The organism is Zophobihabitans entericus (genome assembly GCF_011745665.1).
In the GTDB taxonomy this organism is placed as follows: domain Bacteria; phylum Pseudomonadota; class Gammaproteobacteria; order Enterobacterales; family Orbaceae; genus Zophobihabitans; species Zophobihabitans entericus.
Map to the genome: position 1 here is coordinate 1,268,773 of NZ_CP050253.1, position 115,343 is coordinate 1,384,115.

Here is a 115,343-nt window from a genome sequence, read left to right on the forward strand (position 1 = left end):
TCGATGAGTATCGTCAGTTTACTGACTTCTCCGGGGGAACATGCTGATTTCTTTATTGGTATCTTAGTCTTTAGTGTGATTGTCACTGTCATTGTAACAATGGCTTTGATGATTAAAAGTTTGAAAGCTCTGATTCTATTAGTTGTCTTTTCATTCTTATATATCCCAATGTTGATGCTGGTTGTTTACTCATTTAACAGCTCGCGTCTGGTGACAGTCTGGGCGAGCTGGTCAACCAAATGGTATGGCGAATTACTCAGTAATACAGCACTGATTAAAGCGGTTGGATTAAGTTTAAGTATTGCAGCGGCATCAGCAACGATGGCCGTTCTGCTTGGTACTCTAGCTTCGTTTGCTATCGTGCGTTTTCGTCGTTTCCGTGGTGCTAATCTGTTCTCATTTATGACGACAGCACCTCTGGTTATGCCTGATGTTATTACTGGTCTGTCATTACTATTATTATTTGTAGCGATGGGACAAGCACTTGGCTGGCCACAAGATCGTGGTGCGCTAACTATCTGGATGGCGCATGTAACATTCTGTACTGCTTATGTGGCGGTTGTTGTGAGTGCAAGACTGCGTGAACTAGATAAGTCATTAGAAGAAGCGGCAATGGATTTAGGTGCTAATCCATTAAAAGTATTCTTTATCATTACCATTCCAATGATTGCACCGGCACTGATTTCTGGCTGGTTACTGGCATTCACTTTATCGCTTGATGATTTAGTTATTGCCAGCTTCGTTGCCGGACCGGGTGCAACAACCTTACCAATGCTAATTTTCTCCAAAGTTAGACTTGGGGTTGACCCGCAAATTAATGCGCTGGCAACGATTATTCTTCTGATTGTCGGTATCATCGGATTTATTTCATGGTTGATGATAAGAAGAGCAGAAAAAAGGCATCTTAGAGAATTAAGACGTCATTAATTCTGAAACTGAATAAAACAAGGGAGCGTAAGCTCCCTTGTTTTTATAAAGTGATGTTTTTATAGTGCTATGTTTTTAGAGTTATTTAATAAATAGATTGAGTTTACGCTCGAAGAGTGATAAATATATTGCCCATGTTACAACGTCGCTGTCACTTTATACATATATGAAATATCAACAACTAGAGAATTTAGAATGTGGCTGGAAATGGGCTTATCTGGTGAAAAAACACCGGGAAGGGGAGCCCATTACGCGACATATTGAGCGTAGTGCTGCGACAGCTGCTGTAGGGCAGTTGTTACAACTGGAAAACAATCCGACAGGTGTACTGGACTGGATCGATCAGCATATGAATCCTGAACTGGATAATCGTCTGAAACAAACTATTCGTGCCAGACGAAAAAGACACTTTAATGCTGAACAACAGCATTTGAGAAAGAAATCGATTGATCTTGAGTTTCTTGTATGGCAACGTTTAGCCAATTTAGCAAAACGTAGGAATTCGACACTATCTGAAACTATCATTCAACTGCTGGAAGATGCAGAACAGAAAGAGAAATATGCAAATAAGATGTCGTCATTAAAACAAGACCTCGAGTCATTACTTTTTACGAATGATAATCAATAGATAGTGTCGTCAGGATTGAATTTTAAAATAGACGATCATATATCACTGCTATTGAGACAAATTAAAAATATTAAGGTGTAGTTATGGGTAAGTCCCTGGTAATAGTGGAATCACCAGCAAAAGCAAAAACAATTAATAAATATTTAGGTAAAGAATTTGTTGTTAAATCAAGTGTTGGACATATTCGTGATCTGCCTGTAAGCGGAACGGGTAAACGTATTTCTGTCGCTAAAAAAGATGATAAAGCAGAAGATAAGAAAACCAAAACGAAGCGTTCAGCACAACAAGCTCTTGTCGATCGTATGGGTGTTGATCCATATAACGACTGGAATGCACATTATGAAATCCTGCCGGGTAAGGAACGTGTTGTTTCGGAACTGAAAAAACTGGCTAAAGATGCTGATACCATTTACCTCGCAACCGACTTGGATAGAGAAGGGGAAGCGATTGCCTGGCATCTGAAAGAAGTGATTGGTGGGGACGAAAGCAAATATCGCCGTGTAGTCTTTAATGAGATCACGAAAACTGCCATTCAAAATGCCTTTAAAGAACCAAATCACTTAGATATTAACCGGGTAAATGCTCAGCAGGCGCGTCGATTTATGGACCGCGTAGTGGGCTTTATGCTATCTCCACTACTTTGGAAGAAAGTAGCCAGAGGGCTATCAGCGGGTCGTGTGCAATCAGTTGCTGTACGTCTTGTGGTTGAACGTGAACGTGAAATCCGTGCTTTTATTCCGGAAGAGTTCTGGGAACTTCATGCTGACTTACTAACGGCTAAACAACCTATCAATATGCAGGTCACTCACTTTAAAGGTGAAGCGTATAAACCTGTTAATAGAATGGAAATTGATTTAGCACTTGAGTTACTTGATGGTGTGCAGTATCAGGTTACCGAACGTGAAGATAAACCAACCAAAAGTAACCCGGGAGCTCCGTTTATTACCTCAACATTACAGCAGGCAGCAAGTACGCGTCTGGGCTTTGGTGTTAAGAAAACCATGTTACTGGCGCAGCGCCTTTACGAAGCAGGTTATATTACTTATATGCGTACTGACTCAACCAATCTTAGTCAGGATGCGATCACCATGGCTCGTGGCTATATTGGTAAAAAGTTTGGAGATAAATATTTACCAAAATCATTTAATATCTATTCCAGTAAACAAAACTCACAGGAAGCTCATGAAGCGATTCGTCCTTCTGATGTGAATTTGTCATCTGAGCAGATTAAAGATGTTGAAGCTGATGCTAAAAAGCTTTATCAACTGATTTGGCAACAATTTGTGGCGTGTCAAATGACGCCGGCTGAATATGATTCAACGACCTTAACAGTTAAAGCAGGTGATTTCCTGTTAAAAGCTAAAGGCCGCACATTACGTTTTGATGGCTGGACTAAAGTGCAACCAGCACTGCGCAAAAATGATGAAGATAATATTCTTCCTCCGGCGGCAGTGGGTGACAAACTGACTTTAGTTGAATTACTACCAAGTCAACACTTTACTAAACCGGCAGCGCGTTATAACGAAGCTTCTTTAGTTAAAGAATTGGAAAAACGTGGTATTGGTCGTCCGTCTACTTATGCAACAATTATTTCTACCATTCAGGATCGTGGTTATGTTCGTTTAGAAAACCGTCGCTTCTATGCTGAAAAAATTGGTGAAATCGTCACTGATCGTTTAACTGAAACATTCGACGATCTGATGAGTTATGACTTTACTGCGCGCATGGAAGATGAGCTGGATGACGTTGCGACTAAAAAGACTCAATGGAAAGCTGTACTCGATGCCTTTTTTGGTGATTTTAATAAACATCTGGAGCAAGCAGAAAAAGATCCTGATGCCGGTGGTATGCGTTTAAACCAATTGGTTCCTATTCCAATTTCGTGTCCTAACTGCTCACGTCAAATGGGGATTAAAACAGCAAGTTCAGGTGTATTTTTAGCTTGTACAGGTTATAGCTTACCGCCGAAAGAGCGTTGTAAACAAACCATTAATTTAATCCCGGAACATGAAGCGCTAAATATTCTGGAAGACACTGAATCAGCAGAAACGAATGCTCTGCGTGCTCGTAGACGCTGTACCATTTGTAATACTGCGATGGATACTTATCTGTTAGATGGTAGCCGTAAATTACATATCTGTGGTAATAACCCGATTTGTGAAGGCTTTGAAGTGGAAGAAGGTAACTTTAAAGTGAAAGGCTATGAAGGGCCAATTGTCGAGTGCGATAAATGTGGTTCGGATATGCACTTAAAATCAGGCCGTTTTGGTATTTACATGGGATGTACTAATCCAGATTGTAAAAATACCCGTAAGATCTTAAAAAATGGTGATGTAGCTCCACCAAAAGAAGATCCGGTAGCACTACCAGAACTTAAAACCACTAAATCAGATGCGTACTTTGTTCTGCGTGATGGTGCGGCAGGTATTTTCTTAGCAGCGAATACATTCCCGAAATCTCGTGAGACAAGAGCACCACTGGTTGAAGAGTTAATTCGTTTTAAAGATCGCTTGCCGGCTAAATATGAATACTTAACTCAGGCTCCGACAGAAGATCCGGATGGTAATAAAGCGGTTGTTCGTTTTAGTCGTAAGAATAAAGAACAATACGTCACGTCTGAGAAAAACGGCAAGGCGACTAGTTGGGCGTTACATTACGTTAACGGCAAATGGGTAAGCACTAAAGCAAAATAAGATTAATTCAATTTGATTAATCTTAACTGACAAGGAAGAAGGCTGAGATGAAACTGCAACAACTTCGTTATATTGTCGAAGTAGCCAATCACGACTTAAATGTGTCGTCGACTGCAGACAGCCTTTATACCTCTCAGCCGGGTATCAGTAAGCAAATTAAACTTCTGGAAGATGAACTGGGCGTGCAAATTTTTGCACGTACCGGTAAACATTTAACGAGTATTACGCCAATTGGTGAAACGATTATTGCTCTTTCGCGGGAAGTGCTCGCTAAAACCAAATCGATTAAAGATATTGCCAGCGAACACCACCAGCCAAATACCGGCACATTAAATATCACCACAACTTATACGCAGGCGCGTTATGTTCTGCCGCAAGTGATTCAGCAGTTTATTCAAAAGTATCCTAAAATCTTATTGCATTTAGAGCAGGGTATGCCTGATCAGCTGATTGAAGATGTGATTAGTGGAAAGGTTGATTTTGCGATCACAACAGACTTACCGGTGGTGAACGAAGAGTGTGTGGTACTGCCTTGTTATCACTGGAACTATTCTGTTGTCGTCAAAAAAGACCATCCTTTAGCAAAAGAGCCAAAGCTCACAATCGATATGCTGGCAAATTATCCGCTGGTAAGTTATGACTTCTCAAATGATGGTTCTGACCTTTATCATGCGTTTGCCAAAGCGCAAAAAACACCAAATATAGCGTTCAGTACTGCTGATGCAGATCTGATCAAAACTTACGTTAAACTTGGTGTGGGCGTTGGTATTGTGGCAAAAATGGCGGTTAATACCACAGAGGATAGTGATTTAGTGGTACTCAATGCAGGTCATCTGTTCTCTTATAACACCACCTATATTGTCTTTATGCGTAATCTGTTTTTACGTCACTATATGTACGATTTCATCAATCAATTTTCATCTCATCTGACTAAAGAACTGGTCAATAACGCGCTGGATTGTGGCTCAAACACTGAGATTCAGGCGATGTTTAATGGTATTAAATTACCGGTTAAGTAATCTCACTTATTATTTATATATTCATCATCTGAGTAATAAATATGTCATTAATATTTATTGAATTTATTATGATGTTAAAATAGCGACACCCCTAATTTACCCTTTTTATTTTGGTTCTTGTAACCATTTGATTTTATTAAAGATAAATAAAGGCTAGAAAAAAGGGTTATTTAATGTAAATATATCCTCGCTCTTTAAAAACTAATGCTTAGAGAAAATATAACTCTAGTTCACTGCTGTATAAGCAGTTTAGAAATGATTATTAATATTAAACTTAAATTGGCTACCGTTCACTGCTGCATAAGCAGACTAACACCTGAAATAAACACACATTATTCAGTTATAAAAATTCTCTTTCACAAGGCATTAGTCTCTTTTCAAAACATCATGTATAATGCGCGACAACAAACGTAGTCGCCTACTGTCTACATCCACTTTTCTTATTAGTTATTTATTAACGCGATATAAGCCTGAGCTTAGGGTTTTGCTTGTATTCGTTTAAGGTAGCCTTATAGAGTAAACACGAGTAACAAAGGGGAATGAGTATGCTTAATGCATTCCAGCTTAAAAACAGACAACTATCACGCTTGAGTGAAGATGAAGATTTAAAATCAGCCACTTGGATTGATTTAGTTGAACCGGAAGAAGACGACCGTCATCGTGTTTATGAACACCTCGGCCAGAACCTCGCTACCAGTATTGAACTTGACGATATCGAAGCATCCGCTCGTTTTTTCGAAGACAAAGACGGGCTCCATATTCACTCCTTTTTCTTTTTTGAAGATGCCGAGGATCATGCCGGTAACTCAACTGTGGCATTTACCATCCGTGATGATCGCCTGTTTACCCTGCGTGAGCGTGAGTTACCTGCGTTTCGCTTGTATCGCATGCGTTCCCGTTACCAAAAACTGAGTGATGGTAATGCGTATGAAGTGTTACTCGATCTGTTTGAAACTAAAGTTGAACAGCTTGCTGATGAGATCGAAAATATCTACAGTAAACTGGAAGAACTTGGTCGTGTCATCATGAAAGGCTCAGCACAAGAAGGTTATGATGAAGCTATCTCAACTTTAGCAGAGCTGGAAGATATCGGCTGGAAAGTGCGTCTGTGTTTGATGGATAGTCAACGAGCACTTAACTACCTGATTCGTCGTGCCAAGATGCCTGGTGATCAACTAGAACAAGCGCGCGAGGTTATCCGCGATATTGAATCACTGATTCCACATAACGAATCTTTATTTCAAAAAGTAAACTTCTTAATGCAGGCGGCGATGGGTTTCATTAATATCGAGCAAAGCCGTATTATTAAAATCTTCTCGGTTGTGTCAGTGGTCTTCCTGCCGCCAACAGTGGTTGCATCTGCTTATGGTATGAACTTTGACTTCATGCCGGAAACACACTGGAAATACGGTTATCCTTTTGCTATCGCCTTAATGCTGATGGCCGCTTTAGCGCCTTATATCTATTTTAAAATAAAGAAATGGTTATAAATAATTTCTTCAATAAAATCAATAACTTGAACTTATTAAGTTATTGATTTTATTTTAATTTCTGCTTTTTTATCTCCTTATTCCATTTAGTTATAACAATATAAAAACTCCGTATTAGACAATTTATTACTAAAGCTTAATAATCCATATTAAAGATTCACTATTGATAGACGTTATAAATATTGGTTTATCAATGAATATAATAGATTGAGGATTATATGGCATCACATATCATTGATTTTCTGATTTTAGGCAATAACTTTGGTACGCAGGAAATGCGTGACGTCTGGTCAGAAACTAATCGTTTACATAAACATGTCGCAATTGAAGTGGCGCTTGCTCAGGCAGAAGGCGAGCTTGGTGTCATTCCACAAGAAGCTGCGGAACAAATTGCCCGCTCTGCAAATGCGCAGGCGCTGGATATTACTGAAATTGCCAAAGAAGTTGCCAGAGTAAAACATTCCTTAATGCCAACCATTAATGCACTACAAAAGCAGGCTGGTGAAGCAGGGCAATATATTCACTATGGTGCGACGACTCAGGATATCGTTGATACAGGGACAGTATTGCAGCTTCAGGAAGCATTTAAGATTGTACTGCGTGATACACAACTCATCGCTATTGAACTTAAACGTTTAGCTAAAAAGTATCAATACCTGCCAATGGTTGGGCGCACACACGGAATGCAGGCACTGCCAACCACTTTTGGTTTTAAATTAGCAGTCTGGTTAGATGAATTTGTGCGTCACTTACAACGTCTCTATGAAATCAAAGATCGTGTGTTGGTTGGTAATATCAATGGTGCGATTTCAACTTATGCTTCTTTTGGTGAACAAGGACCAGAAGTAGAAGCCAGAACACTGGAAATTCTTGGTTTAAATACCCCAAATATTGGCTGGCAGTCAGCGCGTGATCGTTTCTCTGAATATGCGTCAGTTATCGCTCTAATCAGCGGAACAGTCGGTAAAATTGGCAATGAGTTCTACAATTTAATGCGCACAGAAATCAATGAAATTGAAGAGCCGTTCTCAGAAGGAAAAATTGGTTCTTCCACCATGCCGCATAAACGTAACCCGGCAGCACTTGAAGGATTAGCAAGTTTAACACCGCCTATCTTAAAAAGCGTTGCTTTGATTCATGAATCAATGAACGTTGAACATGAGCGTGATGCAATGAGCTGGCGAGCCGAATGGATTGCACTGCCAGAGATGAATATTTATCTTTCTGCACAGCTACAAATCACTCTTAACGTATTAAGAGGCATGAAAGTTAATGATAAACAAATGATCAAAAATCTGGAATTACAAAATGGCTTATTATTATCAGAAAAAATCATGTTTGAGCTGGGTAAACGTTTAGGTAAACAAACCGCTCATCACATTGTTTATGAATGTTCAATGCAGGCTTTTGAGCAAGATACACCATTTAAAACAGTACTTTTAAATCATCCGGCACTGCTTGAGCATTTGACTAAAGAAGAGCTGGAAGAGTGGTTAAACCCGGTTAACTACTTAGGTAGTGCGCCACAAAAGGTGGATGTTGTGATTGATTATGCAGACAAAACCGGATTACTAACTAAGGATGTTTTATGATTTTTCGTCAAATAACTCAGGCTGATAGTGAACTCTATCTCAACCTTATTCACGATGCTTATCAGTCGGTAGAGCAAATGGGAATTCACTTTGCTGCAGCAACAGCAGATTTAGACACGATCAAAAAGCATATTGATAGTAACGGTGTTTATGCAGTGCAAAAAAGTGGCAAAGTGATGTCTACGCTAAGTATTCGTTTTCCATGGGGAAATAACCCCGGGCCTTATGGACTGCCTCATTTAGGCTGGTTTGCTACTGATCCTGAACATAAAGGTGAAGGCTTTGGCCGCTTATTAATGGAATGGGTAGAGAGAAGCATTCTTATCGAACAGTTAAAGTTACCTGCTGTGACACTAGGTACAGCAGAAAGTCATCCGTGGTTGATTAAAGTTTATAAGCAACACGGATATAGGGAAATCGGTCAGGCAAATTTAGGACATGGTCATACAACCATCTATCTTGAGAAAGTGCTTGATCAGGGGCGTTATGAAGATTGGCAAAAAAGGAACAAAAAATGAAAAAGCAGATTACAGGACTTGTCATGTTAATGGGTGTAGTAGGCTTAGTTTTAGCCGGCTGTGATAACCAAAGTAGTGAAAATGCAGCAGCACAGTCAGAACAGACTCAGGTGTTAAAAATTGGCGCAACCGGGCAAAGTTATCCAAATAGCTTTAAACAAGATGACAAACTGGTCGGTTTTGATGTTGAAGTAACAGAAGCCATTGCCAATGAGCTTGGTTACAAAGTGGAATGGGTTAATGCTGAGTTTGGCGGTTTAATGGCACAGCTGGAAGCCGGTCGTTTAGATACAGTTGCTAATGCTGTAGCGGTGACTGAAGCGCGTCAACAACGCTATAACTTCACGATTCCTTATAGCTACTACGGTAGTCAGGTGGTAACCAATACCGCTAATACGGACATCAATACTTTAGAAGATTTACCTGGTAAAACGATTTCTGGCGTACTGGGTTCAAATCATATCAATGTGCTACGTAATGCGTTTCCAAATAATGAAGTGAATATCCGTACTTACGAAACCCGTGATGGTGCGATGTACGATTTAGTGTATAACCGTGTTGATGGGTATGTGAACTCAAAACCAATTCTTTTGGCAGAAATTAAACGTAATAATTTACCGTTTAAACTTGTTGGTGAGCCTTTGGTGATTGAAGAAGTCGCTTATCCGTTTGAGAAAAATGCACATGGTGATGAGTTACGCGCTAAGTTTAATCAGGCGATTGAAAAATTATCAGCAGAAGGCGTGATCTCAAAGATTTCAATCAAATATTATGGCGAAGATATTTCGTCTAAATAAAGTATAAATTGCTGTCAGTCGTTCCTGATAAGTAAACAATAAAATGGATGTAGTCATATGGACTTTCAATTTAGTTACTTTTTAAGCGTGTTTCCAAAGATAATTCCTTATCTGCCTGTGACGCTTTATATTTCAATCATCTCGATGATCTTTGCCATTGTTCTAGGTCTGATGATTGCATTAGTTCGTGTTGCAGCAAAAGGAGGCGTGCTTAACTATCTGGTGGCTGTGTATATTTCACTGTTCCGTGGCATTCCATCAGTGGTTTTATTGTTTATTATCTATTACGGTTTACCAAAGATTTTCCCTGGTTTTACTGCAATGGGAGCGATGACAGCAGCAATTATCTGTTTTAGTTTAAAGTTCTCCGCTTATTTGGCCGAGATTTTTCGAGCTGGTTTAGAATCAGTGGATCACGGCCAAAAGGAAGCGGGATTAACAGTTGGACTTAGTACATCACAACTTTATCGTCGCATTATTTTACCACAAGCATTTATCAATGCTTTGCCGGCAACAGGTAATACATTTACCTCGTTATTAAAAGATTCGTCAGTGGCGTTCTTTGTTGGTGTGCCGGAACTCCTTGCGGCTGGTAAGTTACTGACAACAGAATCATACCGATTTTTTGAAACCTATTTAGCCGTAGGCCTTGTATACTGGATGGTTGTGGTACTTTATTCATGGTTACAAAAGATTGTAGAACGCAAATTAACTGCCCCATACAGACGTTAATGGTCACTAAATTTAGGAGATGAACATGATTAAAGTACAAAATTTAGTGAAACAGTTTGGTCAAAATGTGGTGCTGTCAGATGTCAGTTTAGAGGTTAAACAAGGTGAGGTGGTTGCCATTATCGGACCTTCTGGCTCGGGTAAATCAACGTTGCTGCGATGTTTAAATCTGCTGGAAAAACCAAATCAAGGGCAGATTACGATTGATGATGTCACACTTAATGCGGCTAGCTATAGCCGTAAAGAAGAGTCAGCCTTACGTCATCAGTCAGCGATGGTTTTCCAGAATTACAACTTGTTTAAGAACAAAACGGCACTGGAAAATATCACAGAGGCATTGATTGTGGCTCAGGGAATGAAGAAAGCTGATGCTGAGAAGATTGGTTTTGAACTTCTTGAGCGTGTTGGACTACTACCGCAGGCACATCAATACCCGGTGACACTATCTGGTGGTCAGCAGCAACGCGTGGCGATTGCTCGTGCTTTAGCAGTTAAACCAAAAGTCATCTTATTTGATGAACCAACTTCTGCACTTGACCCTGAACGTGTACATGAAGTGTTACAAGTGATTAATCAGCTTGCCAAAGATGATACCACTATGATTATTGTGACCCATGAAATGGAATTTGCTAAGAAAGTTGCTGATAGAGTCATTTTTATGGCGGATGGTGTGATTGTGGAACAAGGCCCGGCACATGAGATGATTGAAGCGCCGAAGAATGAGAAAACTCAACGATTCCTGCGTCAACTTTCTGAATCAATTGAATTTAGTATCTAGATAATTAATTTTTCATTAAATGGATTTTATGAGGTTATGATGTCCGGTACTTTAGAACTCATTACGCTGATTAATCAAAGTCAGCCGTTAACTGATCCAAAGGTAAAAGCGGCAGCTCTTGCTGGTGTAATGGATTATTTCTCTTCCAGTCTACAGGCAAAAGATGAAATTCAGGTTCAGCAACTGCTGAATTGGATTGAGCAAGAGGGTGGTCATAATCACTTCTGGCTTATTGGTCAAAATCAAAAAGCGACAACCAGACAAGCAGCTCTGTTTAATGGCTTTCAGGCACACTTACTGGATTATGACGATGTTCATGCTGAGGTAAGAGGCCATCCATCAGCGGTAATTTTGTCAGCGCTGTTTAGCAGTATTGCGCAGGAACAAACAGATATTTCTGGTGAACGTTTCTTGTCTGCATATGTGATTGGTATTGAAGTGATGGCCAGACTGGCACTGGCGGTTGGTTCTGAACATTACGTCAAAGGCTGGCATAACACTTCAACCCTTGGTGGTATCGCCGCGACTGCAGCCATTTGTTATCTGCATCAATATGATTTTATGTCTCAGGCTTTGGCTGTTGCTGCAACTCAGGCATCGGGTTTACGCTTATTGTTTGGGACTTCGATTAAACCTCTGCACGCTGGTATGGCTGCTCAAAATGCGATTCAGGCGGTTGAATGGGTTAAAGCCGGACTTAGTGCTGAGTGTGATTTCCTCGATCCTAAAAGTGGTTTTTTGGCTGTTTATGGCAAAGATAAAGCAAAACTAAATTTATCTCATTGGGGTGAGAGCTGGAAGATAGTCAGCCCGGGTCTGTGGTTTAAAACTTATCCTTATTGCTCAGCGGCTTCTTACGTGGCGGATGCTGCTCTGGTTCTGGCCAGTACTATTGATGTCTCGGATATTCGCTCTATTGATATCATCTTTTCACCACAAGGTGACGAAGCACTGATTTACACCAAACCAGAGCTGGAAGAGCAGGGACGATTTTCTGCAGAATATATTACGGCACTGTTTTTATTAAACAAACAGGTTAGTTTCGCTGATTTTAAACCTGTTAAAGTCAGATCAGATGTAGCCGATTTGATGAAAAAAATACATCGTCGTAACGGGGTATCGACTGGTCGTCGTTTTGTCTGTATTGAAGTAACAAAACAAAATGGTCAGGTTATCAGTTATCAGGTGAATCAACCAAAAGGGAGTCCGGAAAATCCTTATACACAGCAAGAGATGTTTGCCAAGCTGGAACAAGCTCTTAACGATAAGCATAAAGCAGAGCAGTTCTACCACATTTTACAGCAATTACCGGATAATTCTGTGAGTCATTTTGTGCAACAAGTGGCTGAATTAATTTAGTTATCACTTAATAATATTTATATAATTATTTGACTTTATTGAATATTTTATTTTTTTAGGTGTAGCGAGATTTTCTCTTGATTGTTTTTCTTGGCTTGCCGCATTCTTCCTTTTAAGTGAATATCCATAATCCTGTTCGATTCGATCTCCGCTTATGTTATATTACCCGGCAATAATTTCTTTAAATGGTGACTATTGTTAAGCTATGGCAGAGTTGAGCTATCAGGAATTACTGCGTTATAACCGTCAGATTAACCTGAAAAATTTCGATATTGATAAACAACAAATCCTGAAAGACTCATCGGTTTTGATGATTGGTCTGGGCGGACTTGGTTGTGCTGCTGCGCCGTATCTGGTGACTGCGGGTATTGGCCATCTGACTCTGGTAGATTTTGATACGGTTTCTGTCACCAATTTACAACGGCAAATTCTACATACTGATGAGACGGTTGGTCTGTTAAAAGTCGATTCTGCCGAGAGTGCATTAAGAAAGCTCAATCCTTATGTAGAGTTCAGTAAAATCAATACGATGCTTGATGATTCAGACCTTAAAGAGCAGATTATAAAGCATGATATTGTGTTAGATTGTTGTGATAATTTGGCAACTCGTTTGCAGTTAAACCAGCTTTGTTATCAAACTAAAACACCTTTAATTTCTGGCGCAGCTATTCGTATGGAAGGGTTATTAAGTACGTTTTTGTATCAGCAGGATGAGCCTTGTTATCACTGCTTAAGCCTACTGTTTGGTGAAGAGCAATTAACCTGTGCAGAAGCAGGCGTGATGTCACCACTGGTTGGGATGATTGGTTCCATGCAGGCGATGGAAGTGATTAAAGTGTTGACTCATTATGGACAACCGCTATTCGGGCGACTATTAACTATCGATGCAATCACCATGCAGTTTAACGAACTCTCTTTGCCTAAATTCCCGAGTTGCCCTGTATGCAGCAAGTAAATCGAATCATTCTGGCACCGATGGAAGGGGTACTTGATGGCGCTGTGCGTGAGCTCCTCACTCAGGTTAACCAGTATGATTATTGCGTGACAGAATTTGTCCGTGTTACTGATCAATTGCTACCTAAAAAGACCTATTATCGTTTATGTCCGGAACTACAACATCAGGATAGTTTTCAGGGTAAAACTTTGTCTGGTACACCTATTCGGGTGCAACTGCTTGGTCAGTCCCCGGAGCATCTGGCAGCAAATGCTGTCAGAGCAATTGAACTTGGTTCTTTTGGGATTGACCTTAATGCCGGTTGTCCGGCCAAGACTGTTGTCGGTAGTCAGGGTGGGGCGTATCTGTTAAAAACGCCAGAGCTTATTTATCAAATAACCCGGGCTGTTCGTCAGGCAGTGGCTAAAGAGTTCCCTGTTTCAGTTAAAGTACGTTTAGGCTGGGATGATAAAAGCCTGTGCTATGAAATTGCTGATGCTGTTGAACAAGGCGGTGCGACCGAAATCACTATTCACGGGCGAACTAAAGAAGACGGATATAGAGCTGATCGCATTGACTGGCAAACAATTGGTAAAATTCAGCAAACGCTAAGTATTCCGGTTATTGCCAATGGTGAAATATTCTCAGTTCAGGCGGCACAGCAGTGTATGCAAGAAACTCATTGTCAGGACATTATGATCGGTAGGGGAGCACTAAATCTGCCCAATATCGCTAATATTATTCGACTTAATGAAGAGCGTTTAGCCTGGGATAAAGTATTAACTATTCTATATCGTTATGCACAGACCACTCAGGAACATCTGGAAAATAAACCTTTCTATCACTCATCTCGTATTAAGCAATGGCTTACTTATTTAAAAGTTGAATATCCGCAAGCAGTGACGTTATTGCAAGAAATCAGAACACTAAAAGCCCAACAAGAGATGATTGATGCTCTGGCTAAAAGAGTAGAACTATAATTATTTTTATTCGGATATCTTATTACTGAAAATTATATTTGTTGCTGTGATGTAAGAATAAATATCCCCTTGATTCTTTGCTACTAACGATTAGTCCAAATATATTCTGCTAATAAGAGCAATAACCCTCTTCAAACCCTTTTTATTTTTAATTTTGTAATTATTTGATTTTATTGAATATAATTAAGATATGGAAAAAAGGGTTATTTAATGGGAAGATATATCCGTTCTTTAAAAATCAGTCCTTAGAGAAAATTAAGCTCTAGTTCACTGCTGCATAAGCAGTTTAGAAATCCTCCAAGAGAGGAGAGGACAGGGTTTAAACGTTCACTGCTGCATAAGCAGTTTAGAAAAAATTAACAAGGGGAATGTTACAGCAGCTATCGTTCACTGCTGCATAAGCAGTTTAGAAATATAAAAAAAATATTAATTTCGGAATTTAATAGTTCACTGCTGCACAAGCAGACTTATATCACCAAATAAAAAAGCGCTGATTAACCAGCGCTTTTCTATTAACTATTACTTGGGAATCGTTATGGTTCCGTCACTTACTTGAATAAGATTCGCTGGTCTTGGTGATTGCAGAATTGGAGTGAAATTCTTTTCTGTGGCTGCTGGTGCAAATCCTGGTCTTAGCCCACCTCTTGGAACTGTATGCACCACCTGGCTGTCAGGCAAAGATGTCCCTTTAGTCAAGTTACTCCATAACCAGTCGGCAGCAGATTCACCATAATAATCAATCGAAAGTAGCGTATCATCAAATGGAATTTTAGCTTCAAAATAGCTGCTGTTGGTAATTTCAAAATAGCGTAATTTACTTGCTGAACCTTCAACATAGCTATTTAACGCCACATAAGGACGAGCAGAGTAATTTGGCAGTACCTGAGAATTATCACGACCATGAACAATAAAAGTTGTAATATGATTTAAATAACCGGAAGACAGAACCTGATTTAAACCTTCCTGTACGCGTGATGACTTCTGCATAGCCAAATCTCTTAAGCAGATAGCACCATCAAGATTATAATCGATACGATGAGTACTCGGTGACATAGTATAAAGTTCACGACGAGGACCTTCTTCACTGACATTACTGACCAGATCGATGGCAGAAATATCAATATTATGGATGACCGGAATAGTACCATTACCTTTTGACCAGAATGACTCAAAATCACCACGCGCTAAAGGTGCCAGTTTACCGTTATGCATAATGCGTTCCTGATCAACGCTGGCAATGCTATAGTCACAAAGGTTTTCTTCCACACCATAGCGCCCAAGAGAACTAATATATTTATAAGCGTATGACGAGTAGTTAGTAAAATATTGGAAAGCCAGTTGCTTATCCATCTCTGTTGTCCAGCCATATTGATGCAGTTTATCTAGTGACTCTTTAGCTTGTCCTTCCAGCGTATCAGAGGTTAATAAACCTTTTTCATACAGAGACTGACAACGTTCTTTAGCGAAGAACAGTTTCTCGGTAAATGGTGCATCACGATTTTCAACATTCTTGCCGACAGCCATCGTTGCACATGGCATAAAGAGATTTCCGTAAGTGGCATAATCGATCAGGGATCTTTGTTCAAGAGGAATGTTTTGCCCCTGATAATTTAGTGTTAACGGAATAACGTGTTCTGGTTGAATCTGAGGATTGACTGCTACAATACCATCGATTAGACCATTTTCATCCAGTTCACCCGCTTTTAACGCTGCACCGCCACCGTCACTGGCACCATACACGATAACTAAAGTATTCTCTTTATTAAAACGAATCTCTTGAGTTGGTGCAAATTCTTCATTGATTTGGTAGAACGCAAACTCGATCGATTTTAAAACGTATTCCCCCCATTTTGCTTCAGGGTTTTGCTGAGAATGGAGTTGTTTGACGGCAAAGCGATCCGGATAGTTAGCAATAAACTGATTACGATCAGCTAATGTTGGTTTGAACTGTAAATCGTTTTGGGCAGAATCCGCACGTTCCGTCTGACCATTAATTAAGTAGCCTTTATTGTTAGTTATATCAAAAAAGCCATTACCCAGGCCTTTATCAGTGTAAACCACAGCACAGTTCTTTTTGAGTCCCCATAAACCACGAATTTGTAGATCTTTAGCATCATATAAAGAAGTAGAATCACTGGCAGGGACAGCCACAATACAAGGATTTTGAGTATCAAAATCCAGCGGGATTTGTAACATCATGGCAACGTTTTCAGTACCTGTGCCATCATCCTGATAAGCAAGGAATTCAGTTCCGGCAACTTTACCATCAAATAGAGGGGTTAAACCGCTAAAACGGAAACCATACAGATATCCTTCACCCAAATGACTATTAATATAGCGACCTAAACGCAGTTGTCTGCGCTCATGCATGGTAGGACTTAATGGATTAGCAAATTTTAGTTCAGGCAGAGCCACAACCATTTTCGAAAATCCATAACCTGCGGTGACAAGATCATCTTTATCGCCATCATATTCAAAACGATCTTTCAGGATTAACCAGGCTGGCTGCACATTCAAATTTTTGGGTGCTTCAGACTGAAAAATAGGGCGATCATTATTGGCTAAAGTAATAGAAGAAAAACTCATACCTGCACAAATAGCACCGATGGCAAAAAAGAGAGAGGATCGTTTATTTTTCTGGTTGATTGACATATAAAATCTCTGACTGTTTAAATTAATCATTACGTTAACTATTATACTCTAATTAGAGTAAAGCCCAAAATGCGGAGATGATACTTTCCGCTAAACGTTTTTTCTGAACGCAAACACCGATATCAAACGGCTCTACTGATTTAGTTGTCCATTCGATAACGCGCTCCCGAATTCTGTCTGGACTATTATCCATTACTACTTTAGGCAGGAGCGCTACGCCACATCCAACACCTACCATCGATACGATCGCTTCATGACCGGCAACAGTGGCATAAATTTTAGGATTGATGATCTTTTGTTGTTTAAACCAAAGATCAATACGCTGACGGCTTGGACCATGTTCCGGCAGAATAAAAGGGATATTTTCCCAGTCTGGCTGCTGTAAATGAAGTTTATCGCTGAAGTTAGCACGTTGTTTTGGGATTAAAAGAACCATTTCAATTTCACCAATTTTAGCAAAATCAATACTGGCTGGTAATGATTTCGGTCTGCCAGCGATAGCCAGGTCTGCATCATTACTCTGGATCTTTTCAACCGCATCGGCCGCATCACCGGTGGTTAACTTTATTTCTACTGCCGGGTAATGAGCCCGGAAACGATCTAAAATATCTGGCAAATGGCTATAAGCAGCAGTTACTGAACAAAATAATCGCAGCTCACCAGCCAGTTGTTCATCGGACTTTTTTAAACTATGTGTTAGTTGTTGATAGTTAGTGACAGTCTGCTGGGCAAATAGCTTAAATTGTTGTCCGGCTTCTGTGATTTGCACTGAACGATTGTCACGAACGAATAACGGTTTATTGATCATCTCTTCTAGTCGCTGAATCTGCCTGGAAAGTGTAGAAGGGCTGACATGCATCGCTTTAGCTGTAACGCCAAAATGATGGCTTTCACATAGATGTAAAAATATTTTTAGATCACGAATATCCATACCAATCCTAATATTGCAATATTTGCAACATCATAATATTTTTGTGCCGATAAAAGCAATAAAATAGAAATAATCTGTAATTTTAAATCGTCATGTATTAAATATATTCAGAAATAAAATTTTGTAAGGTAAAAGTTACGATTAGTAATAAAAAATTCACTTTTTTACTTTATATGTTTTTCTTTTATTAACTTATTATTTTTCAAATAATTATATTTTTATTTTTTATTTTATAAGGAAGGTGCTTACTAAGTTAGTATGTGTTTAAAAACAGAATATAACTCTAATATTATTCAGCTGAAGTGGCTATTAGATTGATATTTGTAAGGATTTAGCATTCAATTATAATTTATGATTATAATTAAATTTATTGTTAATTATAAAGTTTTATCAATAAGTTAATTTTATAAAAAAACGTATTTTTGTCTTCTCGTTTTAAAAAAATACATTTAGAATGTAAGCCAATGTTAATTTATCATCTTTTATGTTAACAATTTTTATTCATTTACTGTTTTAGCTGTTAGAAATTGTAAGTTAGTTGTTATTAAACTAATGTATTGGATTGATTTTCTACAGGTTTGAATAATTATTTAAGACGGTTAAAACGATCGATGGTTAATGTTTTAATAGTTTTTATCTATATAAAGAAGATCGATTGATCGATACAAACGATTTTTTATTCACCGAGTGATGAAAGATAATGATTTCCAAATCATTTGATTTTTTTCATCATTTATTTGGTGAATATTAATAAATATCAATAAAAAAGCAAGAATGGATAGGTTTAAAAATAATGCAAAATAAAAACTGGAAGAAAGCCCTTCCCGGTCTGGGTATGGGTACGTTGTTTCTATTCGGCTCTTCTGTTGTCTACGCTCAGCTGGCTAAACAGCCAACGCTGGCGATCACAACTGATCAGTTCAATAATGAACAAAAACTAAACCTCAGCATTTACAATCCCAAATTAACGTTAACGTCAGCTGGCGTGTTCTCCATGCCGATGGGGCTGTATGTGTATTCTAACTACCCAACTAAAATTTCCAGTTATGCATTGACTATCTATCGCGCCAGTGACGCTGATAATGTTCAGCCATTAAAAGTGTTGCGCTTTAACGATGTCAGCCCTTATGAAGCGGTGATGTGGACCGGACAGATTGATACTGGTACCCTGTCGCCTAATACCCAATATAAAGTGATTCTGGAAGTGGAAGGTGAGAATGGCCGCCGCGACCGGGTTGCTCCCGTTTATTTTGAGACACTGGGCGTGAATAATCAGGCTCAGGAGTCAGATTTTGATGTCTATACCCGTGATGCAGAAGCGGGTTTTCGTTTTAGTGATCTGGCCGACAAACCCTATCTTTCTGAACGTGTGATCAATGGTCAGACGGTTCAGGTGGTTGATCTTTCCAAGTTATCTGCGATGTCAGAAGAAGAGCAACAGCAGTTCTGGAATAGTGCCGTGATTCAGGTCAGACCACACGAGATCAATAATGCTGATTTTGCCAAAAGTGAACAACCAGTTACAGCGCAAACAACTACCCGTGCAACAAATACTAATGACGCTTTACTGCGTGGTCAGTTACGCGACAGTGCGGAGATCCCGGGCTTTGGGATCAATCGTGTAGAGCAGCAGGGCATTGTGACCTCCGCGCAGGACAGAACCATTGTGGTGCAGATGGCCGGTCTGGAAGGCAAGCAGGACGTGATGCTGAACGGTGAGCGCCTGATGGTGGATAACCGCGGTCGTGCCATGCGTGAAGTGGTGCTGTCACCGGGTGAGTATGATTTTAACCTGAGCTGGCTGGATGAGAATGGCGAGCGCCACACCCAGCAGGACAGTTTAGTGATTGAGAAGTCCAATGACTTCTTCTTTGTCGGGATGGCAGAAGTCACCTGGGCACAGAATAAAGTCAGCGGCGACGGTAAAATGATTCTCGAAGATGCGGATGCGCATCACTACCGTGGCACTGGCAGCTGGGATGGTCGCGTGCAGTTCTACCTGAAAGGTAACATGGACGAGTACCGCATTACCGCCCACTTAGATACCACCGAAACCAAATTAAAAGATGCATTTGGGCGTATTGGTGACCGCGACCCGCGTCGCTTTACCCGTGAGTTAGATCCAAATGCCTACTATCCCATCTTTGGTGATGATTCCACCGTTGAGAATGACGTGGACACCGAAGGTAAATTCTATGTGAAGCTGGAGAATGGCAAAAACTACGCGTTATGGGGTAACTACAACACCCAGATGACCGGGACTGCATTTTCTGACTTTAACCGCAGCCTGTACGGTGCCAAGATTTATCACGAGAGTGAAGCGACCACCAAATTCGGTGATACACGCAGTTATGCGGCGCTGTTTGGCGCGACCGGAGATACCCGTGGTAGCCACAATGAGTTCTCCTCAACCGGTGGTAGTCTTTATTTCTTAAAACATCAGCGTGTGACTGAGGGCACTCTGAAGTTAAGCGTGGAATTACGTGACCCGAACACGGGACGCGTGAAGAGCATCCAAACGTTAACGGAAGGTGTGGACTTTGAAATTGATAACTTCCAGGGGCGTATCTTACTGACTAATCCATTACCGATGACCGCGAACAGTGGTACCGGTGGCAGTATTATCTCCGGCGGCAGCTTACTGAACGGCGATAACGTCTGGCTTGTGGCCGATTATGAGTATTACTCTGACGGCTTTGATATGGAAGAGCAGAAAGTGTTTGGTGCGCGGGCGTATGGCTGGGTGAATGACTACATTCGTCTGGGCGGTAGCTATGTGCATGAAGACCAGGCAACCGGTGAGTCGTATCAGTTACAGGGTGTGGACTTAATTGTGCGTCCGCTACAAGGCACGCATACCCATGTGGAATACGCGACGTCAGATGCGAGCAGCAATGATATCTATGTCTCCAGCAATGGTGGTTTAGGCTTCAGTAAAGTGAGCTTAGGGGATAACACCAAAGGGGCGGCATGGCGTATTGAGCAGGAAGCCGACTTTAATGAATACTTTGAGAGTGAAGTGCCGCTGAAATTCAAAGGTTACTACTCCATGAAGCAACAGGGCTTCTCATCGTTCTCGACCGCGCGTGACAACGACCTTGAGGAATGGGGTGCAGAAGTTCGTTATGACTTTGAACAGGATAAGAGTGGGTTCTTACTGAGTTATACGCGCGAAGAAGAGAAAACCTTACACCTTGAAAAGATTGCCCGTGCGCAGTATTTCGCGAGTTTAGGTGAAAGTCTGAAAGGGGCAGTTGAGTTACAAGACCGCCGTGAGAACAGCTACAACGGTGCTGGTGAGACAAGAGAAAGTCTGGCTGCCGTGAAGTTAGAAACGGAGCTGTTTGAAGGTCGAGATAAGGCTTACATCATTCAACAGGTTACGCTTGATAAACGCGGTGATGTCTCAGACAACAACAAAACGACGGTCGGTTATCAATCCCAAATCACTGACAGCCTGAATATTGGTGCGGAAGTATTTGGCAGTAACCGTGGTGCCGGTGGTGGTGTATCCGCCGCGTGGGACATGAACGAACGTGCCAGCGTGTACACCAAAGTGATGAATGATATCGACTCCAATGCGGGTCGCGGGATTACCACGACAGTGGGTACCAATGTCAAAGCGACCTCACAGATGGATATCTACAGTGAGCGTCAGTTCAAGAGTCAAAACACACAACGTTCCACGTCAGATGTGTATGGGGTGAAGTTTAAACCAACGGACAGTCAGTATATTGATGCGTCTTACAGTACTGGGCAGGTCAATTACCGTAACTCCGGTTCAACCACACTCACCGGTAACAACGACACCAAACGTGATGTGTATTTGCTCGGCTACGGCTTCAAGAATGACTGGTTCCAAATCCGTAACAAGTTAGAGTACCGCTGGGAGCGGGGCAATGGTGAGACGGTGAAACAGTGGGTGTCCACCAACCGTGCCAAGACGATAGTGAGTGAAAACTTCAGCTGGTTAGGTCAGTTTGATATTGCTAAAACGACCGGCAGCAATGACGTGGTGAATGACTTCACCGAAGCTGCAGTGGGCTTTGCGTATCGTCCGATGGAGATTAACAACCTGAACCTGTTTGGTAAGGTGACGTACATTCGTGGTGTTGATCCGGAAGACCAGCTGATTGCCAATACCGGCAGCAGCGGGACGACCAGTTACTACAGCAGTCAGTATGACCAGAAGAGCTGGGTGTTTGCCCTTGAGGGTGTGTACGAGTTCAACCAGTACTGGGAAACCGCGTTTAAGGCGGCGCACAGAGAAGGTTACCTGCGCTATAAAGGCGAGAGTGAGTGGTTCTCTTCCGGTGCAAGTTTATATGCTGCGCGTGTGAACTTTAACTACGCTGACTTTGAATATCAGGTGGAGTACCGCACGCTCAGAACGAGTTTAGCGGATGACCATAAGGACGGTATCGTGACGAGTATCTACCGTAACTTAGGTGACAATGCCAAGATAGGTATTGGTTATAACTTCACGGAATACAATGATGATTTAACGCGTCTGAACTATGATGCGAAAGGCTGGTTTATCAATGTGGTAGGGAGTTTTTGATGATGAAAAACAAACTTAAAGATTACACATCAAAATACGAAAACAACATATTGAAAGAGAATAAAGTGAGAGAGACTGTGATGCGAAAAGATAAAAATATCAGCACACGAATACGGCAAACACTAAGTGCATTTTTATTAGGAATGATGGCTATTGGTACTGCTAGTGCAGCACCAATTTCAGGAAAGGTTTATCTGGATTATGATAATACGGGTAGTAGTCCAAATGCTCCATTATCAGGCATTACTGTTGAGGTTTTAACAAGTAGTGGTGCTCCTTTAGCTACACCATTAACAACGACAACAGCTGCTGATGGTAGTTATTCTTTTAATTCAACACAAATTTTAACGAGTAATACTTATAAAGTTAAAGCGTCAACAGCCAATAGTGAAACAATAGATCTTTCGGTTACTATTCCAAGTGCGAGTGGTGTTTCAGGCCAAAACTTGTTCTTAAAAGGAAATGGTGGTGATATTTCTATTCTGGTACAGAGTACAAAACCAACGACTGTTGTGTTAAAAGATATTCCTGTCTCTGTTTCTGCACCAAGTCTGAGTGGTTTTTCTTACCCAAGCAGTACAACCGGGTATGTGTACTTAAGGAATACGCTACAAGGTGAGACTTATACTATTTCTACTGATGCAGATGACTTTATTAGTAATACTTCTAACAGCGGTAAAAACTATGCCCTTTGGAGTACCTCTCTAAACGGGACCGAAGTTCTGGCAGATAATGTCAATCTAACTATGTCAGGCACTGCACAAAACGTCACATTCAATGCACGTGAACGTAATGAATGGGGCGCGAATGGTCTTGTTGCAGTCGATCAGGACGGTAATGGTTCATATGGCTTTGGTATTGATACCGGTGTAGCAGGTTTTCAGGTTGCTTTATATTATCGTGGTACAACAACGCCTGTTGTAGGTCAAACGACTAAAACGACGAATGATAAAGGTGAATATCAATTTGAAAATTTACCACTAGGTGACTATACCGCTAAAGTATTAAATATGGCGTCTCCGTGGGAATTTATTTCTGGCATTACGGCGGAACAAAATTTTTCTGTGAGTTTAACAAGTGGTAACCCTCTTGCATTTAACTATCTGATTCAAGTATCAAGTTCTGATACAACACTTCCTGGCATTTCTGGTTATGTGTTTGCATTTGATGCAACGCAAAAACCGGTCAGAGGTCCTGATAGTGGTGCTGCAGGAAACTCATCTCCAACAACAAGCGGCGTTCGTTTTGCAACGCCTGTAACACTATTAAAACATGATGGCACAAGCTGGAATGCCGTTTCAACTTTAACCTCTAATACTAATGGTAGCTATAGTTTTAAAGGATTAGTATCTGGTGGCGATTATAAAGTTCAAATTAGTGAGTCAGGTATTAATACTTCTTTATATACCTTTATTGGTGATACAGATGGGAAATCAACTTATCGTTCTGTGACCTTATCTTCAAGTGCAACAGAACAAATCAAAGGTAAAGAGATTGTTTTTGTTAATCTAACGTCAACTAAAACAAGTCAAAACTTCTGGTATTCAGAGATAAAAGCAACCAACGTTACAGGTATAAGTACTTTCAAGACTATTAATGGTATCTCGACGTGGGGTGGTAATAGTAATGGGGTTGTGGCTGTATCAATGGCGGGCTATTTTACGGCTAAGGTCTATGAAGAAGATGGGCTTACTCCTGCACTAAAAAGTAATGGCACGCCAGTACCACAGTATGTTTATCGTACTTTGGCTTCACCATATGCCACGAATACTTATGTTTCAATACAAACTGATCATGCAGCTTTATATGTTATTAAAGATATCGTTCCAGATGTGACAGCGGTTGCAGTTACAACATCGACTTATTTTTATGCTCGACCAGGTGGTTCTTCAGAAGATGTCTTTTCACTGAGTTTTGCTCCAGCAAACGTGAATAATGTGAGTGGTCGAGTTTACTTTGATAAAAACGGTGATAATACCTATGTAAGCAGTGATGATATTGCTATTTACTCAGCACAAATTCGCTTAGATCGCTTGAGTGCGTCTGGTTATGTTACTGTCTCTCGTATGGGTACTGATACTAATGGTATCTATAATTTCACAAATCTACCTGATGGTGATTATCGTATTGTGGTTGAAGCAATTACTACCAATAGTAATATTAACTCAGCGGATTTCGTGCTCAGTGGCAACAGTATGGGAACGACTAATAACTGGGTGACAACGACGGTTACTGGTGGTGTTAACTCTTCGACTAATGATGTTTGGTATAGTAATACCAATACTGAACATATTATTAAAGGTAATGTGTATCTGGATAGTCTATATAATGATAACATCCTACAAACAGCATTATCTAATGGTACGAATGACTTTTCGTTCTGGGGCGTAGAACTTTTATTATGCCAAACAACCAATGAAGCGGATTGTGTACCGGGTAATCCTTCAGTTGTGTTTACAACACCTAAAACTCTCAGAAATGGTGCTTATGAGATTAAATCATCAGATGTATCAGGTGGTATTTTAGATGGCGTGGATTATATCCTTAAGCCTTATAGAGCAGATTCAACAGCGCTAACCAACTCTTCACAAAAAGCGTTCTATCCAATTGTTTTCAGTGCAGGTGATGCACCATTTAAAGCCGAATTCTTGATGAAAGGTAATGCTCAGGGTGATTATCATATTGTCGCATGGAATGATATCAATGGTGATCGTTCTCTTGGCAGTAGCGGTGGTACAGAAAGAGAGCGTAACTGGGGTCAGTTTGCACTTTATTATCATGATGGGGCCAGTTATCAACTTTGGGCAAATTTTGGATTATTATTCTGGAGTAACTACCCAATTCAAAATTTACCTGAGGGTAAATATAAAATTGAGTACATTGGCAGTACTAGCTTAGTGATGCCGATTGCAGACCCTGATACCTCATCAGCAGTGGGTGTAATTGAGTTCTCTGTTGATGCAAGTGGTACTATTTCTGATGGTCTTGGTACACAACCTCGTTACTTTATGGTTGCAACAGAGGGAGTTGTTAAAGGTGCAACTGAGGGCTTATCAGGTAGTATCTATCTTGACGTCGCTGGTTCAGGTGTAAAAGATGGTTCATCTGTCTTATTACCAGCCTCAGAACTTGTGGGTACAACTTTAGAAGGTTTCTATACTCCACGTTTATATCCTAATTATACTTATGGTGAGGCAGCGGTATTAGCATCGCCTGACTTTATTGATACAAATGTAGCAAGTACCAATAGATTTGTATTTAATGCTGCTAATTCACAGCATTCAAATACCGGTAAGTTATATATAACTAACTATTTAGCACAACTTAAAAACTTACCTGCTAAATATGAAATTATTGCTAATAGTGGTCAAGCCAAAGGGAACTATTTATCTTCTACTATTAAAAATGATCTAAGTTTCATGCAAGTGACTCCGACACTAACAGGTGCGCCAGATCAATACTATTTAGTGAAAATGGTTACGCCATCAACGATATCAGGAAAACTTTTCTATGATATTAATGGTAATGCGACTTATGAATCAGGCATTGATGAAGAGATTAGTGGAGTACGAGTCGAGTTGTATGCAGCAGGCACTAGCACGTTAATCTCTTACGTGATTACAGATTCTCATGGTGATTACAAATTCAATAACTTATTTGATGGTTTATATGATGTTAAAGTAACCCCAGTTGGTCTAAATACAGCCAAATATGAGTTACTATCACCAGAAAAAGCAGCAAATATCACAATTAGTAGTGGTAATCCGAATGAGTCAGATGTTGACTTCATCTATAACAAAATTGGTGATGCTTCAATTTCTGGTTATGTCATGCTGGATATGAATAATAACGGTGTGATTGATATTGACTATAATAAGATGGGAGACCTTGCATTATCAGGTCTTACTGTTGAATTATATAAAACAGCAGCGACAGGAACTCCAGTTGCAACAACAGTCACTAATGCTAAAGGTTATTATCAATTTCCTAAACTTGATTTAGATACTGATTACTTTGTTAAAGTGATCCCGGGTACTGGTTATGGTGTTATTTCTAATACCAATACTGTTGGCAGTAAAACAAGTGATGTCTTAGACAAGATTTCGATTGGTTCAACTGCAGTATCTGTAACTAGCCAGTCATTCTTATTAGCAGGTAACTCAAATAGCAATCCTTCTGGGGGGATTAGTAATCCGGCAGCGCAAAATAGTGGTATTTCAGGTTTTGCGTATCAAGATGGAACGACTACGCCAATCAGTGCATCGGTAATGATCTCTCTTTATGACAGTAGTAATGTAGAAGTCGCTCGTCAATATACTGATGCTGGTGGAAAATACCAATTCTATAACCTGCCAAATGGTACTTATACTGTTATGGTGAGTAGTTCTGTGAGCGGTTTTGCGTTAAGTAGTAACTCAGCAGGGACAACACCATTTGATACGATTAGCAGTATTGCATTAAGTGGTAGCGGTAGCAGTAATAATAACTTCTTCTATAAAGAATCGAGTATTGTCGGGATTACAGGTGAAGTGCGTGTAGACTTTGCTAATGATAATACTTCAATGACTTTTGATGGTAATGATCATCCATTAAGTGGTGCAAAAGTAGAATTATATGAAGGATTAAATGCAGCAGGTACTGCGATCAACTCAGCAACAGCATCCACAACAGGTGCTTATGCGTTCCCTAATTTACTTTATGGTATTGATTACTCAGTCAAAATTGATATGAGTAGTATTACTGACTATGCATTTAAACAAAGTACAGCAGGATCTGCAGCAACGGATATCATTATTAATGTTCCGGCACTGGTAAAAGCAGGATCTGAAAATAATAATTATTTAGTCATCGGTAAACTGAACATTGACGGTAAAGTGTGGATTGATGCTGACGGTGATTTAGTTCAGGGTACTTCAGAGCTGCTTGATGGTGTGACGGTCAATCTGAACTATAAAGCCCCGGGCGCAAGCAATTACTCTCTGCTTAAATCCATGACAACAGGGACCAGTCCTGCCACAACTGGTCAGTATCTGTTCAGTTCATTACCGAAAGGGACAGATTATCAGGTTGTTGTTGACGGTACGTCAACTGTCCTTGCAGGAACGTCACTGATAGCGGATTCTGGCGCTGGCAGTATTGCAAATAATACTGATACGTTTACTTATGATGGTCTGGTGACAGACAGTACAGGTAGCAGCACGGCTTACCAATATAACGGCAGTGTGAGCGGTCAATTCATCATTGACGTGGACGGCAATAATGCGTATGTGTCGGGTGCAGATGATGTGTTTGCGGGCGTGGATGTGACGCTGAGTGCGACGATTAACAGTGTGCTGGTGACAAAAACGGCCACCACGGATACAGACGGTAAGTTCAGCTTTGATAACCTGCCAATTGGCAACTGGTCACTGACAACGGCGGCAACGCAGACGGTAGCAAACTGGTCAGATTACACACTGGGCTTTGTGAAGAGCAGTGCGGGTACGACCGTGACAGGGACAAGTGGTTTACCACTGAGTGTGGCGATTACAGCGACTGATACGACGTTTACTGGTATTGAAGCGGGCTATAAAGGGTCGGCTAAAATCAGCGGGTATATCGTGATAGATATGGACCCAAGTGACGGGGGCAATGCGGTAACAGGGACAGATACGCCAGTGGCCTCAGCGACGGTGACACTGGGCTCGGCCACAGCGGGCTTTGTGAGCCGTACCACGACGACGGATGCGTCAGGTTACTATGAGTTCACGGGTCTGTCTGCTCATACGTATAAAGTGACGGTGGATACGAGCAGTTCAACAGACTTTGCCGGTCATGTGGTGAGCTTTGACCCACTGGGCACCACGGTCAGTACGGTGGATTTAGCGGTAGCAACCCCGGCGACAGTACTTTCGACTCAGGACTTTGGTTACAAGAGTAACGGCAGTTTAGCAGGTTACATTTACCGTGACCTGGGTGGTGAGGGAACTCGCCATGCCGCGGTGGATGATAAGATGGCCGGTGTGCGCGTGAAAGCGACGCAGGGCAGTCTGATTCGTTACTCGAATGTGACCGTGGCCGATGGTGAGTACAAGATTGAGAACTTACCAAGTGGTCTGTGGACGGTGGAATTAGATACCGCGACCTTACCGGCGAATATCAGCTACAGCTATATCACTGACCTGTTTGGTGAGACGGCAACGGTGGTGGTAAACGGCGCTGAGGTGGAGATTAATCCAACGGCGGCAGCACGTGCAGCGGTACGCGGTGCGACGGTAAGCTTTGGTGTGAGAGCGGCAGCGTCTATCAGCGGACAGGTTGTGATAGATGTGGATGACCAGGACCCGTTACCACCGGCAGCGGCAACGGTCACCGCCTCTGATATCGCGATTGATACAACAGGCTTCTACCCGGGTTACAGTGTGAACCTGTATGTGGGTAGTACATTAGTGTCAACGCAGGCAGTCAGCAGTGGTGCATACAGCTTCACGGGGTTAAGTGATGGTGTGGCCTATATTGTTGAAGTGTTATCGCCGGCGAGTGATTACATCAACAGCTTTGCGACAGAAAGTACCGACAGCGGTGTGACCGCGGGTGCGGTGGTGAATACGGCCGCGAAGATGTCGCGTACGTATACCTTAGCGGCCACGGCAACCAGTGCGACTGACAGTCACTTCGGCTGGAAGGGTGCGGGCGGTATCAGTGGTAATGTGTTCTGGGATGCGGATGATAACGGCAGTTACAGCAGCAGCGTGGACAGCGATGTGGGCAGTGCCTTAACGGTGACGTTAACTCACGGTAGTGGCAGCGTGCCGGCGGTGAGCAGAACGATTGCCAGCGGCAGTACGGATTACAGTGCCACGGGCTTACTGCCGGGCAGCTGGACCGTCACCGTCACGGGTGTTCCGTCAACGTTTAAAGCCAGCTTTGACCCGGATAATGCATTCAGTGCGACCAGTCTGGTGCCAAATGCCGATAAAGACAAAGCGACCATTACAGTAGGCGGCAGTACGCTGACGAACCAGCACTTTGGTTACGTACAGGGTGGTGTGCTGTCAGGTGTGGTATTACATGACGCCAATGCCACCGGCAGCTTTGACCCGTCGTCTGATGGGGTGGAAGTGGTGGAATTATCCTTACTGGATATGACCCACAGTCCGGTACTGGACAGCAGTGGTAATGCCATCACGATTACAACGAGCAGCAGTGGTGAGTTCAGTCTGCGTAACTTAGACCCGTCAGTGGATTATAAGTTACAGACCAGGTTTGGTTCGGCGGCGAACAGTGGTTGTCGTCTGGCGGAGATGGAGCCGAGTTATGACTCCGAAGTCGGGGCGGTCAGCTTGTCTTCACCGGTATCGAGTACGGTGGATGTGACGGCAGAGACCCATACGGTCGTTGCAGCGATTAGCAGTGCACCGAATAATGAGATTGCCTCAACAGACCTGCACTTTGGTTATCGTGCGGCGGGTGGTGATTTAACTATCCACAAAACGGTGCTGAAAGACAACGTGGTGGTGGGTGATATCGTGCCTTACACGATTACGATTGAGAACAACAAAGCGACGACGGCGTTTAACGTGACAATTAAAGACCTGATTCCGGCCGGCTTTAAGTATGTGGATGGGTCTGCCCGTCTGGACGGTGTGAAAATCGCTGACCCGACAGGTGCACGTCCGGTATACTTTGGTCCGATGGACATTGGCGGCAGTGGTGCGGTGAGTGGTGTGCCAAGTAAACGTACCTTAAGCTATATGCTTGTTGTGGGTGCGGGTGTGACGCAGGGTGAATACACCAACGTGGCGACGGCACTGGACCGCACAGGAAACACGGCATCGAACACGTCGCAGGCGACGGTGACGGTGACGAGTGACCCGCTGTTCAATGATGCGCTTATCTTCGGTAAGGTGTATGTTGACCGCAATGGCAATGGTGTGCAGGACGCTGGTGAAGAAGGCATTGGTGGAGTGAAACTGGTGACGGCACGGGGTGAAATCATTACGACAGACAGTCAGGGTCGTTATCACTTAACGGGTGTGGATGGCGGACGCTGGGAGCGTGGCACGAACTTTGTGCTGAAGCTTGACCCGAGAAGTTTACCGGAAGGGTATCGTGTGAAAGGGCGTAACCCGCAGGTAGTGAGACTGTCGCCGGGTCTGCCGAGTAAGATAGACTTTAAGGTCGAAGAGAAGTAATAAACCCTCCTTCAGGCTACTGGTAGAGATGCCGGTAGCCTGATTTTTATAATCTTTTGATTATATATAAAAAATATTAGCTTTTATCAGGCTAATTATTGCAAGGTCATGACTGAGTTACAAGCTTGGTCATTAATGAGATGAAAGGAGGTGCTAAGCAGAAAAAATTTATTTAAGGTTTTTTTACATTCCCATTTTTTATTGTTTTGCCCTATCAATGATGTGATAGGGCTTTTTTATATCTAACTATTAGAGTTTAAAATATACTTAAATAAATCAAATGGTTATTTTTTTTAAAGAATTCAGATAAGTTAGGTATTCCTGAGCGCTATTCTTCAACTGTTTTGCTGAAGCTTGATTATCTTCTAAGCCATAAAATGCAAATAGTGGTTGATAACTGGGTTTGGCTACACGTTAGACCTGGCAAATGGCCAAGACAAAATGGTTATTATGTATTGGCTAAATGAATATAAAACCGTCATACGTTTTAACGAATTAAAGCGTTGTATTGATAATATCTTCTTTAAAACACTTAGCAGTACTTTAAAAGAATTAGAAAAAGATAACTTAATTATTCGCAAGGAAGTATCCGCAGATTCCTCCTAAAGTTGAATAGAGTTTATCTAAACATGGAAAATCACTAATTCCAATACTGGATATGATGTGTGAATGGGGTAATCAGCATCGGGATGATAAAGAGTACATTATTGAGGATTGAGCTATTTTTAATTCAAATGCTTTTTTGGAAAATTGAATCAAAATAAACTCACCTAATATGATTATTAACGATATTAGGTGAGATATAAAATGATATCTACTATGCTTTATCAGTTGTCAGATCGATATTTGACTGAGCTAACATTTCGGCTTGCTCTTCTTTAGTTAGTTTAGCTATACCAATACCCGTAAAGCCCCAGAACATGGCAAAGAAGATACCGCTCCAGCATAAAACAGCCCAAGGTAGATAGCTAAGAGTTGCAACACCAAGCGTACCTGCCATATAAGCGCCAGCTGCAGTCCATGGTAGGATTGGTTCAAAAATAGTGGCGGAGTCTTCGACTGTTCGGCTAAGATTTTTAGGATGTAGTCCTCTTTCTATATAAGCATTACGTAGCATTTCAATTGGAATCAGGATTGAAATTTGACCATTACACGTCACGCCAATCATAGTTAAACCACAAGTAATTGTTGCAAGAATCATCGTCCCGGTAGAGTGAACAAGTTTTAATAAACTATGTACAATCACTTCCAATGCTCCACTCAAGGCCAGCGTTCCAGCAAAAGAAAGAGCACAGAAACAGATTAGAAGTGTTCCCATCATGGAGTTCATGCCACCACGGTTTAATAGATTATGAATGATTGCAGGAACTTCACCATCGATCATGCTGACATTAAAGCCATCTACAGCACTTTTAATAATCTGTGGTAGCGCAAAATCCTGAATAAAATAAGCATTAAGCATAGCCACCAGAGCAGAAACTAACATCACCGGAATGGTTGGCTTTTTGGTAATTGATCCATAAATAACAATAGCAACAGGTAACAGGAGTAATAAGTTAAATGAATAAACATTGTATAAGCTATCAGTAATTAAGGTAATTCTGTCCGGGACACTTTCAGCCCCTAAATCGCTATTCATACCATAAACAGTCATGACAATCGCAGTCAGGATTAATGATGGTAGAGTAGTATACAGTAAGTGCCACATATGTTCATAAAGATCGACCTGTGCAGCAAGCGCAGCCAGATTGGTATCGCCAGAAAGAGGAGATAGCTTATCTCCAAAATAAGCACCAGCAACAACAGCACCAGCCGTTGCAGCAAGGTTTGCATCCATTCCCATGGCGACGCCCATAAATGCGACACCAATAGTACCAGCAGAGCCCCAGGATGTTCCGGTACACACAGATACTAAGGATGTAACAAGTAAAGCTGTGACATAAAGCATAGCAGGGCTGATCATTTTCAGACCATAATAGATCATTAATGGAATTGTACCGCCGATCATCCAGGTACCAATTAATAAACCAACACTAATTAGAATGAGTAGTGCAGGCATGGTTTTGGCAATTTTTTGAGAAATAGAACCCATGATTTCACTGTAGCTGTAGCCTAATCTTTTAACTAATAAGCCAGCAATGACAGTGGATAAAACCATAAGGGGTTCTGGGGGTAAATCAAAAGCGGCATATCCTCCTCCGAGTAAAATCACCATCGATAATATGGGAAATAAAGATTCAAACAGAGTCGGTGTTCTTGGTTTCTTAATATTTGTTGTTTTCATTTCAATACTACTCCTGACTATTTATAGGGAAAAGTACTAATAAGACGTTCAAATGCCTCGTTCAAAAGTGAACGAGGTGTAGCGATATTGATGCGGAAAAAGCCATCTCCACTGGCTCCAAAACCAGAGCCAAAACTCATTTCTACACCAGCCAGCTCTGTAAACCAGTGTTTCAGTTGTTGTTCGGTAATATTCATGTTTTTGTAATTGATCCAGAGCATATAAGTGCCATGACTATTTGTTACCTGCCACTGTGGAAAATGTTGTTGGCAAGTCTCTATGACCCACTTGCGGTTTTTAGCCAGATAGGTTTTAAGCTGTGTTAGCCACTGGTCACCCTGAGTGTAAGCCGCTAAATGCGCCGGAACAGAAAAATAACCCGGATTATGAATGCCAGCTGAAACTAAACAGGATTTGAATTTTTGACGGTATTTATCATTAGCAATGACAATATTTGCCACTTCCAGCCCGGCAATATTAAATGTTTTGGCTGGCGAGGTACAAATAAAAGAGTTTTGTGCAACATAAGTACTCAGTGCTGAAATAACCTGATGCTGCTCAGAATTAAAAATAAAGTCAGCATGAACATCATCAGAGATGATAAAGACCTGATATTTTTCAGCCAGTTCGGCAATTTTTATTAAATCTTGTTTTGACCAGACAGTACCTGTTGGATTGTGTGGTGAGATTAAAATAAAACATACAGACTGACGAAACTTTTCTTCTAAATCAGTAAAATCAATTTGGTAACGATTATTTGCATAGATTAACTGGCTTTCAAGTAAAGTGCGTTGATTAACAACCACAGCCTGACTAATCGGGCTATAGGCTGGTGATAAAATAGTGATTTTGTCACCGCTATGAGTGTAGTTTTGAATATAAAGTGAAACTGCCTGCACAACACGAGGGCAAAAAACAATATGTTCAGGATTAACCTTCCAGTGATAATGACGGTTAAACCATGCCGCTGTCACTGTATTCCAGTCCTTACTCAGTAAAGTGTAACCATAGATACTTTTCTGGACAAATTCTGCCAGTGAATTGACAATAAAATCAGGAGCAGCAATATCCATATCTGCCACAGATAAAGCAATGACATATTGATTGTCGTTACTCCATTTGGCACTGTAACTACCATGACGTGAAATAACATGTTCAAATTGAGATTCTGGCATGAGATTACCTGACTATGTGAGTTTGGTTAGCATCAAGATACTATGCAGTCAGGACAACAAGTTATTCTTATTTCTTTTATTGTCATTATGAAAATTGGTTTATGTGATACTTATCACAAGAAAACTAATTTTTATGTCATTTTTAATATTTTATTTCAATAAAAACAAGATGTTAATTTTATCTTCTTAGTAAAAAAACAAAATAATTGTGATATTTATCACGTTAATTAAATTTCATAATAACAATATAAAATACAGCAATAACAAATCTGAACAGTTACTTCTAATATGCTTTCATCAATATTCAGGATGTTCTTATTTCATCATCATTTCATTAGAGGTAACTGATCATGACTCACTATTTTGACAAAATTGACCAAATAAAATATGAAGGCACCACGTCTGATAATCCATTAGCATTTCGCCACTATAATCCGGATGAAATTATTCTGGGTAAGACGATGAAAGAACATCTGCGCTTTTCTGTCTGTTACTGGCATACCTTTTGCTGGCAGGGCTCTGATGTATTTGGTGCGCCAACTTTCAACTATCCATGGGCTAAAGGTAGTGATCCATTAACGATGGCTAAAGCCAAAGCAGAAGTGGCATTCGAGTTTTTCAAAAAACTAAACGTACCGTTTTATGCGTTCCATGATGTGGACGTAGCACCAGAAGGTGAGTCTGTTAAAGAATATATGTCTAATTTATCATCAATGGTAGATATACTTGCCCAAAAGCAAGCAGAAACAGGTGTTAAGTTACTTTGGGGCACAGCAAATGCGTTTAGTCACCCTCGTTATAGTGCCGGTGCATCGACCAATCCTGATCCTGAAGTGTTTTCATGGGCGGCGACACAAGTCGTTAATGCTATGCAGGCGACTAAAAAGCTGGGTGGTGAAAACTATGTGTTATGGGGTGGCAGAGAAGGTTATGAAACCTTATTAAACACTGACCTACGCAGAGAAAGAGAACAACTTGGTCGCTTTATGCAATTAGTTGTTGAACATAAACATAAAATAGGTTTTAACGGCACTATCTTAATTGAACCAAAACCACAAGAACCGACTAAGCATCAGTATGATTACGATGTGGCTACAGTGTATGGTTTTCTGAAACAGTTTGGTCTGGAAAAAGAGATCAAAATGAATATTGAAGCTAACCACGCAACACTGGCTGGGCATTCATTCCATCATGAAGTTGCCACTGCCTTATCTTTAGATATTTTTGGTTCACTGGATGCTAACCGTGGTGACCCACAGCTTGGCTGGGATACTGACCAGTTCCCTAATAGTGTTGAAGAAAATACACTGGTGATGTATGAAATTTTAAAATCTGGCGGCTTTAAAACTGGGGGCTTAAATTTTGATGCTAAGATACGTCGCCAAAGTACTGATAAATATGCACCATTCTATGGGCATATTGGTGCTATGGATACTATGGCATTATCTTTAAAATGTGCCGCTAAGTTACTTACTGATAAAGTGTTAGAAAATGAAATTAACAAACGTTATGCTGGCTGGGATAAATCACTAGGGCAGGATATTTTACAGAAAAGACTCTCTCTGGAAGATATTGCTCAGCACGTAGTAAAAAATAACTTAAATCCGGAGCATGTGAGTGGTGACCAGGAGCGCTTAGAAAATCTTGTAAACCGTTATATTTTTGGATAACACGAGTATTAAGACATTGCTCAGGCTGGTAATAATCAGCCTGAGCTTTAAAATAGATATGAGCTACATTATTTTTATAGTGATTGAGTAAACAAAGAGAGGGGGAAGTATGTATATTGGTATTGATCTTGGTACTTCTGGTGTCAAAGTAATTTTAATGGATGAACAGCAAAATATTCTTGATACACAGATGCAGCCTGTTCCTATTTCTCGTCCTCAGCCTTTGTGGTCAGAACAAAATCCAGAAGATTGGTGGTTAGCTACTGATTTGGCAATGCTGGCATTAAATGAAAAGTTTAATCTAACAGAAGTGAAAGCAATAGGATTAAGTGGACAGATGCATGGTGCAACCCTGCTCAATAAGCAAGGGGATGTCCTGAGACCTGCTATTTTATGGAATGATGGCCGATGTAGCGCAGAGTGTTTTGAGCTTGAACAACGAGTCCCAAATTCCAGAAAAATTACTGGTAATATTATGATGCCCGGGTTTACTGCACCTAAATTAAAGTGGGTTGCCCATCACGAACCGGCAGTTTTTGCTCAGATCGATAAAGTCCTTTTACCAAAAGACTATTTACGTTATAAAATGACGAATGAGTTTGCTTCTGATATGTCTGATTCAGCTGGTACGATGTGGTTAGATGTAGCAAAACGTGACTGGAGCGATGAATTACTCACCGCATGTGATTTATCACGTCACCACATGCCAAAGTTATATGAAGGCACAGAAATTACCGGAATGCTACTGCCTGATGTTGCTAAGCGTTGGGGATTAAATCAGACTCCTGTGGTCGCAGGTGGTGGAGATAATGCTGCTGGCGCTGTTGGTGTCGGATTATATGAGTCAGGGCAAGCGATGCTGTCTCTTGGAACATCCGGTGTTTATTTTATTGTCACTGATAAATTTTTAAGTAAACCAGAGCAGGCCGTTCATAGTTTTTGTCATGCTATTCCTGATACCTGGCACTTAATGTCAGTAATGTTATCTGCTTCTTCTTGTCTGGACTGGGCTTGTAACGCCTTAAATATTAGTAGTGTTGCGGAATTATTAACTTTAGTTGAATCATCTAAGCCAGCAAAAACGGCTGTTTACTTCTTACCTTATTTATCCGGAGAGAGAACACCATATAACAATCCGAACGCTAAAGGTGTGTTCTTCAATATGACCAATGAGCATAATTCTGTTGATCTGGCCAGAGCTGTTTTAGAAGGTGTCAGTTTTGCTTTAGCTAATTGTATGGAGGTACTACACAGTACAGGTGTTACACCAACCCAAATTAATGTTATTGGTGGCGGGGCGCGTAGTACTTATTGGTGCCAGCTGCTTAGTGATATGACAGGTAAAACGTTGACCCTGAGTGAAGGCGGCAATGTGGGGCCTGCGCTAGGAGCAGCTAAACTTGCGCAAATTGCTTGTCACCCAGACACACCTATTCATAAAATTATTACTCAGCCTAAAGTAATACAAAGCTTTGAACCGAATATGGCTAATTATGAGGATTATCAACAAAAAAGAGTGCTGTTTAATAAACTTTACCAGCAGATATCGCCATTATTTGAACTATAGATGAACTAATTGAGTACTATTCAAAATAAATGACTTGAATTGACTGATTGATTATTAATATGTTTTATCTAATCTTGTTGATAACTTAATGGAATTGTAGGTAACTTACCTATATCTTCGGCGTTTTTAAGCTATAATTGCGAAACGAGGTCATTCTGGTTGAGGCAAGTTTAATGCAAGAAAAGCGTAATAGAATTATTCTGCTGTTTAATGCCAATAAAGGCTACGATCGTCAGATTATAAAAGGTGTTGGCTATTTTCTACAGGCAACTCAGGTCAACTGGGATATCTATATTGCAGATGACTTTCGTGCTGACTTTAAAAACTTTCCGGTATTAACAGGTGACGGGATCATTGCCAACTTTGATGATCCTGATATCGTCGATTTATTAACTGATATTGAGATGCCAATTATTGGTGTTGGTGCTTCTTATAGTCATCCTCAGGATTATCCTTCCGTTCCTTATGTGGCAGTAGATAATGATGCACTGATTGAAAAGGCGTTTGATCATCTCTATTCAAAAGGAATTAAAGATTTTGCTTTTTATAGTATTCCGCCAAGTAAATATTGCCGCTGGGCGACAGAGAGAGAGAACTCCTTTAATCAAATTTTAACTAAAAAAGGATTATCTGGTTCTATTTATCAGGGGATGGAAACCACATTAGATAACTGGCAGCAAGCACAAAAAGAGTTGGTCGACTGGATTACTTCTTTACCTCAAAATACCGGTATTATTGCGGTTAATGATGCCCGTGCACGTCATATTTTACAAACCTGTGACCATATGGGGCTTAAGATCCCGGAACAATATTGTGTGATCGGTATTGATGATGAAGATATTATTAATTATCTGTCGCTGGTAACGCTTTCAACTATCGCTCAGGGCACAGAAGAGATGGGCTATAAGGCCGCCTCTATGTTACAAAAACTGTTGTTACATAAAGACATTGGCATGCCAAGAGTGTTGGTTGGACCTAAAACAATTATTGAGCGTCGTTCTACAGATTATCGTTCCGTGCATGACCCTTATGTCATGCAGGCTATTCATTTTATTCGTAACCACGCCTGTAGCGGTATCAAAACAGAGCAGGTGTTGGCAGAGGTCAGGCTTTCTCGTTCAAATTTAGAATCGCGCTTTAAAGCAGAACTGGGTAAAACGATTCATAATGTTATTCATGAAGAGAAGTTTGAAAAAGCCAAATATTTGTTAGTACATACCACACTTTCAATCAATGAGATTTATCAGATGTGTGGTTATCCTTCACTGCAATACTTTTATTTTTTATTTAAAAAACATTATAACCAAACGCCAAAAGAGTACCGGGAGCAAGGTACTCACCATTTGAATATATAAATGGTAATTCTGCGAGCCTTATCACATTAACTAAAAATCATAATGAATAGCTGAAAAAACAGAATAAGTAATAAATTCATTCTGTTCTATGGTAGAGCTTAAGATAAATTAAGCCTAAGGTTATCCATTACTTATGAATATTACATTACATAATCATTCCGGTATGACTCTGCAGTTTTCACCTATTGGCGCAACGTGGCTCTCTTGTTTATTACCCTTGTCTGATGGCTCGATAAGAGATGTTTTACTGCAATGTGCTGATGTTTCACAAAATAGTGAAGCGTTTATTGGTTCAACGATTGGTCGGTATAGTAATCGTATTAAAAATGCGACTTTACAGCATAATTTTACTCACTATCAGTTAATCGCAAATCAGGGAACTCATCAACTACATGGAGGCGTACAAGGTTTTCATACTCAGCGCTGGCAAATGATTAATCAACAGCAGAATCGTGTTATTTTTGGTTTAATGTCTGAAAATGGCGAGCAGGGCTTTCCTGGAGAGGTAAAGGCCACTGTAGATTTTATGCTTACAGAGCAAAATGAAGTCGTAATCAACTACATCGCAACAACCGATAAACTCACACCTATTAACCTGACTAATCACGCCTACTTTAATCTGGATGGTGGCGGAGATATTAAAGAACATCAACTGTATGTTGATGCTGATTATTACTTACCCGTAGACCGGGAAGGGATTCCTGAATCGGATTTGAAAAGTGTCACAGCTGGTGATATGGATTTGCGGGAATTACAGAAAATATCCGAGCATTTTTTACGCAGTAAAGATCGGCAATTGCTTAATGGTTATGACCATGCTTATTTATTAAATCCAGCAGCAAAAAATTTACAACAGCCTGCAGTAGTGCTTGTTTCATCAGATCAGGAAGTGACTTTACAGGTTTTGACTAATAAGCCGGCGGTACAAATTTATACAGGCAATAATTTAAAAGGGACTAAAGGAAAGATGGGTATCTACCAAAATTATGCAGGAATTGCGATAGAAACAGAATTTTTACCGGATAGTCCTAATCGACCTGACTGGCCACATCAAAGTAGCTGGTTTAATGATAAGGAGTTTTATTGCTATACCACCATTTACCGGTTTTCTGTGGGTAAAAAGTGACTTAAAAAAATTAATATAGCTGCTATATTGGTTTATGTATTTCTAGATTTTTTGTGTAAAAAAACCAGCTACTAATGAGCTGGTTTTTAGTAAATAGAGAGCTAATTATAAGGTACTAATAATTGCATCAGTGACAAACTCAGGATTAGCTTCAGAGGTGTTAACATCTTCATCACCTTGTTCGATTTTAAAATCACCAACCAGATGTGAATTATCCGCAAGGTATTTTACAAATCGATACTGGGCAAATGGAATTGTTAGTCCCACAGTGAAGATAATCATAAACAGATTACTGACCATCAGCCAGATAAACGGTAAGACTTGTAAGGTTGATTTGAGTTGAATACCGTTAATGCTGGTTTGATTAAAGGCAAAGTTACGTATTGCCACCATTCGGTAAGCGCTACCAATAACCACAAAAAAAATGATTGAAAGAATCAGGTAGAAAGTGGTCTGGATGATAAGGTTTAAATAAATATCTGGATAATAGATGACATAAACGACATAAGTAAGCAGATCAAAATAGAACTTAAATATTGCAAATAAGAATGGTGCCTGACATAACCATGCAATATATTCAATTTTGATTAAGCTACTTTTCTTAAATTCACCCTGAAACTTTTGTTCACCAAAAAAGATATTATTAACAAAATAGGTCAATCCCATAGAATTCAGGATGGCGCTAATTGGTGGAATACCAGCAATAAACAGAAGACAGATAATGGCAATAACAGACAGAGAAAAATCCCCTCCAGATATCATTGGACCAACAATACCGCCAGCAAGTATTGCAAATACAATAACAAAACCCAAAATAAGCAGTAGTGGTGCAATAAGCAGTACCCAATAAGCACGGCCAATATCACCTCTAAAGCTAAAATGTACACCATTTAAACTGGTCATGCGCATATGGAATTGCCAGCTTTTCACGATTAACCAAGGGAGGAAACAAAAAGCAATAAGAATAAAAATAGGAGCTATCTTTGGTGCAAAATACATAAGAAAAACAAAAACAAAATAAAAGGCCAGTGCGATTAAAAAGCCGATCAAATATTGAATAGGTGTGGCATGAAAATTAAAACGGTAACCGTTTACTTCCATATTTTGGTAGAAGTAACGTTTTAAATTAATAATGGCCCAAAAGCTATAAATACCTAAAGTACAGATAATAAGTAGTAAATTAAGAAAGTAAATCTTAAAACATTCGCCAAGAGTCCCGTGAAATTTTACCGTGTGTTGATTTTGTTGCATAGAATCATCCATTAATTATCATTTTTATATTAGAAAATCGCAGGCAAGTATAATACAAATTGTTATTTATCAAAAACAAATAATCGGCTTTATTTTTGTAGCAATAATAAGATAAATATGCTGAGCTATTTTATTAAACTGGGTTACCTAAGATTGCCAGCAAATGCTTTTTATTAGATCTCTCAGATGTATTTTAAGTGATCAAAAGCACTAATGATAAAGATCTTCTCGCCTCAATTTAGATCCTTCTAATATTATTTTTAAATTTATTCTGATCCCTCTGTTTTTTTATTTGTTATTTATTTGATCTCGTTTTTATCAGGTAACTGTACGATGAGTAACAGAATTTTTTAGATATTCAAATTGAACCAATAAACGAAAAGCGAAGTGATCTTAAATTGTTTTTTTATGATCATTTAATGAGATCTTTTTCTTTTAAATTAGATCTTATTTTTAATTAAATTTAGATCCTTTTTAATAATTAAATTATTATTATTTATATAATTAAATTTTAATTTATTTTAAATAATAGTTTATTTTTTAGTTAATATTAGTTATTATATAGTAGATTATTTAACCGAGAATTTAACTATGAATATTCGACCTGCTGACAACTGGCGTTGGTATTTTGATGATGAACATAACTGTTTGATGCTGGATTTATCAAACGGGATGGTCTTCCGTTCTCGTTATCCGGCTAAAATGCTGACTGTTGATGCGTTTAATACCTTTTCATTTTCTGTTGATGATGCGACGGCGTATTATCAATTCTATGAAAGCTGCGCTAAATTACCTATTTCTGAGCCGCTCAGAGTAGAGCTGGTGCTTAATGCCTTAATCGCCAGAAATTATTTAAAACCACAAATGCCAAAGAGTTGGTATTTTGTGCAACAGCCTATGGTCTTTCAGCCTAAAATCGGGGAGCTGGTTGAGGCGAGCGTACAAGATACCGGTGAAAGAATTGATTTGCTGGCGGTGGACGTGGGTGACTCGGCAACACTTTGTCTGATTACCAAACCATCTTTATTTATGGCTGGTAAGCAATTTGGTTTAGCTGATGCAGTAAAAGTGATGCATGACAGACTGGCGTCTAAAAATCATCTGCACTATATGCAGCGTGATGATAATGACGGACCAGATGAGTTATTACTCGATTTTCTGTGTAAGGTTTGCTGATAATACCCTAAAGTGATTTAGGGTATTAATTTTTTCAATAAAATCAGTAAGTTATATAATTGCATCAAAGAAAAAACTGCTTAAAAATCAAAAGGTTATATATTGACTATTTTGACAATTTTAGATTGGTTTTGGGTATACAGCTACAACTTAAAATTTTCTTCTCTCTTCTGACTGCACTATTTGTTAGTGGGGTCACTTCACCATCTTCCAAAACTAACTGACAACGACCACAAATACCAGCCCTGCATGAATAAGGAATCTTAATTTCGTGTAGCTCAAGTTGTTCAAGCAGAGTTTGTTGATTATTACCGGTGAATTTTTGTCCCTGATAGTCAATGGTGAATTCTTTGCTTGCTTCCGGCTCAAAGGGAGCTGATTTTTGGTATTGTTTAGCAGGCTTGGTTTCAAGGATTTCAATCGGACTATTCACTGAAATCGTACCACTATTTAATGCAATCATATTGATACCAAAATCGATCTGACCTTGCTCGTCACTACGGAACTGGCGCAGCGTATTTAATGGTTCATTGAGTTTACTGGCAATAGCAGACTGAGTATCAACCGTTGTTAATATACAGCGTGAACAAGGTTTGACCAGATCAAAAATAACATCGCCAATTTTAATTTGTTTCCAGCCATCTTCGGCAAATGGTAATGCGCCTGAAATAATAATATTACCGCAAAATCTGCCAATATTTAGCTGCTCAGGGCAGATTTTTTGCAGATAATCCAGTGAAGCCTGATTAAGTAACAGGTAAGGGTAACCGTCAGCAAATGAGAGGGAAACATCCGGATATCTTTTTATACGACGGGTTGATTGTTCACCCAGCCAGCGCAGTTGCACATCTTTTTGTAAATAGTTACTTAACCAGCGATTCACTGCAATAGATGCGATATAAGAGGAGAAGTGATTATTCCAGACTTCTGTCGGTTCTGGGTTACTGGAAAAATCTGAGTAATAAGCATCAATACTCTGTTGATTTGGAGCAACAATTTTTATACCATTCTCAAGCATAACAATTTTTAATAATAATAAATGATGATGTTGGCGAGCAGTAATGAATGTTCCATCCGGCTCTGTCACCATAAACCGACGGTCATGTTGAAATCCACTTTCTTGTATATTGCCTGCAGATAACGCAATACCTTGCATTGATTTTACTGGATAGAAAAATAGCTGATTAACAGTGATCATAATATTATTAGATTATTTTTTAATGGAATAAACAGAATTTAGAATAACAACTCTTTGCCTAGTCTGGATAGTATAAAATATGAATATAAATCGTCAATTAACATTTTATGATGGAGTAAAAGCCTGTATTCCAACTGTGCTTGGTTATATGAGTATTGGTCTGGCAACCGGCGTCATCGGCAATGCGTCTAATCTTAGTGTGCTAGAAGTAACACTGATGTCTATTATTGTCTATGCGGGTGCTTCACAATTTATTATTACTGGTATGATGTTAATTGGTAGTCCAATCTCTGCTATTGTTCTTACCGCATTCTTGATTAATTCCCGTCACTTTTTAATGAGTATGGCAACTGCACCTCATTTTAAGAGATATTCATTACTCAATAACATTGGTATTGGTTCATTGCTGACTGATGAAAGCTTTGCCGTGTCGATGAGCAGCATCAGTAAGAAAGAGCCGATAAATGACAGTTGGATGCATGGTCTGAATGTCACTGCATATTTATCCTGGATTGTGGCTTGCTTTTTAGGTGCCCTGATTGGTCAATGGTTGCCAGACCCGGAACCGTTTGGTTTAGATTTTGCCTTGGTTGCTATGTTTATCGGTCTGCTCTATTTACAATTGATCGGTGATAAAAGCAAGAAGATTGTGAAACTACTTATTGTGATGGCAAGCGTTGCGTTAATCCTGATTATTTTAATGCGCTTTATGTCGCCGGAAGCTGCACTGCTTGCAGCAACACTCATCGGTTGTTTAATTGGGGTGGTGATCGAAAAATGAATCTGACAACTTACTCATTACTGGTGATTTTAGGTTGTGGTATTGTTACCTGGTTGCCCCGTGTTATTCCTTTTATGTTGATTAGAAAGTTACAACTTCCTGATGTGGTAGTTCGTTTTCTCTCTTATGTGCCGGTCTGTATTTTAACGGCATTATTTGTGCAAAGTTTATTGGTACATAAAGACGGTCAATTCCCGGGAATAAATCAAAACGCATTAATTGCGTCAGTTCCGACAATTATTGCAGCGATTATTACTAAAAACTTATTGTGGATAGTGGTAGTGGGAATGGCTGCTATGGCTGGGGTTAGGTACTTTACTTAATCAAAGTAAGATAATTGGTGTTAATCAGAAAATTTTAAGGATAAATATTTCTTATTATTTTCTGTATTAGTTTAGTGATATATTGCACCGTACCAGCTTATTTCAATTTACTTATATTTAAATAGGAATCCTATCATGAGTCACTATTCCTCCGTTGACCAGTTTATTACCTCACTTCAAAAACGCGATCCACATCAACCAGAATTCTTACAAGCCGTACGTGAGGTATTAACTTCATTATGGCCTTTCTTAAAAGATAATCCACGTTATACCGAACAAGGATTATTAACACGAATTACTGAACCTGAACGTGTGATTCAATTTCGCGTAACCTGGGTTGATGATAAAGGACAAGTGCAGGTAAACCGTGCATGGAGAGTACAATTTAACTCAGCGATTGGTCCGTTTAAAGGTGGTATGCGTTTCCATCCGTCAGTAAATCTGTCTATTTTAAAATTCCTTGGCTTTGAACAAACCTTTAAAAATGCGTTAACTACACTCCCTATGGGTGGTGGTAAAGGTGGTTCTGACTTTGATCCTAAAGGGAAAAGCCATGGTGAAGTGATGCGTTTTTGTCAGGCACTAATCACTGAATTATATCGTCATTTAGGTCCGGATACAGACGTCCCGGCAGGGGATATTGGTGTTGGCGGCCGTGAAGTTGGCTTCATGACTGGTATGATGAAAAAATTAACCAATAACGCATCTTGTGTGTTTACGGGTAAAGGTCTGGCATTTGGCGGTAGTTTAATTCGTCCTGAAGCAACCGGTTATGGTTTAGTTTACTTTGTACAGGCGATGCTGAAAAAACAAGGTAAGAGCTTTGATGGTTTACGTGTCGCGATTTCTGGTTCAGGTAACGTGGCTCAATATTCAATTGAAAAATGTTTAGAGCTAGGCGCTAAAGTTGTTACTGTTTCTGACTCAAACGGTACAGTGGTTGATGAAGCTGGATTCACAAAAGAGAAACTGGCTCGTTTAATGGAAATCAAAAACGTGCAATATGGCCGTGTTGAAGATTATGCCAAAGAGTTTGGTTTAACTTTCCATAAAGGCCAAAAACCATGGAAAGTGAAAGCAGATATCGCACTACCTTGTGCAACCCAAAATGAACTTGATTTAGAAGACGCTAAGGCGTTGATTCAAAACGGGGTAATTGCAGTAGGTGAGGGTGCAAACATGCCAACCACTATCGAAGCAACAGAAGCATTTATTGCAGCTAACGTGTTGTTTGCTCCGGGTAAAGCAGCTAATGCCGGTGGTGTTGCAACTTCAGGTCTTGAAATGGCGCAAAACTCAGCACGTATGTCATGGACAGCAGAAACCGTTGATCGTGAATTACATCACATTATGCTGGCAATTCATGAGTCTTGTGTTCGTTATGGTGACCGTGGTAACGGTAAAGTGGTGAACTATGTTGATGGTGCAAATATTGCCGGCTTTGTAAAAGTGGCTGATGCAATGCTTGGACAGGGTGTAATCTAGTATTTTACTGACATTGAGTTAGTTTGATGAAAAACCGCCTTTAGGGCGGTTTTTTGTTTTGTGGTTGCGCGCTTTAAGGTCTTTGATATTGTGGAATATCCGCCTGTGTGTGAGCTTAGCGGTACTATTCTGATGCGCTTAGCATGCAAGCCATGTAACGCTTACTCTATAGCACAGATAAGTGCAGTTTGTATTCTATCAAAAACACACGTAAAGGGGCGTGCTCTCCCTGATAAACACCAGGCTCATATCAACGCAAGGCTTTGGTTTAGTTGCGCGACACAGTCGCGCTTTAAGGTCTTTGGTATCGTGGAGTATCAGCTTGTGTGTGAGCTTAGCGGCACTATTCCGATGCGCTGAACATGCAAGTCATGTAACGCTTACTCCATAGCACCGCTAAGCTCAGTATACATTGAATAATATTTACTGATAAAAGATTAAGAGATTATCTTTTAGATTTTTAAAGAGAAACAGAAATATGTGAATGAAAAATCAATAGAATCAAATAATTATTATTAATATAACAATTTGATTTTATTAAGGTTTTTATGTTAAAAATATATTGAAATTGTTGCTAGTTCTTTAGAACACTGGATTTGAATTTGATGGAGAGCGTATTCCATAGGTCTTAGCGAGTCCTCGAGCGGGTGCCTATGGTGTACGGTAGGCCATCAAACCCACGGACTATCCAACATCACCAAAACATAGCGCCCGGGCGGCGCTGTCCGCCCCAAAAACCATGCTAATAACATCACAAATCTAAAAAGTACGTTCTTTATCAAACTCACGGAACCTACAACCTTACCAAAAACATAGCGCCCAGGCGGCGCTGTCCGCCCCAAAAACTATGCTAATAACATTCACTGATTTTGGTCATAAAAAAAGCACGGTATAAACCGTGCTTTTTATTTTTAGATATTAACTATTCAGCTATCTTTTGATTCTTGGCTAACTGATTGAGTAGTTTTTGTGCTTCATCCTGCTTGCCCTGAGTTGCAAGGTGGACAGCCATCTCTTTTTGATAAGCAACAGTATTTCTGACCGCTCTTGGCTGGTCTTTCCACCAGTTATACAATGCATTAACATCATTATTGTTTGCTAACTGCTGAATACGTGCCAGATAGACTGCTTGTTTATGCTGGTCTAAATATTGTTCGGTATATGTTGCTGCTTTATACATCGATGGGAATAGTCCAATCGCAGCCTGATAATCCTGCAACTGACAATAGACTTTGTCCGCCATTTTTAACAGCTCATTATTACGTGGGTGATCATCCAGTAACTGTTCGATATGATAGCGGGCAGTTGTCACTTCATTATTTTGTACTTCAATACGAATCTGAGTCAGCTGAAAAGCAAAACGTTCTTTATCCTGACAATGAGGTGCCGCTTTTTCCAGCAGCTGATAGGCTGAAGTAATATCGTTATTATTTAAAGCAGCACGAACAGCCTGCAGATAAGTTACTGCAATATTATGGGAATATTTAGCGCCTTGAGTATACAGTTTCTGCGCTTTTTTGTAGTTGCCTTCCAGCATCATAAGATTAGCGATTTCCAGACGTTTGGTTGAGCGTTTTGGTGAAACAAGTCTCATCCAGCGGCCAAGCAGTGAGCTGGTGCCGGTAATCTTTTTAATCAGCCAGTAGATCAGATATAAGACCACAAACAGAATCGCTTCCAGCACCAAGAAGGTGGTAAAGCTCATTTTGATTCGGTAACCGGCTAACTGGAAAAATGCAATTCCCTGATGTCCTGCAATCATCGGCCCAACGATAAGGCCTGCGATCAATATTAAGAAAATAATAAGTGTCTTTAACATTCTTATTCTCCTAGTTTACTGATAAAAGTGAACGAACGCGGGTTTGCATGAGTTTATCCAGCGCTAAGGCACTTTCCAGCTGTTCTGGTAGGTGTTTATTAGAAACCGGTTGCTGTTGCAATGTATCCAGTTCTTCTAAAAACGCTAAAGTATTTGGTTGCTTAGTATTGAAATAAGCATGTACCCAGACAGAAACATCTGACAGAGCGCGTTGATAAATTTCTTCCTGATGTCTAGGGATCGCCTGAGCAGCAATAAAGAGTTGCAGACGAATATTCTCTCTTAGATACATAGATTGTTCAGGTGTGATTAACGCTTTATAGACCTGACAATTATTCAGCTTACTGATGTCCTGGCCAGCGCCAGCGACACATTCAGAGAAAGTGTCATATTTTTCAATAGAGATGAATTTCTCCATAAAGCCCTGACCTGATTTGAGCAGATTCTTCGACCAGTCTTTAATTGAGAAGGAGATTTCATCAGAGCTTAAATCACTGGTTGGCTCAGTTTCTAAGCTACCAATAGTGTCATCTGATGGCTGAACATCTGATGAGAAGGAGTCATCGTGTGTGGTTAAACCAAGTTCAATCGTTTCATAATGATCAACCAGTGGCAGTTCTGTGATTTGGTCTGCCAGAGTCATCAGCTTCATCACAATACCATCAAAATCAACATAACTAATTTTAGCCAGTGCTGAGATATCACGGTTAATAGCCTGACGCGCCGGTAATAAACTCGGATCGTTGGCTTCAGCTAAACTGGCATCAGCACTTTTAAGTAGTAAACGAGCAGTGATAAAGTCCTGATCATTCCAGATTTTACGGCCAGCGAGAGTCACCAGATAATTCGCCTGAGAGATTAGCCAAATATTATTATCCGTTGTTGACATGGCTGATAACTGCTCATGTAAACCCTGAATATTTTGTTCTGTTACTTTCAGTGCATCATTCACCTGAGCCATAAACTGCTGCTGAGATTTGGTCTGATCACTGACTTGTGCATTTAAAGTATTTTGTAAATTAGTTAACTGCTGCCCTTGATTTGACTGGCTTGAGCTGGTAATTTTTTGAACTTCCTGCTGGATTGTACCTTTGATTGAAGCCAGTTCATTTTGCAGTTGATCAATTGTAGCTTTTTGCTGGTTAGCCTGATTATGACCATGAAAATACATTCCGCCAGCCAGACCCAGGGTTAACAGTATTGCCACAATTGATAATTTAGAAACTGGCGCTTTCACCTTAACTGGTTTGACCTTTTCCGGTTCAGCTGGCGTATCCTGCATATCCGTTTGCTGTTCTTTCTCTTTCATATTATCCGTCTTCTTCGATTTGTTGTTTTTCTGATTGTTTTTATTGTTTGCTTTCTTCGTATCTGCGGGTGTCTCACTCTCTACAGACACGGTTTCTGATTTTATTTCGTCAACTGTTTCAACAACTTCATTTTCATTGATTGCTGAACTGGTCGAAGTGTCATTAGATTCCGTTTCAACCGCTGTTGGAGTTGTAACTTCACTATTATTTTCGCTTTGTTGTGAATTTTCATTCTCTGGCAATGATTTGTTGTCAGTCATGATGACTCCTGATTGCTTGTTAATTAGACACATTATGACATACAGTCGTAATGGTTTTAAACAAAATTTGATTGTTAGCTGAATCGGCTAACATAATGCGGTGCCAGCCTAGTTGTTTTGCCTTATTGGCAATGCGTGGACTACTTACAATTAACTGACATAATAAACGCTGTTTACTGGTGATCAGAAGGTCCAGCCGAATCAGTGTTTCAATATTGGTGATAATAATTGTGGTGTTATTTTCCCAGCCGGAAAAATCATAATCATCGCGATCAACCGGTGCACGTCTGTAGCACTCACAATAGCTGACATCTGCTCCGCGTGATGAAAGAATACTGCTCAGTAATTCACGCCCATGATTACCACGTAAGATCAGAATACGTTTATTCGTGACTTTTCGAAGTGAACGCAACGCCAGTAATGCCTCACTGTTTTCATCTTTTTTAGGGTAAATAACCGGGGTCTTTGTTAGTGTTTCAAATAGCTTCGCGGTTTTTTCACCAATCGCTAAATAGGTTAAATTGGTGGGAAAAGTAAGCTGAATTCTGAGCGTTGCAATAGCATTGATAACTTGTGGTGATACAGCAATCACCAAATCTCCCTCTTGTAATTGAGAGAGTTTGTCTGATAGCTCGGAGAGTTCAGCCCCTGTTTCAATTGTGAACAGCGGAAAGTGCAAGGCCGGGATTCCAGCCTGTTCAAGTAGTTGTACAAGCTCTTCACCGTATGGAGAGGGGCGAGTAACAATCATCATGATGCTGAATATACCTCATCTAAAATCGCTTTAGCGCCGTTACTAAGCAGTTCGTTAGCCAGTTCGATACCAATTTGTTCTGCCAGAGCAGGTTGAGTGGTACGTGCTGCGCGGATAATGGTTTTACCATCTAAGCTGCCAACCAGTGCATTAACAACTAATTGATTATCTTTTAATTCCGCGTAGCAACCAATAGGTACCTGACAGCCGCCTTGTAGTTGTTTGTTCATCGCACGTTCTGCTATTAAGCAGGTACGGGTTGGTGCATGATCAAGCGGAGCCAGTAAATCTTTAACTCTCTGATCACCAGCTCGTCCTTCAATACCTACCGCGCCTTGTCCAACAGCAGGGAGTATTTGAGTAACATTAAGAGCTTTGGTGATACGTGAGGCTAAATTGAGACGTTTAAGTCCTGCCACGGCTAAAATGATGGCATCAAATTCACGGTTATCCAGTTTAGACAAGCGCGTACCGACGTTACCTCTTAAATCTTTGATGATAAGGTGAGGATACTTGGCTTTAATCTGGCACTGTCTACGCAGGCTTGAAGTTCCCACAATGGCACCGACAGGCAACTCTTCAAGGCTTTGATAATGGTTCGAGACAAATGCATCACGGGGATCTTCCCGCTGACAAATGGTTAATAGGGCAAGCTCCGCCGGAAATTCTGCCGGAATATCTTTCATAGAATGCACGGCGATATCGGCTTCATTATCTAAAATAGCTTGTTCGAGTTGTTTGACAAACAGACCTTTACCGCCGATTTTAGCCAATGGCGTATCCAGTAAAACATCACCCTGAGTGACCATAGGTACCAGCTCAACCGTCAGATTGGGATGAAAATGCATGAGCTGCTCTTTGACAAAGTTAGCTTGCCAAAGGGCTAATGGACTTTTTCTGGTTGCGATTCTAATTACTTGTTGCATCAATATTTTACTCAAAAATCAAAGGTTTTTAAGTCTTTGATTTTATTGAAGAAATTATTTAATTTGTTGAGTTAATTCAATAGCATAGCCAATATAATTAGCTGGCATTAGCTGTTTTAAACGAGTCTTTTCTGCTTCCGGTAAATCCAGTGAATCAATAAATTGTTTCATTCCTTCAGCGTCAACGCGTTTACCACGAGTTAACTCTTTGAGCTTTTCATACGGCTTTTCAATGCCATAACGGCGCATAACTGTTTGAATTGGCTCGGCCAGTACTTCCCAGTTATGGTCAAGTTCATTCACTAAATGAGCCTGATTAACTTCCAACTTATTCAGGCCTTTTAAAGTAGATTGATAAGCAATGAGTGCATAACCCAGGCCAACACCTAAATTACGTAAAACTGTCGAGTCAGTCAGATCACGCTGCCAGCGGGAGACAGGGAGCTTAGCTGAAAGGTGTCCCATCACTGCGTTAGCCAGACCTAAATTGCCCTCTGAATTTTCAAAATCAATTGGATTGACTTTATGCGGCATGGTTGATGAACCAATCTCACCGGCAATTGTTTTTTGTTTGAAATGGCTGAGTGCAACATAGCCCCAAACATCCCGGTCAAAGTCGATCAGAATTGTGTTAAAACGGCAGATACAATCAAATAGCTCTGCAATATAGTCATGGGGCTCAATTTGAGTGGTGTAGGGATTCCATTCAATACCAAGAGATGTTACAAATTCCTGACTAAATTGGTGCCAGTTGATTTCCGGGTAGGCAGAGATGTGTGCGTTGTAGTTACCAACCGCACCGTTAATTTTGCCCAGAATTTCACAATGATTAAGTTGTTTAAGTTGTCTGTCCATACGATAAGCGACATTGGCAAACTCTTTACCCATCGTTGATGGTGTTGCCGGCTGACCATGAGTACGGGAAAGTAGTGGGATTTCAGCATATTCCAGCGCAAGTGATTTCACTTTATCGATCAGTTTTTTCCAGTAAGGAAGAACGATTGTTTGTCTTGCTTCGCTCAACATTAAGGCATGGGAAAGATTATTGATATCTTCTGAAGTACAGGCAAAATGAATGAATTCAGATACGGCATGTAGTTCTGGTACACTGGCAATTTTCTCTTTCAGAAAATATTCAACCGCTTTTACGTCATGGTTAGTAGTTTTCTCAATGGTTTTAATGCGCTGAGCATCTTCTTCATTAAAATTATCTGCAATTTGGTTTAAGTATTGATTAGCTGAATTACTAAACGCCGGAACTTCAGGAATACCTTTATGTTGAGAGAGTTTTTGTAACCAGCGAATTTCAACGAGTACACGATATTTTAATAAACCGAACTCACTAAAAATAGAGCGTAGTTCTGTTGTTTTATCGCCGTAGCGGCCATCAATTGGAGAAATTGCAGTAAGAGAAGATAATTCCATCAGTATAAACTCCAGTACTTAGTTAATATAAGGACTTAATAATTAATATTCGGTAAGTAATTCTTGTGCTGCCTGAACAATCTTTTTACGAGAAAAAATAAACTGCCAGCGAGTGCCACCAACCTGATACCATAAAATAGCAGCTCGTACGCAGGCAAACAGAGCAGTACGTACTTTTGCTTGTACCAGTGTATTTTGTAGATATTCTATCTTTCCCATCACTTTAATTTTAGCGGCAACCGGACTGATAATATCAGAGTAAATGCCAGCTAAAGAGTAGGAGAGCTCGTCAGAATGGGTGGCAACTTCTTCCAGTGACATTTCCGGATGCATGGAAGCCACGCGCTGAATACGCATCCCGATATCGTTTAATGTTTCTGGTTGATTACGCAGTTTATGAGTAATACCAAGTGTACCAAATGTGTACCGGAGCACATCAGCATTCTCTTTTTGTTCTGAACCCAGTACCGAAACTAAAAGTTTCAGACCTGACTGAATATCCTTTCGCTCGCCAAAAACATTTAAGGTTGACGATGGGGAAGTGTTAAATACACTGCGCATTCCCAGATAGTATAGCTCTCTGTCACAGTTACCAGTATTCGCCAGTTGTGGAACCAAGGATGCACTTTGACATACGCCAGCAAGGGCAATAGCGATATCATGATATTTAGTCATCGGTTTGCTCCTTTGGGAAGTTATCTTTCAGGCAGGTTTCAATGATTCCTCCGCCTAAACAAACTTCATCAATATAGAATACAGCAGATTGCCCGGGGGTCACCGCTGCAACAGGCTCATCAAAAATTACCTGAATTTGGTTATTATTTAGTGGTGTTACAGTACAAGGAATATCCTGCTGACGATAACGAGTTTTCACCACGCAACGAAATGGTGCAGTCACTACTTTGCGGTCAACCCAGTGAAGTTGTTGTGCAATCAGACCGGTAGAAAACAGGGCAGGGTGATTGTGACCTTGCGCTACAATTAGTTCATTATTTTGTAGATCTTTATCAACCACGTACCATGGTGTTTCATCGGCATCTTTCAGGCCTCCGATGTGTAAACCTTTACGCTGTCCAAGTGTGTGATACATCAGACCCTGATGTTCACCAATAATTTTACCATCAACAGTTCTGATTTTACCCGGCTGGGCAGGTAAGTAGCGGGCTAAGAAGTCAGTAAATTTACGTTCGCCGATAAAACAGATACCAGTAGAATCTTTCTTTTTAGCGGTAACCAGATCGAGTTGTTCGGCAATTTTGCGAACTTCGGGTTTTTCCAATTCACCGACCGGGAACAGGCTTTTACTGATCTGTTCTTCACTCAGCGTATACAGGAAGTAACTCTGGTCTTTATTGCTATCAAGGCCTCTTAGCAGTTGAGTTTTACCATCAATATCACGACGGCGAACATAGTGGCCAGTGGCGATATAATCTGCACCAAGGTCTTCAGCGGCATATTCTAAAAAGGCTTTGAATTTGATCTCTTTATTACACAGAATATCCGGATTAGGTGTTCTGCCAGCTTTATATTCTGCCAGAAAATGCTCAAATACATTATCCCAATATTCAGCGGCAAAATTGATGGTGAGTAATTTGATGCCTAATTTGTCACACACAGCCTGAGCATCAGCTAAATCTGTTGCTGCTGAACAATATTCTTCATTATCGTCTTCTTCCCAGTTTTTCATGAACAGACCAATGACTTCATAGCCTTGTTGCTGAAGTAAATAAGCCGAAACAGAAGAATCAACACCGCCAGACATACCAACAATCACTTTGGTGTGAGCGGGATCTTTTGTGTGTGAATGAATATTGTGACTAGGCATAGGTAAATATCTTTAGACAATTAATTATTAGCATGAACATAAACCGTGATTTTAGCATAACTGAGATAAAATGGGTATGTTTCTTCTCTTGAGTGATGTAAGAATAATTGTCTGTAATGACATAGTTATTGTAGTTACAAAAACAGGGAATAAATGGAGAAAATTTTTGATAAAATGGTGCGCAAGACTTGTGGGACTATTTAAAAACAACATTAAATAGCAAACTTTTGCGGGCTATAGTATAAAACAGACGCCCTCAAAGAACAGAGAGCAGGTGTCTTGTATCGGACTCGGTCCAAATTTATACTATTTGATTAATAAACCTCTTTCAAAATATAGACAACACGACCAATAATTTCAAAATCGTCTCTTTCTTCAATATTAATTGTAATGGGTGGATAAGCAGGGTTATCACTGATTAGCATGAGTGATCTTGCTCTTACCTGGATTCTCTTTGTCGTGACATGCTCACCATGTTTTACAATATATATATAGCCATCCATAGGATGTTTATTTGCTGTATTTACAATGAGTGCATCGTGGTTAGTAATCGTTGATGACATAGAATCACCTTTAGCCCAAAAGACCATCAGGTCATCTTTATTAAAGCCACGATAACTAATCCAGCTGGCATCAAACGGTAAACCTAAAGAGGGCGTAAATCCTGTTGGTTGTGCATATTCCGGAATATCTGAAGCAAACACAGGTAATGTAACAAAAACTTCCTCTTCTTTAGTCAACGTACAGCTGCCTTTGCCCGTTACCAGCCATTCCAGAGGAACATTACATTTGCTAGCAATAATTGCTGCACGGTTGAGAGAAGGATAAGTTCTGCCTGATAAATAGTCACGAATAACAGCTTCAGACATGCCAACTTTTTTAGCAAAAGAGTTGCCAGACAAACCTTGCATTGCGATAAGTAATCTCTCTTTAAAAGAGAGAATACCGCTTTCCTTTAGAATGTGTTCTTTATCATCATCACATTCATTTACGTTATAAAAAGTTGATGTTTCCATTCATTTTTCCTATAAAAATGCGCCAAGCACATAAAAAAACGATATTTGTTTTGAGTTCGTATTTTTATATGCTAGACTTTCTCAGATGTTTAGGGCTTTTGAGGTTTTTAATAACCGCTTATCTATTTTACATATAAGAAGAAAGAGGATCTCATAATGAGAGAACAATATCAAGACTGGTTACCATCTAGAGTCGTTGGCGAAATCAAAATTCGTGGCGGTAGTTTACGTGATTTATCACGTTCAAGTGGTTTAAAAGCTGATACATTAAGGAATGCTTTATATCGCCACTGTCCAAAATATGAGCAAATAATTGCTGGATATTTAAACGTTCCGGTTGAAAAAATCTGGCCGAGCCGCTATAAAAAGTAACTTTGTCACATTAGTTATACCATGAAATACACATAAAAAGCCCAAATATAGTGTATAACAGGTTAATGAATGCACGATCTGTTATACACCCTCCCACCAAATATGAATATTCTTTTTACTTATTATTTCCACTCAAATTAGTTTCTGTTTGCATAATGTGCAAATTCAGCTCAGAATAAAACCGATCAGGATTGTTAATCGGAGAGGAATTATGGATAATTTTATTATTGATGTGACTGAGTCATCTTTTCAATCCCAGGTACTTGAACATAAAGGACTTATGGTTGTTCAGTTTTGGGCTACCTGGTGTGTGCATTGTCAGCATATGCGACCAATTGTCGAGAAAGTCGCTAAAGAATATCATTCACAAGTCGCATTTGCCCGTGTTGATATCGATCAGCAAAATAACTTAGCTCAGGCATTTGAAGTAGAAGGTACACCAACATTTATTATGTTTAAAAATGGTCAGCTGGTTGATGAAAAAGTCGGGGAGATGACAAAAGAAACATTCATACATTTTCTTGATGAAAATCTTTAGTCATATATCTTTAGTGAGTTGAAATAAAAATAGCAGGATTAACCCTGCTATTTTTGTATGTAGAACTCAGTTTTATTTAGCTTTGGCTTTTTCTGCAGCTTTAACAATGACTGCAAATGCATCAGCTTTAAGTGATGCACCACCCACTAAAGCACCATCGATATCCGGTTGAGTGAAAAGTTCTGCAGCGTTAGCATCATTTACTGAACCACCGTATTGGATGATTACTTGTTTTGCTACACTCTCATCTTTCTTCGCGATATGGTCGCGGATAAATTTATGTACTGCTTGTGCTTGTGCCGGAGTTGCTGATTTACCTGTACCAATAGCCCATACTGGTTCATAAGCAATCACTGCGCCATTAAAGGCAGCTGCACCTTGAGTATTAAGTACTGCATCAATTTGACGTGCACAAACTGCCTGAGTCTGGCCGGCTTCATTTTCTGCTTCTGTCTCACCAATACATAATACTGGTGTTAAACCCGCTTCTTTAAGTACAGCAAATTTTTTGGCGATAAACTCATCAGACTCTTTGTGATAAGTACGACGCTCAGAGTGACCAATAATAATATATTTAGCACCCATCTCTTTTAGCATAGTTGCAGAAATATCACCAGTAAAGGCACCAGATAAAGCAGTATCGACGTTTTGAGCGCCAAGAACGATATTTGAACCAGCAAGTAAGCCATTTACTTCATCAAGATACATCACTGGTGGTGCAATTGAAACATCACAACCTTTCACACCTGCCAGATTTTGCTTAAGGCCTGATACCAAAGCCTTTGCCATTTCTTTACTGCCATTCAACTTCCAGTTACCCATTACTAGTGGTTTGCGCATAATTAGCTCCAACAATATATTTACGTGTAGAATGAATGATAAATTTAGATATAATATAGCGCATTATACATAAATAATGATGACTTGAGGATAAATATGTCACTAGATATTTTAAACCAATTAGAAAGTAAAATTCAGCAAACCGTTGAGACTATTGAGCTATTACAGTTAGAAATTGAAGATTTAAAAGGAAAAAATCGTCAATTAGAAGAGCAGGCAATGAATTCATCTGGCAGCGTGACTGCTTTGCAGGAAGAAAACCAACGTTTAAAAGCTGAACAACAGCAATGGCAAGACCGTCTGCAGAGTCTGCTTGGTCGAATGAAGGATATTGGTTAATCTGATTCGTAGTGTTTAACTGGTTGCTCATACACTAGTGGTTTTACCAGATGGGCAGTAGAGGTTAATTTGAATCGTCACTTAAAAGCTTTATGGCTGGTTGAAACTATTCGATTAACGGAGCAATCCGGACATTTTGTCGATAGTGAAGCAAACCGTAAAGCTAAAGCCAAACAAGGTGGAATTGAAGAGCAGTTAATTGTTCGGGCTACTGTTTTAGCGCAGCAGAATGGTTTATTAAACATTCAAAAAAACTGGCTGAGTTCTGTTCGATTCGCCTTTATTTTATTACTGGTTTTTGCCATTTTATCCGGATTTGGTTTAGCATTTACTGCGCTAAGTCAAGAGCCGGTTAATATCTTTTGGGCATTAATTAGCCTGCTTGGTTTACATATTGTTACCTTAATTATCTGGCTGCTCAGTTTCTGTTTTATGCCAGATAACAGTCAAAGTTTATTTATTCAGTTATGGCTGTGGCTGACTGAAAAATTCTCACAAAAACAAACGACTCAGCAATTAATTCCGGCATTTCTGTCTCTGGCTGGCGCACATTTGCGTTTTTCTATTGGCTTTTTTGTTAACCTGCTCTGGACAGTATTACTTAGCGGTGCTTTAGTTTTGCTGCTGATTTTATTATCAACCAGACATTATAGTTTTGTCTGGCAGACAACGTTACTTAGTGCTGAAACCTTTATTCAACTTACTCAAATTATAGGTAAGTTACCTGCCTTACTAGGATTTGCCCTACCTGATATTGATACTATCAGACAAAGTGGTGAACTGGCACTCTCCAGTGGTGAGGCTCGTTCAGCCTGGGCGGTTTGGCTTATCGGTGTATTTGTGATTTATGGTTTAGGTGTTCGTTTTATTCTGATGGTTATTTGTGGTATTTGCTGGTCTGTCAGTCAAAAACGAATTAAGCTCAATCTTAACCATCCAGATTATCAGATTTTAATTGAACGTTTACAGCCACAGCAAACGACAGAGATTATTGATGAAAATGTGGCTTCAAGGTCAGAGACGACGCTGGTTACTATTGAGCATGGTCATCAGGAAGTGATGGTGGCTATTGAAATTAGTGAAACATGGCAGGTACCTGAACATATTCATTTTTTAGGTTTTATTAATAATCGGCAACAAAAAAATGAAGTGCTGAATTATCTATATCAAAATCCGGCTAAAAAACTATTAATTGCTATTGATAGTGACAGAACTCCCGATCGTGGTTTAATTAATTTAGTGATTGAGCTGGCCGGGCAGGCAGAGCAGGCTCGTATCTGGTTTAGCCATCAAGGTAAACAGATGCATAACTGGTTGAGCGCGCTTGTGGAATTAAAGTTAACCCAAGCTGAACCAGACTGGCTACAGGAGGATAAGCGTGATTAATACTCTAAACTTATCTATTGTCGGACATACAAATGTAGGTAAAACCTCTTTTTTACGGGCAATTAGCCGTAATGCCAGCTTTGGTGAAGTATCTGATAAACCTGGCACTACGCGCCATGTAGAAAGTATGACTCTGACACTTAAAAATCAGCAAAAGATTGTCTTTTTCGATACTCCGGGTCTTGAAGATAGCATTGCACTCTATGAATATATTCAGGATCTGGTGCAACCTAAAGAGAAGCTGGATGGCATTGATAAGTTATCCCGCTTTTTGGCGAGTCCAGAGGCAGAACATCGGTTTGAGCAGGAAGCTAAAGTCATTCGTCAGTTATTAAAAAGTGATGCCGGTTTATATATCATCGATGTGCGTGAACCTGTGCTGGCAAAATACCACGATGAGCTGGCTATTTTAGCTGAAAGTAATAAGCCGTTACTGGCAGTATTTAACTTTACGGCAAGTGAAAATAATCAGGAAGAAGCCTGGAAGGTATTATTATCGCGTGTCGGAATCCATGCCATTATTCGTTTTGACGCAGTCTTGCCTCCTGTTGATGGCGAACTAAGACTCTATCAAAGTTTATCGTTGCTGGTGGAACCGGCAAAGGAGTTAATTAGTAACTTACTGACTGAACTATCTGATAAACAGGCGCAAAGACAAAATACAGCTAATCAAATTGTTGCAGAGGCATTAGTTGATGTGACCGCCGCTTATCGGCTGATTAAGCCTGATGATAAGTTAGCAATTGAAGAGTTACAAAATCAGGTCAGAGAAAGAGAATATAAAGCGATTAAGTCATTACTAAAACTATATGCGTTTGATGAAAGATATGAGACAGAATACCAGGTCCCTTTAAGTGAAGGGCGCTTTGACAGTGATCTGTTTAATGCAGAAGCTCTAAAGCAAATGGGCATACAATTAAGTAAAGGTGTTGTGACTGGTGCAATTACCGGAGCCGGAATTGATTTAGCGGTTGGTGGGTTAACACTTGGGACGGCAACTCTTATTGGTGCAGCCATTGGTGGGCTTTCACAAACTGCGAATCACTATGGCGCCAGACTGATGAGTAAGTTCTCTGGTCATAAGCGTTTAACTGTAGATGACACAATTATCTGTTTTTTGTCATTAAGATTACAGCAATTATGTGCTAGCCTTTGTGCGCGAAGTCATGCTAATCTACAAATCGTGACATTGCCTAGTCCAGAACAGACGTTATGGAAAAAGGGCAAATTACCGACAATTCTGGCCAGAACACGTTCTCATCCAGAGTGGTCTATTTTAAACAAAAACCATCGGACACATGATGCAAGAAGACAAAATATTATTGAAGAGTTGGCTAAACAGTTGCCATAATTCATATAAATTAATTGTTGGCATATTTGTTATGCTGAGTGTTTTGTTAATATCCGGGTGTGCTAATCAGGAAGCGGCTTATCAGGATCAATATTCAGATTCAACAGTGATTAATAAACTGGAGAGTCAATATCTGGTATGGAAAAACACGCCATATCGTTACGGTGGAATGACAGTCAAAGGTTCGGATTGTTCCGGGCTGGTTATGAATACCTTTAAAACTCATTTTGCGACACAATTACCACGAACCACGGCTCAACAAGCTAAAATAGGCGATAAAGTTGACGAACTTGTTGCCGGTGATTTGGTTTTCTTTAAAACCGGTCGTGGTGAAAACGGTTTACATGTTGGTATTTACTATAAAGATGGAATGTTCTTGCATGTGTCCACCAGCCGTGGAGTGGAGTTTGCCAGTTTAGAAGGCGGTTACTGGAAAAATAACTACTGGATGAGTCGTCGCGTTATTTAGTTTAATAAAAGTTTCTATAAAAAAGCCACGTAAAGTGGCTTTTTTATTATCATTTTAATACTATGTCTGAGATAGAAATTTTTTTTGGCGTAGGGATAAACCAAACGAAAATCTAACAATTATTAAATAGATACTATCTTGAGTTTTATGTATTTACCTCTCTACGTTTTATTTAATAAAACAGTAAAAATATTTAAAAAAGTGATAATTCTCTCAACTTTTTAATCAATATTGCTATATAATTCCGACAAATTTAACGACAGGAGAGACTATCCGGTAATATCAGATATTGCACAATCGGTAATATGGATATGACTGGAACAGAGAAAATAAACGCAATTTACACATTTAGTGACCAATACTTATTTATTTTAAGTATTGTTTACCCGTGTTTGTTTATTTTACTCTGCATCTTGTCTTCCTTTGTTTGTATTGGATCAGCCGTAGAGTAAAATTTACGGCTTTTTTATTTAATAAAAACAAAGGAGTATCTTATGTATAGTAAGATTATTCAACAGCTTTATCTTCCGGAAATATATACTCAAAGTGACATTAATTTTTGGAATGAAGAACATATTTCAAAGCAGCTTTTAACCGCTCATTTAGATCCTGATTTTGAAGGCGCCAGTCGTCATCCTGAGTTTATTAAGGATTCAGTTCAGTGGATTAAATCAATACTCCCTCCTAAAGATTATCCTGAATTACTCGATATTGGTTGTGGACCGGGTCTTTATACTGAAAAATTCTATAATGAAGGATATCAGGTTACGGGCGTAGATTTCTCTCTGCGTTCTATTGATTATGCTAAAAATGTTGCCAGGCAGCAGGCGCTTGATATCAAATATATTTATCAGGATTATCTTGCTCTGGAATTCAAAGATTATTTTGACTTAGTGACGTTCATTTATTGTGATTATGGAGCACTGTCAAAAGATAATCGCAAAATCATCTTACAAAAGCTTTATCAAAGTTTGAAAGAGGGCGGTAAATTATTATTAGATGTCTTTTCGACAAAGCATTATGCATTATTTCAGGAATATAAGAATTGGGAAAATTATCCTGACGGTGGGTTCTGGAGTAAAGATGAATATCTGGCAATAAGTGGTGGATATAAATATCCTGATAACGTCATACTTGAACAAACTATTGTCGTAACTGGTAAAAAAATGACAACGTTTTATATCTGGAACAGCTGCTTCTCAGCAGAAAGTTTAATGACAGAAGTGGAAGAGGCTGGTTTTAAAGTGTGTGATATCTTTTCTGATATCAAAGGTATGCGATATGAACGACAAAGTCAGACTGTGGCAATTTTACTGGAAAAGTAAATCAAAGATAAACCAATAAAAAATCACCTCTAAGAGGTGATTTTTTTAATGATAAGATAAAACTAATTAACTATTAAATGATTCAAGAAAATCTAAATATTCTTGTTTAGTCATTAGCGGTTTATAGTTTGCCATCAGTTCGTCAGCTTCTTTAGCATCATCAAATAACAGATCGATAATGGTACAAGCCATCATTTGTGAAGGGCGAATATAAGCCATGTCATCATCCATAATCTTATAGTCTTTACCATGTAAAACACCACGCACAGAACCAATCCACGGATGGCTGACTGGCATAATATGAGATAAATCGCCGGTATCTGTACTGCCGGTCATATGTGGTGCTACCCACACGTTATCTTCACCGATTAAGCCTTCTGCATTTTGACGTAAGAATTTATTTAATACATCATTATTTTGTAGTGGTAAATAACCTGGTAAGTCTTTGATTTCTGCTTCTGCACCAACAGCCATAGCACCTGCTTTAAGCGCCTGATTAATACGTTTATTAGCATCGATCATGGCCGGTACATTACCTGCACGAACGTAACTTTCCATACGTACATCACTTGGAATCACGTTAACTAAATCACCACCCTGAGTAATGATCGGATGAAAACGGATGTAATCTTTTTCCTGAAAGGTTTCACGAATAGCATGTACACCCATCATGCCCATCATGGCTGCATTTAATGCGTTGACACCAGCATGAGGTGCTGCTGCTGCGTGAGCTGCTTCACCTTTATAACGAATGAGCTTACCGATAAAACCATTACTGGTGGTTGATATTTCGATAAAACCATTATCACGTTTAGCCGGAACGCTGGTTAAATGAATCTGTAATGCCATGTCGATATCATCAAAATCACCGCGAGAGATTAGCTCTGGTTTACCACCAATGTATTTGATTTTGCCTTCTTCAATTAAGCGATTACGGTAAGTGATTTCAACGTATTCTTCAGCGGGCACAGCAAAAGGAACAACGTCACCAGCCAGATATTCCATCGCACCGGCGTCTTTAAGGCCCATAACTACCGCCATCATATTGGCGATTTGCGCGTTATGACCACAGCAGTGTGCGGCACCAGATGTGTCATCTGCATCGGGATGATCTGCACAAATAATTGCGTCGAGTTCACCAATAACGGCAACACTGTGTTTACTTCCTTTACCACCTTTTAGACGACCTTTAACACCGGTCAGCGCCAGTTTATTTTGGTAAGGAATGCCAAGTTTTTCAAAACAGGCTTCAACTTTGCTGGCAGTTTTGGTCTCTTTATAACCCAGTTCAGGTTCTTCCCAAATCGCCTGAGCCAGTGCTTTAATATCGCCTTTTCTGGCGGCAATTGCATCGCAAACTTTTTTCTTTAGTTGTTCTTTATTCATTTGATACCTACCTGTTTTAGATAACACCTTCTAAGTGAAGTGTCACTTGTGCAATAAAGGCTGCACATAAGAATGTTCCTGCACATACGGCAAGTGCCACAGGAATAATACGCCATGAGATTTGTTTAAACATGGCTAAATCTTTACCAATTGCTAAACCTGCATAAGCAAGGATTGGTGTACAAATTGCCAGGAACTGAACGTGTCTTGCTGTATCAAGTACCCACGCGGAGCCTGGTGTTACCGGTAGTGAGGAGATAATAGCGATAATCGATACCCAGAAAATAACCGGTAGTTTATTACAAACGGGTAGTTTAGCAATTAAGAAGCCAACAACAGAGATTACAACAAGTACCGCCATTCCTTTTAAAGAGGAGATGATATCAACAGGGTAACCAACAGAGTTACCGGCAGCCATAATTACTGCGACGAGTATAAGTACAAAAATAGTTTCTGATATTTTCATTATATGTTACCTATCCTTATTAACCTTTATCTTTACCAAATAGACGTCTAAACACACCGTACATTTTTGATGCCAGAGGTAGTGAGAAGAACATATAAATATAGATACCTAAGATACTGGACAGTAAGTTAGCTGACGCAGCATAGGCGCGAATGGATGATTCCATTTCCGGGTAAAGCGTGACAATTGAACCGGTTGAGGCAGCCATCATACTACCACTACCAACACCAGCGCCCATTGCTAAGGCATAAGGGTGAAGGATATCAAGCTGACCGATAAAAGTGGTTAAGATACTGATCCAGATAGCGCCAAATAATGTACCGCAGATGTACATTGACATAACGCCGCGACCTTCCGGTGAATCCAGTCCATATTTATCGGCAATAATTGCAATATTTGGTTCACGAGCAACAGAGTAGGTTGCCCCAACAGCTTCACGCCCCATACCAAGAGCAACAGCGATTGGCAGACCAAATAGGATGGTTCCGAAGAAATGACCGACTTCCTGGAATATTAATGCACCTTTAGCATTAAAAATATGATTTAAGTTTGGACCGATATCGAGTCCTAGTTTTGCAATAAGTAACATCAAAGAAACGGTCATAACAGTACTGGCACGTTTCATGTTACCTTCGCTAAGAATTTTTAGTTTTGGAATACTAATGATGCCGCCAATAACCATAGCAAAGATCATCGGTAATAAAACAATCATTCCAAGTTTAATAATACCAATTAGCTCACAGACAACAACAACTAGTAGAGCGATAATGTGTAGTTTCCAATCTTTTAAGATTTCCATCTGGACACAACCTCGTTTGTGATTAGTTTTATCCGCTAAAACAGGGATAAATTTTTTATTGATTTAGAATATAGAATTTATAAAGTAGCATTTTTTGTTCAAAACTAATGTCGTAAATATAAAAACATAATCGTTTTCGATCGGCAAATGATATTTTGTAATTATGCTGGTATGAGCATTGTTGTTACTTATAACTGGTCGAATAATAGACAAATTACAGGCGAAAATAATCCTATTTCTGCGAATTATCTCTAAAAAATAGAACTAAAAAACGAGCCGATTTAGGTGAATAAATTGCCTGTTCGGTTAAATCAGTTAAACAATAGTGGCACCAAGCGTATGTTCAAAGTGGCCTAAAGCCCAGTCATGCCCAATCGGATTAAAACTGGCAACGGCATTTTTATGAATAACTATCTGATAGCCAAGATTATAAGCATCAACTGCTGTATGCAACACACAGATATCGGTACAAACTCCGGTCAGATGCAGTTCCCGAACTCCTCTTTCACGCAAACGTAAATCTAAATCTGTACCACTAAAGGCTGAGTAGTGACGCTTAGCCATCCAGTAGACACTCGGTTTAGATTGATATTGCTCATAAAGAGTTTTTAGTGAACCGTATAAATCTTGTCCCGGAGTACCAATGATATTATGCGGTGGGAAGAGTCTATTTTCTGGATGATAGTTATCTGATGGGTCGTGAGCATCAATAGCAAATACGACAAAATCACCTTGTTCAATAAAGGTTTTAGTTAACGTAACTAGCTCTTTTTCTATCGCTTGCCCGGCAGCAGCAGTGGTTAGCTTTCCGTCTGTAGCGATAAAATCGTAAGTGTAGTCCAGAGAAATGAGTGCTTTCATATTTTTCCTTGCGAATAAAATCGAAAATACCTTGGACGTTAATTATTTATAATAATGCCTTTATATACAAGTCAAATTTCATCTATAATGGTGGCATTTTGCGATATAGGCTTAAAGGATAATAATTTTTATGCGTACAATTTATTGTGGTCAGTTAAATGCTTCTCATATTGGTCAGGAAGTCACATTATGTGGTTGGGTGAATAAACGCCGCGATCTGGGTGGAATGATCTTTATTGATATGCGAGACAGAGAAGGGCTGGTACAGGTCTTTTTTGACCCGGATTATAAAGAAGCGTTTACTTTAGCCTCAGAGTTACGCAATGAATTCTGTATTCAAATTCAGGGTAAAGTTCGTGCCAGACCAGAAGGCCAGTTAAATAAAGAGATGAAAACAGGTGAAGTTGAAGTACTGGCTACTGCTCTTACCATCATCAACCGTTCAGAAGTTCTACCACTGGACTTCAATCAAAACAATACTGAAGAGCAACGCCTAAAATATCGTTATATCGATTTACGTCGTCCGGAAATGACCGCTATTTTTAAAACTCGTGCTCGTGTTACCGCTTTTGTACGTCGTTTTATGGATGAACATGGTTTCTTAGATGTGGAAACGCCGATGTTAACTAAGGCTACACCAGAAGGTGCGCGTGACTATTTAGTCCCAAGCCGCGTACATAAAGGTGAATTCTATGCGTTGCCACAGTCACCACAATTATTTAAACAGTTACTGATGATGTCTGGCTTTGACCGCTATTATCAAATTGTTAAGTGCTTCCGTGATGAAGATTTGCGCGCAGATCGTCAGCCAGAGTTTACCCAAATCGATGTTGAAACTTCTTTTATGACGGCTGAGCAGGTCAGAGAAATTATGGAAGAGCTAATCCGTAAACTTTGGTTGGAAATCAAAGGGGTTGATTTAGGCACGTATCCGGTGATGACATTTGCTGAAGCAATGCGCCGTTATGGTTCTGATAAACCAGACTTACGTAACCCACTTGAAATTATCGATGTCGCGGATTTAGTGAAAGATGTTGAATTTAAAGTGTTCTCTGGTCCGGCAAACGATCCAAAAGGTCGTGTAGCACTGCTTTGTGTACCGGGTGGGGCTGAGCTTAGCCGTAAGCATTTAGATGATTATGCGCAATTTATTACTGTCTATGGAGCGAAAGGTTTAGCATGGATGAAAGTGAATGATCGTGCAGCTGGTCCTGAAGGTGTACAAAGTCCGGTAGCTAAATTCTTCTCAGCTGAGCAAATTGAGGCTATTCTTACCCGTGCTAATGCTAAAAATGGTGATATTTTACTGTTTGGTGCAGACAGCTATAAAGTGGTGAGTGATGCACTTGGTGCGCTGCGTCTGAAAGTCGGTAAAGAGTTAAAAATTACTGATGAAAAGAAATGGGCGCCACTTTGGGTTATCGACTTCCCTATGTTTGAAGAAACCGAAGATGGTTTAAGTGCAATGCACCATCCGTTTACGTCACCAAAAGATTTTACTCCAGAACAGCTGAAAGCTAGTCCGGTAGAAGCCGTAGCCAATGCTTATGATATGGTGATCAATGGTTATGAAGTAGGTGGTGGTTCTGTACGTATTCATCGCAATGAAATGCAACAAACCGTATTTAGTATTTTAGGCATTAGTGAACAGGATCAACGTGAGAAATTTGGTTTCTTACTTGATGCCTTAAAATATGGTACACCACCACATGCAGGACTTGCTTTTGGTCTGGATCGTTTGACTATGCTTTTAACAGGTACGGATAATATTCGTGATGTTATTGCGTTCCCAAAAACAACCGCTGCGGCATGTTTATTAACGGATGCGCCAAGTCCGGCTAATCCGGCTGCTTTACAGGAACTTGGGATTGAGGTTTCTAAAAAAGCATAGTCTTTAAGATTAAACCTTTTTATATTTTGATAATCCCGCAGTTTAAATAAAATTGCGGGATTATTTTTATCTGTCATTTTGCTTTAAATATGATCTTATTACTCTTTTTATTCAGGATAGATTGATATGAACTACAAAAAGCCGGAATCAGTACTGGTAGTGATTTTTACACAGCGTGAGCAACAAGTTTTGATGTTGCAGCGTTTAGACGATTTATCATTCTGGCAATCAGTGACGGGTAGTCTGGAAGATGGGGAAACACCTTATCAAACGGCAATTCGTGAAGTAAAAGAAGAAACGGGTATTGATATTACAGGTCAGCAATTAACATTGATTGATGCAAAGCACGTCGTTGAGTTTGAGATTTTTCCGCAGTTTTTACACCGCTATGCACCCGGCGTTACAGCTAATAAAGAACACTGGTTCTATTTACCGTTACCAGAGAAATGCCAAATTACCTTAACCGAACACAAAGCCTGCCAATGGTTAAATTATAAAGAAGCGGCCGATCTAACAAAGTCATGGAATAATCGTGAGGCGATTTTACAACTTAGCAAAAACAGATTGAGCGAATTTGTACCTAAAATGAGCGGGTTTGAATCTATATAAATAAAAAATATTGGCATAATCATGGCTCTTTTACAGGAGTCTTATGATGAAAAAATATTTACTATTAACCTTATCTTTCTTAAGTTTTTATTCTTTTTCCCAAACCAAGGATTTTTCCTTATCCAGCCCGGATTTGGATAAAAATGGTTTTACCAACAGATATATTGCAGATGTTTTTGGCTGTGAAGGTGAGAATATTTCACCTGAACTGACCTGGAAAAATATTCCGGCAGGAACAAAAAGTTTAGCCATGACAATGTACGATCCTGATGCTCCAACAGGTTCTGGTTGGTGGCACTGGGCAGTGGCAAACATTCCTGTCGGTACTCACTCTTTAGTACAAAATGCTGGCAATCAAACTGATTTATTACCGGGTGGGGCAGTAACAATTCGTAACGATTATGGCTATAATACTTATGGTGGACCTTGCCCTCCGGTGGGACGTACGCATAAATATCAATTTACAATTTATGCCTTAAGTATTGATAATATTCCGGTATCTGAAACATCAAGTGCGGCATATATTGGCTTTATGGTGAATCAGTTTGCGATTGATAAAGCGCAAGTGACATATACTTATGGTCGCTAATTGTTAGCAAATCAGAAAATCTTAAGAGGAGAGTCGTGTGATTAGTCAAAAATATAAGATTACATTAAAATCTCCTCAGTCATTTTATCACCACGCTGATATTGGTACTTATGCTCACATTACTCAGCGCTGTGATAAAACATTAGAACAAATGGTTTGTGTTGCTCCCATGCTTGTTTATGTCACAGAAGGGCAAAAAAGTATCATTCTTCCTGATGAAGTGATTACTTTAGAATCTGGTCAGATAGTGATTATTCCGGCTAATCAGCGTTTTGCTATGATCAATCACTCGCGTTTTTCAAACCATAAACAAGCGGGCCAATATAAGGCTTGTATGATTAGCTGGCAACCTAAGTCTTTGCAGCAATTTGAGATGGCTCATCCGGTGACGCCACTGACTTCGGTGAAAGTATTACCCCATCCGGCAAAATCATTTTTACATTCACTACAAAATTTATCTGACCTGTTTTCTGACTCAGAGAACTTACCAGATACAATCATTTCTCATCGCTTTGAAGAGATTTTACTATGGCTTATGTCACAAGGGATTGGTCTGTCAAATACAGCTGACGCTCAGCTCAGTCTGCGGGTTCGGCAGTTTCTGCTTTCTGCTCCGGATAAGAAATGGAGTTCTAAAGAGGTTGCTGATGAAATGGCGATGAGTGAGGCGACTATGCGCCGTCATCTGTCAGCAGAAAATACCTCATTAACAGAGCTAATTACTGATATCCGAATGAATCATGGGCTCATGTTATTACAAACGACTCAGTGGCCAGTTCAGTTAATTGCACTAGAAACAGGGTATGATTCAGGTTCCCGCTTCTCGATACGATTTAAAGAGCGCTTTGGATTTTCTCCTGGTGAAATCAGAGGAAAATCAGTAACAAAAAATGCTTTGTCATAATATATGAATATTTAAACTGACCTGTTCAGACTAATTTTGTGATGTAAGTCTCATTTTTTAAGCCATCAAAACTATACACTCCATTAATCTGCATATTTTATTTAACAAATAAAGTTAATGATAAGGTTAATTTATTGTTTTATTTGTTAATTTATTGGACTTATTAGAAGTTTTTAAAGTGGATTTTTAGCTGATGATATAAACATTTGGAGGTTTTATGCGGAAGTTTAAATATAGTGCTTTGTTGGCTTTACCATTGGTATTTTCGTGCGTAGCAGAAGCAGCGGAAAATGCTAATAACTACACACTGGAACAGGTTGTAGTATTCAGCCGCCATGGCTTAAGAGCACCCCTTGCCAGCCCTAGTAGTGCGCTAGGTAAAGTAACACCAAATGAGTGGCCACAGTGGGATACACCAAGCAGTTATTTAACTACCAGAGGTGGCGCGCTTGAAGCCTACTTTGGTCACTATTTTAGTGAGTGGCTAGTTGATACCAAGCTGCTTCAGGCGGATGTTTGTCCTACAGAAAAAGATGTATACTTCTATGCCAATAGTTTGCAAAGAACTATTGCCACAGCACAATATTTTAGTGTTGGTGCCTTCCCGGGTTGTATCGTACCTGTTTATCACAAAGAAAAACTAGGCACAATGGATGCTACTTTTAATCCAATTATTCGTAATGACACACCTGAATTTAAGCAAAAAGCGATTGATTCTATCAATGCGGCGGCAGGACCAGGTGGTGTGATTGGTTTAAATGAAAGACTTAAACCAATTTATGAAGATATGTCTAAAGTGATCAACTATGGTAAGTCAGCAACGTGTACTGTTGATAAACAATGTGATTTTTTAGCACAACCAACGACAATTAATATTACTGCAAGTCAGGAACCAGGGATTTCTGGTCCGCTTCGTACCGGGACATCCGTCGCCGATGCCTTTATTTTACAATATTATGAAGGTTCGCCACTGAGTGACGTCGCCTGGGGTCAAATCAAAAATAATGAACAGTTTGAAAAACTGGTGTCTATTAAAGAGTACTACAATACAGTGAATTTTAGTGCGCCCGTCGTGGCTAAAGAGGTCTCTACTAATTTAATCAACTATATTCACTCTGTGTTTGATAATAAAGATGCGGCTAAATTCACTTTCTTAGTAGGTCATGACTCAAATGTTGCTTCAATGTTTGCTACTTTAGGTGTGAAACCATACAACCTACCTAACCAGTTCGAAACTACACCAATTGGTGGTAAGATTCTGTTTGAACGCTGGAAAGATAATACAACTGGTGAACAACTGTTAAAAATTGAGTACGTTTATCAATCTACTGATCAGTTGCGTAAACTTGAACAGCTAAATCGTGAAAATCCACCGCAACGTGTGGTGCTTGAACTTGCTTCATGCCCAATTAATGCAATGGGATATTGTTCATTTGATAAATTTGAAAATCTACTTAATGAATTAGCCAAATAATTTATTCGTTAAACCGAATTTAGTGTATTTCTTTAAGCTCCTTTTGTTAACTTAAGACAGAAGGAGTTTTTTGTTATATGGCAGATTATGGTGTGGCGATAATTTTTACTGAAATAGATTCACTTCCTTTATTCGAATAATGAAATTGCAATTCAAATCTGCTAGAATGGCGCGTTTTCAATATATTTAGTATATTTACTTCAAGAAATATAAGTAACAAGTAACTGGAGATTTTTTATGGCAGGTCATAGTAAGTGGGCCAATACGAAGCACCGTAAAGCGGCGCAAGATGCAAAACGTGGCAAAATTTTTACCAAAATTATTCGTGAATTAGTAACTGCGGCAAAAATTGGCGGTGGCGATCCTGCATCAAATCCAAGGTTGCGTGCTGCTATGGACAAAGCATTATCTAATAACATGACTCGCGATACCATGAACCGTGCAGTTGCACGTGGTGTGGGTGGTGAAGATGATAGCAACATGGAAACTATCATTTATGAAGGCTACGGTCCGGGCGGTACAGCTGTTATGGTTGAATGTTTAAGTGATAACCGTAATCGTACCGTATCAGAAGTACGTCATGCATTTACTAAAACAGGCGGTAACTTAGGTACTGATGGTTCAGTTTCTTATCTGTTCTCTAAAAAAGGTGTCATTTCTTACCCAACTGGTACAAATGAAGATACTGTGATGGAAGCTGCGCTTGAAGCTGGTGCTGATGACGTTGTGACTTATGATGATGGTGCAATTGATGTATTTACTTCACCAGAAGCGTTTGGCGAAGTTAAAGATGCACTGGACGGGGCAGGTTTAGTTTCTGAATCGGCTGAAGTTTCACTTATTCCAGCAACTAAAGTTGATCTGGATATTGAATCAGCACCAAAATTATTACGTCTGATTGATATGCTTGAAGATTGTGATGATGTTCAGGAGGTTTACCACAATGGTGAAGTTTCTGACGAGGTTGCAGCAACACTGGAATGACAATCATTTTAGGTATTGACCCAGGTTCCCGTTTGACGGGATACGGGGTCATTCGTCACACCGGACGTAAATTAGAGTATTTAGGCAGTGGTTGTATTAAAACCGCTGTTGATGATTTACCTACGCGCCTGAAGCGAATTTATGCTGGGGTGACTGAAATTATTTTACAATTTCAACCTGATGAGTTTGCCATTGAACAGGTATTTATGGCGCGTAACGCTGATTCAGCTCTAAAACTTGGACAGGCGAGAGGGGCGGCGATCGTTGCTGCGGTAAATCAGGATTTACCTATTTTTGAGTATGCTGCGCGTCAGGTGAAACAGAGCGTGGTTGGAACAGGGGCGGCAGATAAGTCTCAGGTTCAGCATATGGTAAAAACACTGTTAAAGTTACCCGCCAGCCCGCAAGCCGATGCGGCTGATGCGTTGGCAATTGCTATCACCCACACGCATATGAGTCAAAATTTAGTGAAGATGAGTGAAAATCGTTTGGCGTTAGCCCGTAAACGAATTATTGATGAGTCACAATATAGTAAGAAATAGAGGTAATTTATGACTGGTTATAATGATCTACAACAGATATTAGCATATTACGGTATTAGCGCAGGTAGTTTACTTGTTAGTATTATTGTTATTCTCGTGATTGCTGTTCTTTTATGTTCATTATTTGCTTTTTTATCAGCAAAAATCGTAAAAGCAAGTCACCCGACATTTGGTGCCGCAGTTTTAGCGACTATCGTGTATGTCTTGTTCTCATTTGTTAAGAACTTTATTGTTGGTTTTACCTTACCAATGGAGTTTTACTATTCAAATACCTTTGCATTGATTGATTTTGCGATTTCAATTGGTGTATTGAGCTGGTGTTATTCCGGATTCTTTAAAACCAGCTATCTTAAAGGTTTAGGTATTTCAGGCTTAGTTATTATTATGCTGGCAGCATTACTGCTAATTTTATCGTTCGTATTTAGCTTCCAGTAATTTTAAAGAGCAGGTCGCTGGTAAAGGCGGTCTGCTATCTTTGTATAAATAAACTGTCTATTTATACAGTTAAATCTTTCTTCTTTTTCCATCATCATGTAAACTGGTCACTAATTTATATCTTATACGTCTGATTATTAAATTTTAAGGGTAGATTATGATAGGTCGTTTACGTGGCATCATTATTGAAAAGCAGCCGCCGGAAGTTGTGATTGAAGCAAATGGTGTTGGTTATGAAGTCTTTATGCCAATGACCTGTTTTTATGAACTGCCGGATAATGGTAAAGAAGCGACGGTATTCACCCATTTTGTGGTAAGAGAAGATGCACAACTGCTTTATGGCTTCAATCATAAACAAGAACGTGCACTGTTTCGTGAACTGATTAAAGTCAATGGTGTTGGTCCAAAGCTGGCTTTAGCAATTTTGTCCGGAATGTCTGCTGCTCAGTTTGTCTCTGCGGTTGAAATGGGTGAAATCAAAACGTTGGTTAAGCTGCCGGGTGTTGGTACCAAAACTGCTGAGCGCCTGATTGTTGAGATGAAAGATCGTCTGAAACGTCTTGGTGGTGAACTATTATCCCAATCCTCATTATCCGAAATTAATATTCCGCGCGTGAAAACGTCTAATGATATGGAAAGTGAAGCGATTTCTGCTCTGGTGGCTTTAGGCTATAAACCTCAGGAAGCCAGCAAAATGGTGAGTAAAGTTGCTCGTCCGGATGCTGACAGCGAAACCCTGATTAAAGAAGCACTAAAAGCAGCGTTATAATAAGAGGTTATCATGATTGAAGCTGATCGTTTAATATCACCGGTGTCACAGCGAGAAGAAGACACTGTTGATCGTGCAATTCGACCAAAATCATTGGATGAATATATTGGTCAGCCTCATGTCTGTGAACAGATGAAAATCTTTATTCAGGCCGCTAAACAGCGTCAGGATGCACTTGATCACTTGCTGATTTTTGGACCACCGGGGCTGGGTAAAACTACACTGGCTAATATCGTTGCAAATGAAATGGGTGTTAATTTACGCACTACATCAGGCCCGGTGCTTGAAAAAGCAGGGGATTTGGCAGCGATGCTGACCAATCTTGAACCCCATGATGTTTTATTTATTGATGAGATTCACCGCCTGTCACCAGTGGTTGAAGAGATTCTCTATCCAGCGATGGAAGACTATCAACTGGATATTATGATTGGTGAAGGACCTGCTGCACGTTCAATTAAAATTGATTTACCACCATTTACGCTTATTGGTGCTACAACCAGAGCGGGTTCTTTAACCTCTCCACTGCGTGACCGATTTGGTATTGTGCAGCGTTTAGAGTTTTATAAAGTAGCTGATCTGGAATATATCGTTAGCCGCAGCGCCAAATTTTTAGGTTTAGAGTTATCACCGGAAGGTTCACACCAAATTGCCAGACGTTCACGGGGAACGCCACGTGTTGCTAATCGATTACTTCGCCGGGTTCGTGATTATGCGGATGTTCGCTCTGACGGTAAAGTAAATGGTGATGTCGCTGTTCAGGCATTAGATATGCTTGATGTTGATGTTGAAGGCTTTGACTTTATGGATCGTAAATTACTGCTAGCCATTATTGATAAATTTATGGGCGGACCGGTTGGGCTGGATAACTTAGCCGCAGCAATTGGTGAAGAGCGTGAAACGATTGAAGATGTGCTGGAACCATACTTAATTCAGCAGGGTTTTATTCAACGTACACCAAGAGGGCGGATTGCGACTCTGCATGCTTATCGTCACTTTGGTATCGTACCTGCAGATAAATAATGCTAATAATTTAATTTCCTCTGATTATTTTATCTTTAACTTAATTATGGTGCTCTGGTACCATAATTCAAGATTGGTAATTAAATTATCCATAAAATGTGTTTATTAATCAATTGGTTATGATGTTTATTTTAATGGGCAATTATCAGGGTAAATCTCTTACTGAATATTCATTTCACTTATAGTAATATACCTTTCAATCATTTCTTATTATTGGTCAATTATGAAACGCTATGCTAAATTTTTAACTCTTTTAACTGTTGTAGTCTGGTTATCCGGTTGTGGACTAAAAGGTGATCTTTATTTTCCGGCTGATGAACAGCAATCAACCACGACAAATGAGTCTAAGTAATGAACAATTTTAAATATCTAAATCAGGAATTATTTGCCGAGAATGTGTCTGTGACACAACTGGCTAAACAATTTGGTACGCCGCTGTATATCTATTCAAAAAACTACATTGAACAACAATGGTTAGCGTTCGATCAGGCTTTAGCTGGTCGTAAACACCTTGTTTGTTATGCGATGAAAGCCAATAGTAATTTAGCGGTATTAAATATTTTAGCTAAGCTTGGTGCTGGTTTTGATATTGTGTCTCAGGGTGAACTTGAGCGCGTACTAGCTGCTGGTGGTGATGCCGGGAAAGTCGTTTTTTCTGGTGTAGCTAAAACTGAAGCAGAGATTGCCCGCGCGCTTGAAGTTGGTGTGCGTTGTTTTAATGTTGAGTCAATTCCAGAGCTTTATCGTATTAATGAAGTAGCAAAACGCCTTAATAAAAAAGCACCGGTTTCACTGCGTATCAACCCGGATGTGGATGCTAAAACCCATCCTTACATTTCAACTGGGATGAAAGAGAATAAATTTGGTATTAGCTATGAGATCGCTTTAGAGGTGTATAAAGAAGCGAGCAGACTTTCTCATCTAAGCGTTGAGGGTATTGATTGCCATATTGGTTCTCAGTTAACAGAACTGACACCATTCCTTGATGCCGCTGACAGAGTACTTGCTCTAGTTGATAGTTTAGAGAAAGAAGGGATTCATATTCATCACCTTGATTTTGGTGGTGGCCTTGGGGTGTGTTATAATGATGAAGTACCTCCGACACCAGCTGAGTTTGTAAAAGCTATTCTGAAAAAAGTAGAAAACTATCCGCATCTGGAAATTCTGTTTGAACCAGGTCGTGCTATTGTTGCTAACGCAGGTCTGTTAGTAACTCATATTGAATACTTAAAACATCATGAAGATAACCACTTTGCGATTGTCGATGCCGGTATGAATGATTTAATTCGCCCCGCTCTGTATGAGTCCTGGATGAAAATTATTCCGGTTTCACAAAAAACAAATCAGGCTCAAAGCTATGTTTATAATGTCGTAGGTCCAGTTTGTGAATCAAGCGACTTTTTGGGTAAACAACGAGAGCTTGCTGTAGAAGCGGGTGACTATCTGGCAGTATGCAGTGCTGGTGCTTATGGCTTTGGTATGGCTTCTAACTATAACAGCCGACCAAAACCGGCAGAGATTATGGTTGATGGTAATAAAGCTTATGTAATTCGTCAACGTGAAAAATATACCGATCTCTGGGCTGGTGAGCAACTCATTGGTTGATTCAACCCTCATTAAACCACTATAATGTCATCAAATTAAACTAAATTGTGGCGGTGAAAACCGCCCAAGTAGTGGTGACAGAATGAATTTCTCCAAGATGCATGGACTGGGTAATGACTTTATGGTGATTGACGCCATTACCCAAAATGTTCATTTATCTCCTGAACTGATAAAGCGTTTAGCTGATCGTCATACCGGTGTCGGCTTTGATCAACTTCTGGTTATTGAACCACCATACTCTCCTGATCATGATTTTCATTATCGAATTTTTAATGCCGATGGTGGTGAAGTGGAGCAATGTGGTAATGGTGCTCGTTGTTTTGCCCGCTTTGTCCGTCTTAAAGGTCTGACTAAAAAACGTGAATTAAAAGTCAGCACTCTCAAAGGTACGATAATCCTGAAAGTGAATGAGGATGAAACGGTGCAGGTCAATATGGGCGAACCAGTTTTTGACCCGCAAAGTATTCCATTTAAAGCGATTAAAGAAGAGAAAACTTATATTATTCGGGCTCAGGAACAGACCGTATTTTGTGGTGTAGTTTCTATGGGTAATCCTCATTGTGTATTACAAGTCAATGATGTGCTAACAGCAAGTGTAGCAACTCTTGGACCTGTGCTTGAATCTCATGAACGCTTTCCGGAGCGAGCAAATATTGGTTTTATGCAAATTGTTGATCGTAATACGATTCAGCTGCGTGTTTTTGAACGTGGTGTAGGTGAGACTTTAGCCTGTGGTACAGGTGCTTGTGCTGCTGTTGCAATTGGTATCACACAAGGTCTGCTTGATTCTAAAGTGAAAGTTAAATTACCGGGTGGTGATTTAGATATCTGTTGGGAAGGTGTTGGTAAGCCTCTGTTTATGACCGGTTCAGCCACACACGTTTATGATGGATTTGTAACATTATGAGTACAGAAAATAGCTCAACCAGAGCCAAGGTTAAGACAGATGTCAAAGCATCGACAAAAATAAAACCAGAGACTAAACCTAAGTCTAAAGCAGAGCCTACGCTGGACGCAAAATTAGAGACCAAACTGAAAGCAAAACCAGTAGCAAAAACGACAAAAAAAGCTGCTGTGCAGGTAGAGTCTCGGGCAAAAATAAAAACTAAAGCTAAGGCTGAAGTGACACCAAAACTTAAATCAAAGCCTAAATCAGAATCTAAGTTAACACTTAAGTCAGAGCCTAAGCCAGAAGTTAAACCAGAGCTTAAATCAGAAATTAAGTCTAAAACTAAGATAAAAACAAAGTCTGTGACAACAGCAGAAACTAAACTGGCCTCTAAGCAGACTACAACTCTGACCGAAAAAACCGTCGCTAAGCCAACTGTGACCAAAAAACGACGCGCCAAAGCGAAACCCAGAGTCAGAAAAGTTAAGCTAAATGATGAACTGGTTAATCAGTATCTGACACAAAATCCTGACTTCTTTATTCGTAATGCTCGTCAGGTAGAAACAATGCGGATTCCTCATCCGGTACGTGGTGTGGTCTCCTTACCTGAATGGCAGCTAGCCAGACAACGTAATAAAATTAAAGAGTTAGAACAGGAAGTGACACTGCTGATGGAGCACGCCAGTGCCAATGAGTATCTGTTTGAACACTTAATGACATTGCAGAAAGAGTTATTACAGGCAGAAAATTTAGGTGAACTGGTTACTCGTTTAAATCGCTGGGCGAAAAGTTTAGGTTTACTGGGCGGATATGTTTATCTGTTTGAGGATAAATGGGCTCTCTCGGCACCATCGAGTTTTCATCATCTGTCACTTTCTTCTGATAAATTTAATTTTATTCGTGTACGTCATTTACAATATAGCTATCACTATTTAGGGCAATTAAATCCGACAGAACTGACCCTGCTGGTACCTAATCAGGAATATGTTGGTTCTGTAGCACTTTCGTTACTTGGGGAATTTGGTGATTTAGGTGTTTTAGTGTTTGCCAGTCGTGATCACCGTCATTATCAATCGGGGCAGGGAACACTATTGCTGGAAAAAATCAGTGAGATTTTACCTATCCTGATTAAGCGCTGGGTAACTCGTAAGAAATAATGATGCCAGATTTATTGGAAAAGTAATCGAAAAAGATAAATAAATTGAAACAGGACAAGTCCAATGGATAAACCAACTCGAGCTATGCAACAAACAAAGCCAGCGGCAGAACCATTTGACACTAAAAACTACTCATTGCTGTTAACACAGCCGGTAGAGAAGTTCCTGCAATATTTAAAAGCTGAGCGTCAACTAAGCCAACATACTCAAATCAATTACCAGCGGCAGCTTTATGCCGTTATCCATCTGGCTCATGAAATTGAGCTTTCCTGCTGGCAAAATTTAGATGCTTCTGCAGTACGTTTACTGATTGGTCGTAGTAAGCGAACAGGTCTCAGTGCCAGTAGTTTGTCACTACGTCTGTCGGCACTAAGAAGTTTTCTGGACTGGATGGTACATCAAAAACAGATGAACGTTAATCCTGCGCGTGGTGTGCAAAGCCCTAAGCCGGGTAAACATCTGCCAAAAAATATTGATGTTGATGAGATCAATCAACTGATGGATATTAACTTTAACGATCCGTTAGCCGTGCGCGATCGGGCGATGCTGGAACTGATGTATGGCTCTGGTTTGCGTCTGTCTGAACTGGTTGGACTAAACTGCCGTGAACTCAACTTAAAAGATGGTGAGATGCGCGTGATTGGTAAAGGCAGTAAAGAGCGTAAATTACCGATGGGCAGTCTGGCGATCAAATGGATTGAGCATTGGCTCTCTATGCGGGACTTTTTTGAACCGGAAGACGATGCATTATTTATCTCCAAATATGGTAAACGTATCTCTACCCGCAATGTTGAAAAGCGTTTTGCCCAGTGGGGTGTTAAGCAAGGTTTAAGTACTCACGTGCACCCACATAAACTCCGTCACTCATTTGCTACTCATATGCTGGAATCCAGCGGTGATCTGCGTGCTGTGCAGGAACTACTGGGGCATGCTAATTTATCGACGACTCAGGTTTATACTCATCTTGATTTTCAGCATTTAGCTAATGTTTATGATTCGGCTCATCCAAGAGCAAAAAGAGGAAAATCCTAATGCATTTTTATCGTTCGTTAAAAACTATAAAGGCACTGACTTTTGATCTCGATGATACACTTTATGATAATGTACCGGTGATGATGAAAGCCGATCAGGAACTGATGTTACATTTACAGCAACATGCACCTCTTCAAACGTTACAATTGGCTGAATTTAATGCCATTAAACATGGCTTATTAGAGACCGAACCTGATTTATATCAGGATGTAGTGCAGTGGCGAATTCAGACCTTACAAACGTTATTTGCTTTACACGGTTTTTTACAACATGAAGTACTCACTTTTGCCGATGAAGCGATGAATAATTTTATGTATTGGCGACATCAAATAGCGGTGCCACAAAATACTTTTCAGGTATTAGATAAGCTGGCAGAAAAGTACCCTCTGGCAGTCATTACTAATGGTAATGTGGACGTGACTAAAGTAGGTTTAGGACACTATTTTAAATTTTCTTTACGTGGTGGTGTGGATGGTCATTCTAAACCAGCAACCGATATCTTCCACGTGGCAGCAAAACGACTGGGTGTACTGGCTGAAAATATTATGCATGTTGGCGATCACTTAAATGCTGATGTAGAAGGCGCGATCTCCAGCGGTATGCAATCATGCTGGATCAATATTTTTAAACAGAATATTTATCACATGAATGAGGCACGAGTGTTACCGCACGTAGAAATTTCTGAATTGGCAGAGCTCAATAATCTGTTATAATCTGTATAAATACACAGTATTTATATTGTCATTGATTAAAATTTTCATGATAATATAATTTTTTCAAATAAATCAAAGAGTTATATTATGAACCATAAACTTCTGGAGAGCCTTAATCCGGAGCAGCAAAAAGCTGTTACCACAGATAGTCAGTATACATTGGTTCTGGCAGGTGCAGGAAGTGGTAAAACTCGTGTTTTAGTTCATCGTATTGCCTGGCTTTGTACTGTTAAAAACTACTCACCTAATTCCATTTTTGCGGTCACGTTCACCAATAAAGCTGCCGGAGAGATGCAGGAACGAATTGAAGAATTGGTCGGTGCAGAGCAATTCGCCGGTATGTGGGTAGGAACGTTCCATGGTCTGACTCATCGTTTATTACGCATCTTTTCTGACGCAGCAAAATTACCGAGTAATTTCCAGTTAATTGATACTGACGATCAGCACCGTTTGGTCAAACGTATCTTTCGTGAATTTCAGTTAGATGAAAAGCGCTGGCCAACGCGCGATTGTGCAGCTTATATTTCTACCCAAAAAGAGAAGGGACTCAGACCCGGGGATATTTCACCTGCCGATCAAATGGAAGAGATCTGGAAGCAAGTATATACCAGCTATCAGGCTATGTGTGATCGTGCCGGATATGTCGATTTTTCAGAGTTAATTTTGCGTGCCTACGAACTACTGACCAATAATGCAGAAGTTCTTAGCTATTGCCGTAAACGTTTTAAAAATATTCTGGTTGATGAGTTTCAAGATACCAATCATATCCAGTATCAACTGGTTAAACGTTTAGCGGGTGATACTGCCAATGTGATGATCGTGGGTGATGATGACCAGTCTATTTATGGCTGGCGCGGCGCGAATTCAGATAATCTACAAACCTTTGTTAATCATTATGCTGATACTGAGATTATCCGTCTGGAACAAAATTACCGTTCAACCGGTGCTATTTTACAAACAGCTAATCATTTAATCTCTCACAATCAGGCCAGACTGGGTAAAAATTTATGGACTGATCAAGGCAATGGTGAGCAGATTTCTCTGTATATTGGCTTTAATGATTTAGATGAAGCCCGTTATGTTATTGGTCAAATTAAAAAATATCATCAGGATGGTGGTAATTATCGTGATTGTGCCATCTTGTATCGTAATAATGCACAGTCCCGTTTATTTGAAGATACGTTATTACAATCAGCTATTCCTTACCATATTTATGGTTCGATTCGCTTCTATGAGCGTCAGGAAGTTAAACTGGCACTAGCGTATTTACGTCTGCTGTATGATACCAATAACGATGTGGCTTTTGAGCAATCAGTCAATACACCAGCCAGAGGTGTGGGGGATTCAACGATTGATACTATTCGTAATCTGGCAAAACAGCAAAATCAGTCTTTATGGGAAGTGTCTGAACGACTTATTGAGATGACGGTTCTCAGACCTAAGCAGCGCAATGGACTTTCGCGTTTTATTGAGCTAATGAATACCATGCGTAAAGAGCTGGCAGAAAAACCATTCTATGAGCAGATTGACCGAATTATTCAGGATTCCGGTATTTATGAAATGTATGAGCAGGAGAGTGGCATTAAAGGTCAATCCAAGCTTGAAAATCTGGAAGAACTGGTTTCAGCTGCACATCAATATTATGAGTCAGCCGGAGATAATCTGGTTGATGTTCATAGCGGCAAAACCTTAACTGTACTGGAAGCATTTCTGGCTTATACTTCACTGGAAGGTAAAGAGAGCTCACGTAATCAGGATTCAGTGCAACTGATGACTTTGCATTCCGCTAAAGGGCTGGAGTTTGAGCAAGTTTATATTGTCGGAATGGAAGAGGGGCTGTTCCCTGCTCAGCGATCTATTCCTGATAAAGACCGTATGGAAGAGGAACGCCGCTTAGCTTATGTGGGTATCACCAGGGCGCGTAAACACCTAACGTTGTCTTTAGCTGAACTCAGACGCTTATATGGTAAGGAAGAGCGTAATTTACCTTCGCGCTTCTTAAATGAATTACCACCAGAGTGGCTGAATGAAGTTAGTTTTAGAGGGATGACCTATAGTAAACCCCAGGTTACTCAAAAAGAGCCGGTTTCTTTTACTTTTGAAGATGAAGAAAGTGATTATCACTACACTCAACAAGACTATAAAGATAAACGTTCAACTAAGCGTAATACAACAGCCGGTGATGACGGATATACCTTAGGACGACGTGTAAGTCACCGTCGTTTTGGTGAAGGAACTATTATTAATTTAGATGGTGAGGGCGATCATCGTCGCGCTCAGGTTGCTTTCGTGAACGAAGGCATAAAATGGTTAGTGATTAAACTGGCAAATATGACATTTTTGTAATGATAATAATTCGCAAAACATATTGTTTTTTTTCTATCCTGATCTTATCTTATATACGCTGAAAATTTGGAAATTAGCTCAATTAGCTAAGAATAAAAATAATGGATTATCATAATCATACAGCATGGATAAAGACCCTTTATTCATATTTCTGTTAATGGACTAAAAAAAGTATCATGAAAAGTTTAATTAATAAACTCTTAATTCTTGTTATGTTGGTGTTTATGTCATCATCATTTGCAGCTCAAAAACCAATTTATGGTATATATGAAAAAGTGAAACTGGTGGAGTTTGACAACGTAGTTGTCAGAGCTAAGTTTGACACAGGTGCGCTTACCACGTCTTTAGGCGCGACTAATATACATATTTTTGATAAGGATGGTGTCGATTGGGTTAGGTTTACTCCTCAAATTGAAGGGGTAACACTACCGGAAATGGAATCTCCTTTAGTTCGTCATAGTAATATTAAACGCCGTAGTGGCGATACGAGTGACGATGTTCTTCATACTGTACGACCAGTTATTATGCTCGACATCTGCTTTGACGGAAAAATTTATTCGGTTGAGGCTAATTTAACTGATCGTTCACGTTTTAATTATCCACTTCTTGTTGGGAAGACCGCCTTACAAGAATTTAATATTCTGATAGATCCAAAATTGAAATATCAGTCTAAACCAGATTGTAAATAACAATAACCCATTTACACGAGAGTGATTATGCGTTCTCTTACATTGCATTTAAAAGTCTTGATTACGATTTTAGTCGTACTCGGACTATCTATTACTGCTTACCAAATATTTGTACAAAAAACACCAATTACAGAAAATGAACTTGATAACTTATGGACTATTGATGCCCGCGTCGATTTTGATGTGAATGGTACTAAGCCAGTTAAAGCTCAACTCTATATTCCGGCTAAATCGGATGATTATGCGATTTCTGATGAAATTTTCCTAGCTAAAGATTATGGACAAAATATTGACCAGTCACCACTTGGCAATCGTTTTGTAACATGGTCTGCCCGTCGGGTCAGTGGTCCTCAAACACTGTATTACCGCGTAAATATTACTAAACGTTATACGGACGAGGTTGCTCATTCGACTAAAGGTACATCATGGCGTGAACCTATTGTTATGAAGGGTGCAGATAAATTAGCGGCTGATGCATTGATCAATGAAATTCGTCAGAAGTCATCTAATACCACAACGTTTATCACGACAGCGATTAATGTGATTAACGATACCACCAATGATAACGTTAACCTATTATTGGGTAAGAGTAAGACTCCTGAAAATAGAGTGAAAACCATTGAGGTATTACTTTCTCAGGCATATATTCCTATTCAGCAAGTTCATATATTACATCTGACAAGTAGTACCAGTCAGACACCAGAGCTGTGGATTCGTAGTTATATTGATACTGGACGTCGTGCTGAAAACAGTACCAGTACTGGTGAATGGTTCTATTTTAATCCAACCTCCGGCGCAATGGGACTACCGGAAGATGCTATTGTCTGGTGGGTGGGTAATGAAGACGTATTAACTGTTGATAATGGTGTTCGTGCCCGAGTCACTTTTAGTATGGAACAGAGTGAACTTACCGCGATTAGCCTGGCTAAAGTGGCACAGGAAGGGAATTCACTTATGGAATACTCTTTCTACAGTTTACCGATTTCAACACAGTGGGCTTATCAGGTAATGCTGATGATTCCATTTGGCGTTCTGATTATTTTAGTCTTACGTAATATTGTTGGTGTAAATACACTGGGTACCTTTACACCGGTACTTATTGCTTTGGCATTTAGAGAAACTGGACTGGTATTTGGTTTAGTTTTCTTCTCTCTAATCGTATCAGCGGGTCTGTCACTCCGTTCCTATCTGGAACATCTTAAACTGCAAATGTTGCCAAGGTTATCGGTAGTACTGACTTTTGTGGTGATGCTAATTATTTTTGCTGGTCTGTTTAGTCACAAACTTGGTTTCGACCGTGGACTATCAATTAGTTTATTCCCAATGGTTATTTTAACTATGACTATTGAAAGACTCTCCATTACGTGGGAAGAGCGAGGGGCGAGCTTTGCTCTGAAAGTAGCTATTGGTACGTTAATTACAGCTTCTATCGCTTATCTTGTGATGGATATTCGCGCACTGAAATACTTTGTCTTCACTTTCCCGGCAATTATGTTGCTATTTATTGCCTTTATGCTGGCAATGGGTCGTTATCGTGGCTATCGCCTGCTCGAGTTAACACGTTTTAAAGCGATGTTGAAATAGGAGCACGTTATGTTATCGCTAATTAAGACATGGAAAGCGTTGAATGCCAGAGGCATTATGGGGATTAACCAGCGTAATGCCGATTATATTTTAAAATATAATAAGCGTAATCTTTATCCTCTGGTAGATAATAAGTTACTGACCAAAAAGCTGGCAATAGATGCCGGAATTACGGTGCCGGAACTCTATGGTGTCATTCGTACTGAGCACGATACCAGTAATCTGAAAAAGGTACTGGAAAAGTATAATGATTTTGTCATTAAGCCGGCTCAGGGCTCTGGCGGTGACGGAATTACGGTTATTGCAGACCGTTATGATGAGAACCGTTTTAAAACCATTTCAGGTCGTTTAGTAACAATTTCTGAACTGGAGTATCAGGTATCTAATATTATTACTGGCCTGTACTCACTGGGTGGTATGCGTGATACTGCCATGATTGAATACCGGGTTAAGCCTGATCCGATTTTCAAAAGTATCAGTTATGAAGGTGTGCCGGATTTACGTATTATTGTGTTGATGGGTTATCCGGTGATGGCTATGCTTAGGTTGCCAACTCGTCAGTCTAATGGTAAGGCTAACCTCCATCAGGGGGCAATTGGTGTTGGTGTGGATTTAGCCACAGGTAAAACTCTGGGTAATGGTTCATGGCTGAATGAACAGATTATTCGCCATCCGGATACCGATAATCTCGTGGGTGGTATTCAGTTACCTTACTGGGATAAGTTTATTAAACTGGCGACTGAATGCTATGAGATGGTAGGACTGGGCTATATCGGTGTTGATCTGGTACTTGATGAACAAAAAGGACCGATGATTTTGGAACTGAATGCTCGTCCTGGACTGAATATTCAAATTGCTAACGATGTTGGTTTACACCAAAGAACCAATGTGGTTGAAAAACATTTGGCAGAGTTGGCAGCACAGAAAATTATCGAAACGCCGGAAGAAAGAATTAAGTTTTCTCAGGAACATTTTTTCGCAGTATCTCGATAAATCTGCATTACGACATGGTAGTTTTAGCGATGATTTGTTATATTATGCAACTAAATTTTATCCATATTAACAATCAGCTAAATACTACCTATGAGAAAGCTAATTCAATCTGTTAAAACAACCATTTTACCTCTGGCTTTATTGAGTGCTTCGTTCACTCCGCTAACTGCTTTGGCAGAAGAGCCAACCATTCCGCAAAATGTTAGCGACTCACCAAGTATCATTGGACGATTGTTACAAAAGAACAATTCAGACTTTTTAGCTCTGTATCCTTATGAATCAAATTACCTGTTATATACTTATACTAGTAATATTAACCGTGAGTCTATCCAGTCATATAGCTGGTCAGATCATGCACGTAAAGATGAAGCAAAATTTCAAATAAGCCTTGGTTTTCCTATCTACCGTGGTATTTTCGGTGAAAATTCTGTCTTAGCAGCATCTTATACTCAACAGTCGTGGTGGCAGGCATTTAACTCTGCACAGTCTTCTCCATTTCGTGAAACTAACTATGAACCTCAGCTATTTGTCGGGTTTAAAACTGAATACGAGTTTTTAGGCTGGACTTTAAAAGATATCGAAGTCGGTTTTAACCATCAGTCTAATGGTCGTTCACAGGCGACATCCCGTAGCTGGAATCGTGTTTATGCCCGTGCGATGGCGATGAAAGATAACTTTATGATCGATTTAAAAGCCTGGTATCGTATTCCTGAAAGCAGCAGCAGCGATGATAATCCGGATTTAACTAAATATGTCGGTTATTATCGTCTGACACTGGGCTACAGCTGGAACTCTCATATGTTTACTGCCCAAGGGCGTTATAACTGGAACACCGGTTATGGTAATGCTGAGCTTGGCTGGAGTTACCCTGTTAGTGACGTTTTACGCATATATACACAACTTTATACCGGCTATGGTGAGTCATTAATTGATTATAATTATAAACAAACTCGTTTTGGTGTTGGTATTAAACTCGGAAATCTATTCTAAATCTAAAGGTCGTTGTCAGTGTTAAATAAAGCAGAAGAGATTCTGCATAATATTTTTGGCTATCGAGCATTTCGTAATGAGCAACAGGAGATTATTAATGCCGTTGTTGCTGATCGCGATTGCTTAGTCATCATGCCAACAGGGGGCGGGAAGTCCCTTTGTTATCAGATTCCTGCGTTGATGAAAGAGGGAGTGACAATTGTTATCTCTCCGCTTATTTCATTGATGAAAGATCAGGTTGACCAGTTAACAGCCAATGGTATTTCTGCTGCCTGTTTAAATTCGACCCAGACTATGCGTGAACAACGCGACGTGATTGAACTGTATCGCGCTAAAAAAATCCATCTGCTTTACATCTCCCCGGAACGCTTTAACGTTGAGTCTTTTACTTCGTTATTGCTTGAATGCCCGCCGGTAATTATTGCTATTGATGAAGCGCACTGTATCTCTCAGTGGGGACACGATTTCAGACCGGAGTATCGTACTCTGGGTCAACTAAAAATTAACTTTCCAAATATTCCGGTTATTGCACTAACAGCAACAGCAGATGATGTGACACGTAAAGATATTGTACGCCTGCTTGACCTGCATGATCCATTAATTAGTATCAGCAGCTTTGACAGACCGAACATTCGCTACACGGTGACAGAAAAATTCAATGCTCTGGAACAAGTGACGACTTTTTTGCTGCGTCAAAAAGGCAATAGTGGGATTATTTATTGTGGTAGTCGGGCAAAAGTAGAAGATACCGCTGCACGCTTAGCGACTCGTGGCTTTTCTGTCGCGGCTTATCACGCTGGTTTAACCAATCAGGAAAGAGAAAAAGCACAGGACGCTTTTCTGAAAGATGATGTTCAGATTATTGTTGCTACCGTTGCTTTTGGGATGGGGATTAATAAACCTAACGTCCGTTTTGTAATTCACGCTGATATTCCTAAAAATATTGAATCCTATTATCAGGAAACTGGGCGGGCAGGCCGGGATGGTGTAGCGGCAGAGGCATTACTGCTATTTAATGCCGGTGATTTAGGCTGGTACCGCAAATTATTGGATGAGAAAGAAGACGGCTCACAAAAAGAGATTGAACTACATAAGTTAAATGCCATGAGTGCTTTTGCTCAAGGCTTAACTTGTAGGCGTTTAGTGTTACTTAACTACTTTGGTGAATATCGTCAGACTCCATGTAATAATTGCGATATTTGTCTGTTCCCGCCTGAGCATTATGATGGCTTACAGGATGCACAAAAAGTGTTGTCTTGTGTTTACCGGGTCGGTCAGCGCTTTGGGATGCACTATGTCGTTGATGTGCTGCGCGGAGCAAATAACGCCCGTATTCGTGATTTTGGTCATAATAAACTATCGGTTTATGGTATTGGCAAAGAGAAAACCAGCGATTTTTGGATTAGTATTATTCGCCAGCTGGTACATTTAGGCTTTCTGGTACAGGATATTACCGCTTATTCAGCATTAAAATTAACCGAAGCTGCTCGTCCTGTTTTAAAAGGCGATGTAGAACTTTCACTTGCGGTACCTCGTCTTGAGATTGTTAAGAAAGAGAAAGTACGCAATGGTCGTTCATCTGCTGCCACGTCTTTACTCACTGATCAGGAAAAAGTGTTATTTGCTAATTTGAGAAGACTACGTAAATCGTTGGCCGACGAATCAGGAGTACCACCTTATGTGGTATTTAGTGATGCAACATTGTTTGAAATGGTGCAATACCTACCGACTAATCCTTCTGCATTACTCTCTATTTCTGGTGTTGGCCAAAGTAAACTGGAAAAATATGGTGCCGAGTTTATTGAAGTCATCGATGAGTTTATCTTAAATTCCTAATGAATTAGGATGCCATTTTTGATGTAAACTTAAATGAACATCACAAAAAGAATCATAAGTTGCATTAAAAATAGTAGTCATCTCTTAAAATCGCGCTATACTTTACGTTTCTGGAAATAGATCTATACATCTATTTATTTAAAAACAATAAAATCAAATTCACTGGAGTTTTGGATGTCCCCTATGTCTGATATGCCACAAATGATGGCGTTAGTTCTTATTTTGTTAATTTTATATATTGGCGATATTGTTGCAACACGCACTAAAGCATGGATTCCTTCTGTGTTTGTCTGTGCCGTCCTCTTTTTAGCGGGTTACTGGACGTTCTTCCCAAAAGATATTGTGGCAAGAGCAGGTATTCCACAGGTCGTGGCTGTTATGCTGATGTATTTACTCATTACGAATATGGGAACACTTTTATCAGTCAAAGAACTCCTGAAACAATGGAAAACAATTTTAATTTCACTGGCTGGTATTCTCGGTATTATTATTGTTTGCGGCATAATCGGTTATGTTCTATTTGATAAAAATACGGTAATCGTGGCGATTCCACCTCTGGTTGGCGGTATTGTCTCGGCGATTATCATGTCTGGCGGAGCTCAAGAAGCAGGTCTGCCAACGCTGGCGGTATTTGCTATTATCATTTATGTTATGCAAGGGTTTGCCGGTTATCCATTAACTTCAATCATGCTGAAAAGAGAAGGGCGTAAAGTTCTTGAAAAATACCGTGCTGGTCAGTGGGAAGAGTCACTCGATGGCAGTAAAGGTGAAAAGTCAGAAGCAGTAGCTGCAATTGAAGAGAACGCTATGCCGAAGATGTTTAGCAAAGTTCCAGCAGCATACAATACGGAATACTTCCAGTTTTTACGTTTAGCATTTGTTGGCTTTTTAGCCTACCTGACATCTAAAGCGCTTGAGCCGATTGTCGCTGTAAGCCCGTTTGTTCTTTGTTTATTATATGGTGTTATCGCATCCTCAGTTGGATTCTTAGAGCGTCATCCACTGAAAAAAGCCAATGGTTTTGGTTTTGCAGTTATGGGTCTGATGTTATTTATCTTTGATACTTTAAATCGTGCGACACCAGAAATGCTACTTGATTTAGTGACGCCACTGATCGTTTTAATCATTTCAGCGGTTATTGGTATGTTTATCTTTGCTGTGGTAGTGGGTAAGGTTCTTAAAGTGAGTCTTGAAATGGCTTTCTCTATCGCACTAACAGCTTTATATGGTTTCCCGGCTGATTATATAATTACTAACGAAGTAATTAATAGTTTAACGCAAGATGAAACAGAACGTCGCGTTCTAACCAGCCATATGCTTGCCCCAATGCTTATTGGTGGATTTATCTCTGTTACGATGGTGTCAGTGGTTTTAGCCGGTATCATGGTTGGTATGATTGTTCCTGTTGTCGGTTAAGCTGTCAGAGATATTTAAGAGGTAAAAGTTATGCAGGCAAGTACTAAGCGTATTCAGGAGCATATTGAAACTATTGCTACATTTACAGCTACACCAGGTCAGGGTACAACTCGTATGTCATATAGTGAGCAGGATGTGCAAGTACGACACTATATTAAACAACAGATGGCTCAGGCGGGTTTAACTGTTTATGAAGATGCCATGGGAAATATCTTTGGACGTCTGAATGGTAAAAATCCTGATCTACCGGTGGTATTAATCGGTTCTCATTTTGACTCAGTCCCTAATGGTGGTGCCTTTGATGGTCCCGCAGGTGTGGTTATGGGACTTGAAATCGCTACTCTATTTAAAGAATACAACTTAGTGCCGGAATACCCGCTTGAAGTTGTAGCGCTGGTTGAAGAAGAAGGTGCCAGCTTTGGTGGTGGTTTACTTGCTTCTCGCGCTATTGCCGGACAAGTATCAACCGCTGATTTAAAGTCAATGCGTGATAGTCAGGGTGTATCTGCTGCTGAGCGTATGGCCGCACTTGGTTTTGATGCTAATAAGATTGCTGAAGCAGTACGCAAGCCGGAACAATTGAAAGCCTTTATTGAACTGCATATTGAACAAGGTCCAATCCTTGAGCAAAGTGGTGAAGATATTGGGATAGTGGAAACCATTGTTGGTTTAAGCCAAATGATTGTGACGGTTGAAGGTAAAGCCGGTCATGCTGGTACCACTCCAATGAATATGCGGGCTGATGCACTACTGGCAAGTAGTCAGTTAGTACAACAAGTTGCCGGGTTTGCGGTGGCAGAAGGCGAAACTGTTGCAACAGTGGGTAAGCTGCAAGTTTTCCCTAACGGGGCAAATGTTATTCCAAGTAAAGTTATCTTTAGTATTGATGTGCGTTCTAAAGATCAACAAAAGCTTGATCGTGTTATTGATCAGATTAAACAAGCGATTGCTCAGGCACAAACTCAATTTATTAAAACACAGATTGAACAGCCGATTTATGTTAAGCCAATCAATCTGGATAAAGAGATTTGTCAGCTCCTGACTGAAAATAGTGATAAACTGAATCTGAAAAGTCGGGTAATGGTAAGTGGTGCCGGCCATGATGCTATGGTTTTCGCAGGTTTTACTCGCGTAGGACTTATTTTTGTACCAAGTCGAAATGGCTTAAGTCATCATCCGGACGAATGGACTGATTATGATCAAATCCAAAAAGGAGTTGAAGTTATTTTCGAAACGGTAAAAGCCTTAACTAAGGCAAAAGCAGAATAAAGGTAGAAGAAATAAAATGATTAACAAACAAATTAGTGCTGTAGTTAAAGCAAATACAGCAGCCATGGTTGAATTTCGTCGTGATTTACACCGCCATCCAGAACTTCCATGGGAAGAAGTCAGAACCACGGATCGTATTGCTGAAGAGTTAGATAAAATTGGAATCACTTATCGTCGTACAGAACCAACCGGGATCATTGCTGAAATTAAAGGTGGGAAGCCGGGTAAAACAATTTTATTACGTGCAGATATTGATGCACTGCCAGTAATGGAACTGACTGAAAACATCGATTATAAGTCAACTATTCCGGGTAAGATGCATGCTTGTGGCCATGATTCTCATACAGCAATGCTGCTGACTGCTGCTAAAGCACTATATGCGATTAAAGATCAGTTAACCGGTAATGTACGTTTAGTATTCCAGCCAGCAGAAGAAGTGGCTGAAGGGGCTAAATCGATGATTAAACAGGGTGTACTTGAAGGCGTGGATAATGTTTTTGGGATGCATATCTGGTCGCAAACACCGGTAAATAAAGTGTCTTGTAATGCAGGTCCAAGTTTTGCTTCTGCTGACTTATTAACAATTAAGTTTAGAGGTCAGGGTGGTCATGGTTCTATGCCTCATGATACAGTCGATGCGGTGATGATCGCTTCTGCATTTGTGATGAATGTACAGTCTATTGTGTCTCGTGAAATCGATCCGTTAGAACCTGCAGTTGTAACAATTGGTCGTATGGAAGTGGGTACACGTTTCAATGTCATTGCAGAGAATGCTGTTCTTGAAGGTACAGTACGTTGCTTTAACGTCGATATTCGTAAAAAAATTGAAGCCGCAATCAGACGTTATGCTGATGAAGTAGCTGCGATGTATCGTGGTACAGCTGAAGTTATTTACCATTATGGTACACTTCCTGTTATTAATGAAAATCGTAGTGCGCTACTTGCTCAGTCAGTGATTAAAGAAGCTTTTGGTGATGATTTCTTATATACCGAGCGCCCAACTACTGGCGGTGAAGACTTTAGTTACTATATGGAAAATATTCCGGGTGCCTTTGCACTTGTGGGTTCCGGTAATGCTGCTAAAGATACGCAAAGAGCTCACCATCATGGCTGTTTTAATATTGATGAAGATGGTATGCCAACTGGTGCTGAGCTTTACGCTCAATATGCCTGGGCGTATTTAAATCAATCGGATTTCTAATTCGCTTAAATTCAGATAATAGTCATTTTGCAGGGAGATTTGTGGTATTATGTCTCCCTGTTTTATTTAAATTATTGACTATTTATCTGGAAGAGTATGAGCTATCAAGTCTTAGCCCGTAAATGGCGACCAAAATCGTTTTCTGACGTTGTTGGACAAGAACATGTACTAAAAATATTGTCTAATGCTTTAACGCTTGGACGTGTGCATCATGCCTATCTTTTCTCCGGAACTCGTGGTGTTGGTAAAACATCCATCGCACGTCTTTTAGCTAAAGGCCTTAATTGTGAAACTGGTATTACAGCAACTCCTTGTGGTGTGTGTGATAACTGCCGTGATATTGAACAAGGCCGATTTGTTGATCTGCTCGAAATTGACGCTGCTTCCCGCACTAAAGTAGAAGATACCAGAGAAATTCTTGATAATATTCAGTATTTACCAACACGTGGACGTTTTAAAGTTTATCTAATCGACGAAGTCCATATGCTATCGCGCAGCAGCTTTAATGCGCTTCTTAAAACTCTGGAAGAGCCACCTGAACATGTAAAGTTCTTATTGGCAACCACTGATCCACAAAAACTACCGATTACTATATTATCCCGTTGTTTGCACCTGCATTTAAAAATGCTGGATGTCAATCAGATTCAACATCAACTGGATAAGATTTTAAATGCAGAGCAGATCACTCATGAAAACCGTGCCGTGCAGCTATTATCCAAAGCGGCTAATGGTAGTATGCGTGATGCGCTGAGTTTGACTGATCAGGCAATTGCTTTAGGTAATGGTCAGGTTGATACTGCTTCTGTCTCTTCGATGCTGGGTTCTTTAGACCAAAATATTCCTTTTGCACTGCTTGAAGCGATTTTAAGTGCCGATGGGAATACCTTGATGACGCAAATTCAACAAGCCGCTGAGCAAGGTGCTGACTGGTATACTTTGTTATCTGATACGATTAATCTGCTGCATCAAATTGCTATGTTACAACTGGTACCAACAGCCATTGGTGATTATCAAAATTATGAGCAACGCATTCGCCATTTAGCTCAGACGATGTCTCCGCAGGATGTACAGTTGTACTATCAGATTTTATTAAATGGTCTTAAAGATTTACCAGCTTTAATTGAAAAGCGTATTGGTGTTGAAATGGCATTTTTACGCACTGTCGCTTTTCAACCAAAAATCTTTCAGGAACAGGCAGGGACATCTGTAAGAAATCAATCTGCAGCAGCTCAGGCAGCCTCAACTACGTCAAGAGCAGCCCCAGTAAGTGAATCTGCACCACAACGTACAGTAACTCCACCAAAAGTTCAGACTAGTGTACCAGACGCTAAACCGACTGCTGCACCGGAAGCCAAGCCAGCTTATAACACTGAGGACTTATCATCTGAAACACAAAGTATCTTAGCTGCTCGTAATCAGTTGATCAATAATGAGATAAAGCCAAAAAAGTCTGAATCGGTTGCGTCTTCGCAGCCGATTAAATCAGAAAGGTTAGCGAATATTAAGCAAGGTAATTATAAAAAGCCGGAAGAGTTTGCAGTGCAAAATTCAGAAGATGAAGAAGAATCGGCGGAAACTTACCAGTGGCAAGCTAAGACCGTATTCGATGATAAATCGTTGACTGTTTCACCAAAAGATTTACGCCAGTCAGTGGAGCATGAAAAGACAGCAGAACTGACAGTTAAATTAATTGAAGAAGCCGCTAAAATTGATTCATGGTCAGCAGAGATTGAACAACTTACTTTAGCCCCAATGATTAAACAGCTGGCGATCAATTCAGCTTTAGAGCAAATAAGCGATAATAATGTGGTATTGCATTTAAGAACTGCTTCTGCTCATACTAACACGAAAAATAGTTTTCAGGCATTACAGCAAAATTTATCTGAACATCGCAATACCTCTGTTGAATTAAGTATTGTCATTGATGATACCGTTGGCAAGACGCCTTTAGAACTGCGGGAAGAGATTTATCAACGAAAACTACAGCAGGCAAAAGAGATCATTCATGGTGATGATACTATCAAGCTATTGTGTCAATATTTTGATGCTCAGATTGATGAAGAGAGTATACGTCCCGTATAATCATTTTTTATTTAAAAGTTATTTTAAGAAAACATATTAAAACAGTCATCCACAATTTATAAGGAGTCGTTATGTTTGGTGGTGGTAAAGGTGGTCTGGGCAATTTAATGAAGCAAGCTCAGCAAATGCAAGATCGTATGCAAAAAATTCAGGCTGAAATTGCTCAAATGGAAGTGACTGGAGAGTCTGGCGCTGGTATGGTAAAAGTGACCATTAATGGTTCTCATAGCTGCCGCCGTGTCGAAATTGACCCTTCTTTAATGGTTGAAGACGATAAAGAGATGTTAGAAGATTTAATTGCCGCTGCATTCAATGATGCAACTCGTCGTATTGAAGAGACGCAAAAAGAGAAAATGGCACAAGTTACAGGTGGCATGCAGTTACCTCCTGGTTTTAAGATGCCTTTCTAAATGCAAACGAGTCCTTTACTTGAATCTTTAATGGAAGCATTACGCTGTTTACCGGGCGTTGGCCCTAAGTCTGCTCAGCGTATGGCTTTTCAATTGTTACAGCGCGATCGTCGTGGTGGTTTGAACCTTGCTAATGCTTTGCATCAGGCGATGACTGAAATCGGGCATTGCGTTGATTGTCGTACCTTTACTGAGCGGGAGCGCTGTGCGATTTGCGCTAATGTACGTCGTCAGGCGAGTCAGCAAATTTGTGTAGTCGAATCCCCGGCAGATATTGTAGCTATTGAGCAAACTGGTCAATATGCAGGACGCTACTTTGTATTACTTGGGCATTTGTCACCACTGGATGGTATTGGTCCGATGGATATTGGTTTAGATTTACTTGAGAAGCGCCTTTCTAAAGAATCGATTTCTGAAGTGATTCTGGCCACAAACCCAACAGTTGAAGGTGATGCCACTGCTAATTATATTGCTGAGATGTGTGCGGAACATAATATTGTGGCAACCAGAATTGCCCATGGCGTACCTGTTGGTGGCGAGTTGGAAATGGTAGATGGTACAACACTTTCCCATTCATTCATCGGCAGACAAAAAATTGAAATATAGTAAGTTATTGATTAATAATGTTAAATAAAAAGAAAATTAACTGATAAAATTAAGTGAGAAAGAGATATGACGTATAAAGCAGTTGCTTTTGATATGGACGGTACAATACTTGATAAGAATCGTGAAATTCTTCCTGAAACCGTTGAAGTGATTAAAAAAATCTCCGCTAAAGGGATTAAAGTTCTGTTAGCAACAGGTCGTCACCATTCAGTTGTCTATCCTTATCATTATCAATTAGGGCTTGATACACCAGTTATTTGCTGTAATGGTTCATATTTATATGATTTTAATCAGCATAAAGTACTTGCCGGTAATCCGATGAGTAAAGAACAAGCTAAAACCTTACTGGGTCTGGTCAATAAACACGGTATTCATACACTGATTTATACTGATGAAAAAGCAACATATGAAGTTCTGGATGATCACTTAGAAGGTTTATTTAAATGGATTAACTCGTTACCAGAAGAGATTCGTCCAGTGTTGCATAAAGTAGACAGTTTTATCGATGTGATTGATGAAGCTAATGTCGTCTATAAATTTGCGACCAGTTCTCACGATCTGCCAGCACTGCGTGCCTTTAGCCACGAGATTGAAACACTTTACCCTGATTTATCATGTGAATGGTCATGGTCAAATCGTGCAGATGTGGCTAAAGCAGGGAATAATAAAGGTGCTGGTTTAGAACAGTGGTCAAAATTATCTGGCGTACCAATGAGTCAAATCGTTGCTTTTGGTGATAACTATAATGATATCACAATGCTTAAAGGTGCGGGTCTTGGTATTGCTATGGGTAATGGTGAGGACGACATTAAAGCCATCGCTGATCGCGTTATCGGTGACAACAATAGCCCAAGTATTGCCCTGGAACTGGAAAAGATATTCTTATAATGCTTGAGATTCTTTATCAGGATCAGGATATTATTGCGATTAATAAGCCGGCAGGGTGGATGGTTCACCGTAGCTGGCTTGATCGTAATGAAAAGATTGTGGTGATGCAGACATTGCGGGATCAGATTGGTCAGCATGTTTATCCGGTTCACCGTTTAGATCGTCCAACTTCAGGGACCTTATTACTGGCACTGTCCAGTGAAATGGCTCGTGCGCTTGCTCAGCAATTTGAACTGCAACAAGTTAAAAAGACTTATCATGCCATTGTGCGTGGTTACCTGACAGGTAGTGATACCATTGATTACCCGCTGGTTGAAGAGTGGGACAAGATTGCTGATAAATATGCAGCTAAAGATAAACCTGCACAATCAGCGGTATCATCATATCAGGGATTAAAAACAGTTGAGATTCCGGTTGCTGTCGGGCGTTATCCGACATCTCGATTTAGCTTAGTTGAACTGACTCCTCATACCGGGCGTAAGCATCAGTTGCGTCGTCATATGAAGCATATTTTTCATCCCATTATCGGTGATAGTAAACATGGCGATTTGCATCAAAATCGTGCTTTTGCTCAGTACTTCTCTATTCACAGACTTATGTTGCATTCGAGCTCACTTTCATTTATTCATCCGGCGACAAAAGAACCGATGACGGTTTGTGCAGAATTTGATGAACAATGGAAGAGTTTGCTAACTACTTTTAGTTAAAAATATTTTTCTAATTCCCTCTTTAAAAGAATGTAACTTGATGTATTATAGCCTCGAAATAACTTAGTTATATTTCGTTACAATTTGGAGTGTATATGTATTCTTTATCAAAGCGTTGTCTCGCTGAATTATTTGGTACTTTTTGGTTAGTAATGGGTGGTTGTGGTAGTGCAGTACTTGCAGCACCACATATTGGTGTTTTAGGTGTAGCATTAGCATTCGGTTTAACTGTATTAACTATGGCTTATGCAATTGGTCATATCTCTGGATGTCACTTAAATCCAGCAGTGACAGTTGGTTTAGCTGTTGGTCGTCGTTTTCCGTTTGCAGAAGTCGTACCATATATTATTTCTCAAGTAATCGGTGCAACTATCGCTGCATGGATTTTATATATGATTGCTAGTGGTAAAGATGGTTTTGCACTATCAAGTGGTTTTGCAGCTAACGGATATGGCGCACATTCTCCGGATGGTTATAGCTTCACTGCTGGCTTTATTTCAGAAGTTGTAATGACTTTTGCATTCCTGATGATTATTCTTGGTTCAACTCATGGTCGTGCACCGGCTGGTTTTGCTCCAATTGCTATTGGTTTAGGCTTAACACTAATCCACTTAATCAGTATTCCGGTTACTAACACCTCTGTGAACCCTGCACGTTCAACTAGCCAGGCGCTATTTGTACAAGGCTGGGCACTTGAACAATTATGGATGTTCTGGGTAGCTCCAATTTTAGGTGCGATTCTTGCTGGTATTGTGTATCCATTCTTAGCTAAAGATAAATAAGTCTTATCTTGTGAGTGATCATAGTATCACTCACAAGTGTGATAATTTTTCTGAATAAGACTGCAATAAAAAAAATTTGCCAAGTTATTGATTTTATTGCAGTTTTTTATTATTCCTGCCGTAAATATATCTTCTGGTTTTACCTCTCCACCAAATTTTGAATTTATGATAATATAGCCCCTAATATTCAACAGGGATTGAAGTATCATGGCAGAGACATTAACTTCCTCATCAGCTAAAGCTGTATCACCAATTAGTAGTCAGGCATTTTTGTCAGCTAAACCGGTATTTTGCTGTCAGTTAGATGGTAAAGGTGGTGCAATTCCTGTAACACAAGATACTCAGGCAACAGTAAGTAATCCATGTTGGGTGCATTTAGATTATCTCAAACCTGAGACGATTGCCTGGATTAATCAAACTCCGCTATTACCTGATATTGCTCGTTCTATCCTGACGAGTAAAAATCAACAACCAAAAGAGTTACGACTTGACGTTGGTATGCTGGCAGTCCTGAAAGGTGTGAATGTAACGCCTAATAATCAGCCAGATCCGATAGTAACCCTGCGTTTTTATATTACTGATAATCTGATTATTTCGACCCGCCATCAAAAAATTAATGCGATTAATGAGCTGCAGGAAGATTTAAAGAAACAAGTTGGCCCGGTTGATGTTGCTGACTGGCTGGTACAACTTTCAGATATTATTGCTGAACATGCTAATGCATCGGTTGAGAATGTTCATTCACAAGTAATTAAACTTGAAGATGGTGCAATGGATCAAAAGCTGATTCAAAATAAAGATATTGGGCGTGTACGTCGTCAGCTGGTGATTTTACGTCGTTTACTTTCCCCCCAACGAGATGTTTATGTCAGAATTTCAACTGAACGTTTATCCTGGATTGACGATCATGACAGACAACATATGCATGACATTGCCACTCGTTTAAGTTATTCAGTTGAAGATATTGATGCGTGTTTATTCCGTTTATCATCACTGATGGAACTCATTAACGCGATGCTGACCGAGTCAACCAATAAACGTATTTACCTGATGAGTTTATTTGCCATGATCTTCATGCCTATTACCTTTTTAACGAGTCTGTTTGGCATTAATTTGTCTGGTATGCCATATAGTGAAAGCCCGTTAGCATTTGGTATATTTTCTGGCGTATTAATTATGATGACGATTATTTTTATCTTTTGGCTCAGACGTCGTAAGTGGTTGTAATATGTTGAATCTGTCTGACGATCTATTCTTATAAATACTATGTTATATATTGCTGAAAAGCCGAGTCTGGCCCGTGCTGTAATGGATGTGTTACCTAAGCCTCACCAAAAAGGGGATGGTTTTCTGCGTTCAGGAAATGGTGATATCGTGAGCTGGTGTATTGGTCATTTACTTGAACAGGCTCCGCCTGATGCTTATGATGAAAGGCTTAAAAAATGGCAACTGGGCGATCTGCCAATCATGCCGGAAAAGTGGATTTTACTGCCTAAAAGCAGTACACAAAAACAGCTATCTGTTTTAACTGAACTTATTAAACACGCCGATCAAATCGTCCATGTCGGAGACCCGGACAGAGAAGGGCAATTGCTTATTGATGAAGTACTGAATTATTGTCAGCTACCAATTGAAAAAATTAAACAAGTACAGCGCTGTTTGATTAGTGACTTAAATGCTTCAGCGGTGGAAAAGGCTATTCAAAATTTACGTAGCAATAATGACTTTATTCCCTTATCTACCTCAGCTTTAGCCAGAGCTCGTGCTGACTGGTTATATGGCATTAATATGAGCCGCTTATGTACGATTAAAGGTCAGCAAAGAGGATATCAGGGCGTACTGTCAGTTGGTCGTGTACAAACACCAATTCTTGGATTGGTTGTGCGTCGTGATATCGAGATTGAACAATTTCAGCCTAAACCATTTTTTGAAGTTTATGCCATTTTAGAAACTAAAAATAGCGAGACCTTTAAAGCCAAATGGATTCCAAGTGAATCCTGTGCACCTTATCAGGATGAAGAGGGGCGGGTTCTGGTTAAAGCGCTGGCTGAAAATGTCATTAATCGTATTAAAGGTCAGCCGGCAACTATTGAGAATGTCAGTAATAAGAAGAAAGAATTAGCACCACCGTTACCGTTTAACCTCTCTTCCTTGCAGATAGAGATGGCCAGAAAATCAGGCATGAGTGCGCAGGATGTACTGGATGTTTGTCAGTCATTATATGAGAAACATAAACTGATTACTTATCCGCGTTCTGATAGTCGTTATTTGCCGGAAGAGCATTTAGGACAGGTTCAGGGCGTAAAAGCGGCGATTGCCAGTAACTGTGCTGATTTTACTGAAGCGATAGAGCAGGCTGATTTTTCTTTGCGTTCTAAAACGTGGAATGACAGTAAAGTTGATGCTCACCATGCGATTATTCCTACTTTACGTAAAGCATCGATGGACAGACTGACAGAGCATGAAAGAATGGTTTACCAAACCATTGCGCTGCAATATATTGCTCAGTTCTACCCAGCTTATAAATTTGCAGAGTTACAAATTGATGTGGATATTGTTGGTGGCAAGTTTGTGGCGAAAGCAACACAGATGCTGTTTGAAGGCTGGAAGGTTCTATTTAAAAAGAGCGCCACTATCAAAGATGATGAGCAGGAAGATGGTCCAGCGTTAACAAATCTGGTTAAAAAAGGTGAGACTGTGGCGTGTGTTGACGCTGAACTGTTGAGTAAAGAAACTCAACCGCCAAAACCATTTAATGATGCAACACTATTATCGGCCATGACCGGGATTGCCCGTTTTGTGAAAGATCCGGATATTAAAAAGATTTTGCGGGAAACTGATGGCCTTGGGACAGAGGCAACTCGTGCCGGGATTATTGAGATTCTGTTTAAACGTAATTTTTTAGAGCGAAAGGGCAAAACCATTCGTTCTACTCCAACCGGGCGTCAGCTGGTAGCTAATCTACCGGATGTTGCGACAACACCAGATATGACCGCTTTATGGGAGTCTCAGTTAGATGCCATCAGTAAAAAAGAGAGCAGTTATACTCTTTTTATGCAGGAACTTGAGATATTCTTAAATAATTTAATTGCACAACTTAAACAACAAACATTTCGTTAGATTTAAACATTTGGTTAGTTTTGATATACCCATTTCGAATTAAGAAGAAGGCATTTTATGAGTTTACAAATAGAACAAATCGTTTTACATCAGTTAGTCAGAAAAAATGAAAATGATATCGAAGTCGTCTTACGTGATGCACTACTTGAAAATAATCAACCTGTTATAAATCTTATTGCTGATATTAATCGTATTTATAATAACAAAAGTAAAGCCTATGGTTTGTTTAATGAAGAAAGCTTATTTGCTGAGTCAGTGAAAGAGATGCGTCTGGGGAATCAGGATTTTTTAAATTTTTCTCAGGAATCAACTAAACAGCTTCGCAATGAACTGGCTAAATATCCTTTTGCTGATGGTGGAACAGTGGTGTTCTGTTTATATCGTTATTTAGCGGTAGAATATCTGATGATTGCGGTTTTAAATAGTTGTGACAGTATGCTGGTCAGCGATACGCTGGATATTTCAACGACTCACTATCTGGATATTGATCATGCCGATATTATTGCCCGTGTTGATTTAACCGAGTGGCAAACAGAACAGGATTCTAAGCGTTATTTAACGTTTTTAAGAGGCAGAGTTGGGCGTAAAGTCTCAGACTTCTTTATGGATTATCTGGGTGCCAGTGAAGGTTTAAATGCCAAAGCTCAAAATAAAAGTTTAGTGCAGGCAGTAGATGATTATTGTCAGGAAATTAATCTGGACAAGAGTGAGAAACAGGCGTGCCGTCAGCAGGTATATAGCTACTGTAATGGGCAGATTCAGGCTGGTGAAGAGATTAAGCTAAGTAATCTGGCTAAAGAATTACCAACTGATGATGATAAAAATTTCCTGAATTTTGTGGCTAATAATGAATATGATTTAGATGAAGAGTTCCCGGCTGATCGTTCAACGCTTCGTCAATTGAAAAAATTTACCGGTAGTGGTGGTGGTCTGTCTATTGGTTTTGATTCTGATTTGCTAGGTGAACGAGTTAAGTGGGACCCACAAACAGATACTTTAGTTATTAAAGGAACGCCACCGAATTTACGTGATCAGTTGCAGCGTAATTATGACAAGTAATTCCTGGTTAAATTCTTTTTAAAGAGTAAGCACGGCTATGTCGTGCTTTATTTTTGTCTGTGATTAGTGTGGTATTTAGGGCGGACTGCGCCGCCCGGCGCAATATCTTTTGTTCAGTGAGTTATTAACGACTGAGGTGTATTGGTTGATGGAGAGCGTACCTCATAGGTCTTAGCGAGCTCTCGAGCGGGTGCCTATGGAGTGCGGTAGGCCATCAAGTCTCACTGAACCTGCAACATCACCAAAGAAACACACGCCAGCGGGGCGTGCTCCCCGCTCAAACCATTGCTAATAACAACTCAGAATAAAACCAATGCTTAAGCGACGCTTTCTACCAAGATAAGAATAATCGATAACAATAACAGGTTGGCAATTTCCGGAGAATTGATTATGGTAGATGTTATTTATCAGAAGGAGTGAGATGATGAAATTTGTAGGTGCTCATGTTAGTGCAGCGGGTGGGGTAGAAAACGCAGTAATTCGTGCTCATGAATTACAAGCCACAGCCTTTGCATTATTTACTAAAAATCAACGCCAGTGGCACGCTGCACCACTTAGTTCTGAATCCATTGATAAGTTTAAACAAGCTTGTGAAACTTATGGTTATCACTCCGGACAGATTCTTCCTCATGATAGCTACCTGATTAATTTAGGCCATCCGGAAGCACCAGAGCTGGAAAAGTCACGTGCGGCTTTTTTAGATGAAATGCAACGTTGTGAGCAACTCGGTCTGACACTACTTAACTTTCATCCGGGTAGTGATTTAAGAAAAATTTCAGTTGATGAGTGCCTATCACGTATTGCGCAGTCAATTAATATCACACTGGATAAGACTAAAGGTGTCACTGCAGTTATTGAAAATACAGCAGGGCAAGGTTCTAATCTGGGATATAAATTTGAACATTTAGCTGCAATTATTGATCAGGTTGAAGATAAATCACGAGTTGGTGTTTGTATTGATACCTGCCATGCGTTTGCTGCTGGTTATGACTTGCGTACCGATAAAGCCTGTGACGAGACCTTCAGTGAATTTGATAAAATAGTCGGCTTTAAATATTTACGTGGGATGCATTTAAACGACGCCAAAAGTGAACTGGCTAGTCATGTTGATCGCCATAATAGTTTAGGGCTTGGTAATATCGGTAAAGATGCGTTTAGCTATATTATGCGGGATTCTCGTTTTAATAATATTCCATTGATTTTAGAAACAATTAATCCGGATATCTGGGCTGAGGAGATCGCCTGGCTTAAGAGTCAACAATAATAAAAACTAGTAGTAAAGACTCGAATAAAAAGCCTCATCCAATTGGTGATGAGGCAAAAAATTGGGAAAATGTAAAACCTTAAATAAATTTCTGTGCCTGCACCTCCTTAATCTTCATTTCTATTGTTTATCTGCAATAAAAAAGTAAATCATATTTTATTTACTCTTTTTAATTATCTTTTGTATTATCAATTAGCTATCAGTAAATAAAAAATCGTTTGTATCGATCAATTAATATGAATTTGATCGTTGCTATCGATCAATATTTTATGCTGTGTAGTAATAAGGGAAGTAAAGCCTTATTGAACCTGAGAATCAGTGGGATTTAGCTGGTTTTATCACAAAGAAGAATGTAATAAGGATTTTAGTGAGTCATTCTTTCATTGGTTAATTGGGAGGTGAGTTCTGCAGTTTCTGGCAGAATATCTAAGATTAGTAATAGTTGCTGCATGATAAGAATATCATCAGAATGTTCTTTCAGAGGATGTTGTTCAATAAAATCAGTGAGTTGATGTTTGATTTGTGTATATTCAACATCAATTTTTTGATAAGCATTCAGTGTGTTAATGGTATAGACCACTACATTATCAAAAATAGCCAGAGCATATTCTGAGATTGTTTTGCCCCGATGAGCGCCAAGTGTAGAAATATAGCCTAACAACGTATGATTGAGTGTAAGTAGTCTGAAACTTTGCTCTATCTTGTGCTGATCAGCGTGCGGTTCACTGGACATCGTTGAAATCAATGAGGAAAGTTCACTATCACTTTCGTGTGCTTTACGGCGAGAAAGACGATAATTAGCATCATTGGTTTTTCCTGTTTGATATTGCATACCAATCAAGGCCAGATAGTGACAATCGTTATGGCATAAACGCTGAATAATTTGTGATAAATTACGGAACTTCCAGTCTGGCCAGATGAAAGTGACAGCCAGCCAGGCGATGATACAGCCGATAATTGTGGCAATAATACGATAAGTAGCTACTGAAACACTACTTTCACCAACCAGTCCAAAACTAAAGAATACCAGTAAAGTGATGAACGCTGTGGCATAAGCATATTGGGAGTTTTTAAACAAGAAGAATAACCATCCACTGAGGACAATGAGAACAAGCTGTGCTTCAATATTTGGGAGTAAATAGGTCAGTGGTAGACCCAGAATAATACCAATGATAGTACCAAGGACTCTGAGTTTTAACCGATAACGTGTAGTACTGTAATTGGGCTGACAAACAAATAAGCTGGTTAGAATAATCCAGTAACCATGTGGCAGGTCTGTCGCCTGAATAATTAAATAGCCAACACCTAACACGATACTCATTCGAATCGCATGACGAAATAGTGATGATTTAGGACTAAGATGTTGCTTAATTCTGGAGATAATCTCCTTAAAGCTATTACCTTGTTCATTAATCAATGCATTATGTTCTTGCTGTTCGGAGAGCTGTTGTTCTGAATTAATGTTTGCTAATAAAACATCAATAGCTTGCAGATTACTAAACAAATTGGCTAAAGAATTTCTAAGTAAACTGTTGGAACAGGAATTATCATCTAACTGGCGAATCGCTTCATCCAGATAACTAAAGTACTGAACAAATAACGGATTATGATGATAAGTCTGCTTGAAGTGAATAGAGTTAGCAACCTGTGAACATGCTTCGGCCTGCAGATTTAAAATACGTGCAAAGCGGAACAGGATATCGCTATGACGAAACTGCTTACTTAAGGCCTGATATTGACCATGAGAAGAGCTGGCACGTTCATGAATGTCCTGAGCGACAAAATAGTAATTGAGCATTCTGCGTGAGCTGGCTTGTCCACGTGCACTTTTAATTCGGTTAAATAGCGAATATTTGGTTTGATTTAGCTTATCCACTAACTGTTTATTTGCATTAGTTAAAGCAATAAGTTGAGTTTTAAAACCATTATCTTCATCAGGATCAAACATTGCAGCTTTACTATCCAGATAGTGAGCAAGACTACGAAAGCACTGTGACAGGCTTTCTTGTGCAGGTTTGACCGGTTGTAAAATAGATTCGATTAATGTGAGTAAATTATACCAGAGTGCTCCGATGATCAGAAAAAGAGGCTGAATATAGAGATTGGTATACATTTCATACCCAAGCATAGTATAAGCTGCGATAAGTAAAGAGCCAAAGGCAATGACAGCATATCTTTGCCCAAGTATACCCAGTAACATAAAAATCAATGTGGAGAGTAAGAGTCCACATAAAAAGAGTAACGGATAAGGGAAGAGAATTTCAACTGAAAATGAAGCAATCAGAAAACAGATTAATGTTAAAACTAAATTGACCAGACGACCAGTGAAGCGGTCATCAATATCAGTCAGTGCAGCCGCAACCACACCAAGCGTGGTTGGAATAACTAAATAGGTATATCCCAGATACCAGGGAACAAAAGTACTGCCAATTAAGCTAATAAGGATACGTAAACTATAAAAAAAGTTTTGGCTATGAAACAGATTACGTAAAGAAAAAGCGGCTATTGTCACAGTAAACCTGATTGCAAATGAAATGGAATAGGGTATTATTCTAACATATTCAACAACAATGAATAGCGTTAGTAAAATAAAGGCTTTTAAGTAGCTCTAATAGCTATTTAATAATTATTGACGATTGATTCAATAGGTAAACTCAATGAGTTATACCGAGCTGAATACAGTAGAATTTCGGCATCTAATACCTCATTCTCAGGATCAAATTATGACTACAATTGAAAAGATTCAAAAACAAATCAGTGAAAATCCTATTCTGCTTTATATGAAAGGTTCCCCAAAATTACCTAGTTGTGGCTTTTCCGCTCAGGCTGTACAAGTATTATCACAATGTGGTGTGCCATTTGCCTATGTTGATATTCTCCAAAATCCGGATATCCGTGCAGAGCTTCCTGCTTATGCTAACTGGCCAACCTTCCCACAACTTTGGGTGGAAGGTGAATTAGTGGGTGGTTGTGATATTATGATTGAGATGTTCCAGTCAGGTGAATTACAAACATTGATTAAAGAGACCGGTGAAAAGCATCCGGCAAAATAGTATTTTAAAGATTATATAAAAGAAAGCCGCTAATTTAAGCGGCTTTCTTATTTTTGTAGAAGTGGTTTTATTGAATATTTTGATACTGCACCAGAATTAAGAACAAGCGCTCATACATTCTTATACAAATTTGAGTATAACTTTGTTGTACAATCTCTATTCTTAACAGGTAAGTGGCCAGCCACCAAGCTTCTTCCAGCGGTTTACCATTTCACAAAATAGTAATGCTGTACGGTTAGTGTCATAAAGTGCCGAGTGAGCCTCTTTATGATCAAACGGAATACAAGCTGTTTCACAAGCTTTAGCCAGTACTGTCTGACCAAATACCAGACCACTTAATGATGCTGTATCAAAGGTGGCAAAGGGGTGAAAAGGATTACGTTTTATTCCGGCACGTTCAGCGGCAGTCATCAGAAAGCCGTGATCAAATGCGGCATTATGCGCAACAATTACTGCACGATTACAGTCGTTGTCTTTTATTCCCTGACGAACCATTTTAAAAATACCTTCAAGAGCAGTATGTTCATCAACAGCATTACGTAAAGGATTAGCGGGATCGATACCATTAAATGCTAAAGCAGTAGGTTCTAAAATAGCACCTTCAAATGGTTCAACATTGAATTGCATGGTTTGATCAAGAGACAGCCAGCCATCGTTATCCATTTTTAAGGTGATAGCTGCAATTTCAAGCATAGCATTAAGTTTAGGGTCAAAGCCGGCAGTTTCAATATCAATGACAACAGGATAGAAACCACGAAATCGTTCAGCTAGTTTAGGTTTATTCTCAGACACAACGTTATTCTTTTACATTAAACACATTCATCTATTATGCCAGTTTTTACAGTATTAGGGTAGGGACTATAGTATTTGTATTTAAAATATTGTATATTTGTACAGTATTTTTCTGCGAGTTAGTTTGAAACACATGAAAAAAATCATTCATATTGATATGGACTGCTTCTATGCAGCGGTGGAAATGCGCGATAATCCCCGATTGCGTAGTCTGCCGATCGCTGTGGGTGGTGATCCTAAAAAACGAGGTGTAGTTTCAACTGCTAACTATATCGCCAGACAATATGGTGTACATAGTGCTATGCCAATGGCTCAAGCCTTAAAGTTATGTCCCAATTTAAAAATAATTCCGGGACGAATGAATGTATATAAAGAAGTGTCACTGCAAATTCATCAAATCTTTCGTCGTTATACACAAATTATTGAAGCGGTTTCTTTAGATGAAGCTTATCTGGATGTGACTGATTGTCCTTTGTTTCAAGGGTCGGCAACGCTTATTGCTCAGGATATCAGACAAAAAATTGCTCAGGAACTTAATCTGACCGCATCAGCAGGTATCGCTCCGTTAAAGTTTGTGGCAAAAATAGCTTCCGATATGAATAAGCCTAATGGGCAGCATGTTATTCCTCCGGAAGAGGTCAAAGAGTTTATTTTGGCTTTACCTCTTAAAAAGATCCCAGGAGTTGGAAAGGTTACCGAACAAAAACTGGTAGAGCTTGGTCTTTATACTTGTGCTGATGTACTTAAATATGATTTAAGTAAACTATTAAATTTATTTGGTAAATTTGGCCGTATTTTATATGAGCGTTGTCAGGGAATTGATTCCCGTGAGGTCAGTAATGACCGGCAGCGTAAATCAGTAGGCGTTGAACGTACACTTGTGACTGATATTCATACCTGGGAAGAGTGTTTAGTATTACTTGAGCCTTTATATGAAGAGTTAAAAGTAAGGCTTGAAAAAGTCCGTAGTGATTTGTCTGTGGCCAGACAAGGGGTAAAACTGAAGTTTGATGACTTTCAGTCAACGACTCAGGAACATGTCTGGGATAAGCTGGATAAAGAGGAACTAATTCGGCAAGCTCACAAAGTCTGGCATGAAAGACGTAATAACCGTGGAGTAAGGTTGGTTGGATTTCATGTCACTTTACTTGACCCGCAACTTGATAAGCAGTTGATTCTGGATTTAAAACATTATTAATATAAATGTATTGTGATTTTTAAGAAAAATAAAACCCACTGATTAGTGGGCTTTTATTGTATTTATATAAATAATTTTGATTATTCGTAGCTTTTAATTGCATTTTCAACAAACGTCATGCGAACACCTGGCCACGCTACGTTTGCGCTACTAGAATCATTTAACTTACGCGCAGCCCCATAGCCCACACCATACATTTTACCGGTGTTTGTGGTGTAATAGAAGTGCTCTTTACCACCATCTATTTTTACAATATATTCACCAGAAGCAAGAGATGGTGTTCTGAGTGTTGGGCTATTACCATAAATAGTCGGGAAAGCAGAACCAGAAGTCTCTCCCCATGTATATATTTTCCCATCAAAAGTAACAGCTACAGAACCGACATATCGATTATAGATAGATTCAACATTTTTAAGGATTAAACGAGGAGAGGCTGAGTTTCCTTGAGTGTAGTTAGTAATTCCCTGACCAAGAGAATTCCCTCTCCCAATCCCATATACATTACCATTTTCAAGTAAGATAATAGTATGAGCATTTCCACCTGAAATAGATGATATCTGGTTTCCATTTATACCTGTAGCAATAAGTTGTTGTGGATTAGGTACTTCTTGACGACCTCTGCAAGGGTCACTACCTGAGTAACCTCCATAACCAAATGCACAGTCTTCATTATCACCCCAGGCATAAATTTTACCAGAGAATCCAACAGCATAACCGCCTTCATAGGCACCACCAAGTAAACGAATTTTTTCCGGAAGATTAACTCTCTTCAGTCCGGCATCCAGGGTTTTTGTACTTCCATCCCCACGTTGACCGTAATAACCAGTCCCCCATGAATAGACATCACCATCTTTAGTTAGGGCATAAGAAATATATTCACCAGCAGCAATTTGCACAGCATTAGTAAGTAGACGACAAGGTGTGCTTGATGCGCCTAAACCGGAAATACATCCTACCTGATTGTAGTTATTAAGACCCCAAGACCAGACCCCACCAGATTCATCCAGTGCAACAAAGTGGTATGCACCACCGGCAGCAGTAACTACTTTTAGACCTTGGTTCATAAAAGTAAATACAGGTGCGGGTGCTGCTGTATTTGAAACAACATTTGAGCCATTACCTTGTTGTCCTGAACCTCTAAATCCCCAGATAAATAAGTTCCCTTCATTACTGATGGTTACACCAGTATCCAGAGAAGTAGTTGGAGAGATCGCAATTGTTGCAAAGTTTGCTGTATCTTTAGCATAAAGGAGAACATCATTTTCAATGGCATTTGCTTTAGCAACCATTAAAAAGAATGAGATAAGTGGTATGGCTAATAAGACTCTTTTAATCTTAATTGCTTTCATAGTATTACCAGTTTCGTTGTTTAAATGAATTGTTTTTATTTTATTAAATATATTATTTTATAGTTTGTTACTTTCGTATATCATTAATTCACTTTATTATAATTATAATAATATTTTATGTATTATATCTTTCTTATTGTGAAATGAAAGGGTGAAATGTTTAATTTAATAACTTTTTTTTGTGCTATTCTGCCAATTCTTATTTATATCTGTTATACCGATATTCGGTACAGAAAAATTTACAATATTGTCTTAGTGGTTTTACTTGTTATTACCATTATTAATTCTTTTTATTTTAGTATCATTCCTAACTGGAAAGGTGCTTTAATTATTTTCCTTGTTGGTCTTGCCTTATTCTATCTGGGTGGAATTGGTGCTGGTGATATTAAATTACTTGCAGTGCTATCGTTATCTGTCCCTGAAAATCATATTATCGATTTTATTTTATTGATTAGTTTCTGTGGCTTACCTTTAATAGCTATTGTTTTATTTTGTTATTACGTCTTAAAAATGAAAAATAAAACGATTCCATATGGTGTGGCTATTAATACCGGATATTTTTTACTCTATTTTATGTTGCACTAATCTTTTTTGATCTTATCTACATCATTTTATTGAACGATAATTGAACAGCTATTTCCTTATTTTTTATAGGGATAATGGAATTAAGACTTATTGATAATTGTAAATATTTGGTAAGTTTTACTTTAATATTCTGTAAATTATTTTTTTACTTTTATGCGGTTTGATTAATTATTATTTTTCTTTATGTATTGTTTATGTTTCTTTTTTATGTTTAAATTTGCACAATTATGACATTTTTGTAATTTTTGATATTAATAATAATTTTAATGTAAGTTTCATATTATAGAGTTGTGCAGAGAATGAATAAAAAGTTAACGGTTTTGTACATAATAATGATATTGGTTGGGTTAGGAATGCTATTTGTAATAAATAGTCGCCCGGCTCCAAGTACAGCAGATCCAGATAAACCTGTAGAACCTGTGGTTGTAAAAGAAAAAACAGAAAATATTACAGTAATTAAAGCATTACGTGATTTGCCCGCGGGTTCTTTACTTAGATCTTCTGATTATCAGGCAGAGACTATATCAGTTCCTGTAAATAGTGGTGAAAAAGCGAATTTTGCTCTCAGCTTTGACAATGTTGCTGAATATGGATTGAAATTTGCTATCAAGCAAGACTCTTTTATCCCTATGGCAAGTCTGGTTCCACCGTCAACATCTGCTGAATATATTCAAATGTCTTTACAAAATGGCATGTTAGTTTATCCATTTACATTAACCAGAACAGATACTTATTTATTAAGCAATCTTAAACAAGGTGATCTCATTGATATCTATCTTGCTTATGGTGCAGACCAACGCAGTATAGGGCAACAGAAATCAGTTGAGTTAGTCTCCCCAACGAATAGTTTTATGACAACCAGAATTAAACCAATAGTGACTAATCGTAGATTGCTTCTTATTGATAAAGTTCAACAAGTTACAAGTTCTGGTGTTAATGACAATGTGGATGGCAGTCGCTTATTTGTGGAACTCTCTCAAGCGGAAGTTAAATTATTAAAAAGCCTTGAAGGTAATGCAAAAATCTTTTTGTTTCCTAGCATTGATACAGACGGTACCGTTCTTGATGACAGTCAAATTTTGCTAGGGGATGAGGCCGCATGGCCTGTTTCAACTAACCCAATTTTCAATTTAGATGCTTTTGGACGCTCAATTAAGTCACAAGAAGTTAAAGAGCTGAGAGGAAAATAATTAAAATGAGTATTCGTATTGATTTGAACACAAAACAATTATTTATGGCATCAAATTGGCGCTCTTACTTTTCTGTGTTTATTGGAACAGTTTTACTTTTTTCAAGTATGACTGCTTCAGCTGCTGTTTTTTATTTAAAACCAGGGCAATCTAAAACGATTAAGTCTGATGAAGTATTGGGAACTGTTTTCGTTTCAAATCCTGAAATCGCAGACTATCGGGTTGTCGGTGATAATACAGTGACGCTTTTTGCTAAAAACCGAGGATATGCTGATTTTGTTATCTATGGTAAAGATGACCAAATCTTAGCAAGTCATTCGGTTGAAGTAGATCCAATTGTACCAGATTTACACTACAGAATTAAACGAGAGTTCCCTGAGAGTAATATTAGAATTAGTAGTTTTGTTGGTAGTGGGATTTCTCAAGAAAAAGCGAGTTATTTATTATCAGGGACAGTACCTGATGATTTAACGCGTGAACGAATCTATGCAATAGTTGGCTCTTCTGTTGGTGATCCATCTAATGATAGAGAAGAAAAAACGGACTATGCAGGAAATGATGTATTTTTCATGTATCACCGTCGTTATGACAATATTATCGATAAAATTCAAATTACTAAGAATAATCAGGTTAACGTAAAGTTAACGTTAGTTGAGGTGAGTAAACAGTTTACTGACACATTAGGTATTGAATGGCAAAACTTAACTTTAGATAGCATTATTTCTGGTGGAACAAATATTTCAAGTGTTGGTACATTTAATCTTCTTGGATTAAAGCATGGTTTTGATATTAATAATGTTTCAACGATTATTAGAGCTGTACAAAACGATGAGTTAGCTAAAATTTTGGCGGAACCAAATCTAACAGTTTTATCTGGTGAAACTGCTAGTTTTTTAGTGGGTGGAGAAATTCCTATCGTAACACGTGGTTCTGATGATAATTCTTCATCTATTACTTACAAAGAGTATGGGATCAAACTGGATCTTGGTGCTCAAATCTCCAGTGATACAATTCGTTTACTTATTGGTAATGAATTTAGTTCTGTATCTGGTAGTTATTCCTTTAATGATTATCAAATTCCAACGCTAACAACTCGTCGTACTCGTTCTACAATTGAAGTAAAAGATGGTGATAGCTTTATTATCAGTGGACTTGTGAGTGAGCATGATGTTGAAAGTTTAACACGGGTACCTTTCATCAGTGATATTCCTATTCTTGGAGCTTTAGCCAGAAGTACATCTACTTCACGTAATAAAACTGAATTAGTTGTGTTTGCAACAGTTAAATTGGTTAATCCTGCAAGTTCTTTTGAAAATGCTTATATTCCGTCATTTGAACGTACAGATTATCGTAATATCTTTTTCAATTATAACAATAATCATGATAAGCAAGGCCGACTAGAGTTTCCTATTACTAATGAAAGTGAAAGTTTCTTAGGTCGTGTCGGTTTCTTAGAATAATAAATACAAGGTTAATGTGATGAAGTTATTTGGTGATGTAAGCACGGAAGAGAAAAAAGACGACCCGTGGAAAGATCGTATTGAAGGAAAGATCTCTCTTTATAAAGTTGCGATCGTTTCTGAAAATCCTGAAAGAGTGGAAAGATTGAAATCAATACTTGTTCTATACAATATTGTTCGTATTCAAGTCTTTGAAATCAATTTCGCACTGTTAAAAGATGAAGTTGAACTTGATGAATTTGATGTAATTTTAATCGACATTGATACCAATGATGATGTTGAATTTATTAGTGCTTATTTAACTCAGTATATTCCAGTAAACAGTATTGCTTATGTTATTGGTAGTAATGATTCAATCTCTTTTGCTCATGAATTGGAAAAGAAAGGGATTAAATATCTATTAAATGATGTACAAATTGATAACTTACCAATGTTACTTTGGCAAGGTAAGAATGAGATACAGAAAAGACAAGGTAATATTATTACATTCCTTGGCTGTAAAGGCGGAGTTGGTACTTCTCAATTAGCTTATCATACGGTTAAAGCAATCTCTCGTATTTCTAAAATTCCAATGCTACTGGTACAAGGTGGCAGTGGTAGTTTTGATATGGATTTTATTGTCGAAAAGCCAATTGAAAAAGACGGTTCTATCGTTGAATTAGATGATAACTTGAGTGTCAGAATTGAACCATCTAAACCAGGCTGGGACTTTAAGGATGACAGTATTTATAAGTTCAATCTGGTTGTATTTGATCATAACTTGAATAGTATTTTGTCTGTTCCTCAGCTGAACAATGTTTTTGCTGTTTCTAATACGGTTATTGTTGTGATTAATCGTGATCCTTATTCAATTAAGGTAGCTAAATCTATTTTAGAAGAACGTAACCGAATCATTATGCGTGATGACCAATTAGCAGATAAACGTTTCTTCATCTGCCTTAATGATAATAAACCATTTAATAAAAAAGAGATGCTTGCAGACGAAGATATTGCTGAGTTTTTAGAACATCCAATTGATATTAAGCAAGGCTATTTTGCCTCGAATAAAAAACTGCAAGAAGCTCATACCAGTAAAGAGGTTAAGAGTATTGCTACATTATTAATTGGGATTAGTGAAAGCCCAAGAAAATTATTAAACAAATTAACGACTAACGGAAATAAGAAAAAGAAAAGTAAGTTTTCCCTTTTTAAGAGTAAAAGTAAGTAAGTTAATTTTACAGGTTTTGAGGAAGTGTTTTCTCAAAAAGGTAGTCTCATTGCAAATTGTAATGTGCTACTTAATTTTTAATGAAATAAAAACTAACTAATAGGAAAGTATTATGAAAAACTTAATGTTAAAACTTGGTTCATTCTTCAAAAGAGAAGAAGGTGTTACTGCTATTGAATACGCAATCGTTGTTGCTGGTGTTGCAGCAGTTGTGTTAATCGTTTTCGCATCAGATGGTCCAGTTGCAACAGCGCTTACTGAAGTATTCGAAACATTAGGTACAACCTTAAAAGGTATGGTATCTAGCTCTTAATAGCTAGAGCTATAAATGGGAACGGATTTACCGTTCCCATTTTAGAATGATAAGTAAACATAGTAATAAGGTATAAATATGTTTAAGAAACTTTTAAAAAACCAAAGTGGAGCAGTTCTATCTATAGAGTTTGCTGTTATTTTGCCTTTATTTTTATTACTTATTTTTATGTTTATTGAGTTCTGCCGTTTATTATTTGTTTCATCAGTTTTAGACGTCATCACTGTTGAGGGCGGATACTTTGTTGCTAAAACAAAAGAAGAATCAAATTATAGCCAGTTATTTTATGATAAAGTTTCAGATGATATCCCTATCTGGCCATTAATTACCTCTAGTTCCCATTTAAAAGTAGAAATTGTCTATTGTTCACTTGTTGATGATGCTATTAATTTTACAAAAAATGGTGGTGGAAATTGTTACACTTCACCAATTAATCATTCCTTAGCTGTTTTCTCTGTTGAATATCAATATAGCCCAATGTTTTCTAATTCTTTATTTAGTTCGTTTAAATCAGTATTAGAGAGAAAGGTTGTTGTTTTTAAAGAATACTAAGGTGATTTTAATATGTTACTAGATAAAAAGATGATTAATTTAAATAAATTAAAATGCATAAAAGATGAACATGGTGCTTTAAGCATTGAATTTGCGATGACATTTTTAGGTGTTATTCTGGTACTTTTTTTAGTCTATGACTTCTATGTAGCAATGGCTCTTCAGG

Annotated in this window: 95 protein-coding genes and 2 pseudogenes (1 of these 97 running past the window's edge); 75 read left to right on the top strand and 22 right to left on the bottom strand. The window is 39.4% G+C overall.

The window, feature by feature from the left end:
- Positions 1 to 99: 99 nt before the first annotated feature.
- The 13 genes from potI to dusC all read left to right on the top strand — a co-directional run bounded on the left by potI (position 100) and on the right by dusC (position 14,447).
- Positions 100 to 927: a putrescine ABC transporter permease PotI gene (gene potI, locus IPMB12_RS05720; RefSeq protein ID WP_166917706.1), complete on the top strand. Its 828-nt coding sequence runs from the start codon at positions 100 to 102 to the stop codon at positions 925 to 927.
- 166 nt (positions 928 to 1,093) lie between these two features.
- Complete coding sequence (gene matP, locus IPMB12_RS05725; protein ID WP_166915805.1) at positions 1,094 to 1,555, top strand: macrodomain Ter protein MatP; 462 nt, start codon at positions 1,094 to 1,096, stop codon at positions 1,553 to 1,555.
- An 83-nt stretch (positions 1,556 to 1,638) separates the two neighbouring features.
- Positions 1,639 to 4,248 (top strand): type I DNA topoisomerase, encoded by a 2,610-nt coding sequence (gene topA / locus IPMB12_RS05730; RefSeq protein WP_166915807.1) that lies wholly within the window; start codon positions 1,639 to 1,641, stop codon positions 4,246 to 4,248.
- A 47-nt stretch (positions 4,249 to 4,295) separates the two neighbouring features.
- Positions 4,296 to 5,267 (top strand): HTH-type transcriptional regulator CysB, encoded by a 972-nt coding sequence (cysB, locus tag IPMB12_RS05735; protein ID WP_166915809.1) that lies wholly within the window; start codon positions 4,296 to 4,298, stop codon positions 5,265 to 5,267.
- A 545-nt stretch (positions 5,268 to 5,812) separates the two neighbouring features.
- A complete protein-coding gene (corA, locus tag IPMB12_RS05740) occupies positions 5,813 to 6,757 on the top strand; it encodes a magnesium/cobalt transporter CorA (RefSeq protein WP_166915811.1) in 945 nt (314 codons plus the stop codon).
- 218 nt (positions 6,758 to 6,975) lie between these two features.
- On the top strand, positions 6,976 to 8,349 hold the full coding sequence (purB, locus tag IPMB12_RS05745) for an adenylosuccinate lyase (protein WP_166915827.1): 1,374 nt from the start codon (positions 6,976 to 6,978) through the stop codon (positions 8,347 to 8,349).
- Positions 8,346 to 8,867 carry a GNAT family N-acetyltransferase gene (locus IPMB12_RS05750; protein WP_166915829.1) on the top strand — a complete coding sequence of 174 codons (522 nt, stop codon included), beginning with the start codon at positions 8,346 to 8,348 and terminating at the stop codon, positions 8,865 to 8,867. The genes purB (IPMB12_RS05745) and IPMB12_RS05750 overlap by 4 nt, the downstream gene beginning before the upstream one ends.
- A complete protein-coding gene (locus IPMB12_RS05755; protein WP_166915831.1) occupies positions 8,864 to 9,664 on the top strand; it encodes an amino acid ABC transporter substrate-binding protein in 801 nt (266 codons plus the stop codon). Before IPMB12_RS05750 ends, IPMB12_RS05755 begins: the two co-directional genes overlap by 4 nt.
- Positions 9,665 to 9,721: 57 nt before the next feature.
- A complete protein-coding gene (locus IPMB12_RS05760; protein WP_166915833.1) occupies positions 9,722 to 10,396 on the top strand; it encodes an amino acid ABC transporter permease in 675 nt (224 codons plus the stop codon).
- 25 nt (positions 10,397 to 10,421) lie between these two features.
- The gene (locus IPMB12_RS05765; protein ID WP_166915835.1) at positions 10,422 to 11,174 is read left to right on the top strand and encodes an amino acid ABC transporter ATP-binding protein; all 753 of its coding nucleotides are present in this window, start codon (positions 10,422 to 10,424) and stop codon (positions 11,172 to 11,174) included.
- 36 nt (positions 11,175 to 11,210) lie between these two features.
- Positions 11,211 to 12,533: an MmgE/PrpD family protein gene (locus IPMB12_RS05770; RefSeq protein WP_166915837.1), complete on the top strand. Its 1,323-nt coding sequence runs from the start codon at positions 11,211 to 11,213 to the stop codon at positions 12,531 to 12,533.
- A 205-nt stretch (positions 12,534 to 12,738) separates the two neighbouring features.
- Positions 12,739 to 13,488: a molybdopterin-synthase adenylyltransferase MoeB gene (locus IPMB12_RS05775; protein WP_166915839.1), complete on the top strand. Its 750-nt coding sequence runs from the start codon at positions 12,739 to 12,741 to the stop codon at positions 13,486 to 13,488.
- On the top strand, positions 13,476 to 14,447 hold the full coding sequence (gene dusC, locus IPMB12_RS05780) for a tRNA dihydrouridine(16) synthase DusC (protein WP_166915841.1): 972 nt from the start codon (positions 13,476 to 13,478) through the stop codon (positions 14,445 to 14,447). The genes IPMB12_RS05775 and dusC overlap by 13 nt, the downstream gene beginning before the upstream one ends.
- A gap of 519 nt (positions 14,448 to 14,966) precedes the next feature.
- Here dusC and IPMB12_RS05785 read toward each other — a convergent pair.
- Together IPMB12_RS05785 and ilvY are read right to left on the bottom strand one after the other, a co-directional pair.
- Complete coding sequence (locus tag IPMB12_RS05785; RefSeq protein ID WP_166915843.1) at positions 14,967 to 17,099, bottom strand: 3-hydroxybutyrate oligomer hydrolase family protein; 2,133 nt, start codon at positions 17,097 to 17,099, stop codon at positions 14,967 to 14,969.
- 52 nt (positions 17,100 to 17,151) lie between these two features.
- Positions 17,152 to 18,030, bottom strand: coding sequence for an HTH-type transcriptional activator IlvY (gene ilvY / locus IPMB12_RS05790; protein ID WP_166915845.1), 879 nt, complete (start codon positions 18,028 to 18,030; stop codon positions 17,152 to 17,154).
- A gap of 793 nt (positions 18,031 to 18,823) precedes the next feature.
- Between ilvY and IPMB12_RS05795 the strand changes: the two genes are divergently transcribed.
- The 3 genes and pseudogenes from IPMB12_RS05795 (at position 18,824) to IPMB12_RS12245 (ending at position 31,483) form a co-directional block, all read left to right on the top strand.
- Positions 18,824 to 22,591 carry a hypothetical protein gene (locus IPMB12_RS05795; protein ID WP_166915847.1) on the top strand — a complete coding sequence of 1,256 codons (3,768 nt, stop codon included), beginning with the start codon at positions 18,824 to 18,826 and terminating at the stop codon, positions 22,589 to 22,591.
- Positions 22,591 to 30,765, top strand: coding sequence for an SdrD B-like domain-containing protein (locus IPMB12_RS05800; RefSeq protein WP_166915849.1), 8,175 nt, complete (start codon positions 22,591 to 22,593; stop codon positions 30,763 to 30,765). Before IPMB12_RS05795 ends, IPMB12_RS05800 begins: the two co-directional genes overlap by 1 nt.
- Positions 30,766 to 31,155: 390 nt before the next feature.
- Positions 31,156 to 31,483, top strand: a pseudogene (locus IPMB12_RS12245) (winged helix-turn-helix transcriptional regulator).
- 99 nt (positions 31,484 to 31,582) lie between these two features.
- Here the strand turns inward: IPMB12_RS12245 and nhaC are convergent.
- Together nhaC and IPMB12_RS05815 are read right to left on the bottom strand one after the other, a co-directional pair.
- Entirely contained in the window at positions 31,583 to 33,049 is a 1,467-nt protein-coding gene (gene nhaC, locus IPMB12_RS05810; protein WP_166915851.1) for a Na+/H+ antiporter NhaC, read from the bottom strand.
- Positions 33,050 to 33,066: 17 nt separating this feature from the next.
- Positions 33,067 to 34,224, bottom strand: a complete 1,158-nt coding sequence (locus IPMB12_RS05815; protein ID WP_166915853.1) for a MalY/PatB family protein — start codon at positions 34,222 to 34,224, stop codon at positions 33,067 to 33,069.
- A gap of 350 nt (positions 34,225 to 34,574) precedes the next feature.
- On the opposite strand from IPMB12_RS05815, the gene xylA reads away from it, so the two are divergent.
- The 4 genes from xylA to IPMB12_RS05835 all read left to right on the top strand — a co-directional run bounded on the left by xylA (position 34,575) and on the right by IPMB12_RS05835 (position 39,942).
- Positions 34,575 to 35,894: a xylose isomerase gene (gene xylA / locus IPMB12_RS05820; protein WP_166915855.1), complete on the top strand. Its 1,320-nt coding sequence runs from the start codon at positions 34,575 to 34,577 to the stop codon at positions 35,892 to 35,894.
- Positions 35,895 to 36,003: 109 nt separating this feature from the next.
- Positions 36,004 to 37,461, top strand: a complete 1,458-nt coding sequence (gene xylB, locus IPMB12_RS05825) for a xylulokinase (RefSeq protein WP_166915857.1) — start codon at positions 36,004 to 36,006, stop codon at positions 37,459 to 37,461.
- Between the two features lie 173 nt (positions 37,462 to 37,634).
- A complete protein-coding gene (locus IPMB12_RS05830) occupies positions 37,635 to 38,816 on the top strand; it encodes a XylR family transcriptional regulator (RefSeq protein ID WP_166915859.1) in 1,182 nt (393 codons plus the stop codon).
- 133 nt (positions 38,817 to 38,949) lie between these two features.
- Entirely contained in the window at positions 38,950 to 39,942 is a 993-nt protein-coding gene (locus IPMB12_RS05835; protein ID WP_166915861.1) for a galactose-1-epimerase, read from the top strand.
- A gap of 105 nt (positions 39,943 to 40,047) precedes the next feature.
- Here the strand turns inward: IPMB12_RS05835 and IPMB12_RS05840 are convergent, their stop codons facing one another.
- The gene (locus IPMB12_RS05840; RefSeq protein ID WP_166915863.1) at positions 40,048 to 41,193 is read right to left on the bottom strand and encodes a YjgN family protein; all 1,146 of its coding nucleotides are present in this window, start codon (positions 41,191 to 41,193) and stop codon (positions 40,048 to 40,050) included.
- A 591-nt stretch (positions 41,194 to 41,784) separates the two neighbouring features.
- Between IPMB12_RS05840 and IPMB12_RS05845 the strand changes: the two genes are divergently transcribed.
- Positions 41,785 to 42,369: a cell division protein ZapC gene (locus tag IPMB12_RS05845; protein ID WP_166915865.1), complete on the top strand. Its 585-nt coding sequence runs from the start codon at positions 41,785 to 41,787 to the stop codon at positions 42,367 to 42,369.
- A gap of 106 nt (positions 42,370 to 42,475) precedes the next feature.
- Here the strand turns inward: IPMB12_RS05845 and IPMB12_RS05850 are convergent, their stop codons facing one another.
- Positions 42,476 to 43,567 (bottom strand): YcbX family protein, encoded by a 1,092-nt coding sequence (locus tag IPMB12_RS05850; protein WP_166915867.1) that lies wholly within the window; start codon positions 43,565 to 43,567, stop codon positions 42,476 to 42,478.
- Between the two features lie 79 nt (positions 43,568 to 43,646).
- Here IPMB12_RS05850 and IPMB12_RS05855 point away from each other — a divergent pair, with 79 nt between their 5' ends.
- From IPMB12_RS05855 to gdhA, 3 genes are all read left to right on the top strand, one after another.
- On the top strand, positions 43,647 to 44,348 hold the full coding sequence (locus IPMB12_RS05855; RefSeq protein ID WP_166915869.1) for an AzlC family ABC transporter permease: 702 nt from the start codon (positions 43,647 to 43,649) through the stop codon (positions 44,346 to 44,348).
- Positions 44,345 to 44,671 carry an AzlD domain-containing protein gene (locus IPMB12_RS05860; RefSeq protein WP_166915871.1) on the top strand — a complete coding sequence of 109 codons (327 nt, stop codon included), beginning with the start codon at positions 44,345 to 44,347 and terminating at the stop codon, positions 44,669 to 44,671. Before IPMB12_RS05855 ends, IPMB12_RS05860 begins: the two co-directional genes overlap by 4 nt.
- Before the next feature lie 135 nt (positions 44,672 to 44,806).
- A complete protein-coding gene (gdhA, locus tag IPMB12_RS05865) occupies positions 44,807 to 46,156 on the top strand; it encodes an NADP-specific glutamate dehydrogenase (protein WP_166915873.1) in 1,350 nt (449 codons plus the stop codon).
- 922 nt (positions 46,157 to 47,078) lie between these two features.
- Here the strand turns inward: gdhA and IPMB12_RS05870 are convergent.
- From IPMB12_RS05870 to IPMB12_RS05905, 8 genes are all read right to left on the bottom strand, one after another.
- Positions 47,079 to 47,975, bottom strand: coding sequence for a heme biosynthesis HemY N-terminal domain-containing protein (locus IPMB12_RS05870; protein ID WP_166915875.1), 897 nt, complete (start codon positions 47,973 to 47,975; stop codon positions 47,079 to 47,081).
- Between the two features lie 10 nt (positions 47,976 to 47,985).
- The gene (locus IPMB12_RS05875; protein ID WP_166915877.1) at positions 47,986 to 49,545 is read right to left on the bottom strand and encodes a uroporphyrinogen-III C-methyltransferase; all 1,560 of its coding nucleotides are present in this window, start codon (positions 49,543 to 49,545) and stop codon (positions 47,986 to 47,988) included.
- Between the two features lie 19 nt (positions 49,546 to 49,564).
- A complete protein-coding gene (locus tag IPMB12_RS05880) occupies positions 49,565 to 50,299 on the bottom strand; it encodes a uroporphyrinogen-III synthase (RefSeq protein WP_166915880.1) in 735 nt (244 codons plus the stop codon).
- The gene (hemC, locus tag IPMB12_RS05885) at positions 50,296 to 51,225 is read right to left on the bottom strand and encodes a hydroxymethylbilane synthase (protein WP_166915882.1); all 930 of its coding nucleotides are present in this window, start codon (positions 51,223 to 51,225) and stop codon (positions 50,296 to 50,298) included. Before hemC ends, IPMB12_RS05880 begins: the two co-directional genes overlap by 4 nt.
- A 54-nt stretch (positions 51,226 to 51,279) precedes the next feature.
- Positions 51,280 to 52,650 carry an adenylosuccinate lyase gene (gene purB / locus IPMB12_RS05890; RefSeq protein WP_166915884.1) on the bottom strand — a complete coding sequence of 457 codons (1,371 nt, stop codon included), beginning with the start codon at positions 52,648 to 52,650 and terminating at the stop codon, positions 51,280 to 51,282.
- A gap of 42 nt (positions 52,651 to 52,692) precedes the next feature.
- Positions 52,693 to 53,325, bottom strand: a complete 633-nt coding sequence (hflD, locus tag IPMB12_RS05895; protein ID WP_166915886.1) for a high frequency lysogenization protein HflD — start codon at positions 53,323 to 53,325, stop codon at positions 52,693 to 52,695.
- On the bottom strand, positions 53,318 to 54,475 hold the full coding sequence (gene mnmA, locus IPMB12_RS05900) for a tRNA 2-thiouridine(34) synthase MnmA (protein WP_166915888.1): 1,158 nt from the start codon (positions 54,473 to 54,475) through the stop codon (positions 53,318 to 53,320). The genes hflD and mnmA overlap by 8 nt, the downstream gene beginning before the upstream one ends.
- 314 nt (positions 54,476 to 54,789) lie before the next feature.
- The gene (locus IPMB12_RS05905; RefSeq protein ID WP_166915890.1) at positions 54,790 to 55,491 is read right to left on the bottom strand and encodes a LexA family transcriptional regulator; all 702 of its coding nucleotides are present in this window, start codon (positions 55,489 to 55,491) and stop codon (positions 54,790 to 54,792) included.
- Between the two features lie 156 nt (positions 55,492 to 55,647).
- Here IPMB12_RS05905 and IPMB12_RS05910 point away from each other — a divergent pair, with 156 nt between their 5' ends.
- The gene (locus tag IPMB12_RS05910; RefSeq protein ID WP_166915892.1) at positions 55,648 to 55,863 is read left to right on the top strand and encodes a helix-turn-helix domain-containing protein; all 216 of its coding nucleotides are present in this window, start codon (positions 55,648 to 55,650) and stop codon (positions 55,861 to 55,863) included.
- Between the two features lie 211 nt (positions 55,864 to 56,074).
- Positions 56,075 to 56,401, top strand: a complete 327-nt coding sequence (gene trxA, locus IPMB12_RS05915) for a thioredoxin (RefSeq protein WP_166915894.1) — start codon at positions 56,075 to 56,077, stop codon at positions 56,399 to 56,401.
- Positions 56,402 to 56,473: 72 nt separating this feature from the next.
- Here trxA and tpiA read toward each other — a convergent pair whose 3' ends face one another.
- Entirely contained in the window at positions 56,474 to 57,241 is a 768-nt protein-coding gene (tpiA, locus tag IPMB12_RS05920) for a triose-phosphate isomerase (RefSeq protein ID WP_166915896.1), read from the bottom strand.
- A gap of 90 nt (positions 57,242 to 57,331) precedes the next feature.
- On the opposite strand from tpiA, the gene zapB reads away from it, so the two are divergent.
- From zapB to IPMB12_RS05945, 5 genes are all read left to right on the top strand, one after another.
- On the top strand, positions 57,332 to 57,580 hold the full coding sequence (gene zapB / locus IPMB12_RS05925; RefSeq protein WP_407704074.1) for a cell division protein ZapB: 249 nt from the start codon (positions 57,332 to 57,334) through the stop codon (positions 57,578 to 57,580).
- A 69-nt stretch (positions 57,581 to 57,649) separates the two neighbouring features.
- Positions 57,650 to 58,966: a DUF2868 domain-containing protein gene (locus IPMB12_RS05930; protein ID WP_166915900.1), complete on the top strand. Its 1,317-nt coding sequence runs from the start codon at positions 57,650 to 57,652 to the stop codon at positions 58,964 to 58,966.
- Complete coding sequence (locus IPMB12_RS05935; RefSeq protein WP_166915902.1) at positions 58,959 to 60,317, top strand: GTPase/DUF3482 domain-containing protein; 1,359 nt, start codon at positions 58,959 to 58,961, stop codon at positions 60,315 to 60,317. The genes IPMB12_RS05930 and IPMB12_RS05935 overlap by 8 nt, the downstream gene beginning before the upstream one ends.
- A 31-nt stretch (positions 60,318 to 60,348) precedes the next feature.
- The gene (locus IPMB12_RS05940) at positions 60,349 to 60,786 is read left to right on the top strand and encodes a C40 family peptidase (RefSeq protein ID WP_228720351.1); all 438 of its coding nucleotides are present in this window, start codon (positions 60,349 to 60,351) and stop codon (positions 60,784 to 60,786) included.
- Positions 60,787 to 61,280: 494 nt separating this feature from the next.
- Positions 61,281 to 62,111 (top strand): class I SAM-dependent methyltransferase, encoded by an 831-nt coding sequence (locus IPMB12_RS05945; protein ID WP_166915906.1) that lies wholly within the window; start codon positions 61,281 to 61,283, stop codon positions 62,109 to 62,111.
- A gap of 66 nt (positions 62,112 to 62,177) precedes the next feature.
- Here the strand turns inward: IPMB12_RS05945 and IPMB12_RS05950 are convergent, their stop codons facing one another.
- From IPMB12_RS05950 to IPMB12_RS05965, 4 genes are all read right to left on the bottom strand, one after another.
- Positions 62,178 to 63,497 (bottom strand): amidohydrolase, encoded by a 1,320-nt coding sequence (locus tag IPMB12_RS05950; protein ID WP_166915908.1) that lies wholly within the window; start codon positions 63,495 to 63,497, stop codon positions 62,178 to 62,180.
- 16 nt (positions 63,498 to 63,513) lie between these two features.
- On the bottom strand, positions 63,514 to 63,963 hold the full coding sequence (locus IPMB12_RS05955) for a hypothetical protein (RefSeq protein WP_166915910.1): 450 nt from the start codon (positions 63,961 to 63,963) through the stop codon (positions 63,514 to 63,516).
- A 19-nt stretch (positions 63,964 to 63,982) separates the two neighbouring features.
- Complete coding sequence (locus tag IPMB12_RS05960; protein WP_166915912.1) at positions 63,983 to 64,762, bottom strand: DUF3100 domain-containing protein; 780 nt, start codon at positions 64,760 to 64,762, stop codon at positions 63,983 to 63,985.
- Between the two features lie 315 nt (positions 64,763 to 65,077).
- Positions 65,078 to 65,623, bottom strand: a complete 546-nt coding sequence (locus IPMB12_RS05965; RefSeq protein WP_166915914.1) for a cysteine hydrolase family protein — start codon at positions 65,621 to 65,623, stop codon at positions 65,078 to 65,080.
- 130 nt (positions 65,624 to 65,753) lie between these two features.
- Between IPMB12_RS05965 and aspS the strand changes: the two genes are divergently transcribed.
- The 35 genes and pseudogenes from aspS to nfo all read left to right on the top strand — a co-directional run bounded on the left by aspS (position 65,754) and on the right by nfo (position 103,478).
- Positions 65,754 to 67,514 carry an aspartate--tRNA ligase gene (aspS, locus tag IPMB12_RS05970; protein ID WP_166915916.1) on the top strand — a complete coding sequence of 587 codons (1,761 nt, stop codon included), beginning with the start codon at positions 65,754 to 65,756 and terminating at the stop codon, positions 67,512 to 67,514.
- Positions 67,515 to 67,640: 126 nt separating this feature from the next.
- Positions 67,641 to 68,123 (top strand): dihydroneopterin triphosphate diphosphatase, encoded by a 483-nt coding sequence (gene nudB / locus IPMB12_RS05975; RefSeq protein ID WP_166915918.1) that lies wholly within the window; start codon positions 67,641 to 67,643, stop codon positions 68,121 to 68,123.
- A 43-nt stretch (positions 68,124 to 68,166) separates the two neighbouring features.
- On the top strand, positions 68,167 to 68,712 hold the full coding sequence (locus IPMB12_RS05980; protein WP_208293431.1) for a YbhB/YbcL family Raf kinase inhibitor-like protein: 546 nt from the start codon (positions 68,167 to 68,169) through the stop codon (positions 68,710 to 68,712).
- 37 nt (positions 68,713 to 68,749) lie between these two features.
- Positions 68,750 to 69,616 (top strand): helix-turn-helix transcriptional regulator, encoded by an 867-nt coding sequence (locus IPMB12_RS05985; protein WP_166915920.1) that lies wholly within the window; start codon positions 68,750 to 68,752, stop codon positions 69,614 to 69,616.
- Between the two features lie 217 nt (positions 69,617 to 69,833).
- Entirely contained in the window at positions 69,834 to 71,090 is a 1,257-nt protein-coding gene (gene agp, locus IPMB12_RS05990; protein WP_166915923.1) for a bifunctional glucose-1-phosphatase/inositol phosphatase, read from the top strand.
- A gap of 237 nt (positions 71,091 to 71,327) precedes the next feature.
- Positions 71,328 to 72,074: a YebC/PmpR family DNA-binding transcriptional regulator gene (locus tag IPMB12_RS05995; RefSeq protein ID WP_166915925.1), complete on the top strand. Its 747-nt coding sequence runs from the start codon at positions 71,328 to 71,330 to the stop codon at positions 72,072 to 72,074.
- Positions 72,071 to 72,616 (top strand): crossover junction endodeoxyribonuclease RuvC, encoded by a 546-nt coding sequence (gene ruvC, locus IPMB12_RS06000; RefSeq protein ID WP_166915927.1) that lies wholly within the window; start codon positions 72,071 to 72,073, stop codon positions 72,614 to 72,616. The genes IPMB12_RS05995 and ruvC overlap by 4 nt, the downstream gene beginning before the upstream one ends.
- Before the next feature lie 9 nt (positions 72,617 to 72,625).
- Positions 72,626 to 73,051 (top strand): hypothetical protein, encoded by a 426-nt coding sequence (locus tag IPMB12_RS06005; RefSeq protein WP_166915929.1) that lies wholly within the window; start codon positions 72,626 to 72,628, stop codon positions 73,049 to 73,051.
- 157 nt (positions 73,052 to 73,208) lie between these two features.
- Positions 73,209 to 73,820 carry a Holliday junction branch migration protein RuvA gene (gene ruvA / locus IPMB12_RS06010; protein ID WP_166915931.1) on the top strand — a complete coding sequence of 204 codons (612 nt, stop codon included), beginning with the start codon at positions 73,209 to 73,211 and terminating at the stop codon, positions 73,818 to 73,820.
- Between the two features lie 12 nt (positions 73,821 to 73,832).
- Positions 73,833 to 74,840, top strand: a complete 1,008-nt coding sequence (ruvB, locus tag IPMB12_RS06015; protein WP_166915933.1) for a Holliday junction branch migration DNA helicase RuvB — start codon at positions 73,833 to 73,835, stop codon at positions 74,838 to 74,840.
- A 223-nt stretch (positions 74,841 to 75,063) separates the two neighbouring features.
- A complete protein-coding gene (gene lptM / locus IPMB12_RS06020) occupies positions 75,064 to 75,192 on the top strand; it encodes an LPS translocon maturation chaperone LptM (RefSeq protein ID WP_166915935.1) in 129 nt (42 codons plus the stop codon).
- Complete coding sequence (gene lysA, locus IPMB12_RS06025; RefSeq protein ID WP_166915937.1) at positions 75,192 to 76,445, top strand: diaminopimelate decarboxylase; 1,254 nt, start codon at positions 75,192 to 75,194, stop codon at positions 76,443 to 76,445. Before lptM ends, lysA begins: the two co-directional genes overlap by 1 nt.
- An 82-nt stretch (positions 76,446 to 76,527) precedes the next feature.
- Positions 76,528 to 77,352 (top strand): diaminopimelate epimerase, encoded by an 825-nt coding sequence (gene dapF / locus IPMB12_RS06030; protein ID WP_166915939.1) that lies wholly within the window; start codon positions 76,528 to 76,530, stop codon positions 77,350 to 77,352.
- A 419-nt stretch (positions 77,353 to 77,771) separates the two neighbouring features.
- Positions 77,772 to 78,491, top strand: a complete 720-nt coding sequence (locus tag IPMB12_RS12250) for a DUF484 family protein (protein WP_407704075.1) — start codon at positions 77,772 to 77,774, stop codon at positions 78,489 to 78,491.
- 84 nt (positions 78,492 to 78,575) lie between these two features.
- Positions 78,576 to 79,523, top strand: coding sequence for a tyrosine recombinase XerC (gene xerC, locus IPMB12_RS06040; RefSeq protein ID WP_208293579.1), 948 nt, complete (start codon positions 78,576 to 78,578; stop codon positions 79,521 to 79,523).
- A complete protein-coding gene (yigB, locus tag IPMB12_RS06045; RefSeq protein ID WP_166915945.1) occupies positions 79,523 to 80,236 on the top strand; it encodes a 5-amino-6-(5-phospho-D-ribitylamino)uracil phosphatase YigB in 714 nt (237 codons plus the stop codon). Before xerC ends, yigB begins: the two co-directional genes overlap by 1 nt.
- 87 nt (positions 80,237 to 80,323) lie before the next feature.
- Positions 80,324 to 82,582: a DNA helicase II gene (gene uvrD / locus IPMB12_RS06050; protein WP_166915947.1), complete on the top strand. Its 2,259-nt coding sequence runs from the start codon at positions 80,324 to 80,326 to the stop codon at positions 82,580 to 82,582.
- A 224-nt stretch (positions 82,583 to 82,806) separates the two neighbouring features.
- A complete protein-coding gene (locus IPMB12_RS06055) occupies positions 82,807 to 83,271 on the top strand; it encodes an ATP-dependent zinc protease family protein (protein ID WP_208293432.1) in 465 nt (154 codons plus the stop codon).
- Positions 83,272 to 83,298: 27 nt separating this feature from the next.
- Positions 83,299 to 84,855 carry a UUP1 family membrane protein gene (locus tag IPMB12_RS06060; RefSeq protein WP_166915949.1) on the top strand — a complete coding sequence of 519 codons (1,557 nt, stop codon included), beginning with the start codon at positions 83,299 to 83,301 and terminating at the stop codon, positions 84,853 to 84,855.
- Between the two features lie 9 nt (positions 84,856 to 84,864).
- The gene (locus IPMB12_RS06065; RefSeq protein WP_166915951.1) at positions 84,865 to 85,848 is read left to right on the top strand and encodes an alpha-L-glutamate ligase-like protein; all 984 of its coding nucleotides are present in this window, start codon (positions 84,865 to 84,867) and stop codon (positions 85,846 to 85,848) included.
- Between the two features lie 90 nt (positions 85,849 to 85,938).
- Positions 85,939 to 86,838 carry a phospholipase A gene (gene pldA, locus IPMB12_RS06070; protein WP_166915953.1) on the top strand — a complete coding sequence of 300 codons (900 nt, stop codon included), beginning with the start codon at positions 85,939 to 85,941 and terminating at the stop codon, positions 86,836 to 86,838.
- Positions 86,839 to 86,850: 12 nt separating this feature from the next.
- Positions 86,851 to 88,674: a DNA helicase RecQ gene (gene recQ / locus IPMB12_RS06075; protein ID WP_208293433.1), complete on the top strand. Its 1,824-nt coding sequence runs from the start codon at positions 86,851 to 86,853 to the stop codon at positions 88,672 to 88,674.
- A gap of 192 nt (positions 88,675 to 88,866) precedes the next feature.
- Complete coding sequence (locus IPMB12_RS06080) at positions 88,867 to 90,090, top strand: hypothetical protein (RefSeq protein WP_166917709.1); 1,224 nt, start codon at positions 88,867 to 88,869, stop codon at positions 90,088 to 90,090.
- 30 nt (positions 90,091 to 90,120) lie between these two features.
- Positions 90,121 to 91,359 carry a Zn-dependent hydrolase gene (locus IPMB12_RS06085; protein ID WP_166915957.1) on the top strand — a complete coding sequence of 413 codons (1,239 nt, stop codon included), beginning with the start codon at positions 90,121 to 90,123 and terminating at the stop codon, positions 91,357 to 91,359.
- Between the two features lie 16 nt (positions 91,360 to 91,375).
- Positions 91,376 to 92,560, top strand: coding sequence for a M20 family metallopeptidase (locus IPMB12_RS06090; RefSeq protein ID WP_166915959.1), 1,185 nt, complete (start codon positions 91,376 to 91,378; stop codon positions 92,558 to 92,560).
- A gap of 96 nt (positions 92,561 to 92,656) precedes the next feature.
- On the top strand, positions 92,657 to 94,642 hold the full coding sequence (dnaX, locus tag IPMB12_RS06095; protein WP_166915961.1) for a DNA polymerase III subunit gamma/tau: 1,986 nt from the start codon (positions 92,657 to 92,659) through the stop codon (positions 94,640 to 94,642).
- Between the two features lie 71 nt (positions 94,643 to 94,713).
- A complete protein-coding gene (locus IPMB12_RS06100; RefSeq protein ID WP_166915963.1) occupies positions 94,714 to 95,052 on the top strand; it encodes a YbaB/EbfC family nucleoid-associated protein in 339 nt (112 codons plus the stop codon).
- Positions 95,053 to 95,658, top strand: a complete 606-nt coding sequence (gene recR / locus IPMB12_RS06105) for a recombination mediator RecR (RefSeq protein WP_166915965.1) — start codon at positions 95,053 to 95,055, stop codon at positions 95,656 to 95,658.
- A gap of 66 nt (positions 95,659 to 95,724) precedes the next feature.
- Complete coding sequence (locus tag IPMB12_RS06110) at positions 95,725 to 96,546, top strand: pyridoxal phosphatase (protein ID WP_166915967.1); 822 nt, start codon at positions 95,725 to 95,727, stop codon at positions 96,544 to 96,546.
- Positions 96,546 to 97,247: pseudogene (gene truC, locus IPMB12_RS06115) on the top strand (tRNA pseudouridine(65) synthase TruC); the annotation flags it as partial. The gene IPMB12_RS06110 and the pseudogene truC, both read left to right, overlap by 1 nt.
- Positions 97,248 to 97,348: 101 nt before the next feature.
- Positions 97,349 to 98,035, top strand: a complete 687-nt coding sequence (gene aqpZ / locus IPMB12_RS06120; RefSeq protein ID WP_166915971.1) for an aquaporin Z — start codon at positions 97,349 to 97,351, stop codon at positions 98,033 to 98,035.
- Between the two features lie 207 nt (positions 98,036 to 98,242).
- Positions 98,243 to 99,262, top strand: coding sequence for a zinc transporter ZntB (zntB, locus tag IPMB12_RS06125; protein ID WP_166915973.1), 1,020 nt, complete (start codon positions 98,243 to 98,245; stop codon positions 99,260 to 99,262).
- 39 nt (positions 99,263 to 99,301) lie between these two features.
- Positions 99,302 to 101,155 carry a DNA topoisomerase III gene (locus IPMB12_RS06130; RefSeq protein WP_166915975.1) on the top strand — a complete coding sequence of 618 codons (1,854 nt, stop codon included), beginning with the start codon at positions 99,302 to 99,304 and terminating at the stop codon, positions 101,153 to 101,155.
- 57 nt (positions 101,156 to 101,212) lie between these two features.
- A complete protein-coding gene (gene yejK / locus IPMB12_RS06135) occupies positions 101,213 to 102,214 on the top strand; it encodes a nucleoid-associated protein YejK (protein ID WP_166915977.1) in 1,002 nt (333 codons plus the stop codon).
- 424 nt (positions 102,215 to 102,638) lie between these two features.
- Entirely contained in the window at positions 102,639 to 103,478 is an 840-nt protein-coding gene (nfo, locus tag IPMB12_RS06140; protein ID WP_166917710.1) for a deoxyribonuclease IV, read from the top strand.
- 364 nt (positions 103,479 to 103,842) lie between these two features.
- Here the strand turns inward: nfo and yccS are convergent, their stop codons facing one another.
- Complete coding sequence (yccS, locus tag IPMB12_RS06145; protein WP_166915979.1) at positions 103,843 to 105,990, bottom strand: YccS family putative transporter; 2,148 nt, start codon at positions 105,988 to 105,990, stop codon at positions 103,843 to 103,845.
- A gap of 211 nt (positions 105,991 to 106,201) precedes the next feature.
- On the opposite strand from yccS, the gene IPMB12_RS06150 reads away from it, so the two are divergent.
- Positions 106,202 to 106,531 carry a Grx4 family monothiol glutaredoxin gene (locus IPMB12_RS06150; RefSeq protein ID WP_166915981.1) on the top strand — a complete coding sequence of 110 codons (330 nt, stop codon included), beginning with the start codon at positions 106,202 to 106,204 and terminating at the stop codon, positions 106,529 to 106,531.
- A gap of 162 nt (positions 106,532 to 106,693) precedes the next feature.
- Here IPMB12_RS06150 and rnt read toward each other — a convergent pair whose 3' ends face one another.
- Positions 106,694 to 107,323: a ribonuclease T gene (gene rnt / locus IPMB12_RS06155; RefSeq protein WP_166915983.1), complete on the bottom strand. Its 630-nt coding sequence runs from the start codon at positions 107,321 to 107,323 to the stop codon at positions 106,694 to 106,696.
- A 133-nt stretch (positions 107,324 to 107,456) separates the two neighbouring features.
- On the opposite strand from rnt, the gene dinB reads away from it, so the two are divergent.
- Positions 107,457 to 108,521: a DNA polymerase IV gene (gene dinB, locus IPMB12_RS06160; protein ID WP_166915985.1), complete on the top strand. Its 1,065-nt coding sequence runs from the start codon at positions 107,457 to 107,459 to the stop codon at positions 108,519 to 108,521.
- An 80-nt stretch (positions 108,522 to 108,601) separates the two neighbouring features.
- Here the strand turns inward: dinB and IPMB12_RS06165 are convergent, their stop codons facing one another.
- Positions 108,602 to 109,870, bottom strand: coding sequence for an RCC1 domain-containing protein (locus IPMB12_RS06165; protein WP_166915987.1), 1,269 nt, complete (start codon positions 109,868 to 109,870; stop codon positions 108,602 to 108,604).
- Between the two features lie 156 nt (positions 109,871 to 110,026).
- On the opposite strand from IPMB12_RS06165, the gene IPMB12_RS06170 reads away from it, so the two are divergent.
- The 7 genes from IPMB12_RS06170 to tadF form a co-directional block, all read left to right on the top strand.
- A complete protein-coding gene (locus tag IPMB12_RS06170; RefSeq protein ID WP_166915989.1) occupies positions 110,027 to 110,455 on the top strand; it encodes an A24 family peptidase in 429 nt (142 codons plus the stop codon).
- A 353-nt stretch (positions 110,456 to 110,808) separates the two neighbouring features.
- Positions 110,809 to 111,645, top strand: a complete 837-nt coding sequence (locus IPMB12_RS06175; RefSeq protein ID WP_166915991.1) for a CpaB family protein — start codon at positions 110,809 to 110,811, stop codon at positions 111,643 to 111,645.
- Between the two features lie 44 nt (positions 111,646 to 111,689).
- A complete protein-coding gene (locus IPMB12_RS06180) occupies positions 111,690 to 113,105 on the top strand; it encodes a type II and III secretion system protein family protein (protein WP_166915993.1) in 1,416 nt (471 codons plus the stop codon).
- A gap of 16 nt (positions 113,106 to 113,121) precedes the next feature.
- Positions 113,122 to 114,312, top strand: coding sequence for a hypothetical protein (locus tag IPMB12_RS06185; RefSeq protein ID WP_208293435.1), 1,191 nt, complete (start codon positions 113,122 to 113,124; stop codon positions 114,310 to 114,312).
- 112 nt (positions 114,313 to 114,424) lie between these two features.
- Positions 114,425 to 114,625 (top strand): Flp family type IVb pilin, encoded by a 201-nt coding sequence (locus tag IPMB12_RS06190; RefSeq protein ID WP_208293436.1) that lies wholly within the window; start codon positions 114,425 to 114,427, stop codon positions 114,623 to 114,625.
- Between the two features lie 78 nt (positions 114,626 to 114,703).
- The gene (locus IPMB12_RS06195; RefSeq protein WP_166915997.1) at positions 114,704 to 115,177 is read left to right on the top strand and encodes a TadE/TadG family type IV pilus assembly protein; all 474 of its coding nucleotides are present in this window, start codon (positions 114,704 to 114,706) and stop codon (positions 115,175 to 115,177) included.
- Positions 115,178 to 115,189: 12 nt separating this feature from the next.
- On the top strand, positions 115,190 to 115,343 hold the beginning of the coding sequence (gene tadF / locus IPMB12_RS06200; RefSeq protein ID WP_166915999.1) for a tight adherence pilus pseudopilin TadF. Its footprint extends 530 nt past the window's final position; only the first 154 of its 684 coding nucleotides appear in the window; its start codon is at positions 115,190 to 115,192; its stop codon lies beyond the right edge, outside the window.

What these genes read in the sequence shown, in the direction of transcription:
- xylA (WP_166915855.1), top strand. Translation starts at nt 34,575, where the DNA reads ATGACTCACTATTTTGACAAAATTGACCAAATAAAATATGAAGGCACC.
- recR (WP_166915965.1), top strand. Translation starts at nt 95,053, where the DNA reads ATGCAAACGAGTCCTTTACTTGAATCTTTAATGGAAGCATTACGCTGT.
- hemC (WP_166915882.1), bottom strand. Translation starts at nt 51,225, where the DNA reads ATGCAACAAGTAATTAGAATCGCAACCAGAAAAAGTCCATTAGCCCTT.
- IPMB12_RS05755 (WP_166915831.1), top strand. Translation starts at nt 8,864, where the DNA reads ATGAAAAAGCAGATTACAGGACTTGTCATGTTAATGGGTGTAGTAGGC.
- dinB (WP_166915985.1), top strand. Translation starts at nt 107,457, where the DNA reads ATGAAAAAAATCATTCATATTGATATGGACTGCTTCTATGCAGCGGTG.
- pldA (WP_166915953.1), top strand. Translation starts at nt 85,939, where the DNA reads ATGAGAAAGCTAATTCAATCTGTTAAAACAACCATTTTACCTCTGGCT.
- IPMB12_RS05795 (WP_166915847.1), top strand. Translation starts at nt 18,824, where the DNA reads ATGCAAAATAAAAACTGGAAGAAAGCCCTTCCCGGTCTGGGTATGGGT.
- IPMB12_RS05785 (WP_166915843.1), bottom strand. Translation starts at nt 17,099, where the DNA reads ATGTCAATCAACCAGAAAAATAAACGATCCTCTCTCTTTTTTGCCATC.
- matP (WP_166915805.1), top strand. Translation starts at nt 1,094, where the DNA reads ATGAAATATCAACAACTAGAGAATTTAGAATGTGGCTGGAAATGGGCT.
- IPMB12_RS06100 (WP_166915963.1), top strand. Translation starts at nt 94,714, where the DNA reads ATGTTTGGTGGTGGTAAAGGTGGTCTGGGCAATTTAATGAAGCAAGCT.
- lptM (WP_166915935.1), top strand. Translation starts at nt 75,064, where the DNA reads ATGAAACGCTATGCTAAATTTTTAACTCTTTTAACTGTTGTAGTCTGG.
- IPMB12_RS05855 (WP_166915869.1), top strand. Translation starts at nt 43,647, where the DNA reads ATGAATATAAATCGTCAATTAACATTTTATGATGGAGTAAAAGCCTGT.
- nhaC (WP_166915851.1), bottom strand. Translation starts at nt 33,049, where the DNA reads ATGAAAACAACAAATATTAAGAAACCAAGAACACCGACTCTGTTTGAA.
- IPMB12_RS05980 (WP_208293431.1), top strand. Translation starts at nt 68,167, where the DNA reads ATGATGAAAAAATATTTACTATTAACCTTATCTTTCTTAAGTTTTTAT.
- IPMB12_RS06170 (WP_166915989.1), top strand. Translation starts at nt 110,027, where the DNA reads ATGTTTAATTTAATAACTTTTTTTTGTGCTATTCTGCCAATTCTTATT.
- aspS (WP_166915916.1), top strand. Translation starts at nt 65,754, where the DNA reads ATGCGTACAATTTATTGTGGTCAGTTAAATGCTTCTCATATTGGTCAG.
- corA (WP_166915811.1), top strand. Translation starts at nt 5,813, where the DNA reads ATGCTTAATGCATTCCAGCTTAAAAACAGACAACTATCACGCTTGAGT.
- dnaX (WP_166915961.1), top strand. Translation starts at nt 92,657, where the DNA reads ATGAGCTATCAAGTCTTAGCCCGTAAATGGCGACCAAAATCGTTTTCT.
- IPMB12_RS06165 (WP_166915987.1), bottom strand. Translation starts at nt 109,870, where the DNA reads ATGAAAGCAATTAAGATTAAAAGAGTCTTATTAGCCATACCACTTATC.
- cysB (WP_166915809.1), top strand. Translation starts at nt 4,296, where the DNA reads ATGAAACTGCAACAACTTCGTTATATTGTCGAAGTAGCCAATCACGAC.
- IPMB12_RS06130 (WP_166915975.1), top strand. Translation starts at nt 99,302, where the DNA reads ATGTTATATATTGCTGAAAAGCCGAGTCTGGCCCGTGCTGTAATGGAT.
- tpiA (WP_166915896.1), bottom strand. Translation starts at nt 57,241, where the DNA reads ATGCGCAAACCACTAGTAATGGGTAACTGGAAGTTGAATGGCAGTAAA.
- IPMB12_RS06190 (WP_208293436.1), top strand. Translation starts at nt 114,425, where the DNA reads ATGAAAAACTTAATGTTAAAACTTGGTTCATTCTTCAAAAGAGAAGAA.
- IPMB12_RS05830 (WP_166915859.1), top strand. Translation starts at nt 37,635, where the DNA reads ATGCAAGAAAAGCGTAATAGAATTATTCTGCTGTTTAATGCCAATAAA.
- potI (WP_166917706.1), top strand. Translation starts at nt 100, where the DNA reads ATGGCTTTGATGATTAAAAGTTTGAAAGCTCTGATTCTATTAGTTGTC.
- IPMB12_RS05960 (WP_166915912.1), bottom strand. Translation starts at nt 64,762, where the DNA reads ATGGAAATCTTAAAAGATTGGAAACTACACATTATCGCTCTACTAGTT.
- IPMB12_RS06110 (WP_166915967.1), top strand. Translation starts at nt 95,725, where the DNA reads ATGACGTATAAAGCAGTTGCTTTTGATATGGACGGTACAATACTTGAT.
- xylB (WP_166915857.1), top strand. Translation starts at nt 36,004, where the DNA reads ATGTATATTGGTATTGATCTTGGTACTTCTGGTGTCAAAGTAATTTTA.
- IPMB12_RS06055 (WP_208293432.1), top strand. Translation starts at nt 82,807, where the DNA reads ATGTCATCATCATTTGCAGCTCAAAAACCAATTTATGGTATATATGAA.
- aqpZ (WP_166915971.1), top strand. Translation starts at nt 97,349, where the DNA reads ATGTATTCTTTATCAAAGCGTTGTCTCGCTGAATTATTTGGTACTTTT.
- purB (WP_166915884.1), bottom strand. Translation starts at nt 52,650, where the DNA reads ATGGAATTATCTTCTCTTACTGCAATTTCTCCAATTGATGGCCGCTAC.
- IPMB12_RS05870 (WP_166915875.1), bottom strand. Translation starts at nt 47,975, where the DNA reads ATGTTAAAGACACTTATTATTTTCTTAATATTGATCGCAGGCCTTATC.
- yigB (WP_166915945.1), top strand. Translation starts at nt 79,523, where the DNA reads ATGCATTTTTATCGTTCGTTAAAAACTATAAAGGCACTGACTTTTGAT.
- uvrD (WP_166915947.1), top strand. Translation starts at nt 80,324, where the DNA reads ATGAACCATAAACTTCTGGAGAGCCTTAATCCGGAGCAGCAAAAAGCT.
- IPMB12_RS05860 (WP_166915871.1), top strand. Translation starts at nt 44,345, where the DNA reads ATGAATCTGACAACTTACTCATTACTGGTGATTTTAGGTTGTGGTATT.
- hflD (WP_166915886.1), bottom strand. Translation starts at nt 53,325, where the DNA reads ATGACTAAATATCATGATATCGCTATTGCCCTTGCTGGCGTATGTCAA.
- IPMB12_RS05765 (WP_166915835.1), top strand. Translation starts at nt 10,422, where the DNA reads ATGATTAAAGTACAAAATTTAGTGAAACAGTTTGGTCAAAATGTGGTG.
- IPMB12_RS06150 (WP_166915981.1), top strand. Translation starts at nt 106,202, where the DNA reads ATGACTACAATTGAAAAGATTCAAAAACAAATCAGTGAAAATCCTATT.
- purB (WP_166915827.1), top strand. Translation starts at nt 6,976, where the DNA reads ATGGCATCACATATCATTGATTTTCTGATTTTAGGCAATAACTTTGGT.
- IPMB12_RS06085 (WP_166915957.1), top strand. Translation starts at nt 90,121, where the DNA reads ATGCAGGCAAGTACTAAGCGTATTCAGGAGCATATTGAAACTATTGCT.
- IPMB12_RS05815 (WP_166915853.1), bottom strand. Translation starts at nt 34,224, where the DNA reads ATGCCAGAATCTCAATTTGAACATGTTATTTCACGTCATGGTAGTTAC.
- ruvB (WP_166915933.1), top strand. Translation starts at nt 73,833, where the DNA reads ATGATTGAAGCTGATCGTTTAATATCACCGGTGTCACAGCGAGAAGAA.
- agp (WP_166915923.1), top strand. Translation starts at nt 69,834, where the DNA reads ATGCGGAAGTTTAAATATAGTGCTTTGTTGGCTTTACCATTGGTATTT.
- IPMB12_RS05845 (WP_166915865.1), top strand. Translation starts at nt 41,785, where the DNA reads ATGAATATTCGACCTGCTGACAACTGGCGTTGGTATTTTGATGATGAA.
- IPMB12_RS05965 (WP_166915914.1), bottom strand. Translation starts at nt 65,623, where the DNA reads ATGAAAGCACTCATTTCTCTGGACTACACTTACGATTTTATCGCTACA.
- dusC (WP_166915841.1), top strand. Translation starts at nt 13,476, where the DNA reads ATGCAGCAAGTAAATCGAATCATTCTGGCACCGATGGAAGGGGTACTT.
- topA (WP_166915807.1), top strand. Translation starts at nt 1,639, where the DNA reads ATGGGTAAGTCCCTGGTAATAGTGGAATCACCAGCAAAAGCAAAAACA.
- IPMB12_RS06065 (WP_166915951.1), top strand. Translation starts at nt 84,865, where the DNA reads ATGTTATCGCTAATTAAGACATGGAAAGCGTTGAATGCCAGAGGCATT.
- IPMB12_RS05905 (WP_166915890.1), bottom strand. Translation starts at nt 55,491, where the DNA reads ATGGAAACATCAACTTTTTATAACGTAAATGAATGTGATGATGATAAA.
- IPMB12_RS05940 (WP_228720351.1), top strand. Translation starts at nt 60,349, where the DNA reads ATGCTGAGTGTTTTGTTAATATCCGGGTGTGCTAATCAGGAAGCGGCT.
- zntB (WP_166915973.1), top strand. Translation starts at nt 98,243, where the DNA reads ATGGCAGAGACATTAACTTCCTCATCAGCTAAAGCTGTATCACCAATT.
- IPMB12_RS06060 (WP_166915949.1), top strand. Translation starts at nt 83,299, where the DNA reads ATGCGTTCTCTTACATTGCATTTAAAAGTCTTGATTACGATTTTAGTC.
- IPMB12_RS05955 (WP_166915910.1), bottom strand. Translation starts at nt 63,963, where the DNA reads ATGAAAATATCAGAAACTATTTTTGTACTTATACTCGTCGCAGTAATT.
- IPMB12_RS06175 (WP_166915991.1), top strand. Translation starts at nt 110,809, where the DNA reads ATGCTATTTGTAATAAATAGTCGCCCGGCTCCAAGTACAGCAGATCCA.
- trxA (WP_166915894.1), top strand. Translation starts at nt 56,075, where the DNA reads ATGGATAATTTTATTATTGATGTGACTGAGTCATCTTTTCAATCCCAG.
- yejK (WP_166915977.1), top strand. Translation starts at nt 101,213, where the DNA reads ATGAGTTTACAAATAGAACAAATCGTTTTACATCAGTTAGTCAGAAAA.
- ilvY (WP_166915845.1), bottom strand. Translation starts at nt 18,030, where the DNA reads ATGGATATTCGTGATCTAAAAATATTTTTACATCTATGTGAAAGCCAT.
- IPMB12_RS06195 (WP_166915997.1), top strand. Translation starts at nt 114,704, where the DNA reads ATGTTTAAGAAACTTTTAAAAAACCAAAGTGGAGCAGTTCTATCTATA.
- IPMB12_RS05770 (WP_166915837.1), top strand. Translation starts at nt 11,211, where the DNA reads ATGATGTCCGGTACTTTAGAACTCATTACGCTGATTAATCAAAGTCAG.
- nfo (WP_166917710.1), top strand. Translation starts at nt 102,639, where the DNA reads ATGAAATTTGTAGGTGCTCATGTTAGTGCAGCGGGTGGGGTAGAAAAC.
- IPMB12_RS06180 (WP_166915993.1), top strand. Translation starts at nt 111,690, where the DNA reads ATGGCATCAAATTGGCGCTCTTACTTTTCTGTGTTTATTGGAACAGTT.
- mnmA (WP_166915888.1), bottom strand. Translation starts at nt 54,475, where the DNA reads ATGCCTAGTCACAATATTCATTCACACACAAAAGATCCCGCTCACACC.
- IPMB12_RS05875 (WP_166915877.1), bottom strand. Translation starts at nt 49,545, where the DNA reads ATGACTGACAACAAATCATTGCCAGAGAATGAAAATTCACAACAAAGC.
- IPMB12_RS05760 (WP_166915833.1), top strand. Translation starts at nt 9,722, where the DNA reads ATGGACTTTCAATTTAGTTACTTTTTAAGCGTGTTTCCAAAGATAATT.
- IPMB12_RS05880 (WP_166915880.1), bottom strand. Translation starts at nt 50,299, where the DNA reads ATGATGATTGTTACTCGCCCCTCTCCATACGGTGAAGAGCTTGTACAA.
- IPMB12_RS05775 (WP_166915839.1), top strand. Translation starts at nt 12,739, where the DNA reads ATGGCAGAGTTGAGCTATCAGGAATTACTGCGTTATAACCGTCAGATT.
- IPMB12_RS05835 (WP_166915861.1), top strand. Translation starts at nt 38,950, where the DNA reads ATGAATATTACATTACATAATCATTCCGGTATGACTCTGCAGTTTTCA.
- IPMB12_RS05800 (WP_166915849.1), top strand. Translation starts at nt 22,591, where the DNA reads ATGATGAAAAACAAACTTAAAGATTACACATCAAAATACGAAAACAAC.
- IPMB12_RS05850 (WP_166915867.1), bottom strand. Translation starts at nt 43,567, where the DNA reads ATGATCACTGTTAATCAGCTATTTTTCTATCCAGTAAAATCAATGCAA.
- IPMB12_RS06090 (WP_166915959.1), top strand. Translation starts at nt 91,376, where the DNA reads ATGATTAACAAACAAATTAGTGCTGTAGTTAAAGCAAATACAGCAGCC.
- xerC (WP_208293579.1), top strand. Translation starts at nt 78,576, where the DNA reads ATGCAACAAACAAAGCCAGCGGCAGAACCATTTGACACTAAAAACTAC.
- IPMB12_RS06005 (WP_166915929.1), top strand. Translation starts at nt 72,626, where the DNA reads ATGACTGGTTATAATGATCTACAACAGATATTAGCATATTACGGTATT.
- lysA (WP_166915937.1), top strand. Translation starts at nt 75,192, where the DNA reads ATGAACAATTTTAAATATCTAAATCAGGAATTATTTGCCGAGAATGTG.
- ruvA (WP_166915931.1), top strand. Translation starts at nt 73,209, where the DNA reads ATGATAGGTCGTTTACGTGGCATCATTATTGAAAAGCAGCCGCCGGAA.
- IPMB12_RS05950 (WP_166915908.1), bottom strand. Translation starts at nt 63,497, where the DNA reads ATGAATAAAGAACAACTAAAGAAAAAAGTTTGCGATGCAATTGCCGCC.
- IPMB12_RS05840 (WP_166915863.1), bottom strand. Translation starts at nt 41,193, where the DNA reads ATGCAACAAAATCAACACACGGTAAAATTTCACGGGACTCTTGGCGAA.
- dapF (WP_166915939.1), top strand. Translation starts at nt 76,528, where the DNA reads ATGAATTTCTCCAAGATGCATGGACTGGGTAATGACTTTATGGTGATT.
- IPMB12_RS05910 (WP_166915892.1), top strand. Translation starts at nt 55,648, where the DNA reads ATGAGAGAACAATATCAAGACTGGTTACCATCTAGAGTCGTTGGCGAA.
- IPMB12_RS05945 (WP_166915906.1), top strand. Translation starts at nt 61,281, where the DNA reads ATGTATAGTAAGATTATTCAACAGCTTTATCTTCCGGAAATATATACT.
- gdhA (WP_166915873.1), top strand. Translation starts at nt 44,807, where the DNA reads ATGAGTCACTATTCCTCCGTTGACCAGTTTATTACCTCACTTCAAAAA.
- IPMB12_RS05995 (WP_166915925.1), top strand. Translation starts at nt 71,328, where the DNA reads ATGGCAGGTCATAGTAAGTGGGCCAATACGAAGCACCGTAAAGCGGCG.
- IPMB12_RS06080 (WP_166917709.1), top strand. Translation starts at nt 88,867, where the DNA reads ATGCCACAAATGATGGCGTTAGTTCTTATTTTGTTAATTTTATATATT.
- ruvC (WP_166915927.1), top strand. Translation starts at nt 72,071, where the DNA reads ATGACAATCATTTTAGGTATTGACCCAGGTTCCCGTTTGACGGGATAC.
- nudB (WP_166915918.1), top strand. Translation starts at nt 67,641, where the DNA reads ATGAACTACAAAAAGCCGGAATCAGTACTGGTAGTGATTTTTACACAG.
- IPMB12_RS05750 (WP_166915829.1), top strand. Translation starts at nt 8,346, where the DNA reads ATGATTTTTCGTCAAATAACTCAGGCTGATAGTGAACTCTATCTCAAC.